Consider the following 110,821-nt stretch of genomic DNA (forward strand, 5'->3'; position numbering starts at 1 on the left):
TCTCGGCGCCCAGCTGGCCCTCCGCCGCCCGGTCCAGCAGGGCCTGGAGGTTGGTGCCGCCGCCCGAGACGAGGACCACGCACCGGCAGCCGTCAGTCATGGAGCCGCACCCGCTCCTCGGCGTCCGTGGTCAGCCGGCCCACGCGGTAGCCCGTCTCGCCGGCGGCATGCAGGGCGTCCAGGGCCGCCTCGGCCTGCGCCTCGGGCACCACCGCCACCATGCCCAGGCCGGCGTTGAAGGTGGCGAGCATCTCCGCCTCGGAAATTGCCCCCTGCTCCTGGATCCAGTCCAGGATGGGCGGCCGCGGCCAGGCGCCGCGCTCGAGCTCGGCGCCCAGGCCCTCGGGCAGGCTGCGCGGCAGGTTGCCAGGCAGGCCGCCGCCGGTGATGTGGGCCAGGGCCCGGACGTCCACCGCCTCCAGCAGGGCCCGGACGGCGGCGACGTAGATCCGCGTGGGGGTGAGCAGGGCCTCGCCGAGGGTGGTGTCGCCGAAGGGCGCGTCGAGGGCCGTTCCGGTATCCTGGAGGAGGCGGCGCACCAGGGAGAAGCCGTTGCTGTGCACGCCCGAGGAGGGCAGGCCGATCAGGACGTCCCCGGCGTCCGCGCGGCTGCCGTCAATGAGCCCGTCCCGCTCCACGACGCCCACGGCGAAGCCGGCAAGATCGTAGTCGGCGCCGGCGTACATGCCCGGCATCTCGGCGGTCTCGCCGCCCAGCAGGGCGCAGCCCGCGGCCTCGCAGCCGTGCACGATGCCCGCCACCACGGCGCTGGCGCGCTCGGGGTCGAGCTTGCCGGTGGCCAGGTAGTCGAGGAAGAACAGGGGCTCGGCGCCGCAGACGATGAGGTCGTTGACGCACATGGCCACCAGGTCCACGCCCACGCTGTCGTGGCGGTCCAGCTCGATGGCCAGGCGCAGCTTGGTGCCCACGCCATCGGTGCCGGCCACCAGCACGGGGTCCCGGTAGCGGTCGGAGGCGAGGCGGAACAGGCCGCCGAAGCCGCCCAGGCCGCCGAGTACCTCCGGCCGGCTGGTGCGCTTGACCAAGGGCTTGATGCGGTCGACGAAGGCGTCGCCGGCCGCCACGTCCACGCCCGCTTCTTTGTAGGTGAGGGGTTTGCCGGAGTTCTCGGCCACTTGCGCGCTCACGGGGATTGCAGGGGGGAATCGGTAGATTGGGAATGGTAAAGCAAATGCGGGGGCGCCAAAAGGCCGCCCGGGGCTCGCAACGGTTGACGCGCGGCGGGGGGTGGCCTAGGTTTCCGCGCATGCACTCCTTCCCCCGTCGCATCATGCTCGGTCTTCTCGCGCTCCTTCTGGGCGCCCTGGCGGGCCCCGTCCCCGCGGCCCAGGTGGAGAACCTCTACCAGGCGGTGGTGGACAAGGAAGACCTGGATCTGCTGGAGACCGATGGCGGCCAGGGATCGTCCCTGGCCGGGGACGGCGGGCGCCGGGCCCTGATGCGGGCCGCCCTGGCCCGGGTCCTGATCCGCCTGAGCGGAACCTCCGAGGTGGTCGCCGATTCCCAGGTCCGCGCGGCGCTCCTGGAGCCCGTGCAGGATTTCGTCAGCCGCTACCAGGTCCTCCGCGGGGACTCCTCCGGCACCCGCCTGCGGGTCCGGTTCAGCGAGCAGGCCGTGCGCGAGGGGCTCTGGGAGCAGGGCTGGCCGGTGTGGGGCCGCTACCGGCCCGGAGTGGTGGTATGGGTCGCCCGGCGCGGAACCGGCAGCCGGAACCCCATCTCCCCGGACAGGGAGCCGGCCCTGTTCGACGCCCTGGAGGCAGCGGCGGAGCAATACGGCCTGCCCCTGCTGGTGCCCCTCATGGACGGTACGGACCGCGACCGCATCTCCGGGCGCGACCTGCTGTTCGAGGACTGGGAGCGGATCAAGACCGCCTCGGAGCGCTACGACCCCGATGCCATCCTCGTGGTGCGCGTGGGCGAGGGGGAGCGCAGCGGAACACGCGTGGACTGGGTGCTGCGGCGCGGCGGCGAGGACCGCACCTTCTCCAGCAGCGCCGACGGCCTGGAGGGCGCCCTCCAGCGCGGCATGGAGCGCCTCCTGGCGGGCATGGCGCGCGACTATGCGGTGGAGCCGGGGCGGGGTGTGCCCATGGAGGCCGCTGTTGAGGGGGTTCGCACCCTCGAAGAGTTGGCGCAAGTGGAGCGGGGCCTGGGGCGGCTGGCGGCCATCGATGCCGTCATGCCCGCCCGGACCGTGGGCAGCGAGGCCCGCTTCCGCTTCCGGTTCCGGGCCGACCCGGAGCGGGCGGCGCACATCGTGAGCCTGCTCGACATCTTGGAGCCCGAGGAGCGGGATTCCCGCGCAGCGGAGCCCGGGGATCGGCAGGACGCGGAGGAGGACGGCAGCGCCCTCCTTCACTTCACCTACCGGCCATGAACCTCCCCAACGCCCTGTCCCTGCTGCGGCTCGCCGCGGTTCCCTTTCTGGTCCTGCTGCTCCATGACGGCCGCCACGGCGCGGCCCTGGGGCTGTTCGTGCTGGCCGGCCTCACCGACGCCGCCGACGGCTTCGTCGCCAAGCGGTTCGGGCAGGAGACCCGCCTGGGCAAGGTGCTGGACCCCATCGCCGACAAGGCCCTGGTGGTGACCGCCTACGTGACCCTGGGCTGGATGGGTCTGATCCCCTTTTGGCTGGTGCTCGCGGTGGTAACCCGGGACCTGGTGATCCTGGTCGGCGCCCTGGCCTACCACTATCTGACCGGGGCCCTGGAGATGGCCCCCTCCGTCCTTTCCAAGTTCAACACGGCGCTCCAGCTGGCCCTGGTGGCCCTGGTGCTGCTGGAGGCGGTCCTGGCCCTGGGGCTGGGCGAATGGCTGGGCTGGCTGGCGGTGGCGGTTCTGGCCACCACGGTGGCCTCGGGGCTGCAGTACGTCCTGGTCTGGGTCCGCAAGGCCTGGGCCCACGAGTCCGCGGAGGGGTAGCCGCCGTGGCCGGTCAGCTGCCGCTGGTCCTGGATCGTCCCGACGCCCACCGCCTGGAGCTCTTCGAGCCCGGGACGGAGTGCCGCGAGGCATGGTCCCGGGTTTGGGCCGTGATCGAGGGCCGGGAGCGCTTCGCCTTCCTGTGGGGCGAGGCCGGCAGCGGCAAGACCCACCTGCTGGAGGGTGCCGCGCGGGAGGCCAGGGGGACCTACCTGGATCTGGCCTCCATGCACGAAGAGGTGACCGCCGCCGGGCTTGACCCGGAGCAGGTGCTGGATCCGGGGCTGGGGCCGGGTCTGGTGGCCGTGGACGGCCTGGAAGCCGTGGCGGGGGAGGATGCCTGGGAGCGGGCGGTCTTCCACCTCTACAATCAGGTAAACGAGGAAGGGGGCCGGCTGCTGGCGGCCGCGCGGGGGAATCCCGGCTCCCTCGGTCTGTGCCGCGAGGAGCTGCGGACCCGCTTGAGCTGGGGGGGCAGCTATCCGCTGGGACGGCTTTCGGACGAGGAGCGGCTGGAGGCTTTGCGCCGGCACGCCGAGGCCCGGGGGCTGGCGCTGAAAACCGAGGTGGGGCGCTTCCTGCTGCGGCACTACAGCCGCAGCCTGCCGAGCCTGGTGGCGGCCCTGGAGCGGCTGGACGCCGCGGCCCTGGCGGAGCGGCGGCGCCTCACGGTGCCTTTCATCAAGGCGCGGCTGGGCCTTTGAGGGCGGCCCACCCCGGGTCCTAGCGCTCCTTGCGCATCCAGTAGGCCCAGATGACCACCCAGCCGACCACGATGGCGATCGCGCCCACCACGGTGATCAGGGACAGGATGCCGATGGGGCTGCTCAGCAGGATCTCGAGCATGGTCTCTCCTATGCGTGTGGCAGGGTGCTGGAAAACCCTTGGGGAGGCCTTCCCCGAGCGCCTCGGGCCGTGATCCGGCCTCCCCGGCGGGGTCGCGCAGCCGCCTGCCGGGGCGGCCGGCGGGAGATGAATACCCCTTTGTTTGACAGGGGAATGTAGCCGCGTGGGACGGGGGTGTCAATGCTGTCCGTCCCGGGCCCCGTTACCGGAGGACCAGTATATGCAGTGCTTGGCGGAAGCCCGCGACCGCAGCGTCTGGCACGTGGCCGGGGGCGAGGAGGAGCCGGCGGTTTACCTGATCCGGGACCGCCAGGCGGGGGGCATCCTGGTGAACACCCCGACCTTCGACCCGGCCTTGGCCGAACGGCTCCGGGAGGGGGGCGGAGTGCACTTCCTGTTCCTGCCCAGCCGCCACGGCGCCCAAGACCTGGATCGGTGGCGGGAGGCCCTGGGGGCCGAGGCCCTCGCCGGGCAGGATGAGGTGGAGGGGATCGAGGGGACGGTGGACCGGCCCCTGGACGGGTCCATCCGCCTGTCGCGGACCGTCGTGTTCTACACCATGTCGGGGCGGACGGCGGGCAGCACCGCCTTGTTCTGCAAGAACAAGCCCGGGTTCCTGTTCCTGGGGCCGATCCTGGAGCCCGGGGAGGACGGCTGGCCCACCCTGGTGGCCCACGCCGACGATTGGTCCTGGGAGAACCGCGTGATGGGAGGGCTGGGGCTGCAGGACCTGAAGTTCGAGTACGTCTTTACGGACTGGCTGGATGAGCACACCCGGTTCGGCCCGGGGGCCGCACCGGCGGTGCGGGCGGCCCTGGAGCGATTCTACGCCTGATCCCGGTCCGACGGCTGTCCCGGGGGCGGCCGGCCCGAACGGGTCGGGTCAGGCGGAGGAGCGCTCCTCCTGCGGCGTACCCGGGGTCAGCGGCTCGTGGTCCGGAGGGCTGGTGCGCAGGAAGTCGATGAAGGTGTCGGCGGCGGGCAGGCTGCGCGCCTGCGGGGCCCGGACGGCCCAGAAGGTGCGTTTGAGGTTGAGTCCGCGCACGGGGAGCAGCACCAGGAAGCCGCTGGACTGGGCGTCCCGAACCGTCAGGGAGGACAGCACGGTCAGGTGCTCCCCGCTTTTCAGCATCTGCAGGATGGCGTGGTTGGAGCCCACCTCCAGCTCCGGCTCCAGCGGGGCCAGGTTGGCCTCTTCCAGGTAGTGGTCCAGGGTGTCCCGGGTGCCCGAGCCCCGCTCCCGGAGGATGAAGCGCCCCCGGGTGAATTCCTCCAGGGTCAGGCTGCCCTTGGCGGCCCAGGGGTGGTTCTGGCCGCAGGCCACCACCAGCATGTCCTCGCCCACCTTCTGGGCCGGCAAGCCGCTCTCCCCGGGGTCGCCCTCCACCAGCGCCACGTCCACGGATCCTCCCGCGGCCTGCCGCAGGCCTTCCCGCCCGTATAGGACCCGGGATTCCACGGTCACCTGGGGGTGGGCCACGTCAAAGCGCATCAGCACCTGGGGCAGCCAATGGTCGCCGATGGTGAGGCTGGCGGCCACCCGCAGGTGGCCGTTCTCCGCCGCGCGCATGCGCTCGAGCTCCCGAAGCAGGCCGGCGAAGCTGTCGGTGATGGCCACGGCGTGCTCCAGGACCCGCTCCCCGGCCTCCGTCAGACGGTTTCCGCCGTGCTCCCGGTGCAGCAGCCTGGTGTCCAGCGCCGTCTCCAGGGCCTGCAGGTGCTTGCTGACGTTGGGCTGGTTCCAGCCGAGCTGCTGGGCCGCTCCGGTGAAGGTCCCGGCCTCGGAAACGGCCCGCAGAGCCATCAGCCCGCGCACCGGGGGAACCCGACGATGCCATTCCATTAAGGAACCCTTTTTTTGGCGTTGTTCGGGAGGGGGGAGTCCGTGGAATTTGGCGGATGATACAACGAATTGGCATCGAGACAAAGCCGCTGTATGGGTATCTGCCGTTATTCTGTAACGGACAAGCCCGCCGCAATCGCCCTGGGTCTCTGTGGGCGGTGTGGGTCGGCACGGCACCGCCTGGCGGGGGGTGCCGGCCCATACCGCTAACGGGCGGGACCGTACCGCGGTTCCCGCTTCCTTCCAGGCGGCGGGATGCCGGAACGGGAGGGCCGTTCCGAGCTTAACCATTCCAAAATGGAATCATTATATACAAAGTCTACCTTGGACATCCTCTCCGAAAACCCCGACCATTCGCGGCCTCGTTGGCGTTGCAAAGTTGCTAATCGGAAAATCGGGGTATTCTTAAATGAATCTCTATCTGCCCGTGGCAGAGATGAGTGTCAACATCTTCCTGCTGCTGGGGCTCGGCGGGGTGGTGGGCATCCTGTCGGGCCTGTTCGGCGTGGGGGGCGGCTTCCTGCTCACCCCCCTGCTCATGATGATGGGGGTGCCGGCCCCAGTGGCGGCGGCCACGGACGCCAACCAGATCGTGGCGGCCTCGGTCTCGGGGACCATCGCCCACATGCGCCGGATGAACGTGGACTTCAAGATGGGCACCTACATGGTGGTGGGTGGCCTGGTGGGCAGCAAGCTGGGCGTCGAGGTCGTGGAGCAGCTAAAGGCCCTGGGCCAGATCGATTTCGTCATCACGGTCCTGTTCGTGGTCATGCTCGGCACCATCGGCAGCTTCATGTTCCTGGAGGGACTGCGGGCCCTGCGTGGCGGGGCCGCCGAGCAGGCGGCGGCCAAGCCGGCCAAGGAGCCCCGGGTGCGCCTGCCGCTGCGGACCTACTTCCCCACCTCGGGCCTGGAGACCTCCGTCCTGGTGCCGTTGGGCGTGGGAGCCTTCGTGGGCGTCCTGGCGGCCATCATGGGCGTGGGAGGCGGCTTCATCATGGTCCCGGCCATGATCTACCTGATCGGCATGCCCACCCAGGTGGTGGTGGGCACCTCCCTGTTCCAGATCCTGTTCACCACCGCCAACACCACCTTCTGGCAGTCGGTGCAGAACCAGACCGTGGACATCGTTTTGGCCCTGCTCCTGCTTATCGGCTCCGTGGTGGGCGCCCAGGTGGGCACCCACCTCGGCAGCAAGCTGCAGGGCGAGCAGCTGCGCATCCTGCTGGCGCTGATCGTGCTGGCCACGGCGGTCAAGCTGCTCATGGACCTGGTGCTGGTGCCGGCGGATCTGTTCGTGGTGGGCGCCGGAGGAGGGCACTGATGCGGTTGCTAGGCGCCATTCTGGGATTGACGATGTTCGCCGCCACCGGCGGAGCCGGGGCGGAACTGGTGACCGATGTCTCCGACGACCGGGTCTCCGTCACCTATCGGTACGAGGGCGAGGAGCTGCTGCTGTTCGGCAGTCTTCCGGAGGGCTCGGAGGGCGTCCTCATCGAGGTCCGGGGACCCGAGGAGGCGCAGAACGTCTCGCGCAAGGGCAAGGTGGCCGGGCTGTGGATGAACGTGGAGAGCCAGCGGTTCGAGGGGGTGCCCGGTTTCTACGCCCTGCTGAGCGACGATTCCCTGGAGAAGGGCATGGACGAGCAGCGGCGCGCGGCGCTGGGCGTGGGCCCCGAGGCCCTGTTCCGGCAGGCCCGGTGGCAGCGAGACGGCCAGGAGCTGGCCGCCGAGGAGTACTTCCAGGGCCTGCTCGGCCACATGCGGCGGGCGGAGCTCTTCCAGGTGCTGCCGGGCAGCGTCGAGGTCCGGGAGGGGCGGCTGTTCCGCGCCGCGGTGGACCTGCCCGCCCGGATCCCGGTGGGCGAATACGAGATCGTGACGCGCGCCCTCAAGGATGGTGAAGTGACCCACCGGGACGTGCAGCGGCTTTCGGTGGCCAAGGTCGGCATCGAGAGATGGCTGTACGATATGGCCCATGAGCAGCCCGCCACCTATGGGGTCATGGCGGTGCTGGTGGCCCTGTTCGCCGGCTGGTTCGTTGGCATGGTGACCCGCGGGGAGGCAGAGCACTGATGGCCCAAGACGACAATACCTCCAGTCCGGTCCCGGCCCGGGACCGCAAGATCCTGGCCTGCGTGGACGGCTCCGAGAACAGCAAGGTGGCGGCGGCCTTCGCCGCCCGTCTGGCGCGCCTGACCGGCGCCCACCTGAGCCTCCTCCATGTCCTGCACCTTCCCACCTTCAGCCACTGGGCCAACGTCAAGGCCCAGATGAAGCGGGAGATCCGCGAGGAGGCCGAGGGCATGGTGGCCGAGGTGGCCAAGGGCGTGGAGGAGTCCTGCGGCATCATGCCGGAGTTCTTCATCCTGGAGGGCCTGCCCCGGGAGAAGATCGTGGAGACGGCCCGGGAGGACCGGGCCATCCGCATGGTGGTGGTGGGGGCCTCCGGTGAGCAGGGCCACCGGCGCGCGGCGGTGACGGGCTCGCTGGCCCGCCACCTCGGTGACCGGCTGACCTCCGACCTGCCCTGTCCCCTGCTCATCGTCCCGCCGGAGATGGATTCCGACGAGCTGTGCGAGGGGATCGAGGCCATCGCCCGGTAGCGTCCTCCCCTGTCCCCGGGCCGTTAGGGATGGCCCGGGGAACCCGGAGGCCCTTCCGGGATCCAAAGCCTGTGCCATTCGCTGCCAGTTGATTTGGCGGGATCCCCCAAGGGTTGCCAAGGCCTTAGGGGGGCGGCATGATTGGGCTTTGGCAAGCCTCGGACAGGGCGTGGATTTGGGAGGAATGCAATGACCGAAAAGGTCGATCTGGATGAAATCGAGCTGGAGCCGGATTACCGGCCCAGCCCCGACGAGCCCTACATGAATCCCAAGCAGCTGGCCTTTTTCCGGCGCAAGCTGCTGGACTGGCGCAACCAGATCGTGGAGGACACTACCCACACGCGTCAGAACATGAACGAGTCGGAGAACCAGGCCGACGAGGTGGACCGGGCGAGCCAGGAGACCGAGCGCTACACCGAGCTGCGCACGGTGGAGCGCGAGCAGCGCCTGCTCAGCAAGATCGACGCCGCCCTGCGGCGCATCGAGAACGGCGAGTTCGGCTACTGCGAGGTCACCGGCGAGCCGATCGGCGTCCGGCGCTTGGAGGCCCGGCCCGTGGCCACCCTAAGCATCGAGGCCAAGGAGGCCCAGGAGCGCCAAGAGCGCCAAATGGCCGAGGATTGATCCCGTCCCTGTACGGGGCTTGAGCGGGGGCCTTCCGCGGCGCGGAAGGCCCCCAGCTTGTTCGGGAGCCGAACATGGAGGAGCGTGCAGTGAGTGAGCGCCAGTTCCAGCCCCTGGGCTGCGCGGTGGTGACGGTCTCGGACACCCGCGCGCCCGCCACGGACCGGTCCGGCGATCTGGTGGCGGGACGTCTGGAGGATGCAGGACACCGGCTGGAGGATCGGCGCATCGTCCGCGACGACCGGGCGGAGCTGGAGGATGCGTTCCGGGAGCTGGTCGCCGGCACCGGGGTGGAGGTGGTGGTCTCCACGGGGGGCACGGGGCTCACCGGCCGGGACGTCACCCCGGAGGCCGCGAGCGCGGTGTTCACCAAGCCGATCCCCGGCTTCGGCGAGCTGTTCCGCTGGCTGAGCTACGAGGAGATCGGCCCCTCCACCATCCAGTCCCGCGCCCAGGCGGGTCTGGCCGATACCACCCTGATCTTCAACCTCCCGGGCAGCTCGGGGGCCTGCCGCCTGGCCATGGACGCCATCATCCTCCCCCAGCTGGACCTCCGCACCCGGCCCTGCAACTTCGCCGAGATGATGCCCCGCTTCGCCGAACGCTGACCCCCCGCTTCCTTCCGCACCCAGCCTCCGTTGTGCCGCCCTCCCGCCGGACGGTTGCCCCGCTACCGGTGGGGGCGCCGGAATACGAGGGCCAGGGCGAAGACCAGCACCTGGAGCAGGACGATCAGCGCCCCCACGGGGGCGTTGAGCGGATAGCTCAACAGCAGCCCGCCCACGGCGGTGACCAGGCCGATGCCCGCCGCCAGCAGGGAGACCCGGGCGAAGGTGGTGCCCAACAGACGGGCGCAGGCGGCGGGCACCACGAAGAAGCTGGCCACCAGCACGATGCCCACCAGCTTCACCGCGGCGACAATGGCCAGGGCGCTCAGGGCGAAAAAGGTGTAGTCCAAAAAGCGCACCGGCAGGCCCGAGGCCTGGGCCAGCTCGCGGTCGAAGGTGAGCAGGGTCAGCCCGCCCCAGGCGGGTAGCACGAAGCCCAGCACCACCACCGCCACCGCCGCCATCCAGGCCAGGTCCACCGACTGGATGGCGAGGATCGAGCCGAACAGATAGGCGGACAGGGAAGCGTCGGCGTTGGACAGGGCCAGGAGGATCACCCCGCCGGCCATGCCGGCGGCGAAGAACACCCCCACCACGGTGTCCTCGGCCAGGGCCCCGCGCCGACGCAGGAAGGCGATCAGCAGCCCCAGGGCCACCGCCACCGGCACGGCCACCAGGAACGGGGCCACCCCCAGATACAGCCCGAGGCCGATGCCGGAGAAGGCCCCGTGGCTTATGCCGGAGGCCAGGAAGCTCAGCCGCCGTTGGACCAGGAACACCCCCAGGAGCCCGCCCAGTACGCCGGTGACCGCCGCCGCGGCCAGGGCCCGCTGCATGAAGGGGAAGGCCAGGATCTCAAGCATGGTCCGGCCCCAGCACATGGGCGTGGCCCATGTGGCCGAAGGCCCGCCGCAGGCAGTCCTCGGTCAGGACCTCGGCGGAGGGGCCCACGCCGATGACCCGATGGTTGAGGATCAGGGAGGTGTGGGCATGGTGGCGGGCGACCTCCCAATCGTGGGTGATCATGGCGATGGCCACTCCGGGGTGCTCGGCCTGGTAGGTCTCCAGGTACTGGTAGAGGTCGTACTCCCCGGTGCGGTCCACCCCCGCGGCGGGCTCGTCCAGGAGCAGCAGGTCGGGATCGGCCACCAGGGCCCGGGCCAGGTAGACCCGCTGCAGCTGCCCGCCGGACAGGGCCGCCAGGGGGCGGTCCTCGTAGTCCCCTGCCCCGACACGCTCCAGCGCCCGGCGCGCCTGCTCCCGGAGCCGCCGGGCGGGACGCGCGGGCCAGGACCCCGTGATCCCGGAAATCACCACCTCCCTGGGCCGGCCCGGGAAGGAGCGGTCGAAGTTCTTGATCTGGGGGACATAGCCCACGCGGCGGGCTCGGTTGCGGATGGTGCCCGCGTAGGACTCCAGGCCGAGGATGCAGCGGAACAGGGTGGTCTTGCCCGAGCCGTTCGGGCCGAGCACGGCGAGGAACTCGCCGGGGGAGACGCGGAAGGAGACCCGGTCCAGGGCGATCACCTCCCCGTAGCGCACGGAGAGGTCCTCCACCTCCAGCAGGGGGTCGGTCGAATCAGCCGTCATAGGCGTCCCGGACCTGGCGAGCGTTGTAGCGGAGCAGGTCCGGATAGGCCTGGATGTCGCCCTCGAAGCCCAGGGGGTCGAGGACCCCCACCGCGATCCCCGCCTCGTCGGCGAGGGCCTGCACGGGGGCCTTGGGTAGCTGGGGCTCGCGGAAGATGGCCGGGATATCCTCCTCGCGGATGGTGTCCAGCAGCTCCCGCACCCGCTTGGGTGAGGGCTCGTTGCCCGCGAGGTCCAGGTAGGTGCCCGCCACCTCCATGTCGTAATGGCGGAAGAAGTATTCGAAGGCCGGGTGGTAGGTCACCACCCGCCGGGTGGGCAGGTCGGCCAAAAGCTCCCGCGCCTCCTCGTCGGCGGCCCGGATGTCCGCCACGAACTGCTCGGCGTTGGCGGCGAAGGCGGCGGCGCGTTCCGGGCGCAGCTCGCCCAGGCGCTCCGCCAGCGCCTGGGCCACGCGCACCATGACCTCCGGGTTTAGCCAGATGTGCCCATTGACGGCCCCCCGCTGGTCGCGGACGGGCTCGTAGGGAACCGTCTCCGACACCGTGAGGAGCTGCTCGCTGCGGGCGGTGCGCCCGAGGTGGTCCTCCACCTGCTGCAGCCCCAGGCCGTTGCGGATTACCAGATCCGCCTCCTGGACGTGGGCGATGTCGGCGATGGAGGGCTCGAAGTGGTGGGGGTCCTTCCCGCGCTCCACCAGGACGCGGACCTCCCCTTCCCCGCCGGCCACGGAGCGCGCGGCCATGGCGTAGGGGGGAATGGAGGTGACGATTTCCAGCGGCGCCGCGGCCGCCAGGGCCGGGACCAGGGCCAGGCAGGCGAGGACACGGGCCAGCAGTCGCGGCGCGGGCGGCATGGGGGCTCCTCCGGTACGGGTGCGTAGGGGGCTGAGGGGGGACGTTTTACGCTAGCAGGGCTGTCAAGTGTCCCGCGGCGGCGCTCCCTCCGTCCCGGGTCGGGGGCGGGGCATGTCCGCGGCCAGCTGGACGCGCCGCTTGTACGCCTCCTCTATGATAGCTAGATCCTGCCGGAAATAGGGAAGCTCCTCCAGGTGCAGGGCCTGGGGCCCGTCCACCAGGGCCCGCTCGGGCTCGGGATGGAAGTCCGCCAGAACCATGTTGGCCCCGGCGATCAGCCCCTGGCCGGCGGCGTGCTGGACCTCCAGCAGGCCGTCGGGGGACCGCTCCCGGTTGCCCACGGAGTGGCTGGGGTCCACGCACACCGGCATACGGGTAAGGCGCTTCACCACCGGTACGTGGGCGAAGTCCACCAAGTTGCGGTGCGGCGCGCCCATGTGCGATTTCACCCCGCGCAGGCAGAAGACGACGTTGCGGTTGCCGCTGGCGGCGATGTACTCGCAGGCGTTCAGGGACTCCTCCAGGGTGATGCCGAAGCCCCGCTTGTAGAGCACGGGGAAACGGGTCTGGGAGCCCACCTCCTTGAGCAGCTCGAAGTTCTGGGCGTTGCGGGTGCCCACCTGCAGCATCACCCCGGTTGGGCTGCCGGCCCGGTCCAGCTCGGTTTGGATCTCCTCGATGTGCCGGGCCTCGGTCACCTCCATGGCCACCACCCGGATGCCGTACTTGCCCGCCAGCTCGAAGACGTAGGGCAGGCACTCGGCGCCGTGGCCCTGGAAGTCGTAGGGGCTGGTGCGCGGCTTGTAGGCGCCCATGCGGGTGGCCTGGAGCCCCTGCTCGTGGAGGGCGGCCATCATGCGCTCGGTGTTGGCGGGATTGTCCACGGCGCACAGGCCGGCGAACAGGTGGAAGGTGTCCTGGCCGAAGTGGACGCCGTTGTAGTCGAAGCCGGTGGGCTCCACCTGGCCGCGGTGGCGACCCAGGATGCGGTAGCGGTCCGAGACCCGCACCACCCGCTCCACGGCGGGCTCCCCGGCGATCTCGTCGGCCTCCAGGGCCGCCGTGTCGCCGATGAGGTAGAGCTCGGTGATGGTCTCCTGGGTGCCGTGCTCCTGGTGGCGGCGCACCTCGATGCCCGGCTTGGCCTCCAGGTAGCTGATCAGGCTCTGGTATTCGGGGTCACTCTCGCCGACTCCGGACTTGAGGATGATAATCATCGGCCGCTTCCCTCTGCCGTCACCGGGAGGTCAGGTCGGAATCCCGGGTGAAGTTGAAATGGTGCCGGATGGGCAGGCCGTCCCCGTAGCGGCGCTGGAGCTCCTCCGGGAAGGCGCTGTAGGGGGCGCCCAGGCGGATGATCTGCTTGGCGGCGGCGTCCAGGATGTCGCTGCCCGAGGGCTCCAGGATGCGCACGTGCTCGAGGGTGCCGTCCGGACGGACCATGGCCTCCACCCGCACCTTGCCCGTGAGGTTCCGCCGCCGGGCCTCCTCCGGATAGTTCAGGTTCCCCACCCGCTCCACCTTGGCGATCCAGGCCGAGATGTAGGCCGCCGCGCGGTCCTCGCGCGTGGCCTGCCGGGCCAGCTCGGCATTGCGGTCGGCGGCGCTCCGGCGCTCGCGGCTCTCTCGGTCCCAGCGGGCCATCTGGCGGTTGGACGGATAGGGCTGAACGGCCTGCGGTTCCTGCGCCTCGGACCCGCCGGCGCGGCCCCCGGGGCTTTCCCCGGACGGGATGCGGTCGGGGGAGCGCTCGCGGGTGAGGACCTCGTCCGCGGAGGCGGCCCCGGGCTTCGCCTGGTCCGTCTCCGCCGGGGCGTCTGCCTGCTCCTGCTCGGTGTCCGCGGCCTGTTCCGGGGCGGGGTCCGGGTTTGGGCGCTCAGCCTCCTTCGTATCCTCCGGCTCCGGCATGGTGGGCGCGGGGATCCCGTCGGGGCCCGCCCGGGGGCTGGTGGCCTCGCGGCTCTCCGCGTCGTCGCCGGCGGCCGCCTGGCTGCGGGTGGCCGCCGGCGCCTCTTCCTCGGGCTCCACCTCTTCCTCGGCGGGGATGGGCCGGTACTCCACCATGTGCTCCACGGGTCCGGGCGAGTCCTTGGGCGCCGGATCCGAGAAGGCGAGCAGGCCCAGGATGGCGGCATGGGCCAGGGCGGAGCCCAGCAGGGCCACCAGAAGGCGGTGGTCGAGGGTATGCTCAGGAAGAGGCCAGGCCATGCGTCGCATCCGTTGGGGGCTCCCATTCCCGCACCAGGGTATAGGCCGCCAGCCCGTTGATGGTTCCGGTTATCGCCGCCCCCAGGCCGAGGATGGGCACCAGGGCGAGGATGGCGGCGTGCTGAATGAACAGGGCATAGGCCACGCCCAGCTGCCCGGCGATGTGCGCTACGGCGGCCAGCACGCTGAAGCCCACCGGCCCCAGGCCACGCCCGGGGAGGAGGGTGCCCAGCGCCAGGGCCGCCAGGGCCGCCAGGGCCCCGCCCAGGGACAGCCAGAATCCGGGGGCGAGCAGCGTGCCCAGGAAGATGGCCCCCACCACCACCCGCAGCAGGGTGATCAGGGCGGCGGTGCGCCAGCCCCACAGGCACAGCGCCGCAACGGTCACCACGTTGGCCAGGCCGGGCTTGAGTCCGGGCAGGAGGGGAGGCAGCGCCGCCTCCAGCAGATGCAGGCCCACGGCGAAGGCGGCCATCCAGGCCACATGGGTGTCCCGCCGCAGGCGGGTCAGGGCGGTGGGCTCGGTCCGGACGGCCTCAGTAGTTGACGGCATCCCAGGCCTCCTGCTCCTCCCCCGTGACCCGCACCATGACCTCGTTGGGCACGCAGGCGGCCGAGTCGCCGGCCTCGCGCTGCCAGCCGGCGCGGAGGTCGATTTTGCGGGGGGCCGGGGACGGGGGCACGAAGCGGATCCCGCCGTCCCCGACCTCCAGGTGCGAGGTGCCCAGCGGCCCGTCCACCTCCAGCGTGCGCTCCCGGCTCAGGTCCACCGTTTCCACCACCTCGCCTCCGACGATGATCTCCGCCCGCGCGCCGGGGCTGCCCCCGCCGAAGGCGGCCACTATCCCGGCCACGGCTCCGGACCACGCCAGGGCCAGCACCGCCCGGTCCCAGGGGGTGGTGGCGCGGCGCACGAAACGCAGCCCCGCCCTCATGGTGCGGCCATACCCTCGGCGCGCCAGTCCAGGCGCTCCTCCATGGCCGCGTTGGCGTGGGCCCGGCCCTCGGCGTCGATCACCAGGCCGGGCTGCCGGGCCCCCAGGCGCTCCAGGCCCCGGGCGCCGGCCACGAACAAGGCCGTGCTCCAGGCGTCCGTCTCCGTGGCCCGGGGCCCCATCACCGTGGCCTGTCGCGCCCGTCGGGCCGGCCGGCCGGTGGCCGGGTCCAGCAGGTGGTGGTAGCGCCGGCCGTCGTGGGTGAAGGATCGCTCGTAGTCCCCGGAGGTGACAATGGCCTCGCCGTCGCGCAGGGCCACCACCGCCAGCACCCGCTCGCGGTCGCGGGGGTCACGAATGCCGATGCGCCAGGGGCGGTTCCCTCGCGTGCCCAGGGCGCGTAGGTCCCCGCCGGCGTTGATCAGGGCGTTGTCCACGCCGTGCTCCTTCAATTTGGTCGCGGCGCGGTCCACCGCGTAGCCCTTGGCGATACCGCCCAGGTCCAGGCCCGCCCCCGGGCGGGTGAGCCGGGCCTCCAGGCCGTCGCTCCGCCGCAGCTCCAGCGCCTCGCCCCCGGCACCGCCGTCCATCAGGTCCTCCACGGCCGCTTCGGCGGGCGGCTCCTCGGGGAACGGCGGCTCCCGGAAGCCCCACAACCCCACCAGCCGGCCCAGGTGCGGGCTGAAGGTGTTGCCGCTGGCGCGCTGGACCGCCAGGGCCCGCGGGATCAGCCCCGTCAGGGGCCCCTCCAGGGCGGTCCATTCCCCGGGCGCGGCGCCGTTGAAATCGGCCAGGAGGTTGCCCTCCGCCGTGGGGGTCAGGGCGTTGTGGATCGCCCGCATCTCGCGAAAGGCGGCGCCGGCGGCCTCGCCGAGCTCCTCCTTGCTTGCCCCGGCGGCGGTGATCTCCACCAGGGTGCCGAGCACGAAGGCCTGCTCCCGATGCACCTCGGGGGCGCGGTCGCAGGCGGCCAGGGCGGCGACGGCCAAAACGAGCGCAGCGAGGCCGCGGTGCACCGGGCGACCTTTAAACCAATGCATGGAAGGGCGGCCCCTGGGCGAGGCGCCGTTCCAGGGCGTCGAACAGATCTCCACAGATATTGATGCCCGCGTAGTAGTCCAGTTCCTGGACTCCGGTGGGGCTGGTGACGTTGATCTCGGTGACGTATCCGCCGATCACGTCGATGCCCACGAAGGCCAGGCCCCGGGCGCGCAGCTCCGGGCCCAGGGTGGCGCAGATCTCCCGGTCGCGCTCGGTGAGGTCCGCCAGCTCGGTGGTGGCCCCGGCGGAGATGTTGCCCCGGAAATCGCCGCCGCCGGGCACCCGCAGCAGGCCGTGGGGGATGGGCTCGCCGTCGATCAGGATGATGCGCTTGTCCCCCTCCGCGGCCTCGGGGAGGTAGCCCTGGGCCATGGCGAAGCGGGTGCCCCGGTGGGTCAGGCTCTCCACCACCGAGTTGAAGTTGGGGTCACCGAGGCGCACCAGGAAGATGCCCTCCCCGCCCCGTCCCTCCAGGGGCTTGAGGACCATGGTCTCTTGCTCCTGGAGGAAGGCGTAGAACTCCTTGGGGTCCCGGGCCACCAGGGTGGGGGGCGCCAGGCCCGGGAAATAGGCCGTGAACATCTTCTCGTTGGCGTCGCGCAGGGTTCCGGGGTGGTTGCTCACCAGCGTCGATCCCAGGGCCCGCTCCAGGAGGTACGTCATGTAGATGTACTCCATGTCGAAGGGGGGGTCCTTGCGCATGAGCACCAAGTCCAGGTCGGTGAGCGGGCGGCGCTCCTCGTCACCGAGGGTGTAGTGGCTGCCGGGCTCGCGGCGCACCTCCAGCGGGTACATGCGCGCCCAGGGGGTCGCGTCGCGGCCGAAGAGGTGCCCGGGCTCCATGTAGCGCAGCCCGTAGCCGCGCCGCTGGGCCTCCAGGAGCATGGCGAAGGTGGTGTCCTTGCCGATGTGGATGTCGCCGATGGGGTCCATGACGACGCCCAGGGTCGCAGGCATGGGATCGGGCCTTTCGTTGGGTGTGGTCATCAAAGGTCTATTGTGCACCGCTTGGCGGCACCGGCTCATCCCGGAAGGGGATTTCCGGCGAAGGGTTACCCGCGGAGGTCACGGAATTCGCGGCGGGAGGAGGACAGGTCTTGCGGTCCTTCCTCGGTCCTCGCCACGTAGGTCCGAAGCAGGAGGGGCCTCCGCGCCCTCAGCGATCTCGGCGGTGATTCCATCGGTCCGGGTCACCCCCCGCCGGCGGGGAAGTCCCCCCAGACGGTCTGGGCCCAGGCCAGGGCCGCCACCGCCGCGGTCTCGGTGCGCAGTGTCCGGGGGCCCAGGGCGGTGCGGACGAAACCGGCATCCACCGCTGCGGTTAGCTCGTTTTCGTTGAGCCCGCCCTCGGGGCCCACCAGGAGGTGCAGCCGGCCATTCCCGGGAGGTCCGCCGGCGGGCGGGTCGCCCGTTTCGTCCAGGACCAGCCCATGGTCCACCCCGGAGGCCAGCGCCCTCTCCAGGGCGGTCGGCTCGACGACCTCCGGAATCCGATTGCGCCCGCACTGCTCGCAGGCGGAGGCGGCGATACGCTGCCAGCGCTCGCGGTTCTTGGCCGCCTTGGCGCCCTCCAGGCGCCGCACGCTGCGCGCCGTCTGCACCGGGCGGATCTCGGCGGCGCCCAGCTCGGTGGCCTTCTGCACCACCCAGTCGAACTTCTCCCCCTTGGACAGCCCGGCCCAGAGCACGATGCCGAGGGGGGACTCGCGCTCCACCGCCCGGAGGGCGCCGAGGCGCACCCGGGGCCGTTTGGCGTCGCCGGCTAGCTCCGCCTGCATCTCGCCCCCGGCGCCGTTGAAGACCGTCACCGCGTCGCCGGGCTCCAGGCGCAGGACCTTCACCAGGTAGCGGGACGCCTCCTCGGGCAGGGGCAGTTCGCCGCCGTTTGCCTCGGCCTCGGGCAAGTAGACCCGGGGAATGCGCATGGGTTTCCTCTCCGTCCGGCGGGTTTGGGATCGGCATCGTGGCAGGGCATAATATATAGCTTCACGTTGGGCTTATGCATGCGCAGCGCCAAAAGGGAGAGGAAATGGTCCGGACGGAAACGCCGGTGGTGGATACAAGCTTTCAGGTCCCGGAGTTCGAGCTGCCCGGGGTGGACGGCAAGACCTACCGCCTGGAGGACGTGCGGGGCCGCAACGGCCTCCTGGTGGTCTTCATGTGCAACCACTGCCCCTACGTGAAGGCGGTGGAGGACCGCATCCTGCGCGACGTGCGCGACCTCAAGGAGTACGGCATCGGCTCGGTGGCCATCATGTCCAACGACCCCACCGATTACCCCGAGGACTCCTTCGAGAACCTGCGGGCGCGTTGGGAGGAGAAGGCCTACCCCATGCCCTACCTCTTCGACGAGACCCAGGAGGTGGCCAAGCGCTTCGGCGCCGTGTGCACCCCCGACTTCTTCGGCTTCAACGCGGACGGCTACCTGCAGTACCGGGGACGGCTCGACGAGAGCCGCAAGGAGACGGTGCCCGAGGCCAAGCGGGAGCTGTTCGAGGGCATGAAGCTGGTGGCCGAGACCGGCGAGGGCCCGGAGGGCCAGATCCCCTCCATGGGCTGCTCCATCAAATGGAAGGACGCCGGCTGACGGCCGGGCGCCCGCGCGAGGCAGGGCCATGACCCGTATCCCGCAGGTGGATTCCGGCATGGTGGAGGCCGTGGCCGCCATGGTCCGCGACGCCGCCGCCGAGCACCTGCTGCCCTGCTTCTCGGGCCGCGGTTTCGCCGCGACCCACAAGGCATGCGGGGGGCTGGTCACCGATGTGGACCACGCCATGCAGGAGGCCATCGCCCGCTCCCTGGCGGAGGCCTACCCCGAGGTGGGCTTCCTGGGCGAGGAGATGGAGCCGGCCGAGCATCGCCGCGCCCTGGAGGGGGCCGAGACCGGGCTGTGGTGCCTCGACCCCCTCGACGGCACCAGCAACTTCGCCGTGGGCATCCCCATCTTCGGCGTCTCCGTCGCCCTCCTGGTGGGCGGCGTGCCGGTGCTGGGCCTGGTCCTGGATCCGGTGCGCGACGAGCTGTTCACCGCCGTGCGCGGCGGCGGGGCCTTCCTGAACGGCGAGCCCATCACGGTGCGGGAGGCCCGCCCCCTGCAGCGAAGCGTCGGCTGCATCGATTTCAAGCGCCTGCCTCGGGGCGTGGCCCGGGAGCTGGCGGCGGCGCAACCCTTCCACAGCCAGCGCAATTTCGGCTCGAGCGTCCTGGAGTGGTGCTGGCTCGCCTGCGGCCGGGTGGACTTTTACCTGCATGGCGGGCAAAATCTATGGGATTTTTCGGCCGGGTCCCTCATCGCCGCCGAGGCGGGGGCGGACGTGGCCACCATGGACGGCGAGCCCCTTTTCGCGGGCGACATCCTGCGTCGCTCGATCCTCGCCGTGGCGGATCGCAGCCTGCGCGCGGATTTGGCTCCCTATCTCTGCCCCGACCCGGATCCGGGCCAGAGATAGCGGGCTGGCCGCGTTTCCCGAGCCGGGACGACGCGCAACCGGGCCTGTACGGCGCCCGGCGGCGTGCCGTCCCCCACCGGCGCGGAAAGCGCAAAGCCCCCGCCACGGATCGAACCGAATACGCATTGAATTTCCCAACGTAAACAGGTGGACAGGCTATGCCCATGGAAAAGCTGACCATGCCCCTGGTCCGGACGACCGAGGCGGCCGCCCGCGGCGCCGTGGACTGGATCGGCCGTGGCGAGAAGGAGCAGGGCGACGGCGCGGCCGTCGAGGCCATGCGCCAGGCCATGACCTCCGTGCCCATGGCCGGCGAGGTGGTCATCGGCGAGGGCGAGAAGGACGAGGCCCCCATGCTCTACAACGGCGAGCAGGTGGGCGACGGCGACGGCCCCCGCATCGACATCGCCGTGGACCCGGTGGAGGGCACCAACTTCCTCGCCAAGGGCATGCCCGGCTCCATCGTGGTGCTGGCCGCCGCGCCTCACGGCCAGATGTTCCGGCCCGGTCCCGGCTTCTACATGGACAAGCTGGTGGTGCCGCCGGCCGCCAAGGGCCAGCTCGACCCCGAGGCGCCGCTCGCCTCCAAGCTCGGCGACCTGGCCAGCGCCCTGGACAAGAAGGTGGAGGACCTCCGCATCTTCGTCCTCGACAAGCCGCGCCACCAAGACATGATCCGCGACATCCGCGCCGCCGGGGCCAGCGTGCGGCTGGCCTCCGACGGCGACGTGAGCGGCGGCGTCATGGCCGCCCTCGGCGAGTCCGTGGACGCCCTCATGGGCATCGGCGGCACCCCCGAGGGCGTGATCACCGCCTGCGCCGCCAAGGCGGTGGGCGGCGACATGTTCGGCGCCATGGCCCCGCAGAAGGAGGACGAGGAGCAGCAGGTCCGCGAGTTCGGCCTCGAGCCGGGCCAGGTGCTGACCATGGACGACCTCATCAAGGGCGACAACGTGCTGTTCGTGGCCACCGGCCTGACCAACAGCGACATCCTGGACGGCGTCCAGGACTACGGCGACATCGTGGCCACCGACAGCATGGTCATTACCGGCGCCCAGGGCACGGTCCAGCGGATCCGTACCGAAAAGCCGGTGGAGGGCTGATTCCGGCCGGCCTGGCACCACCCGGCGCGGGCCGCGGCAACGGCCCCGCGCCCGGTTCCGGTCCCGTCCGCCATCCGCACCCAAATTCCTAGATTCTGGCGTAAGGAGTAATCACGCATGGCTGAAGTTTCCCGCAAGCAGTTGGCCAATGCCATCCGCTTTCTCTCCATGGACGCGGTGCAGGCGGCGAATTCCGGTCACCCCGGCGCCCCGATGGGCATGGCGGATATCGCCGAGGTGCTCTGGAACGATTACATGAAGCACAACCCGGGCAACCCGGATTGGGCGGACCGCGACCGTTTCGTTCTCTCCAACGGCCATGGCTCCATGCTGGTGTACAGCCTCCTCCACCTCACGGGCTACGACCTGCCCCTGGAGGAGCTCAAGAACTTCCGGCAGTGGGGCTCCAAGACCCCGGGCCACCCCGAGAACGGCGTGACCCCCGGCGTGGAGACCACCACCGGCCCCCTCGGCCAGGGCTTGGCCAACGCGGTGGGTATGGCCATCGCCGAGAAGGAGCTCGCCAACGAGTTCAACCGCGACGGCCATGACGTTATCGACCACTACACCTACGCGTTCGCCGGCGACGGCTGCCTCATGGAGGGCGTCAGCCACGAGGCCTGCTCCCTGGCGGGCACCCTGGGCCTGGGCAAGCTGATCGTCTTCTACGACGACAACGGCATCTCCATCGACGGCGAGGTGGAGGACTGGTTCACCGACGATACCCTCAAGCGCTTCGAGGGCTATGAGTGGCAGACCATGGCCATCGACGGCCACAACCCCGACGCCGTCGCCAAGGCCATCGAGCAGGCCAAGGCCGAGCCCAACAAGCCCACCCTGATCGCCTGCAAGACCACCATCGGCTACGGCTCCCCCAACCTGGCCGGCAGCGAGGCCACCCACGGCGCGCCCCTGGGCGAGGACGAGGTGGCGGCTACCCGCAAGGCCCTGGGCTGGGAGCACGGCCCCTTCGAGGTGCCGGAGGACGTCTACGCCGGTTGGGACGCCCGCGAAACCGGCAAGAAGGCCGAGGCCGATTGGCAGGAGCGCTTCGAGGCCTACCGCAAGGACTACCCCGAGAAGGCCGCGGAGCTTGAGCGCCGCATGAAGCAGGAGGTCCCCGGCGACTTCGAGGCGACCATGGACGCCATCATCAAGGAGTACCGCGAGGGGCAGAAGTCCGACGCCACCCGCAAGCACTCCGGGGCCATGCTCAACACCATCGCCGCGAAGATCCCCGAGGTGCTGGGGGGCTCCGCCGATCTGGCGCCCTCCAACAACACCAAGTGGAAGGACGCGCCCATCATCACGCCCGCCAAGGAGCAGCGGGGCGTGCACGGCCGCTACCTCCACTACGGTGTGCGCGAGTTCGGCATGGCCGCCATCATGAACGGCATCAGCCTGCATCGCGGCTACCGGCCCTACGGCGGCACCTTCCTGATCTTCTCCGACTACATGCGCAACGGCATCCGCATGTCGGCGCTCATGCACCAGCCGGTGACCTACGTGTTCACCCACGATTCCATCGGCCTGGGCGAGGACGGCCCCACCCACCAGCCCGTGGAGCAGGTCTCCAGCCTGCGGGCCATCCCGGGCGTGCACGTGTTCCGCCCCGCCGACGCCGTGGAGACTGCGGTGGGCTGGAAGCTGGCCCTTGGCAGCGGTGACCACCCCTACGCCCTGGTCCTCACCCGGCAGAAGACCGGTGCCCTGGACCACACCGACGAGACCGTGGCCAACATCGCCAAGGGCGGCTACGTTGTCTCCGAGGCCGAGGGCGGCAGCCCCGAGGGCATCCTGCTGGCCTCCGGCTCCGAGGTGGACCTGGCCCTGAAGGCGCAGGCCGAGCTGGCCAGCCAGGGCAAGAAGGTCCGGGTGGTGTCCATGCCCTGCATGGAGCTGTTCGAGGCCCAGGACGAGGCGTACAAGCAGTCCGTGCTGCCCGACTCCGTTTCCAAGCGGGTGGCCGTGGAGGCCGGACAGCCCATGAGCTGGTACCGCTACGTGGGCCGGGACGGCAAGGCCATCGGCATGGAGCGCTTCGGCGAATCCGCCCCGGGCGACACCCTGTTCGAGAAGTTCGGCTTCGTGCCCGCGACCGTGGTGAGCGCCTACAACGACCTGGGCTGAGCGCGAAGGCCGGAACCGAATTCAACGTATCAACACTTCGACGTCTGTGGAGGAACGACAATGAGCATCCGCGTCGCCATTAACGGTTATGGCCGCATCGGCCGCAACGTCCTGCGCGCCATCTACGAAGCCGGCCGGAACAACGAGGTCCAGGTGGTGGCCCTCAACGATCTCGGCGATGCCGAGACCAACGCCTACCTGACCCGCCACGACACCGTGCACGGCAAGTTCCCCGGCACCGTCGAGGTGGAGGGCGACAACCTGGTGGTGAACGGCGACAAGATCTCCGTGCTCGCCGAGCGCGACCCCACCAAGCTGCCCTGGGGCGACATGGACGTGGACGTCGTCATGGAGTGCACCGGCCTGTTCACCGACCGCGACAAGGCGGCCATGCACCTCGAGGCCGGCGCCAAGAAGGTGCTCGTGTCCGCCCCCGCCAAGGGCGAGGACCTCACCGTGGTGTACGGCGTGAACCAGGACATGATCGACCCGGACAAGCACCAGGTGGTCTCCAACGCCTCCTGCACCACCAACTGCCTGGCGCCGCTGGTCAAGCCGCTGCACGAGAAGATCGGCGTGAAGCACGGCCTGATGACCACCATCCACAGCTACACCAACGACCAGGTGCTGATCGACGTCTACCACAGCGACCTGCGCCGGGCCCGTTCCGCGACCCAGTCGCAGATCCCCACCAAGACCGGCGCCGCCGCCGCGGTGGGTAAGGTGCTGCCGGACCTGAACGGCAAGCTGGACGGTTTCGCCGTGCGCGTGCCGACCACCAACGTCTCCTTCGTGGACCTGACCTTCCAGGCCAACCGCAGCACCTCCGTGGACGAGATCAACGACACCCTGAAGGCGGCCTCCGAGAGCCAGCTCAAGGGCATCCTGGGCTACAACGACGAGCCCCTGGTCTCCCACGACTTCAACCATGACCCCCGCTCCTCCATCTACGAGGCGCCCCTGACCCGCATGATCGAGGGCGACTTCATCAAGGTGACCTCCTGGTACGACAACGAGTGGGGCTTCTCCAACCGGATGATCGACACCGCTCAGGCCCTGATGGGCGGCAAGTAAGGGAGCGCGTCCGCATGAGCATCATTCGGATGACGGATCTGGACCTGCGCGGCAAGCGGGTCCTGATCCGGGAGGATCTCAACGTCCCCCAGGACGATGACGGGAGCATCACCGATGCCACCCGCATCGAGGCCAGCCTGCCCACCATCCAGAAGGCCATGGAGATGGGCGGCAAGGTCCTGCTGATGGCCCACCTGGGTCGGCCCAAGGGCGAGCGGAACGCCAAGTACTCCCTCGCTCCCGTGGCCAAGCGCCTGGGCGAGCTGCTGGGCACCGAGGTGCCCCTGATCGAGGACTGGTACGACCAGGTCCCGGCGGAGGTGGAGAACCTGGGCGAGGGTCAGGTGGCCCTGCTGGAGAACGTCCGCTTCCACCCGGGGGACACGGAGAACGACGAGGCCTTCTCCAAGCAGATGGCGGCGCTGTGCGACGTCTACGTCAACGACGCCTTCGGCACGGCCCACCGGGCGCAGGCCTCCACCCACGGGGTGGCCAAGCACGCCCCGGTGGCCGCCGCCGGCCCGCTGCTGGCCAAGGAGATCGACAGCCTCACCGCCGCCCTGGAGAACCCCAAGCGGCCCCTGGTGGCCATCGTCGGCGGCGCCAAGGTCTCCGGCAAGCTGGAGGTGCTGAAGGCGCTCACCGACAAGGTGGACCAGCTCATCGTCGGCGGTGGCATCGCCAACACCTTCCTGCTCGCCGAGGGCCGCAACATCGGCGGCTCCCTGGCCGAGCCGGACCTGGTGGACGAGGCCAAGGGCGTGATCGAGGCGTGCCGGAACAAGGGCGCCGATGTGCCCCTGCCCACCGACGTGGTGGTGGCCAAGGAGTTCGCCGCGGAGGCCCCGGTGCGCACCTGCGCCGTGGAGGACGTGCAGGACGACGAGATGATCCTGGACGTGGGCCCCGACACGGCGGCCCGCTTCGCGGAGATCGTGAAGGGCGCCGGCACCATCCTGTGGAACGGTCCCCTGGGCGCCTTCGAGCTGCCCAAGTGCGCCGAGGGCACCAAGACCCTGGCCCACGCCATCGCCGACAGCGAGGGCTTCAGCGCCGCCGGCGGCGGGGACACCCTGGCGGCCATCGCCATGACGGGGATCACCGAGCGGATCTCCTACATCTCTACCGGTGGTGGTGCCTTCCTGGAATGGGTGGAGGGCAAGAAGCTGCCGGCCATTGCCATTCTTGAGGAGAGGGCGGCCGAATAGGCATGAGGCGAACTAAGATCGTCGCGACACTCGGGCCGGCCACCGACGCGCCGGGAGCCCTCGATCGCATGATCGAGGCGGGGGTGGATGTGTTCCGCCTCAACTTCTCCCACGGCGAGTCCTCCGACCACGTCCGGCGGGCCCAGGAGGTCCGTTCGCGGGCGCAGGCCCACAGCCGGACCATCGGTGTCCTGGCGGACATCCAGGGCCCCAAGCTCCGCATCGGCCGCTTCGAGAACGGCGCCGTGGAGCTGGAGGAGGGCCAGCAGTTCATCCTGGACACCTTCACGGAGCTCGGCGACGAGAACCGCGTGGGGGTCACTTACAAGCGCCTCCCCGACGACGTCGAGCGGGGCGCCACCCTGTTGCTCAACGATGGCCTGGTGGCCGTCTGGGTGGAGGAGGTCCGCGGCCAGGAGATCATCGGCCGGGTGGTCAAGGGCGGCACCCTGTCCGACAACAAGGGGCTCAACCGGGCGGGAGGCGGACTCACCGCCCAGGCCCTTACGGAGAAGGACCGCCGGGACATCCACACGGTAGCCGAGATCGGCGCCGACTACCTCGCGGTCTCGTTCCCGCGTTCGGCGGACGATCTCAACAAGGCCCGCGAGCTGCTGGAGAAGGCCGGGGGCCATGCCCGGATCCTGGCCAAGATCGAGCGTCCCGAGGCGGTGGCCGCCATCGACGAGATCATCGACGCCAGCGACGCCATCATGGTGGCCCGCGGCGACCTCGGCCTGGAGATCGGCGACGCCGCCGTGCCGCCGGTGCAGAAGCGCATCATCCGGCGGGCGCGCATGGCCAACAAGGCCGTGATCACCGCCACGCAGATGATGGAGTCCATGACCCACGCGCCCATCCCCACCCGGGCGGAGGTCTCGGACGTGGCCAACGCGGTGCTCGACGGCACCGACGCGGTGATGCTCTCCGGGGAGACCGCTACCGGCGACTACCCCGTGGAGGCCGCCGGGGCCATGGATCGGGTGTGCCGGGAAACGGAGCGCTCGGCCTTCGAGGAGGACCCCAGCGCGCTGACCGGTTTCGGCACCGAAACGGCCCGGAGCGTGGACGAGTCCATCGCCCAGTCGGCCCTGGCCATCTCCAACAAGCTGGAGATCTCCGCCATCGCCGCCTTCACCACCAGCGGCCGGACCGCGCTGTGGATGTCGCGGGGCGGCACGCGGGCGCCCATCTACGCCCTGTCGCCGAACCAGCGCACCCGGCGCCAGGTGACCATGTACCGCGGGGTGTACCCGATCAGCTTCCCCATCGATCCGGAGAAGCACACCCCCCGCGAGCTCATCGTCACCGCCGAGGCCGAGCTGCGCCGCCAGGGCGCGGTGCGCGAGGGCGATATGATGATCCTCACCCTCGGCGAGCCGCTGGGCGAGGAAGGCTCCACCAACACCGTGAAGGTGGTGCGGGTCGGCGAGACGACCGCCTAGCCGGTGGCGGGGCCCGAACGGAATTCTACGTCGCTAATCCTTTGCATGATCGTATAGGAGGCAACCCATGCCTTTGGTATCGATGCGCCAGCTGCTGGACCATGCCGCCGAGAACGGCTACGGCATTCCGGCCTTTAACGTGAACAACCTGGAGCAGGTCCAGGCCATTATGGAAGCCGCCAAGGAGGTGGATTCCCCGGTGATCATGCAGGGCTCCGCGGGTGCCCGCAATTACGCCGGTGAGCCGTTCCTGCGCCACCTCATCCAGGCGGCCGTGGAGCAGTATCCCGAGATCCCCATCGTCATGCACCAGGACCACGGTGCCAGCCCGGCGGTGTGCCAGCGCTCCATCCGCTCCGGCTTCACCTCCGTGATGATGGACGGCTCCCTGGAGGCCGACGGCAAGACCCCCGCCTCCTACGAGTACAACGCCCGCGTGACCGGCGAGGTCGTGAAATTCGCCCACGCCGTGGGTGTGACCGTCGAGGGTGAGCTGGGCTGCCTGGGCTCCCTGGAGGGCGGTGCCGGCGAGAAGGAAGACGGCCACGGCGCCGAGGGCGAGCTCTCCATGGACCAGCTCCTCACCGATCCGGAAGAGGCCGCCCAGTTCGTCAAGGACACCCACGTGGACGCCCTCGCGGTGGCCATCGGCACCAGCCACGGCGCCTACAAGTTCACCTCCAAGCCCACCGGCGAGGTGCTGCGGATCGACCGCATCAAGGAGATCCACGAGCGCATCCCGGACACCCACCTGGTGATGCACGGCTCCAGCTCGGTGCCGCAGGAGTGGCTGGACATCATCAACGAGCACGGCGGTGAGATTCCCGAGACCTACGGCGTGCCGGTGGAGGAGATCCAGAACGGCATCAAGAGCGGCGTGCGCAAGGTCAACGTGGACACCGACATCCGTCTGGCCATGACCGGTGCCGCGCGGAAGCACTTGGCCGAGAACAAGGCCAACTTCGACCCGCGGAAGTTCATGATCGAGGCCCGGAAGGCCGCCAAGCAGATCTGCATGGATCGCTACCAGCAGTTCGGCTCCGCCGGTCAGGCTTCCAAGATCAAGGCCGTCGGCGAGGAGGCCATGGTCGCCCGCTACGAGGCCGGCGAGCTGGATCCCCGGGTGAAGTAACCCGCCTGCGGGAACAGACGAGCCAGGAAAGGCCCGGCGAACGCCGGGCCTTTTTTATTGGTCCCCTTACCCTTTCCCCATCCAAAAGGCCTTTTGGCCAATTCTTGACCGGGATGGATTCCAGGACCGATCCCGCCCCGAATATTTCTTGAAGGTCCGACGAAGCATCCCAACGTGATTTAGAGGTCCGTAGCCATCGGTTGCAGGGCGCCGGCGCGGTTTCCTCCCGGGGCCGAGGAGCCGTGTCCCTGGACAGGAACCCGCTGTCCGGTTCCCGGGAACAACCGGGGCCCAGTGTGCGTCCAATCCGATTGGCTCCGATACATCCAACCGGTTAGACCAAGCCCACGAAGGGAGGTCGGGACCATGGCGCATTACCCCTGGAAGCACGCCGAGGAGCTGAAGCAGACCGCCCAGTCCATGGTGGCCAATTACAAGGGCATCCTGGCGGCGGACGAGTCCAACCGGACGGCGACTAAGCGCCTGGAGGAGGTGGGCATCGAGTCCACCGAGGAGAGCCGGCGCAAGTACCGCCAGCTCTTGTTTACCGCTCCGGACATCGACAAATACATCAGCGGGGTGATCCTTTTCGAAGAGACTATCCGGCAGAAGGATGACGGCGGCACCCCCTTCCCCGAGCTGTTAAAGGGCCGGGGCATCATCCCCGGCATCAAGGTGGACACTGGTGCCAAGCCCCTGGCCGGCTCCCCCGACGAGAAGGTCACCGAAGGCCTCGACGGCCTACGGGAGCGCCTGGCCGAGTATTACGAGATGGGCGCCCGATTCTCCAAGTGGCGGGCGGTGATCACGGTCGGCGACGGCATGCCCACCCGCCAGTGCATGGAGGCCAACGCCCACGCGCTTGCCCGGTACTCCGCACTGTGCCAGGAGAACGGCCTGGTACCCATCGTGGAGCCGGAAGTGCTGATCAACGGCAGCCACGACATCGACACCTGCGAGGCGGTCACCGAGGAAAACCTGCGCATGGTTTTCAACGAGCTGTACCGCCACAACGTCATGCCCGAGGGCACGGTGCTGAAGACCTCCATGGTGATCTCCGGCCTGGACGCCCCCAGCCGCGCCGGCGTGGAGGAGGTGGCCGAACGCACCGTGCAGACCCTGGAGCGGGTGGTGCCGCCGGCCCTGGGCGGCGTGGTGTTCCTCTCCGGCGGCCAGGGCGATGTGGAGGCTACCCAGCACCTGGACGCCATGAACAAGAAGTACAAGAACCGGGTTCCGTGGCGGCTCACCTTCTCCTACGCCCGGGCCCTGCAGAACCCGGCGCTGGGCTCCTGGGGCTCCGACATGGCCAACACCGAGCAGGCCCAGAGGGCCTTCGCCTTCCGCGCCAAGCTCAACAGCCTGGCTTCCGAGGGCGAGTACAGCGAGGACCTGGAGCAGCAAGCCGCCTAAACCTCTCCGGTCCTTCCCGAAAAAGCCCCGCCCATGTAGCGGGGCTTTTTTCGGTTCCTCCCCCGGACCATTCCGGAAAAGGAGCCCGGAATCAGGGCATCAAAATCCTCCAAACCCTTCCCAAGGATCCATCGTTCTTCTTCCTTTCCCGCAGCCCGCGTGCCCAGACCGAGCCGCCAAAGCCTCATCAGCCCGTTGAGATACCGACATAGAGCCTCATTGACCAAATGGTTGTTGACAAACCTGTCCGGGCCCTGCTATTTATCTCCCTGTTTCTGAAGGGGCTTGGTGTCCGGGTAGGGGAAGCCCGGGCGCCGGAAAAGGGGGAAAACATGGAAACGCCAGCCGGTATCCAGCTGGCCCCGATGCGTCGGGGTCGGAGTCTGCTGACGGCCCCGCCGCGCTGTCTTCGGCGCCCCACCACGCCCCCGTCCCGGCTCCCCTTCCGCCTTTTCGGCGCTCTGTCCGCCGTTCGCAGAGCCCTGGGCGCTCCGATTTTTACCATTAAGAAATCCAAACGTTTGGTCTCTAAGAACGCCGACCGGCCCCTCACCCCGACCCGACCCGGAGCACGCACCATGCCCCGCATCGCCGCCGTCCTGGCCCTACTCCTCCTCCCCAATCTGGCCCAGGCGGCCTACAGCTGCGATCCGGGCGGTTGGATCACCACCATCGGCTTCGAGGCGGTGGCCAAGGAAGAACCCCGGGGCCCGGACACCCCCATCGAATACTATTTCGCCACCCTGGAATGCCGAGGCGGGATGGTCGGCCGCATCGTTCACACCAGCGTGCTCATGACCCCCAACCAGGTCGCCGAGGGCGCGGGGGGCGCCATCGACACCTACAACACCCGCGGCCTAGCCACCTCCTGCCAAACCGCCTTCTACTTCGTCCACAAGTACTACGAAGGCACGGTCACCAACAGCCTGGACGGCCAGCTGGTGACCGTGGACTTCGCCGACAGCCCCTACCCCGTGGGGGAGATCAGCGAGGCCCCCTTCAACGACACCTTCACCGGCGGCTTCGAGGCCCAGGGCTGCGGGGAGTGCCCGGCCGGGGAAAGCGTCACCGCCACCGTCGAGGAAATGCACGACGGCTGCTACAAGGGCTGCGAAGTCACCGACCTCTACCCCACCAAGGAGAACGAATGGGTGCGCACCCTGGAAGGGGAGTACACCGGAGACACCTGCGAGGACACCGAGGCGGACGGCGATTCGGACAAGATGTACGCCTGCGCCATCAATGGCGGGGGACCGGATACCAGCACCGACAACCCGATCAACTTCGCAACCGGCAACAAGTTCTTCATCGAAAGCGATTACCGCGGCAGCGGCGCCTTTCCCATCACCTTCACCCGCACTTACAACAGCTACGACCTCGGCTGGCGCTTCGCCTACACCCAGCGTATCGAGCGGGAGGACGAAGACACCGTCCTCGCGCGCCGGCCCGACGGCCGGACCTTCGCCTTCCGGCGGGACAACGGCGGGTGGCACCCCGACCCCGACGTCACCGCCCGCCTGCGGCGCCTGACCGCCGATGACGAGCACGGCCCCGGCTGGGTCTACATCCGCCCCGACCACACCCGCGAACGCTACGACGGCCAGGGCCGCCTCACCGCCCTCCAAAACCCCCAGGGGAAGGAGCAGACCCTATCCTACGCGGAGACCGCCGGCGGCCCGCAGGTCACCGTCACCGACCCCCACGGCCAGGAGCTCCGGATCGCCCTGAACCCCGCGGGCACCCTCCCGGAGCGCATCACCGATGCTCGGGGCCGCACCACCGAATACCACTACAAAGACGGCCTCATCCTCACCCGGGTGGACCACCCGGACGGCACCGCCACCGAATACCTGTACGAAGACCCCGAACGCCCCTGGCTGATCACCGGCGTCCTCGACGAGAACGGCGACCGCAGCCGCCGCGTGGAATACGACGACCAGGGCCGCGCCATCGCCAGCGAGCGGGGCGGCGGGGCCGAGCGGGTGGAAGTGCGCTACGAGGGGGACGACACCACCACCCTCACCAATGCCCTCGGCAAGCGCACCACCTACCGCTTCGAGACCCTCCACGGCGTCAAGAAGATCATCCAGGAGCAAAGCCGGGCCACCGCCCACACCGAAGCCACCACCCGGGACTACGCCTACGACGCCAACGGCTACCTCATCGCCGAGACCGACGCCAAGGGGCACAGCACCTACTACACCCGCGACGAAAACGGCCTGGAGCTGTCCCGCACCGAGGCCCTCGGGGAGCCCGCCGAGCGCACCGTCACCACCCAATGGGACACCGACCTACGCAAGCCCCGCGTGGTCACCGAAGGCGACCTCGAGACCCGCTACACCTACGACGACGAAGGCCGCACCGTCTCGCGCACGGAGACCGACCTCACCACCGGCGCAACCCGCACCACCCGCTACACCTACACCGCCGACGGCCGCCTGAAAACCGTCGACGGCCCCCGCGACGACGTCGCCGACGTCACCACCTACCGCTACGACGCCGCCGGCCGCCTGAGCCGGGTCACAAACGCGGCCGGCCACACCACCGAGATCGTCGAGCGCGACGGCCTCGGCCGCCCCACGCTCATCCGCGACCCCAATGGCCTGGAGACGGCCATGGCCTACGACGGCCGCGGCCGCCTCGTCGAGCGCAGTGTGGGGGGAGAGACCACCGCCCTGGAATACGACGACGCCGGCAACCTCGTTCGGGTCACCGAGCCCGGTGGCGCCACCCTGGAATACACCTACGACGCCGCCGGCCGCGTCACCGCCCTCCGCGACGGCGAAGGCAACCGCATCGAATACACGCTCGACGCCGCCGGAAACCGCACCGAGGAGCGGATCTACGACGATACCGGCAGCCTGGCCCGCATCCACAAGCGCGCCTTCGACGCCTTGAGCCGGACCCTCAAGAGCATCGGCGCCCGGGGCCAGACTACCCGCCACGCCTACGACGCCAACGGCAACCGCACCCGCACCACCGACCCCCTCGGCCGCGTGCACCGCAACGCCTACGACGCCCTGAACCGCCTCCTCGAACAGACCGATCCCCTGGGCGGGGAAACCCGGTACGACCACGACGACCAGGATCGGGTCACCGCCGTCACCGACCCCAACGGCAACACCACCACCTACGAATACAACGCCTTCGGCGACCGGGTGGAACGGACCAGCCCCGACACCGGCACCACCACCTACGAATACGACGCGGCCGGCAACCTCGTGGCCGAGACCGACGCCAAGGGCCAGACCACCACCCACACCTACGACGCCCTCAACCGCCGCACCCGGACCGCCTTCGCCGACGGGTCCGAGATCGTCTACACCTACGATTCCGCCGAAAACGGCATCGGCCGCCTGGCCGAAGTCGAAGACCCCAGCGGCCGCACCGAATACCAGTACGACGCCCACGGCCGGGGGACCCGGCGCACCCAGACCATCGCCACCGGAAACGGGAGCACCCAGGCGCTGACCACCCGCTACGCCTACAACCGCGCCGGCCAGCTTGCCGAGCTCACCTACCCCTCCGGCATGACCGTGGGCTACGCCTACGAGAACGGCAAGATCCGCAAGGTTACCGTCAACGGCGAAACCGTCGTCCGCAACGTTGCGCACGCCCCCTTCGGCCCCGTGGCCGGCTGGACCTGGAGCGACGGGACCCGCCACCGGCGCACCTACGACCAGGACGGCCGCCTCGTTGAGCAGACCCTGGCCGGCGCCCGCCGGGATCTCGCCTACGACCCCGTGGGCAACATCACCGGCATCACCGACCCCGCCGACAGCCGGAGTTACGACTACGACGCCCTCGACCGGCTCACCGAAGCCCGGGCGGACACCTTCAACCTTGCCTGGGCCTACGACGCCAACGGCAACCGCACCGAGCGCACCGACCACCAGACTGGGGAGACCACGGACTACACCATCGCCCCCGACAGCAACCGCCTGCAGGCCGTGGCCGACACCGCCTTCGAGCACGACGCCAACGGCAACCTCATCGAAGACGGCGACCACACCTACCACTACAACGCCCGCAACCGCTTGGTGGACGTGGACGACGGCGCCACCGCCCGCTACCGCTACAATGCCGCCGGCCAGCGCGTCTACAAGCGGGCCCTGCTGGAAGAAGGCGCCGACCCCGACCTAAACGGCGACGGGGAAGTCACCGAAGCCGACCTCCACGTCCTCCAGGAGTACATTCGCCAAGGCGACGCCCCCGTCTCCGCCGACCTCAACGGCGACGGTGAGGTAAACGGCCAGGACACCCCCTGCATCGCCACCCGCATCGGCGCCGACAAGAACCAAGGGCGGGGCAAGGGCCGAAACCGGAAGGCCGAAAGGGCCCACACCCCCGAGCACGACAAAGGCCCCCACGGCTGCCTGCCGGTGCCCGAGCCCGAGACCCGGCTGTACGCCTACGACGAATGGCGCATGCTGGGCGCCTACGACGCGGACGGCGCCGCCGTCCAGGAAACCGTCTGGCTCGGGGACCTCCCCATCGCCACCGTGCGCGACGGCAAGGTCTACCACGTCCACACGGACCACCTGGGCACGCCGCGGGCCGTAACCGACCCTACCAACGGCGCGGCGGTCTGGCGCTGGACCTCCGACCCCTTTGGGCGGGCCAAGGCAAACGAGGACCCCGACGGAAACGGAAAAGAGTTCACCTACAACCTGCGATTCCCGGGTCAGTACTACGATCAAGAGACGGGGAAGCATTACAATTACTTCCGGGACTACGAGTCTGGGATTGGTGGGTATATTCAACCCGACCCGATCGGGTTGAAAGGTGGGTCAACCAACCTTTATGGGTATGTGAAGAACAACCCGGTGAATTTGAGGGACCCTAGGGGGGAAGAAATACCGACGGTCGCCTGGTGTGGTTTAGCGGCTGCAGTATATGGTGGTACGCAATTGGTTAGTTCGACAGACCAACTATTTGAAAGTACCAAATTGCTCAGAAGGCAGATTGAGAGGATAGATAAAAGGATGGCTTCTTGCTCAGTAGAGAAATATAGAGAGCTTGAAAAAATAAAGAGGAGGCTATTAAAAGCGCATCTGAAAGCTGCTTCAAAATATGCTGAATCAAATGAAAGTCTGAGTGGTGAGTTAAAAACCGGAATTCTGGCTTCGGGGTGCGCCGTTTTATTAGCGGCCCCTGGGGTATAAAAACCTAGAATTGTTTTATAAAGCTATAAAGAGCAAGCAATGTTTTTAAAAAAGAATGTTTATTACAGAGTAAAATATATACTTTTGGTTTATATATTGGCTATTTTTGTTTATTCTATTATTCACCCTGTCAGTCACGGGGTAGGGATGTATAGTATTTTGTATGGAAAGGAGAATCCATTTTCTTTGGAGGATTTGACCAGTAACTATTGGGGGATGTTGCTAAGTATATGGGCTGTTGTTATGTTTAAGGTTTTATTGTTATTTTTATTGGGAGTTTTGTTTGTAATAATTGTATACAACGGGAAAAGTAGTATTTACAGAATAAATCCTAAAAGTATTTTTGCTTATTTTTTGAATTTAAGAACCTTTGAGAAAATGGGTTTCTTCATTTTTATTTTTCTGTCTGTCTTTGATATTTATAGTTCTTTTGTTTTTTCGAAATATATTATCTTTTCTGTTTCATGAATTTGCGAGGTTGGGGGGGAGGAAGCTGATCAGTTAACTGGCATTGAAAGCTCCGGTATCAGCACCGTTTCGAAAATACAATGACCGTCCTGCTACCTACACCCATCCTGTCTACTGCCAGGTGCCAGGTGCCAGGTGCCAGGTGCCAGGTTGCACTTAGGATATGAATCTGCCGCCGTTATGTCGCACCAATGTATCTAGAATTATCTGGTAGCTGCCAATTTTTGCCTCGTTTGGGAATGAGCCCCCAAAGGAGGCACGGGACCGATCCCTCACCTGCCATATTCGCAATCACCCCCGCTTACGGGTAAAATTCCGGCTCCGCATGATGAACGCGAACACCCCGCCCCTCCGGGACGGTGGGGCTCTTATTGATTTACGGTATCTGAGGGGACGGAAATGGCGGATTTCAAGATTGCTCCGAGCATCCTGTCGGCGGACTTCGCCAATCTGGGCGCCGAGGTCCAGGCGGTGGAGAAGGCCGGGGCCGACTACTGCCACTTCGACGTGATGGACAACCACTACGTCCCCAACCTCACCATCGGCCCCATGGTCGCCGAGGCCCTGAACCCGGTGACCAACATGCCGTTGGACGTGCACCTGATGATCGAGCCGGTAGACGACATCGTCCCCGAGTTCGCCAAGGCCGGCGCCGACATCATCACCTTCCACCCGGAGGCCAGCCGGCATCCCCACCGCACCCTCCAGCTCATCAAGAGCCAGGGCTGCCGGGCGGGGATCTCCCTCAACCCGGGTACCCCGGTGGAGATGCTCGACTACCTCATGGACGAGGTGGACCTGATCCTGGTGATGTCGGTGAACCCGGGCTTCGGCGGCCAGGCCTTCATCGAGTCGGCCATGGACAAGATTCGCGCCATCCGCGAGCGCATCGATAACTCCGGCCGGGCCATCGAGCTGGAGGTGGACGGCGGCATCAAGGCCGACAACGTGGCCCGGGTGGCCGAGGCCGGCGCCGATGTCTTCGTCTCCGGCTCCGGCGTCTTCAAGGCCGACGACTACGCCGCCCGGATGAAGGAGTTCCGCGAGGCGCTGGCAGGAGTGAAGCGGTAATGACGGACGCTGGGCAGGAGGGGCCGCTGCCGGCGAAGGCGGTCCTGTTCGATCTGGACGGCACCATCCTGGAAACCGCCGGGGACCTGGCCACCGCCACCAACCGGACCCTGGCCGACTTCCACCGCGAGGCCGTGGAGGAGGGCCAGGTTCGCGCCTGGATCGGCGACGGGGTGCGCGCCCTGGTGCGCTACGCCCTGGAAGCCACCGGCGGCTGCGACGAGGCCCTGCTGGATCAGGCCCACGAGCGGTTCATGGTCCACTACGGCAAATGCTTCGCCGACCGCAGCCATCCCTTCCCCGGGGTGGTGGAGACCATGGACCGGCTGCGCGAGGCGGGCCTGCCGCTGGCCGTGGTGACCAACAAGGCCGCGGCCTTCACCGAGCCCCTGCTGGAGGCCTCCGGGCTGGCATCCCGCCTGGACGTGGTCATCTCCGGCGACAGCGTGGATAAGAAGAAGCCCGATCCGGCCCCGGTCAACGCGGCCCTGGAGCGCCTGGGCGTCACCGCCGAGGAGGCCGTTCTGGTGGGCGACTCCCGCAACGACGTGGAGTCGGCGCTGGCGGCCGGCTGCCGGGTGATCTGCGTAACCTACGGCTACAACCGCGGCGAGGACGTTACCACCCTGGGCGCCCAGCGCCTGGTGGACGAGTTCGGGACCATCCTGGAGCTGATCCAGCCCGACGGCCGCACCGCCGAGACCGCCTAGGAGCCCCCGGACCCCGCCATGTACCGCCCTTCCCGGGAACAGTTCCGCGCCTACGCCGAGCAGGGCTACGACCGCATCCCGGTGGTGCGCGAGATCCTCTCCGACCTGGAGACCCCGGTGTCGGCCTTTCTCAAGCTCGCCGGCAAGCCGCGGTCTTTCCTTCTGGAGTCGGTGGAGGGCGGCGAGAAGTGGGGGCGCTACTCCATCCTCGGCCTTCCCGCCCGCGAATGGGTGACCCTGCGCGGGGGGACCTTCCGCCGCCACATCGACGACCGGGTGGTGGAAGAGGTCGAAGGCGCCGGCATGGACCGGCTGCGGGCCTGGGTGCAGGACGTGCGGGTGGCCCCCGTGGAGGGGCTGCCGCGCTTCGCCGGGGGCGCGGTGGGCTACTTCAGCTACGACACCGTGCGCCACTTCGAGGCCATTCCGGAGACCAATCCGGACCCGCTGGGGATGGCCGACGCCTTCCTGGTGCGCACCGAGCAGCTGCTGGTGTTCGACAACCTCAGCGGCACGCTCCAGCTGATCCAGCCGGCGGATCCCGGCGACGACCCGGAGGCCGCCTACGTGCGGGCCTGTGAGCAGATCGAGGCCAGCGTGGCCGCGCTGCGGCGCCCTCTGCCCGAGCGCTCCATGCCCGCGCCGGTGGCCATCCGCGAAGAGGATTTCCACCACCACACCAGCCGGGCGGATTACGAGGCCGCTGTGGAGCGGGCCAAGGAGTACATCCGCGCCGGCGACATCATGCAGGTGGTGCTCTCCCAGCGCCTGTCGGTGCCCTTCCCCGCGCCGTCCTTCGACGTCTACCGCGCCCTGCGTACCCTCAACCCCAGCCCCTACATGTACTTCCTCGACACCGGGGAGGCGCAGGTGGTGGGCAGCTCCCCGGAGATCCTGGCGCGGCTGGAGGGCGGTCGGGTCACGGTGCGCCCCATCGCCGGCACCCGCCGCCGGGGCCGCTCGGAGGAGGAGGATCGCCACCTGGAGCAGGAGCTGCTCGCCGACCCCAAGGAGCGCGCCGAGCACCTCATGCTCCTGGACCTGGCCCGCAACGACGCCGGCCGGGTCTCGGTCACCGGCACCGTGGCGGTGGACAGCCCCTTCGCCATCGAGCGCTACTCCCACGTCATGCACATGGTCTCCAACGTCCACGGCCACATCCGCCCCGACCTCGACGCCTTCGACGCGCTGCGGGCGGCCCTCCCGGCGGGCACCCTCTCCGGGGCCCCCAAGGTGCGCGCTATGGAGATCATCGAGGAGCTGGAGCCCCTGCGCCGAGGGGTCTACGGCGGGGCGGTGGGCCACATCAGCCACGCTGGTGACCAGATGGACACGGCCATCGCAATCCGCACGGCCGTGATCAAGGATGGCTGGTTCCACGTGCAGAGCGGCGCCGGGATCGTCGCCGACTCCGATCCGGCCGCCGAGTACGAGGAGACCATGAGCAAGAGCCGGGCCCTTTTCCGCGCCGCCGCCATGGCCGCCCAGGGGCTCGAATCTCCCGGGGAGGGGGTCTAGCGGCCCGCCGGAAACCCCATTCGGGCCCGGTCCCGAGCGGAACTTCCGGGCCTCCGGGCCGTCCACCGGCGTGATACCATTTCCCCGGATCCCGCGCGCCCAAGAGGGGATCCGCCGGCCGTTCCGGCGCAACGCACGAGGTCGGTGCCGCCATGATCCTGATGATCGACAACTACGACTCCTTCACCTACAACCTCGTCCAGTACCTGGGCGAGCTGGGGGCGGAGGTGGTCGTCCGCCGCAACGACACCATCGGGGTGGCCGACATTGCCGGCATGGATCCGGCCGGCATCGTCCTCTCCCCGGGGCCGTGCTCCCCCGAGCAGGCGGGCATCTCCGTGGAGACGGTGAAGTCCTACGCCGGACGCATCCCCATCCTCGGCGTCTGCCTCGGCCACCAGTCCATCGCCGCGGCTTACGGTGGCCGGATCGTGCGCGCCCCGGAGGTCATGCACGGCAAGACCTCGGAGATCCTGCACGACAGTACGGGGGTGTTCGCCGGCCTGCCCAACCCCTTCGAGGCCACCCGCTACCACAGCCTGATCGTGGAGCGGGCGAGCCTGCCGGCGGAGCTGGTCGTGCACGCCTGGACCGAGGACGGCACCATCATGGGCCTGCACCACCGCGAGCTGGACGTGGAGGGGGTGCAGTTCCATCCCGAATCCATCCTCACCGGCTACGGCAAGGACCTGCTGGCCAACTTCCTGGCCCGCACCGGCCACAGCGCGCCCCGGCCGGTGGAAGCCTGAGGCAGCCCGCGGCGGAAAGGAGCCCCATGCCCGGCGAAATGGACCTCAACGTCCGCACCAAGAACGCCATCGCCCGCCTGGTGGAGCGCGAGGACCTCCCCCGCGCCGACATGGAGGAGGTGATGCGCGAGATCATGCGCGGCCAGTCGGCGCCGGAGGAGATCGCCGGCTTCCTCACCGCCCTGCGCATGAAGGGCGAGACGGTGGAGGAGATCACCGGCGCGGTGGCGGTGATGCGGGAGTTCGCCACCCGCATCGAGGTGGACGCCCCCAACCTGGTGGACACCTGCGGCACCGGCGGCGACCTGCGCGGCACCTTCAACATCTCCACCGCCAGCGCCTTCGTCGCCGCCGGGGCCGGCGCCAACGTGGCCAAGCACGGCAACCGCAGCGTCTCCTCCAAGTCCGGAAGCGCCGACGTGCTCACCGCCCTGGGGGTGGACCTGGACATCGAAGCCGAGGAGGTGGGCCGGGCCATCGACGAGGTGGGCATCGGCTTCCTGTTCGCCCCCCGCCACCACGGCGCCATGAAGCACGCCGTGGGCCCGCGCCAGGCGCTCGGCATCCGCACCCTGTTCAACCTGCTCGGCCCCCTGGCCAACCCGGCCCTGGCGCCCAACCAGGTGCTCGGCGTGTTCGACAGCCATTGGCTGGAGCCCCTGGCACAGGTGCTGCGCGAGCTGGGCAGCCGCCACGTGCTGGTGGTGCACGCCGACGACGGCATGGACGAGCTCTCCATCCTCGGCCCCACTCGCATGGCGGAGCTGTTCGACGGCGACATCCTCCACCACGACATCGACCCCGAGCAGTTCGGCTTCGAACGGCCCGATGCCGCCGCCCTGCAGGCCGGGGACGCCGACGAGAACGCCGCCATCCTGCGGGCGGTCCTCCATGGCGAGGGGGGACCGAAGCGCGACATCGTGCTGCTCAACGCCGGCGCCGCCCTGTACGTGGGCGGCGTGGCCGCCAGCCTGGAGGACGGCGTGGAGGCCGCCGCCCGCTCCATCGACAGCGGCGCCGCCGCGGGCAAGCTGGAGCAGTTGGCCGCCTTCACCCGGAAGGCGCGCAAGGCGCAATGACGGACCGCGGCCGCGCCACCATCCTGGAGCGGATCCTGGCCCGCAAGGCGGAGGAGCTGGCCGAGCGCCGGGCTTCCTTGCCCGAGGCGGACCTACGGGCCCGCCTGGCCGCGGGAGAAGCGCCCGAGGCGCGGGACTTTATCGGCGCCCTTCGGGCCAAGGAGCGCCAGGCCCTGCCGGCGGTGATCGCCGAGGTGAAGCGGGCCAGCCCCTCGGCGGGGGTGATCCGCAGCGACTTCGACCCCGCCGCCATCGCCACCGCCTACGCCCGCAGCGGCGCCGCCGCCCTGTCCGTGCTCACCGACCACGACTTCTTCGGCGGCAGCGACGCCTACCTGCGGCAGGCCCGCGAGGCCAGCGGCCTGCCCGTCCTGCGCAAGGACTTCACCATCGACCCCTACCAGGTGAGCGAGGCCCGCCTGCTCGGCGCGGACTGCGTGCTGCTCATCGTCGCCGCCCTGGACGACGACACCCTGGCCGCCTGCCTGGACCGCGCCGCCGAGGAGGGCATCGCCGCCCTGGTGGAGGTCCACGACGCCGACGAGCTGGACCGCGCCCTGGCCCTGGACGCCGAGCTGGTAGGCATTAACAACCGCGACCTCCACACCTTCGAAACCCGCCTGGAGACCAGCCTGGGCCTGGCCGAGCGGGTCCCGGAAGGCGTCACCCTGGTGGCGGAGAGCGGCATCCACAGCCGCGCCGACATCGACAGCCTCCGGGCCGCCGGCATCCCCGCCTTCCTGGTCGGCGAAGGCCTCATGCGCGCCGACGACCCCGGCGCCGCCCTCGCGGAGCTGCTCACCGGCTGAGAGCATTCCCGCAGCCTCTCCCGGCATCGCCGTGCCCGTAACGGGTTGTGCCCACCTACGCCGCCCTTCAGGGTCGGGGAGGTGCAAGCGATCCGTACCGGGCCCGTAAGGGGGGCGTTGCGGTCGAGGCAGTGAATGGGAGGCGAGACAGGTATGGCAGGCATGGATGGCGCCGTCATCCGTTTCAAGGCGCGTTGGGCCGGCTGGACCCGGCCCGAGCGCCTGCAGTTCGTGGTCGCCGTGCTGCTGCAGCTGGCCCTGCTCGGCGCCCTCGTGGGGGCCCTGGTGGAGCAGCGCTGGCTGGTGGCCTTCACCGCCGGCGTGGTTCTGGTGCTGACCTTCCTGCCCGCCGTTTTGGAGCGGGGGCTGGAGGTGCAGCTGCCCGTGGAGCTGACCCTGATCACCGCCCTGTTCCTGTATGCCTCCTTCGGTCTGGGCGAGGTGCGGGACTTCTACTACCGCTTCTGGTGGTGGGACAACATGCTGCACGGTCTGTCCGCCGTGGTGCTGGGACTCACCGGCTTTCTGCTCGTCTACACCTTCCACTTCACCCGGCGCGTGGTCCTGCCCCCGGTGTACTTCGGCCTTACCGCCTTCGGCTTCGCCGTGACCCTGGGCACCTTGTGGGAGATCTTCGAGTTCCTCATGGACTGGGGCTTCGGCTTCAACATGCAGAAGTCCGGGCTGGACGACACCATGACCGACCTCATGGTGAACGCGGCCGGAGCCGCCCTGGCCGGCTGGAGCGGCTACCGCTACGTCCGCGGTGGAGACTCCCTGCTAGCCGATCGCATGCTGCGCCGCCTCGCCGCCAAAAACCCCCGTCTCTTCGGGGATGCCCCCGACTAACCCAGGTCCAACCTTTGGTTTCCTAAGGGATTTCCCTGATAGGGAAGGTACGGATCTTCCTCCACTATGGTGACTTCAGGACAGCGGGACAGTCTTTGTCCGCTGCGTGTCAGGCCAACCAGGAGGATGTCCCATGACCCTCAAGCACCAGCTCGAAAGCGATTTCCAGCAGCAGAGCAACTGGTCCCTGCGCCGCCAGATGGGGATTCCCAACAATCGCCGCCTTTGGGTCTGCGCCTGCATGGACGAACGGCTGCCCGTGGACGAGGCCCTGGGGATCCGAGGTGACCATGGCGACGCCCACGTCTTTCGCAACGCCGGTGGGATCATCACCGACGACGCCATCCGCTCGGCCATGCTCACCTGCAACTTCTTCGGCACCGAAGAGATCGTCATCATCAACCACACCGAGTGCGGCATGATGTCCGCCCACACGGACACCCTCCTGAAGGCCTTCCAGGAAAAGGGCGTGGACACCGACAATGTCCAGGTCGACCCCGCCACGCCGGAGCTGAAGCTGGAGCAGGGCTCCTTCGGCAAGTGGATCCGCATGTTCGACAACAAGTCCGTGGACGACATCTGCGCGGAGCAGGTGGAGTACGTCCGCAACCACCCCCTGATCCCCGACCACGTCACCGTGAGCGGCTGGATCTGGGAGGTGGAAACCGGCCACCTCCGCCCGCCGCACCAGCGCCTCTCCGAGAAGGTGAACAGCGGCAAGGAGATGGGCGCGAAGTAGGCCGCACCTCCGCTTCTCCCCTCGCCCCCGGCGGCGGCCCTGTTAGGGGCCCTCCGGGGGTTGTTTCGTTGGGGGGCCGTCCCTACCTCGGTAATAGAGGGTTTTGCAAGCAGCCAGCCGAAAGGAGGGTTTGCCATGGCGGAAGAGCAGAAACAGGGTCAGGAGGTGCAGCGTTCCCCGTCCCGGGGTATGACCCCCTTCGACGAGATGGAGCGGATGTTCGAGGAGCTCATGCCGCGGGGCTGGATGCGGCCCTTCGCCGGCGGCTTCCCCGGGCGCATGAGCGAGCTGGCGCCCTTCGAGGGCCGTACGCCCCGGGTGGACGTCCAAGATCGGGAAAGCGACATCCTGGTGCGCGCCGAGCTGCCGGGGGTGAAGAAGGACGACCTCGACGTTTCCCTCTCCGAGAACACGGTGACCATCAAGGCCACCACCCGCCAGGAGAAGGAAGAGGGCGAGAAGGAAGGCGACTACTACCGCCGCGAGATCTCCAGCGGCTCCTTCGCCCGCACCGTGGCCCTGCCCGGGGACGTGGACGGCGACAACGCCAAGGCCCAATTCGAGGACGGCATCCTGGAGCTGACCCTGCCCAAGCGCGAGCAGGCCAAGCGGCGCCGGATCAAGGTAGAATAGACCCGTTCCCCGATCCGGTGAGGACCCGGCGCCCGGCGGCTCCCTACGCCGGGCGCTTCCTTTTTTGAAGGGGCCGGAGGCGGCCGATGGACCTCGTGGGCACCCCGTACATCCCGGGCCGGGGCAGGGGGCGGATCTCGTATCGGGCCCCCGAGGACCCGAGCGGGCGCGTCCTCGTCCTGCGCCAGAAGGACCTGGCGAGCCTGGGCCGGGAGGCCCTTCCCGCCGCCCTGGTGATGCTCGACGGTGCCCCGCTGGCCCATCCCCTGATCCGGCTGTTCGATTTCGGCGTCCCCGTCGTCCTGCTCGACGCGGCGCAGGTTGCCGCTTTGCCGGAGGGTAGGGAGGCGGTGGTGGACGGGACGCTGGGGCGCGTGGCCGATCCGGGTTGGCTGCCGGGTCCGGCCGAGGGACCGGCGACGCCGCCCGCCCACGAGGGGACGGTACGGACCGCCGACGGGATCCCGGTGGATCTGGGCGCTAGCGTGGGCGGCCCCGGGGCGGCGCGGCGGGCGCGGGAGAACGGCGCCGGGGCCATCGGACTGCTGCGGTCGGAGTACCTGCACGCGGAGGAGGCCGGTACCCCCGATGCGATCCGCTATCGGGAGGCCCTGCGGGACGTGCTGGAGTTGGCCCGGCCGCTGCCCGTCACAGTGCGTCTCCCCGACCTGGCCCCGGACAAGGCGGTCCAGTGGCGGCCCTCCGCCGCCCAGAGCGGTCCCCTGGGCCTGCGCGGCGCCCGCCTCTACGCCTACGAGCCAGTGCGCAGCGCCTGCCGGGCGGAGGCGCGGGCCCTGGGGGATCTGGCCCGGGATTTCCCCCTGGCTGTGCTGGTTCCCTTCCTCACCGAGGTGGCCGAGCTGCGCCGGCTACGGCGGGAGCTGGCGGACGAGCTCCCGGATGACCTGCCGGTGGGGGCCATGCTGGAGACTCCCGCCGCCGCCCAGGAGATAGCCGCCTTCCTGAAGGAGGGGGACCATGCGGCCATAGGCTGCAACGACCTGATGCAGGGACTGTTCGCCGCCGACCGAGACCTCCCCGAGGTGGCCAGTCTCCTCGATCCCTACTCCCCGGTGACCTTCCGCTTCCTGCGGGGCGTGGCCGAGTCCGCGGGGGCGGGGATCGGCCGCGTCACCGTCTGCGGCCTGCTGCCCCAGATGCCGGGCCTGCTACCGGTGCTGCTCGGCCTGGGCTTCCGGGCCTTCTCCGTGGAACCGGCCATGCTGCCCCGCCTGGCCGGGGAGGTGGCGGCCACCAGCGGGGCCCGGGCCGGGGAGCAAGCGGCGGCGGTGTGTCGGGCCGCCGACGCCGCCGAGGTGCGGGCCGTTTTGGGGATCGGCGAACGTTCCCCCTGAGCCGGCGCGCCGGTGCATTGGCCGGGCGGGCCGCGTGCGCGAAAATGGGAACTTCCCGTTCATCCGCCCATCCCAGAAGGCACCATGCACGATACCCTGAACCGTTTCCTGTTCGACAACACCAACGTTCGCGGGCGCCACGTGGACCTCGACGCCACCTGGAAGGCCGCCCTCGAGAACACCGACTACCCCGCCCCAGTGCGGGATGTGCTCGGCGAGCTTATGGCGGCCTCCGTGCTCCTCATCGGCACCCTGAAGTTCCGGGGCACGCTGAAGGTGGAGGCGCGCGGCGACGGTCCCCTGTCCCTGGTGGTGGTGCAGGCCTCCAGCGAGCGGACCGTGCGCGGCCTGGCCCGCTGGCACGGGCCGGTGCCCGCCGACGGCGACCTCCAGGAGCGCATGGGGGAGAACGGCTATCTGGTGCTGACCCTGGAGCCGGCCGACGAGGGGCAGACGTACCAGGGCATCGTGGGCCTGGAGGGCGGCAGCGTGGCCTCCGCCCTGGAGGAGTACTTCGTCCGCTCCGAGCAACTGCCCACCCGCATTTGGCTGGCCGCCGACGACAGCCACGCCGGTGGCCTGCTCCTCCAGCGCATGCCGGACCAGGAGAACCAGGACCCCGATGCCTGGGACCGCACCGTCCACCTCGCCAGCACCCTGACCAATCGCGAGCTCCTGGGCCTGCCCGCCAACGACCTCCTCTACCGCCTGTTCCACGAGGAGGAGGTCCGGGTCTTCGACCCCGAGTACGTGAACTTCCGCTGCAGCTGCTCGCGGGAGAAGGTGGCCGGCATGCTGCGCGGCCTGGGCCGCCAGGAGGTCCAGGAGACCCTGGACCAGGAGGGCGAGGTGCGGGTGAGCTGCGACTTCTGCGGCAAGGCCTACGTATTCGACGCCGTGGACGCCGAGCAGCTGTTCGCCAGGATGTCGCCCGCCGACGGCTCCGACACCACCCATTAGGTCTTTCGGTAGCCTCCCCCAAGATGCCGGCGCAGGAGCCCGCTTAAGCGGGCGATGGCGTTAATCGGCCACCGAGCCCCATCGCGGATAGCCCGCTAAAGCGGGCTCCTACCGGGCTAAGGCCCCTCCCGAGCAGCCCCGAGGCTGGGTGCCGAGAACCCGGAAGAGCGAAGGGGGGTAACAAAAAGGGCGGCCCCTCGGGGCCGCCCTTGTGCGTGGGCAGGCGGAGGCGGAGGCTAGCCGAGCTTGGCCATGGCCGCGGAGATCGCCTTGCCGGTGGTGATGTCGGCGCCCATGTCGGAGAGCACGCCCTCCAGCGCCCCCAGGCAGTTCAGGATGTTGGTGGGGTTGGCGGAGTGGCCCATGAGGCCGATGCGCCAGATCTTGCCGGCCATGGAGCCGAGCCCGGCGCCGATCTCCAGGTTGTACTGCTCCAGCAGGCGGGTGCGCACCGCGGCCTCGTCGTCGATGCCGGCGGGGATGGTCACCGAATTGAGCTGCGGCAGGCGGTGGGGCTCCTCCACAAAGAAGGACAGACCCATGGCCTCGATGCCCGCCTTCAGGGCCTCATGCATGCGCTGGTGGCGGTCCCAGGTGTTTTCCAGGCCCTCCTCCTGGAGGATGGTCAGCGCCTCGTGCAGGCCGTAGAGCGGGTTGATGGGGGCGGTGTGGTGGTAGGCGCGCTTGCCGCCGCCGCTGCCCCAGTAGCCCATCACTAGGTTCAGGTCGAGGAACCAGCTCTGCACCTTGGTGGAGCGGGCCTGAATGGCGTCCACGGCGCGCTGGCTGAAGGTCACCGGCGACAGGCCGGGGACGCAGGAGAGGCACTTCTGGGTGCCGCTGTAGACCGCGTCCAGGCCCCACTCGTCCACCTTCAGCGGGCTGCCGCCCAGGGAGGTCACGGTATCCACGATGGTCAGGCAGTCGTGGTCGCGGGCCAGCTTGGCCAGGGTGGCCGCGTCGGACTGGGCGCCGGTGGAGGTCTCGGCGTGGACGAAGGCCAGGATCTTGGCCTCGGGGTGCGCCTTGAGGGCCTCCTCGGCGCGGGCGGGGTCCACGGGGGCGCCCCACTCCTCCTCCACCATTACCGGAGTGCCGCCGCAGCGCTCCACGTTCTCCTTCATGCGCTCGCCGAACACGCCGTTCTTGCACACCACCACGGTGTCGCCGGGCTCCACCAGGTTGGCGAAGCACATCTCCATGCCGGCGGAGCCGGGGGCGGAGACCGGAAGGGTGAGCGCGTTTTCGGTCTGGAAGGCGTACTGCAGCAGGCCCTTCACCTCCTCCATCATGCCCACGAACACGGGGTCCAGGTGGCCGATGGTGGGGCGCGACAGGGCCTCGAGGATGCGCGGGTGCACATCCGAAGGCCCGGGGCCCATGAGGGTGCGTTCCGGCGGGTGGAAGGAATTGGCGGTCATGGGGAATGCCCTTGTGTCGTCGTGCGCGATAGTCGGAAAATGGGAATGATTTTAAATTGCCCCAATCTGGAGGGGCAAGCAGCCGCGTCGGCCCCGCCTATTCCCGGTCCGGCCCGGGATCAGGGGCCGAATGCCGGGCTGTTCACGGAGCCGGAGGCGGATTATACTCGACCGCCCCGCTGAGGAATACGGGCCTCCCGAATGAACCGAACCGCAGACACCGCCGAACCCGCCGAGGCCGACCTCCTCGCCCGCCGCTTCCGGCGCTTCCTGCCGGAGGAGGCGGTGATCACCAGGGAGGAGGAGCTGCGGCCCTACGAGTGCGACGGCCTCTCCGCCTACCGCCAGCTGCCCATGGTGGTGGTCATTCCCGAGACCTACGAGCAGGTGGCCGGCGTCCTGGCGGTGTGCAGCGAGCTCCGGGTGCCGGTGGTGGCGCGCGGCGCCGGCACCAGCCTCTCCGGCGGGGCCATGCCCCTGGAGCACGGGGTCCTGCTGTCGCTGGCCAAGTTCAACCGCATCCTGGAGGTGGACCCCGACAACCGCTGCGCGCGGGTGGAGCCGGGGGTGCGCAACCTGGCCGTGTCCCAGGCCGCCCGGCCCCACGGCCTGTTCTACGCCCCCGACCCCTCGTCGCAGATCGCCTGCACCATCGGCGGCAATGTGGCGGAGAACTCCGGCGGTGTCCACTGCCTGAAATACGGCCTGACCGTTCACAACGTCCTCGGCCTCAAGGTCCTGACCATGGACGGCGAGTGGCTGGAGCTGGGCGGCAAGGGCCTCGACGGGCCCGGTTACGACCTGCTGGCGCTGATGAACGGTTCCGAGGGCATGCTGGGGCTGGTGATGGAGGCCACCGTGCGCTTGACCCCCGTCCCGGAACGGGAGCAGGTGCTGCTGGCCGCCTTCGATGACCTGGGGGCCGCGGGCCAGGCGGTGGCGGACGTGATCGCCGAGGGGGTGGTCCCGGCGGGGCTAGAGATGATGGACAACCCGGCCATCCGCGCCGCCGAGGACTACGTCCACGCCGGCTACCCCACGGACGCCGCCGCCATCCTGCTGTGCGAGCTGGACGGCACCAACCGCGAGGTCTCCGAGGAGCTGGCCCGGGTGCGGAACCTGCTGCTCCGCGCCGGGGCCACCGAGGTGCGCACCGCCGAGACCGCGGAGGAGGCGGCCACCTTCTGGTCGGGGCGCAAGGCGGCCTTCCCCGCCACCGGCCGCCTGGCCCCCGACTACTACTGCATCGACGGCACCATCCCGCGCAAGCATCTGGGCGAGGTGCTCGCCCGCATCGGCGAGATCTGCGCCGAGCATGGCCTGCAGTCGGCCAACGTCTTCCACGCCGGCGACGGCAACCTCCATCCCCTGGTGCTGTACGACGCCAACAAGGAGGGCGACCTGGAGCGCGCCGAGGCGGCGGGTCTGCGCATCCTGGAGCTGTGCGTGGAGAAGGGCGGCACCATCACCGGCGAGCACGGCGTGGGCGTGGAGAAGCTCGACGCCATGTGCAGCCAGTTCGCCGGCCCGGAGCTCGCCCAGTTCCACGCCGTGAAGGCGGCCTTCGACCCGGAGGGCCTGCTCAATCCCGGCAAGGCGGTGCCGACGCTCAAGCGCTGCGCCGAGTACGGCGGTATGCACGTCCACCACGGCGAGCTGCCCTTCCCCGACCTGCCGCGGTTCTGAGAAATGCCCGAGATCCCCGAGAACGACCGCACCGAAGCGCTCCAGGCGGAGGTGCGTGCCGCCCTCGCCGACGGCGAGCCCCTGGCCGTCCGCGGCGGCGGCACCAAGCAATTCTACGGCCGGGAGGTGGACGGCCGGCCCCTGAATGTGAGCGGTCACTCCGGGGTGGTGAGCTACGAGCCCACGGAGCTGGTGGTAACGGCGCGGGCGGGGACGCGCCTCGCGGAGCTGGAGGCCCTCCTGGCCGAGCACGGGCAGCAGCTGGCCTGCGAGCCCCCCCATTTCGGGGCCGAGGCCACGGTGGGCGGCATGGTGGCGGCGGGACTGGCCGGGCCCCGCCGACCCTGGGGCGGGGCGGTGCGGGATGCCGTGCTCGGCGCCAAGGTTCTGAACGGAGCCGGCGAGGTGCTGTCCTTTGGGGGGGAGGTGATGAAGAACGTGGCCGGCTACGACCTCTCCCGCCTCCTGGTCGGCTCCCTGGGTACCCTGGGCGTGCTCCTGGAGGTGTCCCTCAAGGTCCTGCCGCGGCCGGCCGCGGAGCGCACCCGGGTGCTGGAGGTGGACGCCGGCACGGCTCTGGCGCGGCTGGCCCGGTGGGGCCGGCAGCCCCTGCCCATCACCGGGGCCGCCCACCTGGACGGCCGCCTCCATGTCCGCCTGGCGGGCAACGAGGCGGCGGTGGCGGAGGCCGGCGAGCGCCTCGGCGGCGAGGAGCCGGCGGGCGGTCCGGAATTCTGGGCGGACCTGCGCGAGCAGCGCCTGGAGTTCTTCGCCGGCGAGGCGCCCCTGTGGCGGCTGAGCGTGCCACCCGCCGCGCCGCCCCTGGACCACGATGGCTCCCAGCTCATCGACTGGGGCGGCGCCCAGCGTTGGCTGCGCGGCGACGCCCCGGCCGAGGCGGTGCGGGCGGCCGCGGCGGAGGCGGGCGGCCACGCCACCCTGTTCCGCGGCGGCGACCGCACCGGGGAGGTGTTCCATCCCCTGCCCGGTGCCCTGCTGAGCGTCCACAGGAACCTCAAACGGGCCCTGGACCCCCATGGGCTTTTCCATCCCGGCCGGATGTACGGGGCACTCTAGCCATGCAGACCAACCTGCTCCAAGAGCTGCAGGCCACCCCGGAAGGGGCGGAGGCGGAGCGCATCCTGCGCAACTGCGTGCACTGCGGCTTCTGCAACGCCACCTGCCCTACCTACCAGCTCCTCGGCGACGAGCTAGACGGCCCGCGCGGCCGCATCTACCTGATGAAGGACATGCTCGAGGGCGGCGAGGTGAGCCGGCACACCCAGCGCCACCTCGACCGCTGCCTCACCTGCCGCAACTGCGAGACCACCTGCCCATCCGGGGTGGAGTACGGCAAGCTGGTGGACATCGGCCGCGAGCTGGTGGAGGAGCGGGTGCGGCGCCCCTGGCGCGAGCGCCTGTTCCGCGGCCTGCTGCGCCGCGTGCTGCCCGAGCCGGGCCGGTTCGCGCCCTTGCTGGGCGCCGGCCGGGCGGCCCGGCCGCTGCTGCCCGCCGGCCTGAAGGCCAAGGTTCCCGAGAAACCGGCGGTCCCCGCCTGGCCGGAGCCCCGCCACCCCCGGCGCATGGTGGTGCTGGAGGGCTGCGTCCAGCCCGCCCTGTCGCCGCAGATCAACGCCCACGCCGCCCGGATCCTGGACCGCCTGGGCATCTCCCTGGTGACGGCGCCGGGCGCGGGCTGCTGCGGGGCCGTGGACCAGCATCTGGGCGCGCCGGAGGCGGCGGCGGAGCGCATGCGCGCCAACATCGACGCCTGGTGGCCCCACATCGAGGCCGGGGCCGAGGCGGTGGTCATGACCGCCAGCGGCTGCGGGGCCCTGGTGCGGGAATACGCCCACCACCTGCGCGACGATCCGGACTACGCCGAGCGCGCCGCCCGCATCAGCGCCCTGACCCGCGACCTCGGCGAGGTTCTGGCCGCGGAGGACCTGGCCCCCCTCCGTCCGGAGCGGCCACCCCGGGTCGCCTTCCAATCCCCCTGCACCCTCCAGCACGCCCAGGGCCTGAACGGCGTGGTGGAGGACGTCCTGCGCCGGCTCGGGCTGGAGCTGACGCCGGTGGCCGAGCCCCACCTCTGCTGCGGGTCGGCGGGCACCTACTCCCTCCTCCAGCCGGAGCTGGCCGCCTCCCTGCGGGATCGCAAGCTGGCCAACCTGGGCGCGGGGGAGCCGGAGGCCATCGCCACCGCCAACATCGGCTGCCTGCACCATCTGGACGCGGCGAGCCCGGTCCCCGTCCGGCACTGGGCCGAGCTGCTGGACACCTCCCTCCCCCCGACCGCCTGACCTCCCTTTACGTAGCGGAAAGATGGGATCTTTGCCAGGATAAGGCTTGTCCGGTCCTTGTCCGGACGCCGTCCCGGAAGGTCTCGGGCACCGCATCAAAAGGGGGGGAAGGGGATGCTGTTCCTGCCATTGGCCCGCAAGCCGGACTGGCGGCACCCGCCGGTGGTCACCCTGCTGCTGGTGGCCGTGAACGTGGCGGTGTTCTTCCTGCTGCAGACCGACGACCACCGCCAATACCACGCGGCGCAGGAGTTCTACCTGGGCTCGCCGCTTCCGGAACTCGAGTTGCCCCGCTACGCCGAATTCCTCAAGGAGCAGGGCCGCTACGGCCGCGCCCGCGAGGTACGCGAGGCCGTGGAGGAAGGTCGGGAGGCCCGGGCCTGGGCGCTCTGGGAGCTGCAGGGCGACGGGCGCTTCCTGGAGCGGCTGCACGGCGGAGGGGTGGTGCGGCCGGAGGATCCGGGGCACGCGGAATGGCGCCGGGCCCGCGCGGAATTCGAGGAGCGCCTGGAGGCGGTGACCGCCCAGCGCTGGGGATTCAAGCCGGCCCAGCCGGCGGCCGAGGACGCGCTGGTGCACATGTTCCTCCACGGGGGCATCGGCCACCTCGTCGGCAACATGGTGTTCCTGGTGCTGGTGGGCTACGTGGTGGAGGCGGTGGTGGGCCGCCTGCTCTTCCTCGGGGTCTACCTGCTCGGCGGCCTCCTGGCCACCGCCGCCTTCGCCGCCGTGTACAGCCACAGCGCCGTGCCGCTGGTGGGCGCCTCCGGGGCCATCTCCGGCCTGATGGGGGCCTACGTGGTGCTGTTCGGCCGGCGTCGCATCCCCTTCTTCTACTCCCTGGGCTTCTACTTCGACTTCGCCCGGGCGCCCGCCATCCTGCTCCTCCCCGTCTGGGTGGGCCTGGAGGCCTACCAGCTGCTGTTCGGCGGGGTCTCCCAGGTGGCCTACGTGGCCCATATCGGCGGTCTGGTGGGCGGGGCCCTGCTGGGGGCGGTCCTGCACGGCACCGGGCGGGTGGACCTGGAGTTCCTCGATCGCGACGAGCAGGAGGAGCGGGATACGGCGGACCTTGAGCAGGGCCTGGAGCACCTGGGCAAGCTGGAGCTGGACGCCGCGCGGGCCTGTTTCGCGGCCCTGCTCGAGCGCCGCCCGGGCCACCGGGAGGCCCTGGCCAAGCTCTACACGGTGGCCCGGTACCAGCCGCACAGCGAGGAATACCACCAGATGGCCCACCGGATCTTCGCGCTGCCCGAGAACGACCCGGCCACCCTGCGCTTCAAGCGGGAGACCTTCCGGGATTACGTGGCCACGGCCAAGCCGCGGACCCGTTTCGACCCTGGGCAGTTCGTGGAGCTCGCCAGCCGCTTCGCCACCGGCGGTTACCCGGAGGAGGCGGTGCCCATGGTCGACGCCCTGCTGCGGCAGGGAAGGGTGCACCCCCGCCTGCCCCGGATGCTGGTGGTGGTGGCCCGGGCCCTGACGCGCGAGGGGCAACGCGAGCGTGCCCGGGGGTATCTCCAGGCCCTGGTGGAGCGCTTTCCCGATTCCGAGGAGGCCCTGGAGGCGCAGGAGCTACTGGGGCACCCGGACCCCGCCGGCTAGGACCCGGCCCCGGAAGCCGGCTCCGGGGTTCCGATGGCCCGGAGGAGGTGGCGGGCCTCGGCGGCGGCGGGATCCTCGGGGAAGTGGCGCAGCACGCTCTCCAGCAGAGGACGGGCCTTGGCGTTTTGGTTCAGGTCCTCGGACAGGATCCGGGCGGCGAGCATGGTGAGGGCGGGCAGATCGGGGTGCCCGGGGTGGGCCTTCCCGAACCCGTTCATGAGCCGCAGGGCCAGGTGGGGCTGCCCTCCCTCGCGGGCCGCACGGGCCAGGGGCAGGATCTGCTCGGGCTTGGCCGGGCGAAAGCCGGGTTCCCGCTCCAGGGCCTCCGCCACCACCCGCATGGCCGGCCCCGCCCTGCGCTCCAGCAGCAGGGCCGAGATGTAGTCCTTGCTCTCCTCCACCAGGCGCCCGTCGTCCCCGCCCGCCTGCAGCACCCGGTAGTAGCGCTGCCAGGCCTCCAGGTCCGTGGGCTGTTGGTCGATGCGCTTGCGCAGCAGCTCCTCGGCCCGCCCCAGCTCGCCCTCCTTCAGCAGCACGTCCACCTGCCCCAACAGCTCGTCGGTGCCGCCGGGCAGCGCCGGACGCGCCTCCCCGCCCGACTCGTCGGCGCGCACGTCCACCTCGTAGCCGAGCTCCTCGTGGTACTGGTAGATCACGTAGCCCAGGAGGTGGAAGGTCACCAGATGCATGTAGCTCCAGCCGAAGGCGATGGCCGCCGGGGCGGCCCAGGAGGGGGCCAGGGCGGCGAGGAGCACCGCCAGCTGGGTACCGGCCCCCGACAGCAGCTGCATGAACAGGAACAGAAGCAGGTAGGCCGGGCCGATCCGCACGGCGAGCGCCACCAGGGACACGGGGTTCAGGGCCCGCAGCAGGATGCGCAGCAGACCCTGCTCCAGGCCGACGAACAGGATGCTCGCCGGCAGCATGAGGCTGAAGAACAGGCTGGCGGCGAGATAGCCGACGAAGCCCAGGTACCCGCCGGCCAGGACCGAGAGGAGGAACGTCGCGGCATAGACCGCCCCCAGGGCCAGCACCCGCGGCATGGTGTCCTCTTCGTTCCGGCTCACGGAGACCGCGGGCGGCTCCATGTGGCCGTCCGCCGTATGGGCCAGGACCCGGAAGCTGTACTGGAGTACGGCCAGCCCCACCAGGAGCGGCACGGCAAGCCCCACGAGCGGAAAGGCGGTGGCCAGGGCCAGCAGAGCCAGCCCCAGCAGGTAGGTCAGGGGGGTGGAGTGCAGGGGATAGGCGAAAATGCGCGGCAGGCGCCGCCAGAAGGGCACGATGACGTTGCCCAGGCCCAGGGACCGCGCCGGGCGCTCGCACAGGGGACAATCCGGGGCTTCCTGGAGGGGGGCGGGGGGCCGGCGCACGCATCCCGGACACAGAGACACCTCGCAGCGGGGACAGTGCCAGCGGGCGGCGGTACGTGGATGGTACTTGCATGAAATGCGCTGCATGGCCCCCTCCTGATGCCCAATTTTGGACATTTGTCCCAGAACCAAGCATACGGTCGGTCAAAACGGTCCGCAACGAATCCGGCCCCCCGCTTCCGCGGTAGGCCGGGACCGTGTCCCGGAGGCAGAGGCGCCCGGCGTATGTGGGTTAGGAGGCCTGGTCGAGGTCGGCGAGCATCTTGCGGGCCTCGGCGGAGGCGGGGTGGTCCGGGAAGAGCCGGAGGAGGTGGTCCAGGGTCTGGCGGGCCTGCTCCGTCTGGCGGAAGTCCTCCCGGAGGATGCGGGCGGACAGCAGAAAGACCAGGGGAGTATCGGAATGGTCGGGGTGGTGGTGGCTGAAGCGGTTCATCAGGCGCAGGGCCAGGCGGGGCCGTCCCGCCCGCCGGGCGGCCAAGGCCAGGCGGCGGATCTGCTCGGGACGGGCGGGCCGGAATGCCTCGTCCACGTTGAGGGCGTCCTGGGCAACCTCCAGGGCCCGTTCCTCCTGCCCCGCCCCAAGCAGGGTGGTGATGAAGGCCCGGCTCCCGGCCAGGAAGGGTTTGTCGTCCTCCCGGGCACGCAGCACCTCGTAGAGCTGCTCCCAGCGGTTCAGGTCGGTGGGGTGGTCGGCGACCTCCGCGCGCAGGAGCTCCGTCGCTTCGGCGAGCCGCTCCTCCCGTACCAGCTTTGTGATCCGCTCGCGGCGGGAAGGCTCGGGCTTTTTCGGGGGGCGGGCCGGCTGTTTGGGTCGCTGGCGGGTGACGTACCCGAGCTCCCGGTGGTGGGGGGCGGCCAGCTCCCCCGCCGTCCGGAAGGTGAAGATCAGCGAATAGGCAGCCAGGGAGGTGGCCAGGGCGAGGAGGCCCCAGAGGGGGATCCGCCCTGACAGCAGCACGACGGCGAGCCCCGTGGCCCCCGCCAGGAGCAGGAGGGTAAGCGCCGTCCCCAGGAGCGGGCGGCCTATGGTGCGAATGACCGCCGCCAGGCGCAGGGGATGGAAACCGGCCTCCATGGCCGGGAACAGGCCTTCCTCCCGCCCGATCACCAGGGCGGTGGCGGGAAGGAGAACCGCCCAGGCCAGGGCCCAGGGCAGGAGCGCCAGCGGACCCACCGCCACCAGGGACCCCACCCCCAGGGCCCCGTGGGCCATCAGCGCTCCCAGCAGCCCCACCACCCGGACCAGGGTCGGTCCGTGGGGCTGCAGGAAGGAGGGCGCGTCGGCGGGGTTTCCCCGTGCCGTCCGGTCGAGGACCTGAAAGCCGAAGTGCAGGACCGCCACGGTGACGACCAAGCCCACAAAGATGCCCAGCACGGGCAGGGCCATGGCCGGCCCCAGTACCCCCGAGGCCGCCAGGAAAGCCAGGGCCCAGCCCCGGAGCGGGTAGAGCGCGGTCCCCGGGTCGGGCGGGAAGTTCCAGTCCGCGCCCTGTCCCAGCCGCTCGGGCGGCTGGTGGCAGCGCGGGCAGCGGCGGCCGGTCTTCTCGAGGCAGCGTTCACACAGACGCACCCCGCAGGCGGCGCAGAACCAGTCCGCCGCCTGTCCGGCGTGCGTGGAGCAATGGGTCGAGGTCATCGGGCTCCCCCCCTTTGGTACCCGAAGGGGACAACCCTAGAGGTCCGCCGGGGGTTGCGCAACTGTCGCCGTGTGGCGCCAAATCCGGGGTCGAAGGTGTCGGGAGGGCCGTGCCCCGGTCAGACCGGCAGGGCGGTTTCCTCTTCCGGCTGCCGGGGGTCGTGGTCGGCGTGGGGGAAGATCTCGGTGAAGCTGGCGTAGGCGGCCCCCGCCCCCACTGGCCCGAGGACCAGAAAGCCCAGCCCGTAGGGGATGGCGGCCACGGCCGCGAGGGCGGCGTAGACCAGACCGAACAGCAGCAGGGGCAGGAGGTTACGGAGGACGGCCCGGAGGCTGGCTCCCAGGGCCCCGGGGAGGCGGCTGGCCGTGAAGGCCACCAGGGGGGTGGCGAAGTAGAAGGCCGCCGCAGCGCTCAGCCCGAGGAGCAGGATCAGCAGCCCCCCGAGACCGCTTTCCGCCCAAAAGGGGCCCTGGGCCGGCGGAGCGCTCGGCTCGGGCAGGGTCTCCGCCATGGCGAGGAACAGGCCGGCCAGGAGGAAGGTGGCGGCGAGGGCCAGGCCCCCCAGGCCCAGCAGGCGGCCCCGGGTGCGGGCGTCGGTGAGCCCCTCGAAGAGGTGGCCCAGCCGCACCGGGTCCCCGCGGGAGCCGTCCCGCGCGGCGAGCAGCAGGCCGGCCCCGAAGGCCGGGGCCAGTAGCGTGGCCACCAGTCCGCCGAGGACAGGGATGAGGTTCAGGGCCAGGACGACGACCACGTAGAGGAGGAACAGGGCGATCCAGGGGCCCGGCTGGGCGCGGAATCCGTTCCAGCCCTGGGCGAACCAGGCGAAGGCCCGGCCGATTCCGACACGTTGGGAATGCATGCGGCCTCCTGGGGATGCGTGGAAAGGGCGTCCGACCCGGGGAGCGCACATTATAGGGCGGACCGCCCGGGAGGTCAGCTTGGCCCCTCAATGGGGTGCACCAGAAGGCCCTTCCCGGGCCGGGAAGGGCCTTACGAACAGGAGGACGCCCCCGTAGCAGGAGGGATATTCCCCCGGTACGGGTTTTTCCCCACAGCATCTGTGGAGAACCTTGTGGAGTTCTGCGGGAGATTGCCTCGGAAGCACCGCCTGGCAGGGACTTTGGCACTTTGGACCAATTTCTGGTCAGTATTTTTAGTCAATAAAAACAGGATATTAAATGAGACGTTGCGGAGGGCCTGGCGGGGCGGCCCCTGCCACGCGAGTGAATGCTCGCTTGTGGATGTTGGGCAGTCCGGCGACCCGTTTTTCCCACAGCACTTGTGGAAAACCCTGTGCAATTTCCCGGGAAAGGTTGGCTTAGCCCCGGCGCGCCAAGGGGCTCCGCGGTTTGGTACAGTTCATAGGCATAAAAAAGGTTCTTTAAAACCAGCTATTTGCACGCATTTCCCTGATTGGCTGGATGTTGCCCGGATTTCGCATGAGTGAGCACTCGCCTGTGGAGAGAGGGTTGCGCCCGGTTGCTGCCGCTGGCAGGACAGCCCGGGGTAGGGCTACGCCGGGGCGGGGCCCTTGGGGGGATCGTCCCCGGTACGGCCGGTGTGCACCAGGGCACTGCGGATTTCCTCCGTGCCCTCACGCGCCACCGCGTGGGGCATGTGGGGGGTGCGGTGGGCGATGATCGGCTCCCCGGCGGGGTCGACACCGATGATCCCCACCTCCGATCCCAGGTGGTGCTCCAGGTCGTCGAGGGTCGCCGCGATGGCCTCCCGGAGGCTCTCACCGGCGCCGACGCGACAGGCCGTCACTCGGGCCGTGCCGTGCCGCATCATGAGCTCGCCCTGCCCGGTGGCGGCCACGGCGCAGCGGTCGTCGGCGAAGTGGCCGCTGCCGGGGAGCGGGGAGTCACCCACCCGCCCGGGCAGCTTGAGCGCCACCCCGCCGGTGGAGGTGGCCGAGGCCAGGGCGCCCTGCCCGTCGACGGCCACCGCCCCCACCGTATCCCCCTCGAGGTCGGGGTGGTCACGCAGGAGCCCGGAGAGGCGCCCGAACTCCCCGGGGCTGTCCTCCAGCCGCGCGCGCAGCCGACTCCAGCGGTTGCGCGCCGCCGCGGTGACGGGGTTGTAGTCCGCGTAGCCCAGGCTCCGGGCGAACTGCAGCGCCCCGGGACCGGCCAGCAAGGCGTGGTCGCTCCGCTCCATGACCGCCCGGGCGACGAGGACGGGGTTGCGCACCCGCGGCAGGGCCGCGACGTTGCCGGTGGCCCACCTCGGGCCCCACATGACGCCGGCGTCCATCTCCACGCTCCCCGGCAGGCTCAGGGTGGAGCCGGTGCCGGCGTTGAACAGGGGATCGTCCTCCAGGGCGCGCACCGCGGCGGTCACCGCCTCCAGGGCCGAGTGCCCCGCCGCTAGCAGGTCTCTGCCCGCCTCGGCCGCCACGCGGACCCCGTAGGTGATCTCCCGCTCTCGCTCCGGCGGCCAGCTGCCCGCGCCTCCGTGAACCACAATGGCGTACATGGGTTTCCCCCGCTGACGGTATCGCCTCCGGCGTGCATGGTGGGTAGACGGCGCCACCCCGGGAGGGGTTCCCATGGGTAGTCCCTGGATCTGGCTCGTCTCGGTAGCCTTCGCCGCGCTGCTGGCCCGGGGGGCCGCCCGCCGGGGCGGGAATCCCGTCCTCTGGGGCGGTCTGGGATTCTTCTTCGGCCCGCTGCCCCTGCCCTTCCTGCTGCTGGTCCCCGTGCGCCGGCCCGGCCGGGCCTATTCGGCGGACTCCTCCGGGGGTTCCGGGAAGACCTCCCGGTAGGCCCGGTAAGCGGCGGCCATCCCCACCGGCAGGAGGAGGAGGAAGCCCAGTCCCATGGGCAGCACGGCCACGAACCCCAGGATCAGATAGAGCACCAGGAAGAGCAGTACGGCTCCGAGGTTGCGCAGGCAGGCCCCGAAGCTCTCCCGCATGGCCGCCACCGGGTCCAGGTCCCGGAAGGTCACCAGGGGAATGGCGAAGAACAGGGCAAAGCTGACCGCCAGCATGACGAGGAGGGTGGCGATCAGGGCCCCCATGGGCGGGGGTCCGCCGGGCATGGGCTCGGTGGGGCCGCCGGGCCCCATGCCGCCCCCCGGGGCCACCTCGCCAGGAGCGGTATAGACGAGGATCAGCCCCGCCAACAGGGTGGCGGCCAGGGCCACGGCGCCCAGCACCAGCAGTGGGCCGCGGCTCTGGGCGTCGCCGAGGGCCTGGAACAGCATGCCCGCCCGGACGTCCGTGCCATCCTCGGCCGCCCGGGCCATGAGCAGGAACCCCGCCAGCAGGCCGGGCCCGATCACCGCCCCCGCGATGGGCCCGATCAGGGGGATGAAGTTGAGGAGCAGGGTGATGAGCAGGTAGCCGGCCGCGGCGAGGACCCAAGGGCCCGGTGCGGACCGGAAGGCGGACCAGCCGTCGGCGTACCAGCCGGCCCCCCGGGCCCCAGCAACACGATGATTGGCCATGGCGCCTTCCTTCCCCCGGTGGATGGTGGTGCGGCGGGGTGTCGTCCGGACGTGTCCGGCCCCCTATCGGCAACGTAAGGCGGCTCCGGTACGGCGTCAATCGGCGGAACCTCCCTACTGTCAAGGCCCGATGGGGACTTCCGGACAAAAGGGGAGCTCCCCTGGACAGGGCCGTCTTAGGGACCGGGCGCGGGTACGTCCTGGCGGGGCGGGTTCGGTACAATCCGGGTCCGTTCCGATCGGACCCCGGGAGCACCGCCTTGGAGTATCTCCGCTTCGTCCGCGCCAACGGCCGTTTCCTGGGCTTCGGCCTGCTGGCCGTGGCCCTGTCAGGCTTCGGCCAGACCTATTTCATCTCCCTGTTCGGCGGGGAAATCCGGGCCGCCTTCGACCTCGGTCACGGCGCGTTCGGCGGCGTCTATTCGGCGGCCACCCTGGCGAGCGGGGTGCTCCTGCTCTGGGCCGGGCAGCAGCTGGACCGCCTGGACCTGCGGCTGGTGGCCGCCCTGGTGGTGGTCGGCGTGGCGGCGGGCAGCCTGCTGATGGCGGCGGCCGGCGGCGTCCTGGCGCTGGCGGCGGCCATGTTCCTGCTGCGCTTCGCCGGCCAGGGGCTCATGACCCACATGGCCTTCACCAGCATGGGCCGGTATTTCGAGGCGGGGCGCGGCAAGGCCGTGAGCATCGCCGGCATGGGCATGCCCCTCGGCGAGGCGCTTCTGCCGGCCGCGGCGGTTTCGGTGACCGCCGTCCTGGGCTGGCGGGGTGCCTGGACCGCCGCGGCGGTGTTCCTGGTTGGGGTGGCGCTGCCCCTGCTTCTGGGCCTGCTGCGGGGCCACGGCGCACGGCGCCGGGAGCTGAGCGCCCGGGAGTCCGCACACCCGGAACGGGAGGGAGACGGCCGAGGCCAATGGACCCGGGCCGAGGTGCTGCGCGATCCCCGCTTCTACCTGCTCCTGCCGGCGGTGCTGGCGGCCCCCCTCATCGCCACCGCGTTGTTTTTCCATCAGGTGCATCTGGCCGACGCCAAGGGCTGGGCCCTCTCCTGGCTGGCCTCGAGCTTCCCCGCCTTCGCCGCCACCCATGTACTGGGGCTGCTGGTTTCGGGTCCCCTGGTGGACCGGGTGGGGGCCCGCCGCCTGCTGCCGGTGTTCCTCCTGCCTATGGCCGCGGGCCTGGCGGTCCTGGCCGCCTTCGACCAGGCGGCGGTGGCGCCGGTGTACCTGGCGCTGATGGGAGCCTCCATGGGGGCCACGGGCACCCTGCTGGGCGCGCTGTGGCCCGAGCTCTACGGGGTGGCGCACCTGGGGGCCATCCGGGCGGTGGTGCAATCGGCCATGGTGCTCTCCACGGCCATCGCCCCCGCGGCCGCGGGCCTGCTCATCGATTGGGGCCTTCCCATGGAGGCCCTGGCGCTCCTGCTGGATCTCTATATCGCCGGGGCGATCACCCTGGTCCTGGTGGCCCTGCGCCTAAGGCCGGCGGGGGCGCACGCGGGGTCCTGAGCTACCAACGACAAGCGCCCCACCGGGGACCGGCGGGGCGCTTGGACCGGAAGCGTCCGGAGGGGCTGGCCGGGTCAGGCGGTTCCGCCCTCCTCTTGGGGCACTGCCTCCAGCGCTTCCTGATCGCGCCGAGAGGCGGCGACCAGCCAGAACGTGCCGCCCAGACCCGCCATCAGCGAGGCCGCCAGGATGCCGGTCTTGGCGAGGACGATGGTCTCCTCCATGCCGGCGAAGCCAAGGTTGGCGATGAAGATGGACATGGTGAAGCCGATGCCGCTCAGCATTCCCGCCCCCACCACGTGGGCGGTGCGGACGCCGGCGGGCAGCTCGCCGATCCCCAGGCGGGCGGCCAGCAGGGCGCCGCCGGCCACCCCGAGGGGCTTGCCCACCACCAGGCCCAGGATGATGCCCAGGGTCACCGGCTCGGACACCACGTTGCCCAGCTCTTCCAGGTGCAGCGGGATGCCCGCGTTGGCGAAGGCGAAGATGGGGATCACCAGCAGCGCCACGGGCAGGTGGAAGAGGTGCTCCAGGCGTTGCAGCGGGGTCTCCACCTGGTGGACGCCGTTCTCCAGCGTCTGCACCAGGGCGTGCTGGTCGGGGTTGTGGATCAGGCTGCGGCCGGGGCTGACCTTCTGGTCGAACCGGTCCATGAGCTGGCGCACCAGGCGGCTGAAGGTTCGGGGGTCGAACTTGGGCCGCGCCGGGATGGTCCAGGCGGTGAGGATGCCGGCCAGGGTGGCGTGGATGCCGGACTGCAGCATGGCCAGCCACAGGAAGATGCCCACCAGGAAATAGGGCCACGGCTTGCGGATCCCCAGCAGGTTGAAGGCCACCAGCGTCCCCAGGAACAGCCCGCCCAGGCCCAGGGCGCCCAGGGCGATGTCCTCGGTGTAGAACAGGGCGATCACCGCCACCGCGCCGAGGTCGTCAACGATGGCCAGGGCCACCAGGAAGGTGAGCAGGGTCTTGGGCACCCGGGAGCCCAGCAGCACCATGATCCCCACCGCGAAGGCGATGTCGGTGGCCATGGGGATGGCCCAGCCGGCCGCCATGGGGCCCTCCGGGTTGATGAGGAAGTAGATCCCCGCCGGAACGAGCATGCCGCCGATGGCGGCCACGATGGGCACGGCGGCCTGCCGCACCGAGGCCAGCTCGCCCACCAGCACCTCGCGCTTGATCTCCAGGCCCACCACGAAGAAGAACAGCCCCATCAGGCCGTCGTTGATCCAGTGGTGGAGGGAGTGCTCCAGGGTCCAGGGGCCGATGCTGAAAGCGATGGGGATGTGCAGCAGATCGTGGTAGAAGTGCCCCAGGACGCTGTTGGCCGCCACCAGAGCCAGGAGGGTGGTGGCGATGAGCAGCAGCCCGCTGGCGCTCTCCTGGTGGATGAACTCCTCGAACGGCGTGGCGATACGCTCGAAGGTGGGCTCGAGCGGGGCCTGATAGTCCCCCTCTTTCTTCATCTTGGCTCCCTGGTTGCGTGCGGACCGAAAAGAAGCGGCACTGTTTAGCAGGTGGCCGGGTTCCATGCAAGTCGGCTATGGGGTATTCCTTTAAGGAATTTCCCGGCCCTCCGGGCACAGCTGGGGCGCCCGGGACTCGACCCGCTGGCCGCGAGCCGCTAAGGTATGGGCCTTCCCGAATCCCATACTCGAGGAGGAGCAATTGGCCCCACCGGCACCCAAGCAGCCCAAGGTCTTCTGCCAGTTTCCCGTGCAGCTCGTCATCGAGGCGATCCTGCTGGTGATCGCCGCCAGCGTCTCCTTCGAGCTCGCCCTGCCGCTGGTCCTGGTGGCGATCGTCTTCCCCGCCTACTGCTTCGCCAAGGCCGAGCCGCCCGAGTCCGCCTCCAGCTAGGGGCCCTCTAGGGCCCAGCCGCGCCCTCCTCTATCTCGGCCCGGGGTGGTCCCGGGGCGGGCGCGTGCGTCCCGGCCTTCGTCGGGTCTCAGCCCCGGCCTCGGTAGGGGGGCACGCCCTGGTCGGGGATCCATACCCCGGCCGGGGGCTCCCCCGTCTGGTAGAAGACGTCGATGGGAATGCCCCCGCGCGGGTACCAGTAGCCGCCGATGCGCAGCCACTTGGGCTGGATGGCGGCCTGGATGCGCTTGGCGATGAGCAGGGTACAGTCCTCGTGGAAGGCGCCGTGGTTGCGGAAGGCGCCCAGGAACAGCTTGAGCGACTTGCTCTCCACGATCAGCCCGTCGGGGACGTAGTCCACCACGAGGTGGGCGAAATCGGGCTGCCCGGTCACCGGGCACAGGGAGGTGAACTCGGGGACGGTGAAGCGGACCAGGTAGTCGATGTCCGCGTGGGGGTCGGGGACGGCCTCCAGCTCAGTCTGCTCCGGGCTCTCCGGCAGGGGGGAGTCCGTCTGGCCGAGGTAGCGAAGATCGTGGTAATCGGGCATGGGTCGCGGCGGCTCGGGAGCGCGGGGCGGCGCCCCGCGGTTGGAATTCGGGCCCCATCATACCAGGGCCCGGGCCATAAGGCCGAGCCGCCGCCCCCGGCGTTCAGAAGTGGAACAGCACCGAGGCGCTGATGAGGGAGGCGTCGCGGTCGCGGTTGCCGTCGTCGCCCAGCTCGATGCGCTCGTACTCGCCCCGGATGGAGACGTTCGCCGGCAGGTTCACCTGCGCCCCCAGCCCCCAGGCGAAGTCCGTGCCGTCATGGGAGACGCCGAGGTCGGCCTGATTGGGCCCGGTATCCAGGTCCGTGTCCACCTCCCAGGCGGCCACTCCTACCTTGCCGAAGAAGTCGAAGGCGTCCGCCACCGGCAAATAGCCGGTCACGTAGCCGAACCAGGCGTCGGCGTCCGCGTCCAGGCGGTCGCCGAGCACGTCCTCGTCGATGCCGCCACCGGGCTCGCCCAGGTCGGCGTAGGCCAGCTCAACCCCCAGGAAGGGCAGGAACCGGTACCCGGCGAACAGCTTGTAGGCGGTATCCGATTCATCGAAGGAATACTGGACGTCCTGCACCTCGCCCTCTTCCTCGTACTGGAAATCGCCCACGCCCCCGCCCAGGTAGAACCCCTGCCAGCCCGGCGCGGGGTTGGATCCCTGGGCGGCCACTGCTCCGGGGGCCAGCAGCAAGGCGGCCCCCAGACCGAAAACGCGGTAATGGGTGCGCATGGCTCCCCCCTCTCGCATGGGTCCGAAGATTCGCACCACTGTAGGCGCGGCGGAGGGAGGGACCAATCGGGAGCGCTCCTGCGGGTGGCGGGGGCGACCCCTATTCCTGAGAGGTATGGTTCGGGGGCGGAGGGCGCTACACGCCCCGCTGGTTGCCCCAAGCCAGCACGTGCAGCTGCGGGAGCACGGTGGCGGCGTACCAGCGGTCGTTCGTGACCCGCTCCACCAGCCAGCGGTAGCGAGCCATCAGGTCGGCGGGATCGGGCTCCCCCACGGGCTCGGGGTTGCCCACCTGGAGGTAGAAGGGATGGCCCGGGTAGTTGGCGGCCAGCTCGCGGGCGTAGCCGTAGTCGGCCTCGTCGAAGACCACCACCTTGAAGGTGGTCTCCGGTCCCTCCCCCGCGGCGTCGAGGCAGGCCTCCAGCTCGGCGAGGCGGGTGATGTGGCCGCTGGAGGGTCCCTTGGGGGAGAGGGTCAGGCTGTCCAGGGCCGCAAACCACGCGGCGGCCACCGAGCCCTGGGTCTCCAGGGTGAAGCTGTGGCCGCGCTCGTGGCCGGCCGCGATCAGCCCGCCGAGCGGCTGCAGGGCGGGATTGCCCCCGGACAGGCTCACCAGGATGGGCTCGCCGGCGAGGCGGTCCACCTCGGCGAGCACCTCTTCGGGATCCATGGGGGCCCACTCCCCGCGGTGCTCCGGCAGCACCGCGAACAGCGTGTCGCACCAACGGCACCGGTAATCACAACCTCCGGTGCGCACGAACACCGTGGGCTCGCCGATATGACGGCCCTCGCCCTGCACCGTGGGGCCGAAAATCTCGGAGATGCGCAGGCGCTCTTCGCGGTCAGAGGTCATTGATGCTGCCGTCGGGACGCCGCCACCAGGGCGGGTCGGGGAAGCGAACGCCGGGCAGGACCAGCTCCGGGTCGCCGTCGAAGGTCACCGTGTTGGTGGGGGTTTCCTCGATGGTCACCTCCACGCAGCGCAGATCGCCGCCCTGCTCGGCGAGGAAGGCGTTCACCTTGGCCATGAAGCAGGCCGCCAGGGCCTCGGTGGAGGGGTCGCCCGGGGTCACCAGGATGCGGTCGAGCAGCGCGGGCTCCTGCGCCTGGAAATAGGTGAGCAGCGGGTCGCGGTCGGAGAGCTGCAGGGCATGGTCCACCCGTTCGTCGATCCAGGCATGCCAGCGTTTCTTGGCGGCGTGGAAGGGGGTGACCAGATTGGCCTCGCCGTCCAGCGGCTCCGGGTGGCGGGCCTGCAGGCGCACGGTGACGTGCTCGTTGTGGCCGTGCGGCACCCCGCAGGGGCCGTTGTAGAGGGACAGGAGCCTGTGGCTCATGCTGTAGCGGCGGGTGAAGGCGAGGGTGAACATGGCTTCAGGCCTTCTCGCGCACGGCGTGGCGCCAGTAGTCGGGGTCGGCGTAGGCGGTGGGGTCGGCCACCCCCGCCAGGTGGAAGGCCTCGCGGCGCTCCACGCAGGTGCCGCAGCGCCCGCAGTGGACCTCCCCGCCCTGGTAGCACGACCAGGTCTCGGCGAAGGGGACCCCCAGCCCCGCCCCCGCGGCGACGATGTCCGCCTTGGAGCGCTCCACGTAGGGGGTGTGGAAGGCCACCTCCCCCATCCCCGCCAGGGCGCGGCGCTCCATCTCGGCGAAGGCGTCCACGAACTCCGGCCGGCAGTCCGGGTAGACGAAGTGGTCGCCGCCGTGGACGGCCGCCGCCACCCGGTCCCAACCGCGCGCGTTGGCGATGCCGAAGGCGATGGTGAACAGGATCGGGTTGCGGTTGGGCACCACGGTTACGGCCATGTTGTCGGCGGCGTAGTGGCCTTCCGGGACGTCCACCGCGTCGGTGAGCGCCGAACCGGACAGGTGGCGGCCCAGGGCGGCGAGGTCCACCACGTCGTGGCCCACCCCCAGGCGCTCGGCGGCGCGCCGGGCGAATTCCAGCTCCTTGCGGTGGCGCTGGCCGTAGTCGAAGGTCACCAGGCCGGCCAGGTCGCCCTCGGCGGCCACCTGCTCCGCCAGGGTTACCGAGTCCAGTCCGCCCGAGCAGACCACCAGGGTGGGCATGCGTCCAGTTCCTCGTGTGGGGGGCATCCCCTTGGAGCCGTTGCGTTCCCCAAGGTTCAGGAATTATCGCACAGGCCCGCCCGGGTTCCGCTAGGTCGGGGTGGCGTAGGCCTCAGTGCTCCACGGTGGTGCCCAGGCGGCGCAGGGTCTCCAGGAAATCGGCGGATGACTGGGGGTGGCCGAAGAGGAAGCCCTGCACCTCCTGGCAGAACAGGCCGGCCAGATAGTCCGCCTCGGCGTGGGTCTCCACGCCCTCGGCAGTGACCCGGTAGCCGAAGCCGTCGGCGAGCACCAGGAGGGAGCGCAGGATGGTCTGGTTGTCGGGGTCGCTGTCGATGCCGCTGATGAAGTTGCGGTCGATCTTCATGCGGCTGGCCGGGAAGCGCTTGAGGTAGGCGGGGGAGGAGAAGCCGGTGCCGAAGTCGTCCAGGGCGATGGCAATCCCCATGCCCTGCAGGGTGGCGAGCTGCTGGAGCGGCGCGGGGTCGTCCCCCAGCAGGGTCTCCTCGGTAACTTCCAGCTCCAGGTGCTGGGGCGCCAGGCCGTGGCGGGCCAGGACCCCCTCGATCCGTGCGGGGAGGGAGTCGGCGTGCAGCTGCACGGGGGAGAGATTCACGGCCACCCGCTCCAGGGGGAAACCCGCGTCCCACCAGGCGCGGAAAGCCGCGCAGGCCTGCTCCAGCACCTGCGCGCCCACCTCGTGGATGAGACCGGTCTCCTCCGCCACGGGGATGAACCGGGCCGGGGAGACCCACCCCGCGTCGGGGCACCAGCAGCGGGCCAGGGCCTCGGCCCCCACCACCCGGCCCTCCGCCAGGTCGAAAATGGGCTGGAAATGGGCCTGGACACCGCCGTCGTCCAGGGCGCACCGGAGGCTCTTCTCCGCGTAGAACCGCTCCGCCGCGGCGCGCGACAGGCTCAGCGAGAAGAAGCGGTACTGGCTGCCGCCCTCCTTCTTGGCCTCGAACATGGCGGTATCCGCGTGCTGCAGCAGGGAGGAGATCTCCCGCCCGTCCTGCGGAAAGAGCGTGATGCCCAGGCTGGCCCCGGCCGGAAAGGAATGCCCCGCCACCTGGAAGGGGCGGCGCAGGGCGCCGAGCACCGTCTCCGCCATCCGCCCGGCCTCCTCCGCATCCACCGGCCGGTCGAGGAACAGCACGAACTCGTCGCCGCCCAGGCGGGCCACCAGGTCCGAGTCCTCGGTCTGGTCCTCCAGCCGCCGCGCCACCAGGCGCAGCAGATCGTCCCCGGCCGAGTGGCCAAGGGTGTCGTTGAGGTACTTGAAGCCGTCCAGGTCCAGCAGGATCAGGGCCTTGCCCTCTTCCCCCACGGTCAGGGCCTGGGACAGGCGCTCCTCCAGGTGGGCGCGGTTGGGCAGGCTGGTGAGGGGGTCGAAGTAGGCCAGCCGGCGGAGCCGCTCCTCCAGGGCGAGCCGCTCGGTGACGTCGCGTCCGGTGCCGATGTAGTGGGTGACCGCCCCCGCCTCGTTGTGCACCGGCGAGAGGGTCTCGTCGATGTGGATCTCGCGGCCGTGGCGGGCGCGGTAGACGAGGACCTCCCGGTGGGGCCGGTCCCGGCGCAATTGCTCCCGAAGCCGGGCATAGAAGGCCTGCTCGTCCCGGTCCGAGCGCAGCAGCTGGCCCATCCGCCGGCCCCGCGCCTCCGCCGCCGAGAAGCCGGTGGTGCGCTCGAAGGCCGGGTTGACGTATTCCAGGCGGCCCGCGGTGTCGGTGATCCACACCATGTCCGCCGCCTGGTCCAGCGCGCGGGACAGCTTGTGCAGCTCCTCCTGGGCCTCCAGGGAGGGGCGCAGGTCGCGGGCGATGATGGAGAAGTACCGGCCGCCGTCGTTGCGGTCGCGGTGGGCCAGGATGGTCTGCCGCACGGGCACCTCCCGGTTCTCCGCGCCGAGGAGGGCGGTTTCCCCCTCCCAGGATCCCGTGCGGTCGGCGGCGTCGAGGGCCTCCCGGAGTACCTTCCGGGCCACCCGTCGGGGGTGGATGTTGGCCAGGTTCCGGTGCCGGGTGGGGCCGTCCTCCGGCGCCCCCAGGAGGCGCAGGGCGGAGCGGTTGAGGTAGAGGATCTCCCCGTCGGTGTCGGCGATGGCCACGAAATCGGGAGTGGCCTCCAGGATCTCGGCGAGGCGGCGGTGCTGCTCCTGGAGCCGCTGGCGCTTGGTCAGGTCGGTAAGGATGGCCACGAAATGGGTCTCGCCGTTAAGGTCGATGCGGGCGATGCTGGCCTCGGCCGGGAAGAGTGAGCCGTCCCGGCGGCGCCCCTGGATCCCCATCTGCTCGCTCATGCGGCGGGTGGTCTCGCCGCTGCTCGCGAAGCCCGCCACCATCTCCCGGTGGGCGGTCCGCGCCTCCTCGGGGAGCAGGCGGTCCAGGGGCTCGCCCACCATCGCCGCGGCGGGGTGGCCGAACATCTCCTCCGCCGCCGGGTTGAAATAGCGGATGGTCTGCGCCGCGTCGATGAGGACCACCGCGTGGGGTGTCTCGCGCAGGATCGGCGGGCCGATCAGTTGCTCCAGCGAAACGGCCATGGGGATCCTTTCGGCACGGGGTTCCCGTTGTGTAAGCCCCTCATTTATACCTTATGAATCCTTTTGCGGGGACCCCGGGCCCGGCCCTTCCTGGCCGGCGAGCGCCGCGTCCCACTCCGCCCGGACGTCGGGATCCCCCTCCCCGCCGCGGTGCCGGGCCGCCTCCCTGGCCAGCCGGGCGGGGTCCAACTCGCCCAGCGCCCAGACGGCCATGGCCCGCACCAGCGCGGAGCCGTCCGCCAGGAGCCCGGCGGCCACCTCCGCCAGCCCGGGATCGCCGCTGTTGCCCAGGGCGATCAGCACGTTGCGCACGAAGCGGTCGCGGCCCAGCCGCTTGACCGGCGAGCCGGAGAACCGCGCGCGGAAGGCGGGGTCGTCCAGCCGGGCCAGCTCCGCCAGGGCGGGGCGGTTCAGAGACTCCCGGGCCTGCAGCCACTCGTTGCGGGCCCGGGAGGCGAACTTGTTCCAGGGACACACCGCCAAGCAGTCGTCGCAGCCGTAGATGCGGTTGCCCAGGGCGGCGCGGAATTCCCGCGGGATGTGGCCGGGGTGCTCGATGGTCAGGTAGGAGATGCAGCGGGTGGCGTCGAGCTGGTACGGGGCGGGGAAGGCGTTCGTGGGGCAGGCGTCCAGGCAGCGGTGGCAGCTCCCGCAGAAATCCCCCTCCGGGTCATCGGGGGCCAGCTCCAAAGTGGTAAAGACCTCGCCGAGGAACAGCCACGAGCCGAAGGCCCGCGACACCAGGTTGGTGTGCTTGCCCTGCCAGCCCACCCCGGCGGCCTGCCCCAGCGGCTTCTCCATCACCGGGGCCGTGTCCACGAACACCTTGATCTCACCGCCCCACTGGTCGATGAGCCAGCGCCCCAGCTGCTTGAGGCGTTTCTTCACCACGTCGTGGTAGTCCCGGCCGCGGGCGTACACGGAGACCGTGCCCGTGTCCCGGTGCTCCAGGTCCTCCAGCGGGTCGTGGTCGGGGCCGTAGTTCATGCCCAGCACGATCACCGTGGCCGCCTCCGGCCACAGGGTGCGGGGGTCGCCGCGGCGGTCCGTGTTGCGCGCCAGCCAGCCCATGTCGCCGTGGCGGCCCCGGCCGAGGAACTCGGCGAGGTTGGCCCGCGCCTCCGCCGACAGCTCCGCGCGGGCGAAGCCTACGGCGTCGAATCCCACCTCCAGGGCCTTGGCTCGGATGCTTTCCTTGGGGTCGCGCATGGGTGCTTCCCGGATGGGGGAATGGTTGCGGACGGTTGGACCGCCCGCCGCGCCAACATTCTGCTTGTCCCGGCAAGATTTTGCAGGGGGTTCCGCCCTATCGGGCCGATCCGCCGGCCCCGCCCATGGCCGGTCCGGGTCGGCGGCGGGATAATGGGGCAACGGCCGCCTTCCGTCAGGGAAGGAGGATCCCGGTGCCCGGCAACAACGGTCGCGGCTGATAGCCGCTCCCACAGCCCCCTCTCGGCTCGAAGTTGCCCGGAAAACAAGAAACGAAGGAGCCCCATGAGCGACCCCGCGATCCATCTGCAGCTCCCCTACTGGGTGGGCCACATGGCCCCGCAGGGGGCCTGCTTCCCCGACGCTGAGGCGCGCATGCGCCTGGCCGTCGCCCTGGCCGATGCCAGTGTGGCGCACGGCGGCGGACCCTTCGGCGCGGCGGTGGTGGAGCGTTCCAGCGGCCGGCTGGTGGCCCCAGGCGTGAACCTAGTGGAGCCGGCCAACCTCTCGGTGGCCCACGCAGAGGTGGTGGCCCTGTCCCTTGCCCAGCAGCGGTTGGGCACCTACGACCTGGGGGCCGGGGAGGCCGGCGCCTACGAACTGGTGACCAGCGCCGAGCCATGCATCCAGTGTTTCGGGGCGGTGATCTGGGCGGGGGTGTGTTCGCTGGTATGCGGGGCACGTTCCGAGGATGCGGAAGCCGCCGGCTTTGACGAGGGGCCCAAGCCGCAGGACTGGGTGGCCCAACTGGAAGCCCGGGGCATCGCCGTGCGACGGGACGTCTTCCGGGCTGAGGCGGCCCAGGTGATCCGGGACTATGCCGACAGCGGGGGAGCCATTTACAACCCCCGGCGGGGGGATTCCTGAGGATCGGGCCCGGCTTGGAACCGGAAGAACTCAGGGGATCGTGCGCCTGTCCTATTCCAGGTTGGCCAGCAGCCGGTCCGCCTCGGACCGGATCGCTCTGACCTCCGAGGCGGACAGGCGTTGCAGATTGCGCCACTGCAGGGCGGTGCGGGGTTGTCCGGCGAAGCGCTCGCGGTGGCGGTCCAGAAAGGCCCAGTACAGGGTCGTGAATGGGCAGGCGCCCTCCCCCGTTGTCTGGCCGGGCTCGAAGGGACAGTTCCGGCAGTAATTGCTCATGCGCTGGATATAGCGGCCACTGGCAACGTAGGGCTTGGAGGCCATAAGCCCCCCATCGGCGTATTGGGACATGCCGAGAGTGTTGGGGAGCTCCACCCACTCCACCGCGTCGGCATAGACGGCCAGGTACCACTCGTGAACCGCCCGGGGCTGGACCCCCGCCAACAGCGCGAACAGTCCGGTAACCATGAGGCGCTGGATATGGTGCGCGTAGGCCCGCTCCAGGGTCTGGCCGATAGTTGCCTGGAGGCAGGCCATGGCCGTATCCCCGGTCCAGTAGAAGGCCGGCAGGGGGGCCTCCGCGCCGAGGACGTTCCAGTCCAGCCAGTCCGGCATGTTTCGCCAGTACAGGCCGCGGACGTACTCGCGCCACCCCATGATCTGGCGTGCGAAGCCCTCCACCGAGGCCAGGGGAGCCAGGCCGTTCCGGTAGGCCGCCTCCGCCGCGGAAAGGGCTTCACGAGGCGGGATCAGTTTGAGGTTCAGGGCCGCCGAAAGCCGGGAATGGAACAGGTAGGGCTCGCCGGTCCACATGGCGTCCTGATAGGCCCCGAAATGGGGCAGGCGGTGGGCGACGAATTCCGCCAGGGCGGATCGGGCCTGGGTCGGGGTGACCGGCCAGTCGAAGCGGGCCAGGGAACCGGGGTGGTCGGGGAAGTGGGTTTCCACGGCCTTCAGGGCCTGGCGGGTCACCGCATCCGGGGGGAAAGAAGACGGGGTGGGAACCGGAGGGGGGCCGTGCCGCCCGAAGGTCTTCCGGTTTTCGGTATCGAAGTTCCAGTGCCCTCCGGCGGGCTCGTCGCCCTCCATGAGAACCCCGGTGGCGCGCCGTGCGGTCCGGTAGAAGTGCTCCATGCGCAGGGCCTTGCGCCCCGTTGCCCAGCTACCAAAAAAATCGTCCCCGAACAGGAAGTGCTGGTCGGGCCAGACCTCGAAGGGCACCCCCATCGCGCTTGCCGTTGCCCGCAGGGCTTGCAGGACCCTGTGCTCCCCCGGCTGGGTGACCCGAATCACCGAGGGGGGCGAGGCGCTCAGCTCCGCAGCCAGGGTGGCCTGCAAGGAAGGATGGGGGTGCTCCCCCAGGGCCCAGTAGTGCACGGTCATGCCCCAGGCCGCCAAATCGTCGCGGAAATGACGCATGGCGGAGAGAAACAGAGCGATGCGCACCTTGTGGGACCAGACTGCCTCCGCCTCCCCCGGGACCTCCGCCATCCATACCGCGTCCCGTGCAGGGTCCAGTTTCTTAAGGAGGGGGGCCTCCCGGTCGAGCTGGTCGCCCAGCACCACGGCCAAGACCCGCCGCCCGCCCTCCACAGCTCAGGTCCCGCTCCGGCATCCGGCGGCGGCTCCCACCGGTGCGCTCCGCAGCCAGCGCTCCATGGCCACGGCCCCGGCCTCCCCCTCGGCCGGTGCCCACGCCGCGAAGTCCTTGTCCGTGAGCGGGGCGTAGGGGCCCGGCTTGATCTCGAACAGCACCGTGCCCGGCTCCAGGGCGGCCACGCTGTGCCACGCCCCGGCGGGGATCTCCACCCCGTACAGCGGCCCGCCGGCGCGGATCTCGCAGCGCTCCGTGACGGTGCCGGCCTCGTCGAAGGTGAGGCAGGCCGCCGCGCCCGAAAGCGCCAGGAACAGCTCCCACTTGGGGGGATCGCCGTGGCGATGGGGGCGCACGTAGGTCCCCGGCTCGAAGGCGTTGAGCATGCGCTGCACCGGGTCGGCCAGCTCCGGGTGCAGGTTGTCGTTGGCCCGCAGCCGCTCCCGCCCCTGGGCGGCGTCGCTCAGGCGCGCGACCCGCTGGTCGTCGATGGGGGTGATGGGCAAGGTCTCCTCCCGATTGGTTGGGCCCGGGGCGCCGATTCCGGCGCAGGGCCGCCACTCAGGCCTACGCCAGGGCCTCCCCGGCCAGCACCGGCTCAACGAAGCCGCGGATGGCCGCCAGCACCTCGGGGGTGGTGGCGGGGCTCAGCAGGTCCCCGGCGAGGGTGTGGCGGGCGGGGTCCTCGGGCTCCTCGACGGGCACCAGCTCCTTGCGGGCGGCCCCCAGCCGGCGGTAGGCGGCGCGAATGGCCGAGGGCGCGACCACCCGGTCCCCGGGGCAGTACAGCACCTGGGTGGGCCGGCACACGCGCCCCAGGTCCAGGGCCCGAACCAGGCCCACCAGGCGCATCATGGGTACCAGGGCCGGGGTGGGGAAAGCCGGCGTGACCAGGCGGGCGTGCTCCTCGGTGGCCGGGGTGAAGCGGTGGGTGGCGCCGTGGATCCACGGCGACCACCGCTCGGCGCCCGGCAGCAGCAGGAGCTCCGCCAGGAGGTGGCGGGGGCCGAAGTTGGGGGAGACCAGCACGTAGGCGGCCACCTCCGGCGGGTCCACGGCGGCCGCCAGCCAGGTGGCCAGGGTCCCGCCGGTGGAGGTGCCCACCACCACGACCCGCTCCCCCAGCCGCTTCCCCACCGCCAGGGCCTCCCGGGCATCGGCCAGCCAGTCCGCCGTGCCCACCTCGGCCAGGGCCGCGCCGTCGCGGCCGTGCCCGGCGAGCCGGGTATGGAAGACGTTAGCCTCCCATTCCCCCGCGAGACGCTCGCACACCGGCACCAGCTCGCGGTGGGACCCGGCGAACCCGTGCAGGTAGACAATGGCGACGGGCGCCCGCGCGGGGCGCTCGGGGTGCGCCCAGCGGATGGTCTTGGCCAAGTGGGGCCGGAGGTCCGGCACCGCCGCCTCCCGCTCCTCGATGTAGCGCTGCAGTGCCGTCGGCTCCTGCGGCACCTGCGGCGGCGGGGGCACCGCCACCGCCGGCGGCCGCGCCATTCCCAGGGCCGCGCTTACCGCGCCGATGGGCATGGTTCCCCTCCCTTTTCCATTGCGGGGCCCCGGATAGTCAGGTCCCGAACACCACCGTGCGGTTGCCCCACACGGCGACGCGGTCCTCCAGGTGCCAGCGCACCGCCCGGGCCAGGACGCTGCGCTCCACCTCGCGGCCGCGCTCGCGCAGGTCGGCCACGCCGTCGCGGTGGGAGACGCGGATGACGTCCTGCTCGATCACCGGCCCGGCGTCCAGCTCGCTTGTGGCGTAGTGGGCGGTGGCGCCGATGAGCTTCACCCCCCGCTCGAAGGCCTGGCGGTAGGGGTCGGAGCCGGCGAAGGCGGGCAGGAAGGAGTGGTGGATGTTGATGATGCGGCTGGGGTACTGGGCCACGAACCCCGGCGACAGGATGCGCATGTAGCGGGCCAGCACCACCAGCTCGGCCCCCCACTCCCCAAGCTGGTCGAGCATGGCCGCCTCGGCTTCCTCCTGCGCCCCCTGCTCCACAGGGATGTGGCGGTAGGGCAGGCCGAAGGCCTCCACCGCCTCTCGGTGGTCGGGGTGGTTGCTGATGACCCCGGCGAGCTCCGCCGGTAGCTCCCCCCGCGACCAGCGCCACAGCAGTTCCAGCAGAGCGTGGTCGGGCCGGGAAACCAGGATCGCCATGCGCTTGTGCTCGGCGGCGAAGGAGAGGTGCCAGTCCATTTCAAAGGGCTCGGCCACCTCGCGGCGGAATTCCGCCCGCAGCCAGTTGCCCGGCGGCTCCACATCGGGGCTGCGGAAGGCCACCCGCATGAAAAAGCAGCCCTGCTCCGGGTCGGTGGTGTGCTGGTCGAGGGCGGTGATGTTTCCCCTGTACTGGGTCAGGAACCCGGATACGGCGGCCACGATGCCCGGGCGGTCGGTGCAGGTGATCAGCAGGCGGGCATGGCCCTCCATAATGGCCTCCATAACCGGCTTCAATTTCCCCACGCTACGTAGGGAGACGCCCCGCGGCAAGCACGTTAGCGGGTGCGCCCGCCCGGGGTGCGCAGGTCGGCAAAGCCGCCGTCCACCGCGAGCACCTGCCCCGTAATCCACCCGGCCTCCTCGGACAACAGCCAGGCCATGGCCGCGGCGGCATCCGCGGGGGTGCCATAGCGGCCCAGGGGGTACTGCTCGGCGATGCTCCGCTCCGCCTCGGGGGAGCGGAACATGGGCTCGGTGGCCGGGCCGCGCAGCAGACCCGGGGCGACGGCGTTGATGCGGATGCCGTCGCGCGCGTAGGTGGCAGCGGCGCTGCGCGCCAGGCCCTCCACGGCGGCCTTGGCAGCAGCCACCGCCTCGTGGTTGGGCACACCGGCCCGGGCCACGGTGGAGCTTACCAAAACGGCGGCTCCCTCCCCTCCGGCTCGGCGCAATTCCGCCACCCACGCTTGTAGGGTGAAGAAGGCGCTGTCCAGGTTGGCCGCCAAGCAATCGCGGTAGGCGGCGGTGTTGGTACGGTGCAGGGGCTTGATCAGCCGGGAACCGGCACAGTGGGCCAAGGCGTGGGGCGGGCCGTCCGCTCCGGAGGCTTCGGTAACCGCGTGCTGTGCGCCCTCCGGGGTGGAGACATCAGCATGGATCAGGACGGCGCCCCATGAGGCCGCCTGCTCCTTCAAGGCCTCCGGGGCGCGGGTGGCCAGGGCCAGCTCCCACCCCTGCGCATAGAGGTGGGCGGCAAGCGCTTTTCCGAGGCCGCCGCTAGCACCGGTGATAAGGGTCCGGGCCATCCACGCTCCTCCGCGGCCAGGTGGCGGGAATTCCTCTTCAAGCTGTTAGCAAGTGGCGAGCGTGGGGGCAAGGCGGGGGAGCCGGTTCTCTAGTGGGGGCTCTCCCGCCCCCGGCCCTTTGGAAGGTTTCAGGACAGGCGGGACGGGCGCGGCGAGGACGCCACTTCGGGGATTTGGTTATGCCCCGGCCTGCTTGGGCTTCGCCTGGCGCTCCCGGAAGGCGGCGGCGAAATCGGCGAATCGCCCCTCCTCCACGGCCGCCCGCATGGCGGCCATGAGCTCCTGGTAGAAGTGCAGGTTGTGCCAGGTGAGTAGCACCCAGCCCAGCAGCTCCCCGGAGCGGAACAGGTGATGGAGGTAGCCCTTGGAATAGTCGCGGGAGGCGGGGCAGCTGGAGTTGGGATCCAGGGGCTCGTGGTCGTCGCGGAAGCGGGCGTTGGTGAGCTTGAGGTCCCCGCCCCAGGTGAAGGCTAGGCCGCGCCGCCCGGAGCGGGTGGGCAGAACGCAGTCGAACATGTCGATGCCACGCTCCACCGCGTCCACCAGGTCCACCGGCTTGCCCACGCCCATCAGGTAGCGCGGCCGGTCCGTGGGCAGCACGGGGGTGGTCACCTCCAGGGTGTGGTTGCGCTCCGCCGCGGGCTCCCCCACCGCCAGCCCGCCCACGGCGTAGCCGTGGAAGCCCATCTCCACCAGTCGCCGTGCCGACTCCTCGCGCAGGTGGTCGTGCACCCCGCCCTGGACGATGCCGAACAGGCCGTAGCCGGGTCGATTCTCGAAGGCGGCCTTGGAGCGCTCCGCCCAGCGCAGGGTCAGGTCCAGGGAGCGCTTGGCCTCGTCCTCCTCGCAGGGATAGGGCGGGCACTCGTCGAAGACCATGGTGATGTCGGCGTCGAGCAGGCGCTGGATCTCCACCGACGACTCCGGGGTCATCTCCCAGTAGCTGCCGTCGATGTGGCTGCGGAAGGTGACGCCGTTCTCGTCGAGCTTGCGGAGGTCCGTGAGCGACAGCACCTGGTAGCCGCCGGAGTCGGTGAGGATGGGGCCGTCCCAGTTCATGAACCGGTGCAGGCCGCCGAACTCCGCCACCCGCTCCGCGCCCGGGCGCAGCATGAGGTGGTAGGCGTTGCCGAGCAGGATCTGCGCCCCGGTGGCCGCCACCTGCTCGGGAAGCATGCCCTTCACCGTGCCGGCGGTGCCCACGGGCATGAAGGCGGGGGTGTCGATGGGGCCGCGGCCCGTGACCACCCGGCCGCGCCGGGCGGCGCCGTCGGTGGCGAGGAGGTCGAAGGAGAAGTCGGGGGTATCGGTCACGGAGATCCCTCAAAAAGGCGAAAACGGCCACGGGAGAAAACGCCAAGGCGCCAAGAAGCCAAGGAAGAAAGCAAAAAAAGCCGACCCATGCTCATAGGCCCGTAGGAGCGGCGGCCCCCGCCGCGACCACCGGGCAAGCATCCCCGGCCTGAGCCCTGGCCACCTCTGCAAAACAAAGCCCGAGACGGGGGCAAGTGCAGAGTGGGGCTCCTTATGCCAGGTCGCGGCGGGGGCCGCCGCTCCTACCGGCTAATTCGGAAGCCCCCTCAGTCCTTCTCCGGATGCAGCAGGCACGCATCCCCGTAGGAATAGAACCGGTATTCGGCCTCCACCGCGTGCGCGTAGGCGGCCTTGATCCGCTCCAGGCCGGAGAAGGCGGCCACCAGCATGAGCAGGGTGGACTTGGGCAAGTGGAAGTTGGTGACCATGAGGTCCGCGGCCCGGAAGCGGTAGCCCGGAGTGATGAAGATGTCCGTCTCGCCGCTCCAGGGCCGCAGTACGCCGTCCTCCCCGGCGGCGGTCTCCAGCAGGCGCAGGCTGGTGGTGCCCACCGGCACGATGCGCCCGCCCGCTGCTCTCACCGCGTTGACCCGCTCCGCCGTGGCTGCCTCCACCACCCCGTACTCGGCGTGCATTATGTGGTCGCGGGTGTCCTCCACCTTCACCGGCAGGAAGGTGCCCGCCCCCACGTGCAGGGTGACGGTGGTCCACTCGATGCCGGCGGCCTCCAGCTCCGCCATGAGCCGGTCGGTGAAGTGCAGGGCGGCCGTGGGGGCGGCCACGGCCCCGGGCTTGGCGGCGAAGCGGGTCTGGTAGTCGGCGCGGTCCGCGGCCTCGTCCTCCCCGCCGCGGATGTAGGGGGGCAGGGGCATGTGGCCGTGGGCGTCCAGGGCGGCCATGAGCGCCGCGCCCTCCCGGTCGAATTCCAGCACCACCTCGCCGCCGTCGCGTTTCTCGGCCACCTCGGCGGCGAAATCCTCGGCGATGCGCACCGTCTGTCCGGGCTTGAGGCGCTTGGCCGGGCGGGCGAAGGCGGCCCAGCGCGGTCCGCCCAGCGGCTTGTGCAGGGTCAGCTCCACGCGCACCGCGTCCCGGTGCCCCACCAGGCGCGCCGGGATCACCTGGGTGTCGTTGAACACCAGCAGGTCCCCGGGCCGCAGCAGCCGGGGCAGGTCGCGGACCCCGTAATCGCCGAGGCCGTCGGGCCGCACCTCCAGCAGGCGCGCGGCGTCCGCCGGGCGCGCGGGATGCTGGGCGATGCGGTCCTCGGGGAGCTGGAAGTCGAATTCGTCGATGCGCATTGGATTCGTCGGTTTGCAGGGAGGGCCAATTGTACGGGGTGGCGGCAGGGGCTGCATCCGCGGCCCGGCCACCCTTCCATGACTCGTTGTGGGAGCGGTCCGTGACCGCGACCAACGGGCCCCCGGGACGAGTCGCGGCTGGTAGCCGCTCCCACCTCCCCAATTCCACACACCGGCCTAACCCGCGTAGCCGGGAATCGCGGCATTCGCCCGTCGGGGAGCAGAGCTTGTGGGAGCGGCCAGTGACCGCGACGCCGTTGCCGATCCGAGGCAGTCGCGACGGATAGCCGCTTGCATGTAGGAACGGGACATCAGCTGCCGCTTCCTACCGGGGGGACTCCTCACCTTCGCGCCCGGTTCGGTAGGATGGGGCTTTTCCCCCGCAAGAAGGCGCAGCGCATGAACGAGCAGGATCGCCGCCAGACCGCCCAGGACCTCCTGGACTACATCGACGCCAGCCCCAGCCCCTGGCACGCCGTGGCCAACGCCATGGAGGCGCTGGAGCGCCGGGGCTACCAGCGGCTGTGGGAGGAGGAGACCTGGGACCTGCTTCCGGGACGGGCCTACTACGTGGTTCGCGACGACTCCAGCCTCATCGCCTTCCGCATCGGGAACGCCGCCCTGGAGGACGCCGGGTTCCGCATCGTGGGGGCCCACACCGACTCCCCCGGCTTCCGGGTCAAGCCCAACGCGGCCTTCGCCAAGGGCCCCCTGGCCGTGCTGGGTACCGAGATCTACGGCGGTCCCATCCTGGCCACCTTCACCGACCGCGACCTGACCCTGGCGGGCCGGGTCTTCGTGCGGGACAAGGACGCCGAGACCGGCGTGTCGCCCGTGCTGGTGAACTTCGCCCGCCCGCTGCTGCGCCTGCCCAACCTCGCCATCCACATGAACCGGGAGGTGAACAAGGAGGGGCTCAAGCTCGATTACCAGGAGCAGCTACCCCTGTTCCTGAGCGCCCTGTCCGAGGAGCTGCCCCCGGAGCGGCAGTTCCGGCGCCTGCTCGCGGAGCAAGCGGGGGTCAAGGAAGAGGACCTGGTCTCCTGGGGCCTGGCGGTGGCGGACACCCAGCCCGGCGCCTTCTGGGGCCCCGACAACGAGTTCCTCGCCGACAGCCAGGTCGACAACCTGGCCTCCTGCCACGCCGCGCTGGCGGCGCTGCCCGAGGAGACCGCCGACGCCGGCGTGGCCGTGGCGGCCCTGTTCGACCACGAGGAGGTGGGCAGCGAGTCCTACAAGGGCGCGGCGGGCAACTTCCTGGAGAGCGTCCTGGCGCGCATCGCCGAGGAGCTGGAGCTGAGCGAGGGCGGCTACCGGTCCGCCCTGGCGCGCAGCTGGCTGCTGTCCGCGGACATGGCCCACGCCACCCATCCCCACTACCCCGGCCACCACGAGCCCCAGCACCCCGTGAAGGTCAACGAGGGGCCGGTGATCAAGATCAACGCCGCCCAACGCTACGCCACCGACGAGCTGGGCGAGGCCTTCTTCGTCCATCTTTGCGAGGCGAGCGGCGTTCCCCACCAGCGCTACATCCACCGCAACGATCTGCCCTGCGGCTCCACCATCGGCCCCATGATGGCGGCGCGTCTCGGCCTGCGAACGGTGGATGTAGGCAACCCCATGTGGGCCATGCACTCCCTCCGCGAGAGCGCCGGCGCCCTGGACCACGGCGCCCTGATCCGGGTGCTGGAGACCTTCTACACCACCGGACAAGGTGGTGTGGGCGGGTCCTTGGACATCCTGCCCTAGCCGGAGCCGGGTGCAACGTCCTCCTGACTGTCCCGCTGTCTGTCCCGGCCAAGGTCCAGTCAGGGGTGTGCCTTCGAGGTACGGGTGATTACGAAGGGTCTAGGGGAAATCCCTTAGACCCCCTGGGAAGTTTTCCACGCAGGCTGTGGAAAACCTTGTGGAAGAATGAGTTCGGGCCCCAGGGGAAAGGGGACGAAGACCGTCCTGCCTAATCTTTAATCACATTAAACAATTTAAAAACAAAGACTTACTTATAAGTCCTTGCGTGGCCTGGATCCTCGCGATCCTTGACAGGGGGGTCCGGGTTGTGGACTGGACATGGGGATGTCCTCTAGGGGCCTACCCCGGACCGCTCCCCCGACGCCAGCCGCGCCGCATGTCCCCGAGCCTGGCATGGGACTGTCCAGGACATGGGGAATTTCCGGTATAGTTACTGCCTCGGGTTCCCTTTGATGTCCAGGCAGGAAGTTGCCGTGAGCCATTCCTATTATCCGATCAAGCAGCTTTGTCCCCCGGACAACTGCCCCTCGCTGAGTAGCTGCGAGACCGCGGACCAGGCCGTGCAGATGCTGCGCAACCGCCTGGTGGCGGCGGCCATGGAGGAGCCGGACCAGCGCCTGGATCCCGAGGCCATCGCTCGGCTCACCAACGCCTTCATGGACGAGCTGTCCCTCCTCAAGGGCCCGGACTGCCTCTCCTCCATGGGCAGCACCGGGATGCTGTCCAACCGCCGGCAGCTCCTTTTCGAGCGGATCCTGGTGGCGCGCTTCGAGGACTTCCTGACCGACGACCCGCCCGGCCCCACCGAGCCGGAGGGCCCGCGCATCTCCCGCCGGCTCTTGCCGGGCCTGTTCCGGGCCCTGGAGGACCTGGCCGGCACTGGGCTGCTGGAGGAGTACCGGCAGCGCGCCCGGGAGGTGTGCGAGGAGATCGTCGCGGAGGGGGGCAGCGAGGGCCTCTGGGCACGCCTGCCCCGCGATCCCCGCGCCCGGGACCTGGCCAACGACTTCGCCGCCGAGCTCGCCCCCCTGTTCAGCGAGCCCGCCGACCCCTACCCGGTGTTCGTGCGGCGCATCATCAACGCCCTGCCCGTAGGGGCGGCGGACGAGGACCCCGGGTTGCTGTTCCGCTGGTCCCACTATCTCCTGGTGGTGCGCGCCCTGTTCGCCGATTTCCGCGACGCCTACCGCAACGCGGGCCTGGAGAAGCGCCTGGAGCTGCGCTTCGACGCCGAGCGCCGCGCCCACATCGCCCGGGCCCTGCTGGCTCTGGACAAGGCCAACAAGGAGGTGGCCCGGGAGGGCGCGGGGGCTTTGTGAGCCCATCCGGAAATCGTACTGGCGTAGATCCCGCCGATCCGACCCAGCTTCCGGGGTGAAGGCCCCGGCCTGCCGCGGATTCGGGGGTTCCCTTCTTCTCGAGAACCGCTCGGAATTCCGTTTTCCCTTCTTGCCTGCTGAACCTTTTTCCCGGTAAAGACTCCCTGTTGAAATGGGAAAATTCCCTCCGGGAATACGCCCCCCTCCCGCGAAGAGGTCGGCAGTGCAAGAAAAGGATCAGGCGGGCCATTCGGAAGAGCAGCTGCTTTTCACCAACGCCCTGCTGCATGCCCAGCTGGAGACTTCCCCCGACGGCATCCTGGTGGCCGACCGGTCCAACCGGATGCTGGCCTGGAACCAGCGCTTCGTGGCCATGTGGGACATCCCCCAGGCGGTAATGGAGGGCGAGGATGGCCTCGCCGCGATCCAGGCCGTGCTGGACCGGGTGGTGGACCCGGAGGCCTTCCGCAGGGAAATCATCCGGTTGTACGAGGCCCTGGAGGAGCCCGAGACGGGGGTGGAGGTCCGCCTCAAGGACGGCCGGGTCCTGGAGCGCCATTCCCGCGGCGTCCAGGATGAGCGGGGGACCTATTGGGGCCGGGCCTGGTTCTACCGGGACGTCACGGAGAAGAAGCAAGCCGAGGCAGACCTGGAGGCCAGCGAGCAGCGCTTCCGGGCCATCTTCGAGCAGGCCGCCCTGGGCATCGGCGTGGCGGATCCGGAGGGCCGGATTCGGGCGGCCAATCCGGCTCTGGAGCGCATGCTGGGCCGCCCGGCGGAGGAGCTTTACGGCAAGAGCATCCTGGAATTTACCCACCCGGAGGATCGGGAGACCGACCGCCAGGCCTTCGAGGATCTGGTCGCCGGCCGCCGGGAAAGCTATGGACGGGAAAAGCGCTATCTGACCGCCGACGGGCGGGTGGTGTGGGGACGGATGTCCGCCTCCACCATTCCGGGCTGGTCCGGCGGGGAAGGGCGCTGGTTCCTGGGGCTGGTGGAGGACGTCACCGATTACCACGAGCTGCTGGGCGAGCTGTGCCTGCTGGCGGAGGTGTTCCGTACCGCCAATGCGGTGATGATCACCGACGCCGAGGGGCAGATCCTGCGCGTTAACCAGGGCTTCTGCGACATCACCGGCTACCGGGCCGAGGAGGTGGTGGGCCGGACTCCGAATCTGCTGCAATCGGGTTTCCACGGCGCGGAATTCTACCGGGACCTCTGGGAGACCCTGGAGGCTCAGGGGCACTGGGAGGGGGAGATCTGGAATCGCCGCAAGGACGGCAGCCTCTACCCCCAATGGGAGACCATTACCGCGGTGCGGAACGAAAGTGGGCAGGTGGCCCATTTCGTGGCCACCTTCTCCGACATCACCGAGCGCAAGCTGCTGGAGAGCGAGCGGCAACGCCGGGCTTCGGCGGTGGGGGAGATGGGCCGCATCCTGGCTCACCAGCTCAACCAGCCCCTGGCGGCCATCGGCTCCTACGTGGAGGGATGTCTGCTGCGTCTGCGCCGGGAGGACCCGGATACGGACGAGGTGGCCGCCGGGCTCGAGCGGATCCGGAGCGAGAGCGAGCGGGCCAGGGGGGTCATCGACGATGTCCGCCACTACCTGCGCGGCGAGCGCCCTGAATTCCGCCTCACGGATATCAACGCCCTCCTCCACTCTGTGCTGCCCGCGGGCGGCAAGATGGTTCCCCGGGTGGAGCTGGATCTGGCCGACGACCTGCCCCGGATTCCCGGGGATCCCGTCGCCCTGCAGGAGTGCCTGCTGAACCTGGTGAACAACGCCGTGGAGTCGGCCCGGGAACACCAGGGGGATAAGGCCCTCCTGGGCGTCACCACCCGGCGGCGGGACGGCCGGGTGGAGGTGGTGGTCCGGGACAACGGCCCGGGCATCCCGCCCGGGCTGGAGGAGGAGGTCTTCCGGCCGCTGTTCACCTCCAAGGAGGAGGGAACCGGCCTGGGGCTGCCCATCTGCCGGTCGGTGGTCCAGAGCCACGGAGGCGAGCTATGGGTGGAGGCCAGCGAGCCGGGGACCGGCGCCGCCTTCCACATGTCCCTGCCGGTGGATTCCTGAGCCCGCGGGCAGGCCGCCGTCCGGGAAGTTGCGGAATTCCGCGGCTTGTGCGGGGCCAGGGGGGGCAAATAGGATACGACCAAAAGCCGTGGCCAAGAGGAATACATGAGCGAACAGAAAGCGCGCAACGTCCTGGGCGGTGAGCTGGAGCCCTGCGGCATCGACCCACCGGCGGGCTTCTACCGCACGGGGCGCTGCGACACCGGCCTCCAGGACCTGGGCAACCACTCGGTGTGCGCCGAGGTGACCGAGGAGTTCCTGGAACACACCGCCGCCCGGGGCAACGACCTGGCCACGCCGGTGCCGGAATTCGGCTTCCCGGGCCTGGAGCCGGGGGACCGCTGGTGCCTGTGCGCCGCCCGCTGGCAGGAGGCCCTGGAGACCGGGCAGGCGCCGCCGGTGCGGCTGGCCTCCACCGAGGAGAACGCCCTGGAGGTGGTGCGGTTGGCGGATCTCCGGGCCCACGCCATCGACGGGTAGGCGGGCCCGCCCGGATCACCGGTTCGGCGAGGTTCGCTCCAGCTCGAAGCCGAGCAGCTGGAAGGCCTGGAACCGGCCGCGGGGGTCGTAGGTGCGGATGGTGGCGGTGCCCCGGGCGAAGAAGCCGAGCGCCGGGACGAACCAGCCGGTGTCGTGGCACTTTACGCGCGCACCGTCCGGCTCCGTCCGCTCACGGATGTCCTCCACCTTGAACGCCGGGAGCTCCCCCACCCCGGTCTCCAGCGCGCGGGCGGCGAGGACGCTGATGGTCCCCTCCTCCGCCGCGCCGCTTTCGTACTCCAGACGCCGCTGCGTCCGGTAGCCGGGGTACAGGGTGCCCGGCAGGTAGCGCGCGGGCCCGTGGCGCAGCGGGCCGTCCGCTTCGGTGCCCTGCTCCACCAGGGACCGGTCCGCCTCCTGGTGGAAGTAGGTGGCGCCGCGGTCGGCGAAGGACCGCCCGCCCCCCGCAAGGTGCAGGGCGTAGGCAAGGGCGAGGCCCTCCACCTCTCCGGCTCCGGCCAGCGCGGCGTAGGTGAGCCGCCCGGACACGGGCAGGACCCGGAACCCCCCGGCGAAGAATCCCGTCACCGAATATTCCCAGACATCTCCATGCCGGATGGGTCGGGTGCGGATGGCGGCGGCTTCCGGGGCGCGGTCCATATTCGTGACGATCCCTTCCTCGTTGTCCGCAGCGGCCCGCTTCGGACATCCAAGCATGAAAGCCAGACGCGCAGGCTCCCCCTTCATGGCTCCCCCTCGCACCCTTTTCGACCGGGTGGCAATGTCGATGGGACACAAGTCCACGTTGGTCCGCTTTACACCCGGTGACAACCGGGTGTGTCCGGCTACCTGTTCGGAATCAAATTGGGGGTGTGTCCGGGAGACGGCGCCCGGAGGGCGGGGCAGGCGCCGGGGAAGGGAGGCTCAGGCGGTCAGGGTGCACACGGCCCCGGGCTCCTGGAGTTGCAGGACGATGCTCTCGTTGACGAACAGGTGGTAGTGGATGCCGTCGTTGGAGTCGTAGCCCACCATCAGATCCTGGCCCTGCACCAGCCGGCCCACGTGCGAATCCACCACCGCCGCGCCGCGGACGGGCGCCTTGAACACCCCCAGCTCGCACAGGCTCTTCAGGTGCTGGAGCTGGAGCATGTCCGTGCCCTCGTAGCGGCGGAACAGGTTGTTGTAGTGGGTGGGGTCCGCCACCAGCGCGTAGGGGCCGTGGTAGCCGGACTCCTCCAGCTTCTCCACCGCCGCCAGGAGGTCGTTCAGGGCCTGGTCGCTCTGGGTCCAGTCGCTGAGCTTGGCCTCGTTGCGGTTCGGGGCGTTCATCAGGCCGTAGAGGTGGAAGTCTGGCTGGCCGTAGTAGAGGAGCTCCTCCTCGCGGGCGGCCACCGCCTCCGCGGCGTCCTCCACCGGGGAGAGGTCCAGCAGCTGGCCCATGTCCAGGTAGGCCTGGATGCGGCGCACGGAGAGCTGGCAGCTCTTGCGCACCATGGGCACGGAGATGGCCTTGCTCATCACCGCCCCGGCCTCGCCCTTCTCCGGCGTGCGGCAGTAATCGTCCGTTCCCACCTCGATGGAGGTCAGCCCCAGGCCGTAGGGGCCGTCCAGGTCCAGGAAGCGCCGGCCGGTCAGGCGCTCCCGTGCGGCGCTCCGGGCCGTCTCGTCGATCCCCTCCCACAGGTCCGGGGGCAGAGCGGCCTGCTCACGGTTCAGGTAGTGCACGGCTCACGCTCCTTTCAGGGGGCCGATGGTGGATTGGGCGTTGCCGCCGCCGGATCCCTCCTCGGCCTCCGTGATGGATCCCTCGGTGAACAGGTACTGGCGCAGCTGGCTGTCGAAATCGGCGCTGTTGCGCCGCAGCCACTCCAGCACCATGGCGGCGTGTTCCACCTCCTCGCGCATGTTGTGCAGCAGGACCCCGGCAAGCTCCTCGTCCGGGGCGGCCTCCGCGCGCTGCTGGTACCAGTCCACCGCCTCCAGCTCCTCCTGGAGGGAGACCAGGGCGCGGTGCATGTTCAGGGTGTTCTCCGAAAGCCGCTCCAGCGGCTCGTGGAAGGAATCGCTCGCTCCCGCCATGGGGCTCCTCCGGGACGTTGGCTGATGGTTCCCCAGTCCCAACGGGCCATACCGGGCGGGCGGCGTCCATCGGGAGGGTTACGGGGAGCCGATGCCGGCGGCGCGGAGCTTCCTTGGGGAGGGGCGATAGGGTTGTCCCGGATCCACAGGAGGATGGGGCGGGTCGCTGGAAAACAGGCGCGGAGCGGGACGTGCCGGCGCCTCTTGCGCCTGGGCGCAAGGCCCATGGGGCCGGGAGGCGCCCTTTCGGGCCCGGAAACCCCTATTCCCGGCGGGGCAAAAAGGCCCCCACAGGGGAAGTTGCGGGGTGTTGCCCGTAAGGGACACCGGGTATAGGTTTGAAGGGAATACCTTATCCAAAAAGGGGAAGCAGATGCTGGCTAGGCTGTTGACGGCGGCGGCCTTGCTCCTGCCCCCGGCCGGGCCGGCCCTGGCGTGGATGTGTCATTCCCCCCTGGAGGGGGAGCGCTCCCACGAGATGTACATAAACGGATCCAAGGCGGGCAAGATCCAGGAAGAGGACGGGAAGGGCTGGTCCGCCTACTGCATGGCGGGGAACCGCTTCGTGCGCGAGGACGGCGAGAAGTTCTACGGGGAGGACTTCTCCGAGGCCGCCCAGGCCTTCTGCGACCACTGCGAGGAGCCCTGAAACGCCGGCCCCGAGACCCGTCCCACGTTCCCGGCCGCGGCACCCCGCACCGAATCCCGCCCCCTACTCCTCCAAGCCCGCCCGCACCATGGCCGAACGCAGGGCCGAGGCCGCCGCGCTCCGGCCGATATCGTCCTGGGCCGCCTCCAGGACCTCCTCGAGCAGCTCCGCGTAGCCGTCGCGCAGCGCGTCGATGGTCTTGCCGCCGCCCCGCTCGGCGGCGATCTCGTAGAGGATGCGGCGGATGTCCTCGGCTCCCTCGTCGCCCATGGGGCATGCTCCGTGCGGTTCCAGTGCGAATCCGGATCTTGGCAGGTTTGCCGGCCCGCGCCCATGGCCCGGCCGACCCTCCCACCCCAACATACCGCCCCGCCCGGCCACAGCCCGGAGGGGGCCCGCTCCGGGGGCCGGAGCATGGACGGCGGCCCCCGCCCCCACTAGACTTTGGGGCCGAATCCCAACGCCCAGGATTCCCCGACCAGCCCAATCGCGCCCCGGGCGACGGCCTGGGGCCCAGGATGGAGACCGCCGTGATCCGGACTCTGCTGCTGCTTACCGCCCTGCTCCTGCCCACCACCGCCCTGGCGGTCCCCGCCGGCGTGCCCCTCTGGGAGGACGCCGCCACCGGCATGGACCAGGAGGAGGTGCTGGCCCGCTTTCCTGAGGCGCGTGCCCTCGCCCCCGACGAAGGCGACCAGCCCAAGCGCCCCGAGCAGGGCAAGGAGCGGGTCCGCATCCCCGAGGTGGAGATCGCCGGCGAGCGCTACCGGGCGGGCTTCTACTTCCTGGAGGGCGCCCTGGCGAGGGTGGTGCTGGAGATGCCCCGTGCCGAGGGCATGCCCTTCAGCCGGGGCCTGAAGCTGACCGAGGAGGTTCGCGACGCCCTGACGCAGACCTACGGCGAGCCCGCGAGCAAGGACAGCAGCGGCAAGGGCTACATGGTGGAATGGCGGGACGGCCCCACCGTCATCCGCCTGGTGGTGCTGACCCAGACCTACAAGGTGAAGAAGTTCGAGATCATCTACGAGGCGGCGCCGCAGGACTGAGCGCGGCCGCTTTCGGGGGTAGTGGCCCCCAGTGGTCCCCACGCCATCCGGAGGTAGGGCCCGAGTGTCCGGAAATTGCCCCTTTTGCGAGCTGGCCGAGGACCGCGTGCTCTGGTCGGACGACGAGGTCCGGGTGGTGGCCGACGGGTTTCCGGTGACGCCCGGGCACATGCTCGTCATCACCCGGCGCCATGTGGGCTCCTATTTCCAGACCACGGATACCGAGCGGGCCTCCATCGCCGAGGCCCTCGATGCGGCCAAGAGGCTGGTGGAGCAAGACTTCCTGCCGGACGGGTTCAACATCGGCATCAATGACGGCCCCGCCGCGGGACAGACCGTGCCCCATCTGCACGTGCACTTGATGCCCCGCTATGCCGGGGATGCGGAGGATCCCCGGGGCGGGGTTCGCTGGGTCCGGTCAGAGACGGCGAGGTACTGGTAATGGCTGTGGGAGCTCGTAAGGAGTTCTTGGAAGCAGTCCAAAAATTAAACGTAAACCGCGGTGGGGGCCGTCCCAGCCCGCACAAACCGGTTTTGCTGCTGGCGCTCCTGGACTTGCGGCTCGCTGGCAAGTTGTTTGAAAACCGTATCCAGCTTTTTCCCGCTCTGATGACCCGCTACAAGGAATTTTTCGATGTTGTCGCCCAGGGCCGGGACACCCCGAATATCCACCTTCCCTATTTCTACATGCGCTCCGAGCCTTTCTGGGAGCTGCATCCGGCCTCCGGCCATGGAGGGGGCTTTGGCCCGGTCGGGAGCCTGAACGATGCGCGGGAGAAGATCGCCTATGCTTCTCTGGACGAAGCCGTTTGGGAGGAACTGAAGGACCCGCAATTCGTCGAGGAAACGGCCCAGGTGATCATGGGCCACTGGTTTCCGGAGAAACTGGAAGCCATGCGGTCGGCCTGGGCCCGAAGCAAGGAGGTTTCCCGGTACGAGATCGCCCTGGAGGACGGGGCTGCGGAGGTGGCCGAAAGCACGGGTCTATATGTACCTGCCAGGGACGCTGCTTTCCGCCGACTGGTGGTGGAGGGATATGATTATCGCTGTGCGGCCTCCGGGTGGCGATTTACCCTAGAAGGCTGGTCGCTGGTGGAGGCCGCCCATATCGTTCCGTTCAGCGAATCTCACGATGACAGGCCCGAAAACGGCATTGCCTTAACCCCGTCATTTCATCGCCTCATGGATAAAAGGGTGATCGCCCCGGGGCCGGATCTTAAGTGGCACGTTTCTTCGGTTGTGGACCGGCGAATTCCCGATAACCAACAGTTGGTTGAACTGGACGGTGCCAGCCTGATCCTTCCCCAGAACCCAAAATTCCATCCCGATCCGGCTTCCCTGGAGCGGCGGCAGAATCAGTTGTTGTAGAAAATCTTTTGGGGATGGCCGTGCCCTTAGGCCCTGCGCTTTCCTACCAGAGAGGGTAACCGCTGCGGGCCGACGTTTCCGTCGAGTTCGGGGGCGTACCCGGTTACACTTGCGGCCCCGGCCGTCAAGGCCGGGGCAAAACGTTTTAAAAAGCCAGAAGCAATCCGCCCAGGTAGCGCTATGACTCCTTCCTCCCCCACCCCCGGAAACCTGGTTCTCTACAAGCAGCAGCCCGCCCGCGTCCAGGACGTGGACGGGGACAAGGTGGTTCTGCAGCTGGCGGAGGGCGGCACCAAGCGGGTGCGGCCCAAGGATGTTGCGGTGCTGCATCCCGGGCCGGTGGCCGATATCCGGGGCCTGGACGCCGGAGCCGGGGAGATCGAGGAGGCGTGGGAGGCCTTCGCCGGGGAGTCGCTGAACCTGGCGGATCTGGCGGAGCTGGCCTACGGGGAGTTCACGCCGGCCACGGCCTGGTCGAGCTGGCGGGCCGTGGCGGACGGCCTGCTGTTCGAGGGGGAGCCCGACGCCCTGGTGGCCCGCGATCCCGACACCGTGGCCGCCGAGCGGGAGCGCCGGGAGACCAAGGCCAAGGCGGCGGCGGAGCGCAAGGCGCTGCTGGAGCGCCTGGGCGCCGGGCGCATGGAGCCCGGGGACGAGGCCGAGCTCGCCGAGGTGGAGCGCCTCGCCCTGGGGACCTCGCGGACGAGCTTCATCCTGCGCGAGCTGGGGCGGGAGGAGACCGCCGAGGAGGCGCATCGCCTGCTGCTGGAGAACGGCTACTGGGACCACCTCGCCAACCCCCACCCGGCCCGCCAGGACGCCCCCGCGGCCGGCGCCGAAGGCGAAGTGCCGGACCTGGCCGGGGAGGAGCGCCAGGACCTCACCCATCTGGATGCCTGGGCCATCGACGACGCCGGCAACACGGACCCGGACGACGCTGTCAGCCTGGACGGCGACCGGATCTGGGTGCACGTGGCCGACGTGGGCGCCGTGGCGCCGCCGGAATCGCCCCTGGACGAGGAGGCCCGGGAGCGCGGGGCCACGCTCTACCTTCCCGACGGCATGCGCACCATGCTGCCCCCGGCGGCGGTGGAGCGCCTGGGCCTGGGCCTGACGGACCCCTCCCCGGCCCTGTCCGTGGGCTTCCGGGTGGAGGAAGACGGGGAGCTGGCCGACATCGAGGTGGTGCCGAGCTGGGTGCGGGTGACGCGCCTTTCCTACGAGGAGGCCGACGGGCGCATGGCGGAGGACCCCCTGGCCGCCCTGGCGCAGGCGGCGGACCGCTTTCGGGATCGGCGCCACGCCAACGGCGCGGTGGCCTTCCAGCTTCCGGAGGTGGTGGTGCGCCTGGTGGAGGGGGAGGTGGTCATCCGGTCCATCCAGGAGCTGGCCAGCCGCCGGCTGGTGACCGAGCTCATGGTCATGGCCGGCCACGCCGTGGCCCGGTTCGCCCAGGCGGAGGACCTGGCCATCCCCTTCGCCACCCAGGAGCCGCCGAAGGGGGAGGCGGAGGGCGAGGGGCTGCTGTGGGCCTACTCCCTGCGCCGGCTCATGCGTCCCTCCCGGGTGCAGCTCAGCCCGGAGCCCCATAGCGGCCTGGGCTTGCACGCCTACGCCCAGGCCACCAGCCCCCTGCGCCGCTACCACGACCTCGTGGCCCACCAGCAGCTGCGCGCCCACATCACCGGCGGTCGGCCCGCCGACCGGGAAACCCTGGATCAGCGGATCGCCGGGGTGGGCGAGCGGGTCCGCGCCCTCCGGCGCTCCGAGCGCCTGTCCAACCAGCACTACAAGCTGGTGTACCTGCTGCAGCGCGGGGAGTGGCAGGGAGAGGGCGTGGTGGTGGAGCGCCAGGGACCCAAGGGCCGGGTGCTGGTGCCCGAGTTGGCCCTGGAGACCAACGTTACCCTGCCCAAGACCACCGAGCCCGGCGCGGTGGTGACCCTGCAGCTGCTGGGCGTGGACCTGCCGGCCCTGGAGCCCCGCTTCCGGGCCGAGGAGGCCGGCGGCTGAGCCGGGCCTTACGGCCCCCTTCCTCCGGGCGAGGCGAGCGCCCTCAGGACTTCGGCGGCTCGCCCCCGGTCTCCTCCGCTACCAGGCCCTGAATGAGGAAGCCGAGGTGGTCCAGGCTCTCCTGGAACTCCCAGAAGAAATTCCCCTGGGCCTCCTCCCCCTCGGGGACCTCGACTTCGTTCCATTGCTCCCGCAGGTCCTGGGCGTCCCCCTCGGGGGTGTCGGACTCCATGAGCAGGGTGGTGTAGAGCTGGGCGACGGCGTAGTTGAGGGCCTCGATCTGGCCGCGGTTGTCCGCCATGGCTGGCCTCCTGGATTGGGTTCGGGCGGAGGGCCTATTCCACCAGGAAGGGGGCCGGTGTGCCAGGCGGCCCGCCGACTGCCCGCGTTCCTTCCAGGCTCGAATGGGCCTCCCCGCATGCAACCTCCCCGCCCCGCCTATGGCCCAACCAGTAGGAAGGGATCGATCCGAAGGAGGCCGCCATGGCCGAAGTCCGCAACCAAGCCGAGGCCGTGGACGAGCTGCGCCAGGAGCTGGCCGCCCACCGGGCGGTGCTGGCCAGTCTCGCCACCCAGCTGATCCTCAACGCCGACAACAAGCATTCCATGCTGGAGCAGGTGTTCACCGAGGCCCTGGACAACGTGGAGCGCGCGGTGGAGCACGACGACCCGAACCGGGAGGCCATCATCGCCCGGGTGCACGATATGGCGGATCTGGTGCAGCACGGGGAATAGAAGGCGAATCGCGGGTGTAGGAGCGGCGTCCCCGCCGCGATCTCTCCAAGTCCTTACGGAGTGGCGGTCTGGAGGCCGCCCTTACGGCTACGTTTGGCGCCAGAGCAGGTCGCGACGGGGGCCGTCGCTCCTACGGGGGAGGGAGCCGACGGAACGGCCTAGCCGTAGCGGCCGCCGAGCAGGGTGGCGTTGCCGCCCACGGCGGCGATGTTGTCGGTGACGGTCTTCTCGTGGAGGAAGGGGGTCAGGTAGTGGGGGCCGCCGGCCTTGGGGCCGGTGCCGGAGAGGCCCCGACCGCCGAAGGGCTGCACGCCCACCACCGAGCCGATGATGTCGCGGTTGATGTAGACGTTGCCGACGTTGGCCCGCTCGGCGATGTGGCGGGCGGTCTCCTCCACCCGGGAGTGGACGCCCAGGGTGAGGCCGTAGCCGGTGCCGTTGACGGCGTCGAGGACGCGGTCCAGCTCCCCAGGGCGGTAGCGGATCACGTGCAGGATGGGGCCGAACACCTCGTCGGGCAGGTCCTCGGGGCCGGACAGCTCGTAGACCCGCGGCTCGAAGTAGCTCCCCGGCGGCGCCTCGCCGGTGGGCTCCGCCCAGCCCACCACCCGCGCGCCGCTGTTCACCCGCCGGGCGTGCTCCTCCAGGCCGGCGCGGGCGGCCTCGCTGATCACCGGCCCCACGTCCGTGTCCAGGCGGGCGGGGTCCCCCACCCGCAGCTCCCACACCGCCCCGGCGATGGCGTCCAGCATGACGGGGGCGACTTCCTCCTGGAGGAACAGCACCCGCAAGGCGGAGCAGCGCTGCCCGGCGCTGTTGAAGGCGGAGTGCACCACGTCCCGCGCCACCTGCTCCGGCAGCGCGGAGCTGTCCACGATCAGGGCGTTGACGCCTCCGGTCTCCGCGACGAGGGGCACCAGCGGGCCGTCGCGGGCGGCCAGGGCGCGCTGGATGCCCCGCGCGGTGTCGGTGCCGCCGGTGAGGGCCACCCCGGCCAGGCGCGGGTCGGACAGCAGGGCCGGTCCCAGCTCGCCGCTCGGGCCGGGCAGGAACTGCACCGCCCCGTCGGGAACCCCCGCCTCCGCCAGCAGCTCCACGATGCGCATGGCGGTGAGGGGGGTGGCGCGGGCGGGCTTGGCCACCACGCTGTTGCCCGCCGCCAGGGCGGCGGCGATCTGGCCGGTGAAGATGGCGGCGGGGAAGTTCCAGGGGCTCACGCAGAGGAACACCCCCCGCCCCTCGCTGCGCAGGACGTTGCGCTCGCCGGTGGGGCCCGGCAGGGGGCGCTCGGCGAGCTGCTCCCGGGCAGTGGCGGCGTAGTAGCGGCAGAAGTCGGCGGCCTCGCGCACCTCGGCCAGGGCGTCGGGGATGCAGCGTCCGCCCTCCCAAACGATGCGGGCCACGAGCCCGGCGCGCTCGGTCTCGATGCGGTCGGCGGTTCGCTCCAGGATGGCCGCGCGCTCTTCCACGGGGGTGCGGCTCCAGGCGGGGAAGGCGGCCGCCGCCCCGGCCATGGCGGCCCGGGCTTGTTCCGGGTCCGCCTCGGCGACGGTGCCGGCGACCAGGCGATGGTCGCCGGGGGAGCGCAAGGTGCGGTCGGTGCCCGGCCGCCGACGGCCGTTGATGCGCGGGGCCGCCCGCCACGGGGCCCGCGCGAAGGCCGCCCGGAGGGCGCTGTCCAGCTGGGCCAGCACGTCCGGGTCGTCCAGGGGCAGGCCCGCGGAGTTGGCGCGCTCCGCGAACAGGTCCCGCGGCAGGGGCACCTCCGGGCCCTCCGCCCGGCCGCCGCGCCAGGTCTCCACCGGATCCGCCAGGAGCTCTTCGGCGGTGGCCTCCTGGTCGGCGATGCGGTTGATGAAGGAGGAGTTGGCGCCGTTCTCCAGGAGCCGCCGTACCAAGTAGGGCACCAGCTCGCGGTGGCCGCCCACCGGGGCGTAGACCCGGCAGGGCAGGCCCCAGCGGTCCACCACCTCGTCGTAGAGGCCTTGCCCCATGCCGTGCAGGCGCTGGAATTCGTAGTCGCCGCGCGCGCCCATGAGCTCGGCGACCGCGGCGATGGTGTGGGCGTTGTGGGTGGCGAACTGGGGGAAGACCCGGTCGCCCAGCTCCGCCAGTCGGCGGGCGCAGGCCAGGTAGGAGATGTCGGTGTGGGTCTTGCGGGTGAACACCGGATACTCGGCCAGGCCTTCCTGCTGGGCCCGCTTGATCTCCGTGTCCCAGTAGGCCCCCTTCACCAGCCGCACCGGGATCCGCGCGCCGCGCCGCGCGGCCTGCTCCCCCACCCAGTCCAGCACCGGCAGGGCCCGCTTCTGGTAGGCCTGCACCGCCAGGCCCGCCCCCTCCCAGCCGGCCACGGCGGGGACGCGGAAGGCGGTCTCCAGCACGTCCAGGGTGGGTTCCAGGCGCTCCGCCTCCTCGGCGTCCACGGTCACGGGGATGCCGGCGGTGCGGGCGCGCTCCAGGAGGTCCACGAGACGGGGGGCCAGCTCCTCGCGCACCCGGCGGCGCTGGGTGAAGGCGAAGCGCGGATGGAGGGCGGACAGCTTCACCGAGATCCCCGGCCGGGCCAGCAGGGGCTGATCCCGCCCCGCCGCCACCCCGGCGGCGTAGATGGCCTGGCGGTAGGCGGTGATGTAGCTCTGGGCGTCGGGCTCGCTGACCGCCGCCTCGCCCAGCATGTCGAAGGAATAGCGAAAGCGCCGGTTGTCGCCGGTGCGGGCGCGCTGGAGCGCCTCGCCGATGTGCTCGCCCATGACGAACTGGCGGGCGAGGAGGTGCATGGCCCGCTTGAGGGCTTGGCGCACCACGGGCTCGCTGCTGCGGCTCAGCAGCGAGCTCAGCAGGCTGCTGGGGGCCTGGTCCACGCCGGGGCCCAGGCGCACCAGCCGGCCGGTGAGCATGAGCCCCCAGGTGGAGGCGTTCACCAGCAGCGAGCCGCTGTGGCCCAGGTGGCGGTCCCAGGCGGCGCTGCCCAGCTTGTCGTGGATGAGGCGGTCGGCGGTCTCGGGGTCGGGGATGCGCAGCAGCCCCTCCGCCAGGCACATGAGCAGCACGCCCTCGCGGTTGCTCAGGTCGTACTCGTGCAGGAAGCGGTCCAGGGGGTTGGGCTGGTCGCGGCCCCGCTCCACCAGGGCGCGGCCGCGCTCCAGGATGCGCTCCCGGTCCGCGCCGTCGAGGGCGGCCTGCTCGGCCAGCACGGCAACGGCGGGCCCCTCGGGGGCCAGGTGGGCGGCGGTGACGGCCCAGCGCGCGGCGTCGCGCTCGGGCAGATCCAGGCCGAGGATGGTGGGCATGGCCGCTCCTCCCTGCGGAGGCTCCACTCCTCCAGCGTGGGCCGGGCGCGCGGGGCTGGCAACTCGCGACGGTCCCGGTACGGCGGAGCGGCGAGGGTGCGGTCAGTGGCCCGGGAGCCGGGCCGGCCATTGGAAAGGGGCGTGGCCGGTGGCGCCAGCCGGCTCAATAAGGGCAACCGGCTCGTGGGCGTGGCCGCAGGTTTCGCAGTCCCTGGGCGCGGGCGGAAGCTGGTCGGACCAGAACTGCAACCGGGCCACCCGTTGCCGGGCGGCCTCGCGGTCGGGGGCCTGCTCGGCCTGGCGCCGGAGACGGGCCAAGTGGGCCCGGGCCTGGTCCGTCCAGTGGCGGCAGGCCTTCTGATCGGCGGGGTGGCCGCCGTGCCGGGGGCACGGGTGACCGCTGGAGGCGGCCAGGTCTCTCTGAACCAGGCTGCTGCGCACGGCCCGGAGGTCTTGGTTCCAGCGCTGCGGGCTCCAGGGCATAAGGGACTTCCTCTTGGTGCTCCCGCCGCCCTCGGGAGGGGGGAGCGTGGGGGAGGCTGTTCCCGTTATTCTGCAGCTGGCCCTGGACCCCGCAATTGGGGTGATCCCGGGGCGTTTTCGGGAGCACCTAGTAAGGTCTTCGGGCCGGCCCGTAAGGACGAGGGGGCCACCCCGTATGCGGGGTGTTTGCCGCACTAAGGGGATGCCCTGAGGCAGGCCGTTTGCCTGTGGGTTGTTCCCGACCGGTCCGCCGCCCCGGAACGGCCCTTTTCGTCAACAAACGGGAGAAAACACAGGATATTTAGGGGTTTCGCGGGGGTTGACCGCAACCGGGACAAGGAGGAAGGCTGAGGGAAGGCCGCGGGAAGCCGCGTGCCGAAGCCAGGCTTCGTCAACCCAGGAGGGAAACATGTCGGACAGCAAGTTAAGCCGCAGGTCCTTTCTCCGCAACGCCGTGCTGACCGTGGCCGCCCTGCCCGCCACGGCGGCGCTGGTCAACCGCCAGGCCTGGGCCCAGGAGAAGGTGGATCCCGAGGGCGCGCAGGCGCAGTCCCTGAATTACGTGCACGACGCATCGGAGGTGGACCACGAGAGCTACGAGGAAGGCCAGCTCTGCAAGAACTGCCAGTTCTACCAGGCCGGCGAGGACGAGGAGTGGGGGCCCTGCACCATCTTCGGCGGCGACCTGGTGAACGCCAACGGCTGGTGCACCTCCTACGCCCCCAAGGCCTGAGGGCTAGTCCCCGGGCCTTCCCGGGCGTGCCACGCGGGACCGGCCCGGTCCAGGGCCGGGGCCGCGGCCCCCACCGGTTTCCGGGGACGCCGGTTTCCCGCCCGCCTTACTCCCCGTTGGGGTCGATGACCCGGTAGAGCGCGGAGTAGTCCGCCTTTTCCAGCCCCTCCATCTCGGCCTTCTCCAGGATCCGCCCGATGGTCTGCATCAGTGTGGGGTCGAGGCCGTCCTTCCGCGCCGCGTCCTCCATCAGGTACACGTCCTTGAGCAGGTGGGCCACGGGGAAGTTGGGGTTGTCGAAGCTCCCCTCCAGCATGCGCCCCAGCTTCTTGTCGAAGGTGGGCGCGTAGAGCGCGCTGTCGCGCAGCACCTCCATGAACTGCTCCACCTCGAGCCCCTCCCGGCGCACCAGGCCGAGGCTGAGGGCGAAGGAGGTGGTCAGGCCGGCGATGAGCTGGTTCATGGCCAGCTTGAGGGCGGCGGCCTGGCCCACCTCGCCGATGTGCTGGGGCTTGGGGCCGAAGGCGTCGAGCAGGGGGCGGGCCTCTTCGAACTGAGCCTCCGTGCCGCCGAACATGAGGATCAGCCTGCCGCTCTTGGCCTCGGGAATGGAGCCGAGCACCGTGCATTCCATGAAGCTGCCGCCGGCCTCCTCCACCCGATCGCGCAGGCTCCGGGCCTCGTGGGGGCCGATGGTGGCCATGTTGACCACCTTGCGGCCCGCCAGGGCCCCACGGGACCGCTCGTTGAGGAGGACCCCCTGGATGGCGTCGGCGTTGGCCAGCATGGTCACCACCCAGTCGGCCTCCTCCAGGGCCTCGTTTGGGTAGGCGGCCACCCGGGCGCCCTCCCCGGCGAGCGCCCCGGTCTTCTCCGGGCTGCGGTTCCACACGGTGACCCGGTGGCCGGCCTCCATCAGGCGCCGGGCCAGCGGCTCGCCCATCAGGCCCGTACCGATCAGCGCGATGTTCATGAGCCCCACCTCCCCTCGTTTTCGTTATTCGACCGCTGGATGGTCCCATGTTTTCCGACGCCCCCGCCACAGGCCGGGCGGCGCCCGGCCGGCCCGGATGGCCCGGTAGGGGACAGCCCCCCGGGCGTTTCGGGGGCGGCGATGGTATGGATGGGGGAAGCGACCGCGGGGTGGCCGATGCAGCCAAGCCTCAAAACCGGCCTTCATTTCGGGCTCACCTCCGGGGTGATCACCACCCTGGGCCTGGTGGTGGGCCTGCACGCGGGAACCCATTCCGAGCTGGCGGTGATCGGCGGGATCCTCACCATCGCCGTGGCCGATGCCCTCTCCGACGCCATGGGGATCCACGTTTCCCGGGAGGCGGAGGATATCTACCTCACCCGGGAGCTGTGGGTGGCCACGGCGGCTACCTTTGTGGTCAAGCTGGTGATCGCCGTCACCTTCCTGGTCCCCGTGCTGTTCCTGACCCTGCCCGGGGCCATCGTGGTCAGCGTGGTGTGGGGGCTGGGGCTGCTGGCGGCCCTGAGCTACTGGATCGCCCGATCCCGCCACGTCGCCCCCTCCCGGGTGGTCCTGGAGCACCTGGTTTTGGCCGGGGCCGTGGTGGTGATCACCCACTTCCTGGGGGACTGGGTCCACCGCTACTTCGGGCCCCTGTAGCCGTCCTCCCTCCCGGAGCGGACCGGCCGGGCCCGCTTGACCCGCGGTCCGGACCGGGGCAGAGTCGGGACCGAATGAACGTTCTAGTCCGGTTCCGCACGGGAGGACTCATGGCCCAAGCCGACCTCTGCCTCGGTTGCGTCTATTACCCACCCAACCTGCCCCGCGCCGCCTATCCCGAGGAGGACTGGCAGGCCCTGCAGGAGAAGACCTGCTCCTACGACTTCGAGCCGGGGGACAGCGGCTGCGAGACCTTCCGCAAGACGGAATGCGCCATCGTCGACCTCGGCAACCGGCCCCGGGACTGACCCTCACGCCGCGGTGAGGTGGAGGGTGCCCGCCCCGTCCCGGGTGGCGGCCGTGCCCAGCCCCTTGCCCAGGGAGGTGAGGAGGTCCGCCAGCCATTGGGCGTCCTCGGCGTCCGCGTCCACGGTCCGGAAGCGGTGGATCCGCATGGGGCGCATGGCCAGCCCCACGAGGCGGCCGGTGGCCGGATCGAGGTCCGGGAAGTACATGAGGGAGAGGTCGTCGCGGAAGGGGGCGTTCCCGCCGATGCCCTCGTAGTCGTTGAGGAAGTCGCCGCAGCCGTACAGGATCAGCTTGTCGCGGTAGCGCTCCATGGGGCGGACGTGGTGGGAGGAGTGGCCGTGGACCAGGTCCACGGCCGCCTCGTCGATGAGGGCGTGGGCGAGGTGGCGCTGCTCGGTGGGGAGGTGGTAGCCCCAGTTGGAGCCCCAGTGGATGGAGGCCACCACCACGTCGCCCGGGCCCTTGATGGCCGCCACCTGCTCGGCCACCTGGGCGACGGCGCGCTCGAGGCGGTCCGGCAGCAGCCAGACCCCGGGCCGGTCGGGGGTGGCGGCCCACTCCGCCGGGATGCCGCTGGTCTCCGACCCCATGGCGAGGAAGATCACCCGTCCCTTGCCCGGCACCCCCAGCACCACCGGCGCCTGGGCGGCGGCCAGACGCTCTCCCGCCCCCGCCGCCGACACGCCCGCCCCGTCCAGGGTGGCCAGGGTCTCGTCCAGGCCCGCGTAGCCCCAGTCCAGAACGTGGTTGTTGGCCAGGGCGCAGGCGTGGATGCTGGCGGCGGGGAGCAGGGCGGCGTTGTCCGGGTGCATGCGGTAGTTGATGCCCTTGCCCCGCCAGTAGTCCTCGCTCCGGGTGACCGCCGTCTCCAGGTTGATGAGCCGCCGATCGGGGGCGAAGCCCTCCAGCCAGCCCAGGGCGTCCCCCCACACGTAGTCCGGCGCCACCCCGCGCGGGATGGGTCCGCTCTCCCCCTCCGCCAGCTCGACGTAGTCGCGGGCGTCCTTGATGTAGGGCTCATGGAGGCGCGGCGGGCAGCTGGCGCGCAGGATCTGGTCGATCCCGCGGCCGGGCATGACGTCGCCGCAGAGGAAGAGGCGGATGGCGTCGGGGGGCGGGCCCATGGCCGCTCTCCGGGAAGGGGCCAAGGCCCCATTGCACACCTATCCCGGGGGAGCGCCAATGCGGGCAAACGGCGAACGGCTCAGGACGAGGAGAGCTCCTGGTGCACGCTGGCCTCCACCTCGTGGACAGGCGCCAAGACCCCATTGGCCGAGTCGCGCAGCATGCGCTCGCGCATGGCGTCCAGGTAGACGGCCAAACGCTCGCGGAGCTGGGGGCGCAGCTCGTTTTCGGTGGCGTTGTGGTCGTAGACGTCCCAGGCCAACAGGCCGACGAGGGCGGCGGCGCCCAGCACCCGCCCACCGACACGGCCCCCGGTGCGGGCGGCTTGGCGGCCGCCGGTACGGGTCACCTGGCCGCGCAGGGCGCCGCCCACCAGGGCTGTCTCTCCGGCGGTGACCCCCGCCCGGGGCACCCAGCGCATGGCCGCCGCGCCGATCCGGCGGGCCGCCGTGCTGCCGCGCAGGACCACGGCGGTGGTGCCGGCGGCGCCGAAGGTCACCAGCCCCTTGAGGGTGGTGGGCACCTGCTCGCTCTGGCCGGCCGCCTGGGTGAGCTGGAGGCCGATGTGGGCGAGGTGCTGTTCCCAGTCGTCGCGGGGCACGTCGTGCTCGGCGGGGATCGTCCGCAGCTCGGCGCGCACGTCCCCGAGGTAGGCCTGCAGGGTGTCGCGGGCGATGGCCTCCATGCGCATCTGGGTCTCGCCCGGCGGCATCACCCGGGTGGCGAAGGCGTCGCGGAAGTCGTCCATCATGGCCGTCTGGGCCTCCGGGCCCCCGGCCCAGTCGGCGGCGAGGAAGCCCAGGGCCTTGAGGTCCCGCCACTGCTGGTTCCAGAAGCCGAAGTACCAGGGCAGGAAGTCCTCGTCCACCCGCTGCATGAGCTCGGCGTGCCAGGCGTCCAGCTCGCGCTGGGCCCGCGCTTCGGCGTCCCGGCGGGCCTCCTCGAAGACGGTCCGTATCTCCGCGTCCACCGACGACCAATCCACCGGCTCGGCCACCGTGAAGGTGCGCCCCTCCTCCATCCAGGCGAAGGGGGAGCGTTCCGCCCAGAAGGTACGATCCACGAAGAAGGCCGCTGCCAGCAGGACGAGCAGCAGGATGGCGCTCCACTTGGCGGCGCGCCACAGGCGGCCCAGGAAGTAGCGGTCGGGGTGCCGCGGGGGTTCCGGAACGGGGGCCTCCACGGCGTGGCGGGTGCGGGCGGCGGGAGGCCGGGGCATGGGCGACTCCTTGACAGCGGACATCCACCTTTAGACAACAGCCGCGCCGGGGAAGTCAAGCCCCGGATGTCCGGACGGGAGGAAGGCGCTGTCCGCCCCTAGCGGTAGAGTACCGGAGGCGGGGCGTCGCCCGTATAGTGGGTGGCAGGGGGAGCCCAGTTCCTGCCGGGGGGTCCGAGCATGCCCACCCTGCCCCTGCGGGAGGCGCTGCGCCAGGGTCGGGCGGTCCGGGCCCGGTTCGGCGGCTTCCGTTACATCCGCTTCAAGGACGACTTCCAGGGGGTGCCGCGCGGCACGGTGGTGGCCCCCGGGGGAATGGTGTGGGGATACCCGCACATCGGCCGCCTGCTGTCCCTGGAGGCGGGCCTGGAGGAGCATTTCGCCGGCCCCTTCCAGGCCGAGGAGAAGATCGACGGCTACAACGTCCGCATCGCCCGCCTGGGCGGCCGGCCGGTGGCCCTTACCCGCGGCGGCCTGGTCTGCCCCTTCACCACCGACCGCCTCCCCGATCTGCTGCCCACCGCCATCTTCGACGCCGAGCCGGAGCGGGTGGTCTGCGGCGAGGTGGCCGGCCCCGACAATCCCTACCTGGAGGCCAGCCCGCCCTGGATCGGCGCGGATGTGGCGCTGTACGTCTTCGACCTTATGCGGATCAACCGGCCCGGGTTCGAGCCCCGGGCCGATAAGCACGCCGCGGTGGAGCGTTACGACCTGCCCGCCGTGCCCTTCCGGGGCCGCTTCCGCCCCGACGAGGCGGGTCGGGCGGGCCTTCGGGCCGTCTCGGAAGAGGTGGAGGCGGCGGGGGGCGAGGGCCTGGTGCTCAAGGAGGAGGAGCGGCCCGACAAACGGGTCAAATACGTCACGGGCGGGGCCAACATCGCCGACATCGCCGTGGCGGCCGGCAACATGGCCGACCTCCCCGCCGACTACTACACCGACCGGGTGCAGCGGCTGGTGCTGTACCTCATGGACCACGGCCGGGAGCGGACGGCGGAGCTGGACCGCGAGCTTGGGCGGGCCTTCCTCGACGGGCTGGAGGAGGCCGTGCGTCAGTTCCGGCGGGAGCGCCACGTGTCACGCGTCTACCGCTGCCGGTTCCGGGAGCGGGCCAACGCCGAGGCCTTCCGCCGCCACCTGGCGGCCCTGAGCGATGCCGGTGTGCAGACCCGGATCCTGGGGCTGGAGCCCGAGGGGAAGGACGGCTACTGGGTGCTGCGCTTCGAGCGCATCGCCCCGCGCATAACCGGCATCCTCGGCCACCTGTTCAGCGGCGGGGTCTTCTACGACCCCTGAGACCTTCCCCTTGCCGGCCTATTCGCCGGCCAGCTTCTCCAGGATGCGGGCGAAGTAGCGGGGCTGGACGAGCTCCACGCCCGCACGGTCCGCCCACTCGCGCAGGCCCTCGTCGGCGGACACCAGGATCCCGTCCAGCTCCAGGGCCAGCAGCAGCACGTCGGCGTCCTCCTTGCTGTCCAGGATGCCCCGGCGCAAGGCGTCGCGGTACTTGTCGCGGAGGCGGGTGATCACCGTGTCCACCTTCTCGGTGGCGTCCGGTCCCCGCCCCATGCGGGCGTGCTCCTCGGCGATGCGCAGGCCCCGGTCGATGCGGTTGCGCACCTCCTCGGTGAATTCGTGGAGCAGCGCCCCGGGGATCATCACCTCGTACTTGCGCGGGGAGCGGATGCGGACCACCGTCTCGAACTCCGCGGCCAGCTCGTGCAGGTCGCGCAGGTGGCCGAGCTCCTCGTAGACGGTCCCCGGCATGAAGAACTCCGCCTCCGACCGGCGGGCCAGGGCGAGGAACTCGTGGAGGGCGGTGTGCGGCTCGGCGGCGAATTGGGCGTAGATGTCGGGGTTGGTGAACACGCTGGTGTCGAGGACGAAGCGTTTCATGGCCGCCTCCTTGGGTCCCTTCGCCCACGCTAGCACGCCATGAGCACGGGCAAGGAGGACTCCGCCGCGGAACTAGGGGCGGTTGCGGAGCATGAGCTCCGCCGGGTGCGGCTGCAGGTACACCTGGCCCGCCACGTAGGGGTGGGGGTGGCGCCGGAAGTGGTGGTTGAACAGGGTGAGCGGCACCACCAGGGGCACGTAGCCCTGGCGGTAGGATTCCACTACCTCCACCAGCTCGGCCTTGTCCCCGGGGTCGAGGTGCTCCTTGAGGTAGCCCATGAGGTGGTAGAGCACGTTGGCGTGGCCCTTGCGGTCGGCGGGCCGGCGCAGGGCGGCCATGAGGGTGGCGAAATAGTCCCGGGCGGTGGTGGCCAGGTCCCCCTGCCCCGCCGCCGCCACCATGCGCCCCAGCGTTCGGTAGGCTTCGTTGCCGTGGGCCATGACCAGCAGCTTGTGGCGGCTGTGGAAGTCCACCAGCTTGCCGGGGGTGAGCCCTTCCGTCTCCAGCGTTCGCCAGCGGTGATGGACGAAGACCCGCTCGATGAAGTTCTCCCGCAGGGTGGGGTCGCCCAGCCGCCCCTCTTCCTCCACCGGCAGCTCCGGCCGCGCCTCAATGAGGGCCTCGGCGTAGGCCCCGTGGCCGTCCTTGCCCGCCGGCTGTCCCTCGGGGGTATGCACCTTGACCCGCTCCATGCCGCAGGAGGGGGAGGCCCGCTTGAGGATGTAGCCGTGGATGTCCCCCAGCTCCCGGGCCATGCGGCGGCCGTAGGCGTGGAGCTCCTCGGTGACGTCCAGCTCGGGGTGGTGGGTGCCCACCACGCGCACGGATCCCGGCGCCGAGCGCACCAGGTGGATGGGCTCCCGGGGTACCCCGAGGCCGATGGCCACCTCCGGGCAGACAGGAACGAACTCGAAGAATTCGGAGAGGGTGCCGGTGATGTAGGGGTCGCGCTTGTGCCCGGCGTCGTAGCGGACCTCCTCGCCGAGCAGGCAGCTGCTGATGCCTACGGGGATCCGGTGCTCGGGGAGATGGGCGGTGGAGGCGTTCGGGGGCAAGAGGGGACCCTCCAGAGAAACGGGCCGGCGGGCTTCCTGGTTCTCGGACAAGCCCTGTTGGGGTAGATTCCCCGGGCCGATCCCCTACCGCATTGGGGCCTACAGCTTGCTGGTGAAGATCTCCAGGCCGAGGTGGTAGCCCGAGTCCAAAGGCCGGCAGTGGGCCACCAGGCATTCGTAGGTGCGGGAGCGGCCGTCGGCCTCCTCGACCACCACCCGCACCACGCTGTCCGGGGTAAGGGCCGTGTCCGTCTCCACGCCGAGGCCGAAGGGCGAGGTGTCCACCAGGGTGGCGTGGGTGGAGGTGTCGTCCTGCTGGAGGTGGGCGGTGCGCCCGGGATCCGGCACCTGGCGGCTGGCCAGGCGCTGCTGGTTGCCGCGGGCCAGGAAGGTGAGGCGCAGGCCGGCGTTGTGCAGGTAGTGGGTGAGGGTCGTGGACAGGTCGCTGGCCCGGGCCGCCTCCACCAGGGCGTTGAAGCGCTCCACCAGCTCCTCGCCGTCCCCGAGGGTGGCGGGCTGCGGGGTCGGCGCGGGGAACCCGGGGTTGGCCTCGCCGGTGAGGTGTCCCTGGATGCGCACCGCCCGCTGCCGAACCGCCGCCAGCTGGCGGCACATGCGGGGGTCGATCTCCGCGTTCCACGCCGCGTTCACCAGCCCGTCCATGCGGGCGAGGAGGTCCTTGAAGTCCTGGATCTGGTCCTGCACGCCAACCCCTTCGTGGCCGTAACCGTTTCGGCAAGCGGAAATTTACCCATGGGGCGGCCCGGCGGACAAGCCGGCCGCAGAAGAACGAAAAGGATGCATCATTTTGGATCTGTTTGCCATCACCGAGGAATTGCGCAGGTCGGTTGATTCGCTGGCGTTTTCGGAGCCGGTGGCCTATGTCTACAACCCGCTGGATTACGCCGCCGAGCCCCACGGCGCCTACCTGGAGCGCTTCGGACGCGGGCGGCGGGAGGTCCTGCTGGTGGGCATGAATCCCGGGCCGTTCGGCATGGTGCAGACCGGCGTGCCCTTCGGGGACGTGGGCATGGTCCGGGATTGGATGGGCATCGACGGCGCGGTGGGGCGTCCGCCGCGGGAGCACCCCAAGCGGCCGGTGCAGGGTTTCGCGTGTCCCCGGGGCGAGGGGAGCGGCCGGCGCCTATGGGGCTGGGCGCGGGAGCGGTTCGGTCCCGCCGAGGACTTCTTCGCGCGCTTCTACGTGGCCAACTACTGTCCGCTGGCCTTCTTCGAGGAGTCCGGGGCCAATCGGACGCCGGACAAGCTCCCCAAGGCGGAGCGGGAGGCGCTGTTCGCGGCCTGCGACCGGGCCCTGGTGGACACGGTGGAGGTCCTGGAGCCGGAGCTGGTGGTGGGTATCGGCCGTTTCGCCGAGCGGCGGGCCGCCGCGGCACTGCAGGACCGGGGTGTCCCCGTGGGGATGGTCCTCCACCCCAGCCCGGCCAGTCCCAAGGCCAACCAGGGCTGGGTGGAGCAGGCCGAGCGGGATCTGGGGGATCTGGGGGTCGCTCTACCCTAGGGGATTATGGCCCGGGCGGAGCGGGCTCAGTGGTGGGTGGCGAAGATCTCCAGCCCGATGTGGTAGTGGGCGTCCTGGGGCTCGCAGTAGACCACCAGGCATTCATGCCGGCGCCGCCCGCCCTCGCCCTGAATGGTGAGGTGGGCCACCGCGTGCACCCCCACGGGGTTTCTGGCGATCACGCCCGCCCCGTAGGCGGAGCTGTCCACCACCTTCACCGTCTCGCTGCCCCCGTGCCACTCCAGCCCGGCCTCCCTGGGCTGGTCGTCGCGGTTGGCGATCCGCCGCCCCTCCTGCTGGCCGCGCAGGGAGAAGCGCATGCGGAGGCGGGAGGTGTGCAGGTAGTGGGCCACCGCCGAGGGCAGGCCGGCCCCCCGCGCGGCGTCGGTGAGGGCCCCGAACTGGTCGAGGAAGTCGTCCGTGTCCTTGACGGACTTGGCCGTCGGCTCCACCTCGGGTTCGGTGTCCGCATCCAGTCCGGACAAATGGTTGTAGATGCGCACCAGCCGCTGCCGGATTTTCTCCAGGAAATCGACGGCCTCTGCCTCCACGCCGGCCTCCCGGCCGGCTTCCGCCAGGCCGTCCATGTGGCCGATGAGGTCCTCGAATCGTGTGATACCGAGCGTGTTCAAGGCCGCTCCGAGCTGGCGTTGGGGGGTAGGTTCCCCCGATGGACATTGGTGTCGTCGGGGAGGCCCCGGGCGTCACCCCCGCGAACCTTAGCCGGGAGCGGGCTCCTAGGCAAGCATGCCGGGAAACCGGGCGCCGATTTCCCGTTACCCGAGGCGACCCCGGACCAGCAGGTAGCCCCCCAGGGTCTTGGCGTCCGCCTCGCCGGCGCGCGCGGCCGCCATCAGCTCCTCGCCGGTGAGCAGGACCGTCTCCAGGTCCTCGTCGTCGTCCTGGGCCGGGGGGTCGTCCAAGGGCTCCAGCTCCCGCGCCAGGTAGGCGTGGATGTACTCGTCGGAGTAGCCGGGGGTCAGCGGGAAATCGCCCAGGAAGTCCCAGTGGTGGGCGCGGAAGCCGGTCTCCTCCTCCAGCTCGCGCCGGATTGTGCCCTCGGGCGCCTCTCCGGCCTCGACCGTGCCGGCGGGGAACTCAAGAAGCCACTCCCCCATGGGGAAACGGTACTGGCGGACCAGCACGAAGCGCCCGTCGGCGGCCACCGGGACCGCCATGGCCCCGCCGGGGTGGCGGATGGTCTCCAGTTCGCCCTCCACGCCGTTGGGCAGGCGCAGGGTGGCCACCTCGAAACCGAACTTGCGCCCCTGGTAGGACAGGCGGCGGGACAGGCATTCCGGGTGCTGGGGCTTCCGGGGCATGGGGCCTCGCTGGGCTGGGTTCAGGGGGCGCCGCCGGACAATTGTTGCCGCACGTGGGCGATGCGCTGCCCGGTGGTCCACAAGGCCACAGGCAGCGCGCCTTCCCCGACCCTGTCCAGCGTGGGGTCGAGGAAGGCGCCGAAAGGGGTGGCGCGGCCCGAGGCCCGGGCCAGGGTGCCGTCCAGCAGGTCCAGGGCGCTTCCCAGCAGGAACAGCGCCCCCGCGGCCGGCAGATGCCCCGCTGCCAGGACCCCCGCCGCGGCGAGGGTGAGCAGGAGGGAGACCGCGGTTACCTGGTTGGGCGGTACCGGAGACCGGACCAGGGCACGCACCAGCGGACCCAGCAGCCGCTCGAGGCCGGCCTTGCCCTTCCCACGCAGCCGTTCGACCGGGGCGGGACGGGGCAGGGGCGGCCTCCCGGGTCTGGATCCCAGTCCAGAGGGTAGAAGATCCGCCTTGCCGAGGCAATTGCCCGGCGCGCGCCCCGCGTCGCGGGGCACCGATGCTCAGTGCGAACGGGCCTCGTGGGGCCAGAGGGTGCGGACCTCCTCGGGGAGCATGGCGCGCACATCCTCGGCCTCCCCCGGGGTGATGTGGTGGTCGAGCACGGCGAACACCGCCCGGGCGGCGGCCTCGGGGTCATCGTAGCCGAGGCTGCGGAACTCCCTGCTGACCCGGTCCAGGAACTCCTCCCGGCTGCGGAATTTGTCCGGCTTGCCTTTGGGCTTGTAGCCCTCGAAATAGATCCCCCGCACCAGCATGGGGAGCTGGGCGGCGAGGTCGAAGGCCTCGTTCACCTCCAGGCGGTCGCGTACGGGATACAGGACCCCGCGCAGGGCGTGATAGGCCACCTGGCGATCCTCCATGCCGAGCTCCTCGGCGATCTCCTTCAGCCAGCTCTCGGTCTCCTGGAGGGTCCGGTCCAGGGAGGGAACGGCGTATCCGGTCATGGCTCTGCTCCTTGGCCGCGCGGCGGGCGGTGGCGGAATGGAAACCCTTCTCCTGCTTTGGAGCGCCGCTGAAGCCGGACGTTTCCTGCCCCGGAGGGATTCTCAGGGTGCCGTGGTGGGGGTGGGTCGTTGCTTGGGCGGCGCTGATCTGCCCCGCCCTCGAGGGCGCCGGCGGCGCCTTCAGGGCCGGCGTTCCAGCACAAGGAAGGTGCAGGCGTGGGGGTTGTCCGCGTCGGCGGGGTGCTCGTGGGCCTCCACTGTCCGCCATTCCGCCGGGACGGGGTCGGGAAGGAAGGTATCCCCTTCCGGTTCCGCGTGGACCCGGGTGAGGCGCAGGCGCTGCGCCCGGTCCCAGGTGTCCCGGAAGAGCTGGGCGCCGCCCACCACGAACAGCTCGGTCGCCCCCATCTCCTCGGCCCGGGCGATCCCTTCTTCCGGGGAGCCCACCGGGATCACCTCGGGATGCTCCGGCAGGCGGCCGGGATCGCGGGTGACCACGAGGAGGCGGCGACCGGGGAGGGGGTTGGGGCGATCTGCGCTCGGGCGCAGGGAGTCGTAGGTCTTGCGGCCCATGAGCAGGGTACCGCCCTTGGTCACCCGGGCGAAGTAGCGCAGGTCCGCGGGCAGGTGCCAGGGCATGCGGTTGTCCCGGCCTATGACCCCGTTTTCCGCCGCCGCCACTAGGAGCGTGATCTCCATGGTCTCCCCTCCGTTTGGGCCGGTTCTGGAACGCCGGGATTCTACGGCCGGTGGTTGGTACGGACCACCCCGGGGTCTAGACGGCCACCGGGGCGGTGATGCGGCCGTGGCAGCGGTAGCCTTCGAGGGCGACGTCCTCGGAGCGGAAGGCGAACAGGTCGGTGACGTCCGGGTTCAGCCACAGGGTGGGCGCCGGAAGGGGCTCGCGGGCGAGCTGCTCGTCCACCGCGTCCAGGTGGTTGCGGTAGATGTGGGTGTCGCCGAAGGTGTGGATGAACTCCCCGGGGCGGTAGCCGGTTGCCTGGGCCACCATGTGGGTGAGCAGGGCGTAGGAGGCGATGTTGAAGGGTACGCCCAGGAACAGGTCGGCGGAGCGCTGGTAGAGCTGGCAGGACAGCCGGGGCGGTCCTTCCTCCGCGGGGGCCACGTAGAACTGGAACAGGACGTGGCAGGGGGCCAGGGCCATGCGGTCCAGCTCCGCCACGTTCCAGGCGGAGACCAGGTGGCGGCGGCTGTCCGGGTTGCGCTTCAGGTCCTCCAGGACCTGCGCCATCTGGTCGATGTGGCCGCCGTCGGGCGTGGGCCAGGAGCGCCACTGGCGGCCGTAGACCGGGCCCAGCTCGCCGTCGGCGTCGGCCCATTCGTCCCAGATGTGGACCCCCTTCTCCTGGAGCTCGGCGGCGTTGGTGGAGCCGCGCAGGAACCACAGCAGCTCCTCCTTCACGCCGCGGAAGAACAGCTTCTTGGTGGTCACCGCCGGGAACCCCGCCTGCAGGTCGAAGCGCAGCTGCGCCCCGAACACGGAGTAGGTGCCCACCCCGGTGCGGTCTTCCTTGGCCACGCCGTGTTCGCGCACATGGCGCATGAGGTCCAGGTAGTTCTGCATGGGTCCTCCTCCCGTTGGCCGGACAGGATGCCATAAACCGGGTGTCCCCGTACCGGAGCCCCACGCCCCGGAGCGGGAGCCCGGGGTCGCTCAGGAGCCCGCCTCGGAATCCGGGGCCGCAGTGGGGAGGAGGTGCTCGGCGAGGAAGGCCTCCCACCCCTCCAGGTAGACCCGCTCGTTTTCCAGGAAGGCGGTGTTGTGGCCGCCGGACAGCTCCAGGAAGCGCTTGGGCTCCGGTACCTGCGCGAGGACCGCGCGGCCGTGGGCCACCGGGATGATCTCGTCGTCGGCGCTGTGGATGACCAGCACCGGGCAGGAAACCCGGGCCGCTGCCTCGGCGGTGGGATAGCGGAAGCGCGCCAGCCAGTGGACCGGCAGGTAGGGATAGATCCCCGCCGCCAGGTCGGGAACGGAAGTAAAGGGCGATTCCAGCACCAGGGCGCCGGGGTGGTGGCGCGCCGCCAGCTCGGCGGCCACCGCCGCGCCCAGGGAGCGGCCGAAGAGGACGATGCGCTCCGGTGGCACCTCGCGATCCGCCACCAGGTGATGCCAGGCGGCCTCGGCGTCGCGGTAGGTGCCCGCCTCGGAGGGCCGCCCCCCGCTGCGGCCGTAGCCCCGGTAGTCGATGATCAGGGTGGACAGGCCCAGGTCGTTGAGGAGGCGCAGGGTGTCCAGCCGGTGGCCGATGTTGCCGGCGTTGCCGTGGAAGAAGGCCACCACGCCGCGCTCGGGCTGCGCCGGCACGAACCAGCCGTCCAGGGCCACCCCGTCCGCCGCCTCTAGCGTGACCGGCTCGTAGTCCAGGCCGACCTCCGCCGGGGTGGTGGTGACCTCGCGTCCCGGGGTGTTGGGGTAGTACAGCAGCCGGGCCTGGCCGAAGTACACCGTCAGGGCCACGGCCAGGTAGGCCAGGGCCAGGACGGCGAGCAGGGTCAGCAGGGTGGATCCCATGGCGCGCTTTCCGGGCATCCGCGTTCCGCTTCCGGGGGGCTCCGGCGCCTAGGCTGGGCCCCTCAGTCCGTCTCCCGCTCCGGGCTGCAGCAGTGCGGGGCGAGGACGCTGTCCTCCAGCTCCAGGACCGCGCCCCGCTCGGGCGTGGGCCGGTAGGTGGTGCAGCCTTTCAGGCCGAGATCGTAGGCCCGCTGGTAGAGGTCCGCGAAGTCGGGGAAGGGGAAGTCCGCGGGGATGTTGATGGTCTTGGAGATGGAGCTGTCCACCAGCGGCTGCAGGGCGGCCTGCATGGCCAGGTGGGCGTGCGGGTCCAGCTCGGTGGCGGTGACGAAGGTCTCCGGCAGGGGCGTGTCCTCGCCGTGCCGCTGGCGCCACCGGTAATGGGCGTAGTCCTCCACGGGGTACTCGGTGGTGGAGCCGTCCAGCTCCAGGACGTGGCGGCGGAAGCGGAAGGCGTAGGCCGGCTCCAGGCCCCCGGAGACGTTGTTGGCCAGCAGGCTGATGGTGCCGGTGGGGGCAATGGAGGTGAGGTGGCTGTTGCGGATGCCGTGCTCCGCGATGCCCGACCGGATGTCCTCCGGCAGCCCCTGGATGAAGGGCGCCTCCAGGTAGGGTTCGCGCTCCAGCACGGGGCAGGCGCCCCGCTCCCGGGCCAGCTCCACGGAGGCGCGGTAGGCGGCGTGGGTGATGGTGCCCATGGCGGTGGCGGCCCGTTGCCGGCCCTCCTCGCTGTCATAGCGCAGCCCCAGCATGATCAGGGCGTCGGCGAGGCCGGTGATGCCCAGCCCCAGGCGGCGGTTGCTGCGCTCCGTCTCCGCCTGGGCCGCCAGGGGGAAGCGCGAGGCGTCCACCACGTTGTCGAGCATGCGCACCGCCACCGGCACCAGGTCGCGGATGGCCGCGAGGTCCAGCTCGGCCCCTTCCGTGAACGGGCTGCGGACGAAGGCGGCCAGGTTGATGGAGCCCAGGTTGCAGGCACCGTAGGGGGGCAGGGGCTCCTCCCCGCAGGGGTTGCTGGCGGTGATGCGCTCCCGGTAGGCCAGGTTGTTCCAGTGGTTGACCCGGTCCACGAACAGCACGCCCGGCTCCGCCGTGTCGTAGGTGGCGCGCATGATGCGCTCCCACAGGGCGCGGGCGCCCACCCGGCGGATTACCCGGCAGGGCACCGGCCCGTCATGACCGGGCCACTCCCGCTCCACCACCTCCTCGGGGCCCGCGTCGGGCTCCAGGGCCTCCGTGGGAAACACCAGGGGCCAGTCGGCGTCGGCGCGCACCGCCTCCATGAAGGCGTCGGTGGTCTGTACCGAGACGTTGAAGCGGGTTAGGCGGCCGGGCTCGCGCTTGGCGTCGACGAATTCCTCGATATCGGGGTGGTCGCAGCGCAGGGTGGCCATCATGGCGCCCCGCCGGGCCCCGGTGGAGAGGATGGTGGAGCAGGTGGCGTCCCAGATGTCCATGAAGGACACGGGTCCGGAGGCGATGGTGTGGGCATGGCGGGTGCGGGTCCCGCGCGGGCGCAGGGTGGAGAAGTCGAAGCCCACCCCGCCGCCCTGCTGCATGGTCAGGGCCCCCTCCTTGAGGGCGTCGAAGATGCCGTCCATGGAATCCTCGATGACGCCCATGACGAAGCAGTTGAACAGGGTGACACGGTGCCCCGTGCCGGCCCCCGCCAGGATCCGGCCCCCGGGCAGGAAGCGGAAGCCGTCCAGGGCGGCGCGGAAGCGGGCCTCCCAGGCCTCCCGCCGGTCGGCGGGCTCCTCCGCCGCCAGGGCCGCGGCCACCCGCTCCCAAGTGGCGTGGATATCCGGCTCGCCGTCG

Annotated in this window: 109 protein-coding genes (2 of these 109 running past the window's edge); 53 read left to right on the forward strand and 56 right to left on the reverse strand. The window is 70.3% G+C overall.

Translation table 11 applies throughout. The features are described from left to right. Together purN and purM are read right to left on the reverse strand one after the other, a co-directional pair. On the reverse strand, positions 1-100 hold the 5' end (the start) of the coding sequence (purN, locus tag AN478_RS02500) for a phosphoribosylglycinamide formyltransferase (protein ID WP_054965042.1). It extends 560 nt beyond the left edge of the window; 100 of the gene's 660 nt are visible here — the first part of the coding sequence; the start codon lies at positions 98-100; its stop codon lies off the left edge, out of view. Further along, positions 93-1,148 carry a phosphoribosylformylglycinamidine cyclo-ligase gene (purM, locus tag AN478_RS02505; RefSeq protein WP_054965043.1) on the reverse strand — a complete coding sequence of 352 codons (1,056 nt, stop codon included), beginning with the start codon at positions 1,146-1,148 and terminating at the stop codon, positions 93-95. Before purM ends, purN begins: the two co-directional genes overlap by 8 nt. A gap of 119 nt (positions 1,149-1,267) precedes the next feature. Here purM and AN478_RS02510 point away from each other — a divergent pair, with 119 nt between their 5' ends. From AN478_RS02510 to hda, 3 genes are read left to right on the forward strand one after another with little or no spacing between them, the layout of a single operon-like run. Further along, entirely contained in the window at positions 1,268-2,401 is a 1,134-nt protein-coding gene (locus AN478_RS02510) for a DUF2066 domain-containing protein (protein ID WP_054965044.1), read from the forward strand. Then, positions 2,398-2,946, forward strand: coding sequence for a CDP-alcohol phosphatidyltransferase family protein (locus AN478_RS14650; RefSeq protein WP_054965045.1), 549 nt, complete (start codon positions 2,398-2,400; stop codon positions 2,944-2,946). Before AN478_RS02510 ends, AN478_RS14650 begins: the two co-directional genes overlap by 4 nt. Before the next feature lie 5 nt (positions 2,947-2,951). Then, complete coding sequence (gene hda / locus AN478_RS02520; RefSeq protein WP_054965046.1) at positions 2,952-3,650, forward strand: DnaA regulatory inactivator Hda; 699 nt, start codon at positions 2,952-2,954, stop codon at positions 3,648-3,650. Between the two features lie 19 nt (positions 3,651-3,669). On the opposite strand, the gene AN478_RS13870 is transcribed toward hda, so the two are convergent. Next, a complete protein-coding gene (locus AN478_RS13870; RefSeq protein WP_143004115.1) occupies positions 3,670-3,792 on the reverse strand; it encodes a DUF3149 domain-containing protein in 123 nt (40 codons plus the stop codon). 220 nt (positions 3,793-4,012) lie between these two features. On the opposite strand from AN478_RS13870, the gene AN478_RS02525 reads away from it, so the two are divergent. After that, positions 4,013-4,627 (forward strand): MBL fold metallo-hydrolase, encoded by a 615-nt coding sequence (locus AN478_RS02525; RefSeq protein WP_054965047.1) that lies wholly within the window; start codon positions 4,013-4,015, stop codon positions 4,625-4,627. Between the two features lie 48 nt (positions 4,628-4,675). Here the strand turns inward: AN478_RS02525 and AN478_RS02530 are convergent, their stop codons facing one another. Next, positions 4,676-5,635, reverse strand: a complete 960-nt coding sequence (locus tag AN478_RS02530; RefSeq protein ID WP_054965048.1) for a LysR family transcriptional regulator — start codon at positions 5,633-5,635, stop codon at positions 4,676-4,678. 409 nt (positions 5,636-6,044) lie between these two features. On the opposite strand from AN478_RS02530, the gene AN478_RS02535 reads away from it, so the two are divergent. The 5 genes from AN478_RS02535 to moaB all read left to right on the forward strand — a co-directional run bounded on the left by AN478_RS02535 (position 6,045) and on the right by moaB (position 9,473). Next, positions 6,045-6,959: a sulfite exporter TauE/SafE family protein gene (locus AN478_RS02535; RefSeq protein ID WP_054965049.1), complete on the forward strand. Its 915-nt coding sequence runs from the start codon at positions 6,045-6,047 to the stop codon at positions 6,957-6,959. Continuing rightward, positions 6,959-7,711, forward strand: coding sequence for a TIGR02186 family protein (locus tag AN478_RS02540; RefSeq protein WP_082432754.1), 753 nt, complete (start codon positions 6,959-6,961; stop codon positions 7,709-7,711). The genes AN478_RS02535 and AN478_RS02540 overlap by 1 nt, the downstream gene beginning before the upstream one ends. Beyond that, on the forward strand, positions 7,711-8,241 hold the full coding sequence (locus AN478_RS02545; RefSeq protein ID WP_054965051.1) for a universal stress protein: 531 nt from the start codon (positions 7,711-7,713) through the stop codon (positions 8,239-8,241). Before AN478_RS02540 ends, AN478_RS02545 begins: the two co-directional genes overlap by 1 nt. 189 nt (positions 8,242-8,430) lie before the next feature. Beyond that, positions 8,431-8,865 carry an RNA polymerase-binding protein DksA gene (dksA, locus tag AN478_RS02550; RefSeq protein WP_054965052.1) on the forward strand — a complete coding sequence of 145 codons (435 nt, stop codon included), beginning with the start codon at positions 8,431-8,433 and terminating at the stop codon, positions 8,863-8,865. 74 nt (positions 8,866-8,939) lie between these two features. Further along, the gene (gene moaB, locus AN478_RS02555) at positions 8,940-9,473 is read left to right on the forward strand and encodes a molybdenum cofactor biosynthesis protein B (RefSeq protein WP_054965053.1); all 534 of its coding nucleotides are present in this window, start codon (positions 8,940-8,942) and stop codon (positions 9,471-9,473) included. A gap of 62 nt (positions 9,474-9,535) precedes the next feature. On the opposite strand, the gene AN478_RS02560 is transcribed toward moaB, so the two are convergent. The 10 genes from AN478_RS02560 to AN478_RS02605 form a co-directional block, all read right to left on the reverse strand. Next, entirely contained in the window at positions 9,536-10,336 is an 801-nt protein-coding gene (locus tag AN478_RS02560; RefSeq protein ID WP_054965054.1) for a metal ABC transporter permease, read from the reverse strand. Continuing rightward, positions 10,329-11,063 (reverse strand): metal ABC transporter ATP-binding protein, encoded by a 735-nt coding sequence (locus AN478_RS02565; protein WP_054965055.1) that lies wholly within the window; start codon positions 11,061-11,063, stop codon positions 10,329-10,331. Before AN478_RS02565 ends, AN478_RS02560 begins: the two co-directional genes overlap by 8 nt. After that, positions 11,053-11,919 carry a metal ABC transporter substrate-binding protein gene (locus tag AN478_RS02570; RefSeq protein WP_054965056.1) on the reverse strand — a complete coding sequence of 289 codons (867 nt, stop codon included), beginning with the start codon at positions 11,917-11,919 and terminating at the stop codon, positions 11,053-11,055. Before AN478_RS02570 ends, AN478_RS02565 begins: the two co-directional genes overlap by 11 nt. A gap of 63 nt (positions 11,920-11,982) precedes the next feature. Further along, a complete protein-coding gene (locus AN478_RS02575; RefSeq protein WP_054965057.1) occupies positions 11,983-13,137 on the reverse strand; it encodes a hypothetical protein in 1,155 nt (384 codons plus the stop codon). A gap of 19 nt (positions 13,138-13,156) precedes the next feature. Then, a complete protein-coding gene (locus AN478_RS02580; protein ID WP_054965058.1) occupies positions 13,157-14,128 on the reverse strand; it encodes an energy transducer TonB in 972 nt (323 codons plus the stop codon). After that, entirely contained in the window at positions 14,109-14,681 is a 573-nt protein-coding gene (locus AN478_RS02585; RefSeq protein ID WP_074471357.1) for a Gx transporter family protein, read from the reverse strand. Before AN478_RS02585 ends, AN478_RS02580 begins: the two co-directional genes overlap by 20 nt. Continuing rightward, positions 14,665-15,063, reverse strand: a complete 399-nt coding sequence (locus AN478_RS02590) for a NusG domain II-containing protein (protein WP_054965059.1) — start codon at positions 15,061-15,063, stop codon at positions 14,665-14,667. The genes AN478_RS02585 and AN478_RS02590 overlap by 17 nt, the downstream gene beginning before the upstream one ends. After that, on the reverse strand, positions 15,060-16,103 hold the full coding sequence (locus AN478_RS02595; protein WP_074471358.1) for an FAD:protein FMN transferase: 1,044 nt from the start codon (positions 16,101-16,103) through the stop codon (positions 15,060-15,062). Before AN478_RS02595 ends, AN478_RS02590 begins: the two co-directional genes overlap by 4 nt. Continuing rightward, positions 16,090-17,061: a glutathione synthase gene (gene gshB, locus AN478_RS02600; protein ID WP_054965061.1), complete on the reverse strand. Its 972-nt coding sequence runs from the start codon at positions 17,059-17,061 to the stop codon at positions 16,090-16,092. The genes AN478_RS02595 and gshB overlap by 14 nt, the downstream gene beginning before the upstream one ends. A 233-nt stretch (positions 17,062-17,294) precedes the next feature. Further along, positions 17,295-18,029, reverse strand: a complete 735-nt coding sequence (locus tag AN478_RS02605; protein WP_054965062.1) for a 16S rRNA (uracil(1498)-N(3))-methyltransferase — start codon at positions 18,027-18,029, stop codon at positions 17,295-17,297. A 104-nt stretch (positions 18,030-18,133) separates the two neighbouring features. Between AN478_RS02605 and AN478_RS02610 the strand changes: the two genes are divergently transcribed. The 21 genes from AN478_RS02610 to hslO all read left to right on the forward strand — a co-directional run bounded on the left by AN478_RS02610 (position 18,134) and on the right by hslO (position 45,163). Beyond that, positions 18,134-18,691, forward strand: coding sequence for a thioredoxin family protein (locus AN478_RS02610; RefSeq protein WP_054965063.1), 558 nt, complete (start codon positions 18,134-18,136; stop codon positions 18,689-18,691). Positions 18,692-18,719: 28 nt separating this feature from the next. Then, on the forward strand, positions 18,720-19,553 hold the full coding sequence (locus tag AN478_RS02615; RefSeq protein ID WP_054965064.1) for an inositol monophosphatase family protein: 834 nt from the start codon (positions 18,720-18,722) through the stop codon (positions 19,551-19,553). A gap of 158 nt (positions 19,554-19,711) precedes the next feature. Then, a complete protein-coding gene (glpX, locus tag AN478_RS02620; RefSeq protein ID WP_054965065.1) occupies positions 19,712-20,656 on the forward strand; it encodes a class II fructose-bisphosphatase in 945 nt (314 codons plus the stop codon). A 117-nt stretch (positions 20,657-20,773) separates the two neighbouring features. Beyond that, on the forward strand, positions 20,774-22,786 hold the full coding sequence (gene tkt, locus AN478_RS02625) for a transketolase (RefSeq protein ID WP_054965066.1): 2,013 nt from the start codon (positions 20,774-20,776) through the stop codon (positions 22,784-22,786). A gap of 60 nt (positions 22,787-22,846) precedes the next feature. After that, entirely contained in the window at positions 22,847-23,860 is a 1,014-nt protein-coding gene (gene gap, locus AN478_RS02630; RefSeq protein WP_054965067.1) for a type I glyceraldehyde-3-phosphate dehydrogenase, read from the forward strand. Positions 23,861-23,874: 14 nt separating this feature from the next. After that, positions 23,875-25,068 carry a phosphoglycerate kinase gene (locus tag AN478_RS02635; RefSeq protein WP_054965068.1) on the forward strand — a complete coding sequence of 398 codons (1,194 nt, stop codon included), beginning with the start codon at positions 23,875-23,877 and terminating at the stop codon, positions 25,066-25,068. A gap of 2 nt (positions 25,069-25,070) precedes the next feature. Continuing rightward, a complete protein-coding gene (pyk, locus tag AN478_RS02640) occupies positions 25,071-26,513 on the forward strand; it encodes a pyruvate kinase (protein ID WP_054965069.1) in 1,443 nt (480 codons plus the stop codon). Between the two features lie 67 nt (positions 26,514-26,580). Next, the gene (gene fba / locus AN478_RS02645) at positions 26,581-27,645 is read left to right on the forward strand and encodes a class II fructose-bisphosphate aldolase (protein WP_054965070.1); all 1,065 of its coding nucleotides are present in this window, start codon (positions 26,581-26,583) and stop codon (positions 27,643-27,645) included. Positions 27,646-28,011: 366 nt separating this feature from the next. After that, positions 28,012-29,058, forward strand: coding sequence for a class I fructose-bisphosphate aldolase (locus AN478_RS02650; RefSeq protein ID WP_054965071.1), 1,047 nt, complete (start codon positions 28,012-28,014; stop codon positions 29,056-29,058). A 578-nt stretch (positions 29,059-29,636) separates the two neighbouring features. Continuing rightward, positions 29,637-34,223 carry an RHS repeat-associated core domain-containing protein gene (locus AN478_RS02655; protein WP_054965072.1) on the forward strand — a complete coding sequence of 1,529 codons (4,587 nt, stop codon included), beginning with the start codon at positions 29,637-29,639 and terminating at the stop codon, positions 34,221-34,223. Positions 34,224-35,090: 867 nt separating this feature from the next. Further along, the gene (gene rpe / locus AN478_RS02660; RefSeq protein WP_054965073.1) at positions 35,091-35,762 is read left to right on the forward strand and encodes a ribulose-phosphate 3-epimerase; all 672 of its coding nucleotides are present in this window, start codon (positions 35,091-35,093) and stop codon (positions 35,760-35,762) included. Beyond that, positions 35,762-36,472, forward strand: a complete 711-nt coding sequence (locus AN478_RS02665; protein WP_054965074.1) for a phosphoglycolate phosphatase — start codon at positions 35,762-35,764, stop codon at positions 36,470-36,472. The genes rpe and AN478_RS02665 overlap by 1 nt, the downstream gene beginning before the upstream one ends. Positions 36,473-36,490: 18 nt before the next feature. Next, positions 36,491-37,990 carry an anthranilate synthase component I gene (gene trpE, locus AN478_RS02670; RefSeq protein ID WP_054965075.1) on the forward strand — a complete coding sequence of 500 codons (1,500 nt, stop codon included), beginning with the start codon at positions 36,491-36,493 and terminating at the stop codon, positions 37,988-37,990. 152 nt (positions 37,991-38,142) lie between these two features. Continuing rightward, positions 38,143-38,739 (forward strand): anthranilate synthase component II, encoded by a 597-nt coding sequence (locus AN478_RS02675; RefSeq protein WP_054965076.1) that lies wholly within the window; start codon positions 38,143-38,145, stop codon positions 38,737-38,739. Positions 38,740-38,765: 26 nt separating this feature from the next. Further along, complete coding sequence (trpD, locus tag AN478_RS02680; protein ID WP_231627319.1) at positions 38,766-39,818, forward strand: anthranilate phosphoribosyltransferase; 1,053 nt, start codon at positions 38,766-38,768, stop codon at positions 39,816-39,818. Beyond that, complete coding sequence (gene trpC / locus AN478_RS02685; RefSeq protein WP_054965077.1) at positions 39,815-40,627, forward strand: indole-3-glycerol phosphate synthase TrpC; 813 nt, start codon at positions 39,815-39,817, stop codon at positions 40,625-40,627. Before trpD ends, trpC begins: the two co-directional genes overlap by 4 nt. Positions 40,628-40,780: 153 nt before the next feature. Continuing rightward, positions 40,781-41,476: a hypothetical protein gene (locus tag AN478_RS02690; protein ID WP_231627320.1), complete on the forward strand. Its 696-nt coding sequence runs from the start codon at positions 40,781-40,783 to the stop codon at positions 41,474-41,476. A 133-nt stretch (positions 41,477-41,609) separates the two neighbouring features. Further along, a complete protein-coding gene (locus tag AN478_RS02695) occupies positions 41,610-42,215 on the forward strand; it encodes a beta-class carbonic anhydrase (protein ID WP_054965079.1) in 606 nt (201 codons plus the stop codon). A 135-nt stretch (positions 42,216-42,350) separates the two neighbouring features. Further along, positions 42,351-42,848, forward strand: a complete 498-nt coding sequence (locus AN478_RS02700) for an Hsp20/alpha crystallin family protein (RefSeq protein WP_054965080.1) — start codon at positions 42,351-42,353, stop codon at positions 42,846-42,848. An 86-nt stretch (positions 42,849-42,934) separates the two neighbouring features. Beyond that, positions 42,935-44,203, forward strand: coding sequence for a putative PEP-binding protein (locus tag AN478_RS02705; RefSeq protein ID WP_054965081.1), 1,269 nt, complete (start codon positions 42,935-42,937; stop codon positions 44,201-44,203). An 84-nt stretch (positions 44,204-44,287) separates the two neighbouring features. Continuing rightward, a complete protein-coding gene (hslO, locus tag AN478_RS02710; protein WP_054965082.1) occupies positions 44,288-45,163 on the forward strand; it encodes an Hsp33 family molecular chaperone HslO in 876 nt (291 codons plus the stop codon). A 236-nt stretch (positions 45,164-45,399) separates the two neighbouring features. Here the strand turns inward: hslO and AN478_RS02715 are convergent, their stop codons facing one another. Next, the gene (locus tag AN478_RS02715) at positions 45,400-46,584 is read right to left on the reverse strand and encodes a pyridoxal-phosphate-dependent aminotransferase family protein (protein ID WP_054965083.1); all 1,185 of its coding nucleotides are present in this window, start codon (positions 46,582-46,584) and stop codon (positions 45,400-45,402) included. 201 nt (positions 46,585-46,785) lie between these two features. Here AN478_RS02715 and AN478_RS02720 point away from each other — a divergent pair, with 201 nt between their 5' ends. The 4 genes from AN478_RS02720 to AN478_RS02735 all read left to right on the forward strand — a co-directional run bounded on the left by AN478_RS02720 (position 46,786) and on the right by AN478_RS02735 (position 52,178). After that, on the forward strand, positions 46,786-48,270 hold the full coding sequence (locus tag AN478_RS02720; RefSeq protein ID WP_054965084.1) for an FAD-linked oxidase C-terminal domain-containing protein: 1,485 nt from the start codon (positions 46,786-46,788) through the stop codon (positions 48,268-48,270). Between the two features lie 3 nt (positions 48,271-48,273). After that, entirely contained in the window at positions 48,274-49,347 is a 1,074-nt protein-coding gene (gene glcE / locus AN478_RS02725) for a glycolate oxidase subunit GlcE (RefSeq protein ID WP_054965085.1), read from the forward strand. A gap of 2 nt (positions 49,348-49,349) precedes the next feature. Continuing rightward, positions 49,350-50,573, forward strand: coding sequence for a glycolate oxidase subunit GlcF (gene glcF, locus AN478_RS02730; RefSeq protein ID WP_054965086.1), 1,224 nt, complete (start codon positions 49,350-49,352; stop codon positions 50,571-50,573). Between the two features lie 114 nt (positions 50,574-50,687). Then, positions 50,688-52,178 (forward strand): rhomboid family intramembrane serine protease, encoded by a 1,491-nt coding sequence (locus AN478_RS02735; RefSeq protein ID WP_054965087.1) that lies wholly within the window; start codon positions 50,688-50,690, stop codon positions 52,176-52,178. Here the strand turns inward: AN478_RS02735 and AN478_RS02740 are convergent. The 4 genes from AN478_RS02740 to AN478_RS02755 all read right to left on the reverse strand — a co-directional run bounded on the left by AN478_RS02740 (position 52,175) and on the right by AN478_RS02755 (position 57,666). Beyond that, positions 52,175-53,638: a tetratricopeptide repeat protein gene (locus AN478_RS02740; protein WP_143004116.1), complete on the reverse strand. Its 1,464-nt coding sequence runs from the start codon at positions 53,636-53,638 to the stop codon at positions 52,175-52,177. The genes AN478_RS02735 and AN478_RS02740 overlap by 4 nt on opposite strands. A 145-nt stretch (positions 53,639-53,783) precedes the next feature. Continuing rightward, positions 53,784-55,187 (reverse strand): hypothetical protein, encoded by a 1,404-nt coding sequence (locus tag AN478_RS14655; RefSeq protein ID WP_054965089.1) that lies wholly within the window; start codon positions 55,185-55,187, stop codon positions 53,784-53,786. Between the two features lie 119 nt (positions 55,188-55,306). Then, positions 55,307-56,047, reverse strand: a complete 741-nt coding sequence (locus AN478_RS02750) for a BPSS1780 family membrane protein (protein ID WP_054965090.1) — start codon at positions 56,045-56,047, stop codon at positions 55,307-55,309. A 653-nt stretch (positions 56,048-56,700) separates the two neighbouring features. Continuing rightward, positions 56,701-57,666, reverse strand: coding sequence for an isoaspartyl peptidase/L-asparaginase family protein (locus AN478_RS02755; RefSeq protein ID WP_054965091.1), 966 nt, complete (start codon positions 57,664-57,666; stop codon positions 56,701-56,703). Positions 57,667-57,739: 73 nt separating this feature from the next. On the opposite strand from AN478_RS02755, the gene AN478_RS02760 reads away from it, so the two are divergent. Continuing rightward, positions 57,740-57,955: a hypothetical protein gene (locus AN478_RS02760; RefSeq protein ID WP_054965092.1), complete on the forward strand. Its 216-nt coding sequence runs from the start codon at positions 57,740-57,742 to the stop codon at positions 57,953-57,955. On the opposite strand, the gene AN478_RS02765 is transcribed toward AN478_RS02760, so the two are convergent. After that, positions 57,910-58,641, reverse strand: a complete 732-nt coding sequence (locus AN478_RS02765; protein ID WP_054965093.1) for a BPSS1780 family membrane protein — start codon at positions 58,639-58,641, stop codon at positions 57,910-57,912. The two genes, AN478_RS02760 and AN478_RS02765, sit on opposite strands and share 46 nt — an antisense overlap. 260 nt (positions 58,642-58,901) lie before the next feature. On the opposite strand from AN478_RS02765, the gene AN478_RS02770 reads away from it, so the two are divergent. Next, a complete protein-coding gene (locus tag AN478_RS02770; RefSeq protein WP_054965094.1) occupies positions 58,902-60,143 on the forward strand; it encodes an MFS transporter in 1,242 nt (413 codons plus the stop codon). Between the two features lie 74 nt (positions 60,144-60,217). On the opposite strand, the gene nhaA is transcribed toward AN478_RS02770, so the two are convergent. Beyond that, positions 60,218-61,609 carry a Na+/H+ antiporter NhaA gene (gene nhaA, locus AN478_RS02775; protein WP_054965095.1) on the reverse strand — a complete coding sequence of 464 codons (1,392 nt, stop codon included), beginning with the start codon at positions 61,607-61,609 and terminating at the stop codon, positions 60,218-60,220. Between the two features lie 202 nt (positions 61,610-61,811). Between nhaA and AN478_RS02780 the strand changes: the two genes are divergently transcribed. Continuing rightward, positions 61,812-62,003 (forward strand): hypothetical protein, encoded by a 192-nt coding sequence (locus AN478_RS02780; protein WP_054965096.1) that lies wholly within the window; start codon positions 61,812-61,814, stop codon positions 62,001-62,003. An 88-nt stretch (positions 62,004-62,091) separates the two neighbouring features. Here AN478_RS02780 and queF read toward each other — a convergent pair whose 3' ends face one another. The 7 genes from queF to queG form a co-directional block, all read right to left on the reverse strand. Next, positions 62,092-62,553, reverse strand: coding sequence for a preQ(1) synthase (gene queF, locus AN478_RS02785; protein ID WP_054965097.1), 462 nt, complete (start codon positions 62,551-62,553; stop codon positions 62,092-62,094). A 103-nt stretch (positions 62,554-62,656) separates the two neighbouring features. Further along, positions 62,657-63,274, reverse strand: coding sequence for an outer membrane beta-barrel protein (locus tag AN478_RS02790; RefSeq protein ID WP_054965098.1), 618 nt, complete (start codon positions 63,272-63,274; stop codon positions 62,657-62,659). A gap of 136 nt (positions 63,275-63,410) precedes the next feature. Next, positions 63,411-64,127 carry a 7-carboxy-7-deazaguanine synthase QueE gene (gene queE, locus AN478_RS02795; protein WP_054965099.1) on the reverse strand — a complete coding sequence of 239 codons (717 nt, stop codon included), beginning with the start codon at positions 64,125-64,127 and terminating at the stop codon, positions 63,411-63,413. Next, the gene (locus tag AN478_RS02800) at positions 64,117-64,644 is read right to left on the reverse strand and encodes a 6-pyruvoyl trahydropterin synthase family protein (RefSeq protein ID WP_054965100.1); all 528 of its coding nucleotides are present in this window, start codon (positions 64,642-64,644) and stop codon (positions 64,117-64,119) included. Before AN478_RS02800 ends, queE begins: the two co-directional genes overlap by 11 nt. A gap of 4 nt (positions 64,645-64,648) precedes the next feature. Further along, a complete protein-coding gene (gene queC / locus AN478_RS02805; protein ID WP_054965101.1) occupies positions 64,649-65,344 on the reverse strand; it encodes a 7-cyano-7-deazaguanine synthase QueC in 696 nt (231 codons plus the stop codon). A 112-nt stretch (positions 65,345-65,456) separates the two neighbouring features. Next, positions 65,457-67,889, reverse strand: coding sequence for a sensor domain-containing protein (locus AN478_RS02810; RefSeq protein ID WP_054965102.1), 2,433 nt, complete (start codon positions 67,887-67,889; stop codon positions 65,457-65,459). A 51-nt stretch (positions 67,890-67,940) separates the two neighbouring features. Beyond that, complete coding sequence (gene queG / locus AN478_RS02815) at positions 67,941-69,098, reverse strand: tRNA epoxyqueuosine(34) reductase QueG (RefSeq protein ID WP_054965103.1); 1,158 nt, start codon at positions 69,096-69,098, stop codon at positions 67,941-67,943. A 285-nt stretch (positions 69,099-69,383) separates the two neighbouring features. Between queG and AN478_RS02820 the strand changes: the two genes are divergently transcribed. Further along, complete coding sequence (locus AN478_RS02820) at positions 69,384-69,965, forward strand: nucleoside deaminase (protein ID WP_054965104.1); 582 nt, start codon at positions 69,384-69,386, stop codon at positions 69,963-69,965. Between the two features lie 51 nt (positions 69,966-70,016). Here AN478_RS02820 and AN478_RS02825 read toward each other — a convergent pair whose 3' ends face one another. The 7 genes from AN478_RS02825 to queA form a co-directional block, all read right to left on the reverse strand. Then, a complete protein-coding gene (locus tag AN478_RS02825) occupies positions 70,017-71,525 on the reverse strand; it encodes a cryptochrome/photolyase family protein (protein ID WP_082432774.1) in 1,509 nt (502 codons plus the stop codon). 33 nt (positions 71,526-71,558) lie between these two features. Further along, positions 71,559-72,062 carry a WbuC family cupin fold metalloprotein gene (locus tag AN478_RS02830; RefSeq protein WP_231627321.1) on the reverse strand — a complete coding sequence of 168 codons (504 nt, stop codon included), beginning with the start codon at positions 72,060-72,062 and terminating at the stop codon, positions 71,559-71,561. Between the two features lie 61 nt (positions 72,063-72,123). After that, the gene (locus tag AN478_RS02835; RefSeq protein WP_054965106.1) at positions 72,124-73,083 is read right to left on the reverse strand and encodes an alpha/beta hydrolase; all 960 of its coding nucleotides are present in this window, start codon (positions 73,081-73,083) and stop codon (positions 72,124-72,126) included. A 37-nt stretch (positions 73,084-73,120) separates the two neighbouring features. Further along, a complete protein-coding gene (gene purU, locus AN478_RS02840; RefSeq protein WP_054965107.1) occupies positions 73,121-73,984 on the reverse strand; it encodes a formyltetrahydrofolate deformylase in 864 nt (287 codons plus the stop codon). 65 nt (positions 73,985-74,049) lie between these two features. Continuing rightward, the gene (locus AN478_RS02845) at positions 74,050-74,799 is read right to left on the reverse strand and encodes an SDR family NAD(P)-dependent oxidoreductase (RefSeq protein ID WP_054965108.1); all 750 of its coding nucleotides are present in this window, start codon (positions 74,797-74,799) and stop codon (positions 74,050-74,052) included. A gap of 177 nt (positions 74,800-74,976) precedes the next feature. Further along, positions 74,977-76,119 (reverse strand): tRNA guanosine(34) transglycosylase Tgt, encoded by a 1,143-nt coding sequence (gene tgt / locus AN478_RS02850; RefSeq protein ID WP_399353412.1) that lies wholly within the window; start codon positions 76,117-76,119, stop codon positions 74,977-74,979. Positions 76,120-76,379: 260 nt separating this feature from the next. Further along, positions 76,380-77,414, reverse strand: coding sequence for a tRNA preQ1(34) S-adenosylmethionine ribosyltransferase-isomerase QueA (gene queA, locus AN478_RS02855; protein WP_054965110.1), 1,035 nt, complete (start codon positions 77,412-77,414; stop codon positions 76,380-76,382). A 399-nt stretch (positions 77,415-77,813) separates the two neighbouring features. Here queA and AN478_RS02860 point away from each other — a divergent pair, with 399 nt between their 5' ends. The 4 genes from AN478_RS02860 to AN478_RS02875 all read left to right on the forward strand — a co-directional run bounded on the left by AN478_RS02860 (position 77,814) and on the right by AN478_RS02875 (position 83,039). Beyond that, positions 77,814-79,163 (forward strand): M18 family aminopeptidase, encoded by a 1,350-nt coding sequence (locus AN478_RS02860; RefSeq protein ID WP_054965111.1) that lies wholly within the window; start codon positions 77,814-77,816, stop codon positions 79,161-79,163. A gap of 473 nt (positions 79,164-79,636) precedes the next feature. Continuing rightward, entirely contained in the window at positions 79,637-80,482 is an 846-nt protein-coding gene (locus AN478_RS02865) for a glucose-6-phosphate dehydrogenase (protein WP_054965112.1), read from the forward strand. Positions 80,483-80,705: 223 nt separating this feature from the next. After that, positions 80,706-82,559 carry a PAS domain-containing sensor histidine kinase gene (locus AN478_RS02870; protein WP_054965113.1) on the forward strand — a complete coding sequence of 618 codons (1,854 nt, stop codon included), beginning with the start codon at positions 80,706-80,708 and terminating at the stop codon, positions 82,557-82,559. Between the two features lie 105 nt (positions 82,560-82,664). After that, positions 82,665-83,039: a DUF2237 family protein gene (locus AN478_RS02875; RefSeq protein ID WP_054965114.1), complete on the forward strand. Its 375-nt coding sequence runs from the start codon at positions 82,665-82,667 to the stop codon at positions 83,037-83,039. Positions 83,040-83,054: 15 nt separating this feature from the next. Here AN478_RS02875 and AN478_RS02880 read toward each other — a convergent pair whose 3' ends face one another. The 3 genes from AN478_RS02880 to AN478_RS02890 form a co-directional block, all read right to left on the reverse strand. Beyond that, complete coding sequence (locus tag AN478_RS02880; protein WP_143004117.1) at positions 83,055-83,786, reverse strand: hypothetical protein; 732 nt, start codon at positions 83,784-83,786, stop codon at positions 83,055-83,057. A 177-nt stretch (positions 83,787-83,963) separates the two neighbouring features. Then, positions 83,964-84,764, reverse strand: coding sequence for a family 1 encapsulin nanocompartment shell protein (locus AN478_RS02885; protein WP_054965116.1), 801 nt, complete (start codon positions 84,762-84,764; stop codon positions 83,964-83,966). A 3-nt stretch (positions 84,765-84,767) separates the two neighbouring features. Next, a complete protein-coding gene (locus AN478_RS02890) occupies positions 84,768-85,118 on the reverse strand; it encodes an encapsulin-associated ferritin-like protein (RefSeq protein ID WP_054965117.1) in 351 nt (116 codons plus the stop codon). A gap of 373 nt (positions 85,119-85,491) precedes the next feature. Between AN478_RS02890 and AN478_RS02895 the strand changes: the two genes are divergently transcribed. Then, a complete protein-coding gene (locus AN478_RS02895) occupies positions 85,492-85,767 on the forward strand; it encodes a hypothetical protein (protein ID WP_054965118.1) in 276 nt (91 codons plus the stop codon). Between the two features lie 63 nt (positions 85,768-85,830). Here AN478_RS02895 and AN478_RS02900 read toward each other — a convergent pair whose 3' ends face one another. After that, positions 85,831-86,037 carry a hypothetical protein gene (locus AN478_RS02900; RefSeq protein ID WP_054965119.1) on the reverse strand — a complete coding sequence of 69 codons (207 nt, stop codon included), beginning with the start codon at positions 86,035-86,037 and terminating at the stop codon, positions 85,831-85,833. Between the two features lie 260 nt (positions 86,038-86,297). On the opposite strand from AN478_RS02900, the gene AN478_RS02905 reads away from it, so the two are divergent. The 4 genes from AN478_RS02905 (at position 86,298) to AN478_RS02920 (ending at position 90,194) form a co-directional block, all read left to right on the forward strand. Then, the gene (locus AN478_RS02905; protein ID WP_143004118.1) at positions 86,298-86,813 is read left to right on the forward strand and encodes a hypothetical protein; all 516 of its coding nucleotides are present in this window, start codon (positions 86,298-86,300) and stop codon (positions 86,811-86,813) included. Positions 86,814-86,877: 64 nt separating this feature from the next. Then, positions 86,878-87,255, forward strand: a complete 378-nt coding sequence (locus AN478_RS02910) for an HIT family protein (protein WP_054965121.1) — start codon at positions 86,878-86,880, stop codon at positions 87,253-87,255. Positions 87,256-87,281: 26 nt separating this feature from the next. Continuing rightward, positions 87,282-88,181, forward strand: a complete 900-nt coding sequence (locus AN478_RS02915) for an HNH endonuclease (RefSeq protein ID WP_176758759.1) — start codon at positions 87,282-87,284, stop codon at positions 88,179-88,181. Positions 88,182-88,361: 180 nt separating this feature from the next. Next, the gene (locus AN478_RS02920) at positions 88,362-90,194 is read left to right on the forward strand and encodes an RNB domain-containing ribonuclease (RefSeq protein ID WP_054965123.1); all 1,833 of its coding nucleotides are present in this window, start codon (positions 88,362-88,364) and stop codon (positions 90,192-90,194) included. A 43-nt stretch (positions 90,195-90,237) separates the two neighbouring features. Here AN478_RS02920 and AN478_RS13875 read toward each other — a convergent pair whose 3' ends face one another. Further along, on the reverse strand, positions 90,238-90,495 hold the full coding sequence (locus AN478_RS13875; protein ID WP_054965124.1) for a hypothetical protein: 258 nt from the start codon (positions 90,493-90,495) through the stop codon (positions 90,238-90,240). A 182-nt stretch (positions 90,496-90,677) separates the two neighbouring features. Between AN478_RS13875 and AN478_RS02930 the strand changes: the two genes are divergently transcribed. After that, the gene (locus AN478_RS02930; protein WP_054965125.1) at positions 90,678-90,929 is read left to right on the forward strand and encodes a hypothetical protein; all 252 of its coding nucleotides are present in this window, start codon (positions 90,678-90,680) and stop codon (positions 90,927-90,929) included. A 158-nt stretch (positions 90,930-91,087) separates the two neighbouring features. Here AN478_RS02930 and putA read toward each other — a convergent pair whose 3' ends face one another. After that, positions 91,088-94,222, reverse strand: coding sequence for a bifunctional proline dehydrogenase/L-glutamate gamma-semialdehyde dehydrogenase PutA (gene putA / locus AN478_RS02935; RefSeq protein ID WP_054965126.1), 3,135 nt, complete (start codon positions 94,220-94,222; stop codon positions 91,088-91,090). A 102-nt stretch (positions 94,223-94,324) separates the two neighbouring features. Then, a complete protein-coding gene (locus tag AN478_RS02940) occupies positions 94,325-94,705 on the reverse strand; it encodes a hypothetical protein (RefSeq protein ID WP_054965127.1) in 381 nt (126 codons plus the stop codon). Between the two features lie 409 nt (positions 94,706-95,114). Here AN478_RS02940 and AN478_RS02945 point away from each other — a divergent pair, with 409 nt between their 5' ends. Continuing rightward, a complete protein-coding gene (locus tag AN478_RS02945) occupies positions 95,115-95,438 on the forward strand; it encodes a high-potential iron-sulfur protein (protein ID WP_054965128.1) in 324 nt (107 codons plus the stop codon). 106 nt (positions 95,439-95,544) lie between these two features. On the opposite strand, the gene AN478_RS02950 is transcribed toward AN478_RS02945, so the two are convergent. Further along, positions 95,545-96,411 carry an NAD(P)-dependent oxidoreductase gene (locus AN478_RS02950; RefSeq protein WP_054965129.1) on the reverse strand — a complete coding sequence of 289 codons (867 nt, stop codon included), beginning with the start codon at positions 96,409-96,411 and terminating at the stop codon, positions 95,545-95,547. Positions 96,412-96,588: 177 nt separating this feature from the next. Between AN478_RS02950 and AN478_RS02955 the strand changes: the two genes are divergently transcribed. Both AN478_RS02955 and AN478_RS02960 read left to right on the forward strand, forming a co-directional pair. Beyond that, positions 96,589-97,071: a VIT1/CCC1 transporter family protein gene (locus AN478_RS02955; RefSeq protein WP_054965130.1), complete on the forward strand. Its 483-nt coding sequence runs from the start codon at positions 96,589-96,591 to the stop codon at positions 97,069-97,071. A 110-nt stretch (positions 97,072-97,181) separates the two neighbouring features. Beyond that, positions 97,182-97,379, forward strand: coding sequence for a hypothetical protein (locus AN478_RS02960; protein ID WP_054965131.1), 198 nt, complete (start codon positions 97,182-97,184; stop codon positions 97,377-97,379). A 3-nt stretch (positions 97,380-97,382) separates the two neighbouring features. On the opposite strand, the gene AN478_RS02965 is transcribed toward AN478_RS02960, so the two are convergent. Beyond that, positions 97,383-98,504 (reverse strand): CapA family protein, encoded by a 1,122-nt coding sequence (locus AN478_RS02965; RefSeq protein ID WP_074471359.1) that lies wholly within the window; start codon positions 98,502-98,504, stop codon positions 97,383-97,385. An 80-nt stretch (positions 98,505-98,584) separates the two neighbouring features. Further along, positions 98,585-99,724 (reverse strand): hypothetical protein, encoded by a 1,140-nt coding sequence (locus AN478_RS02970; protein WP_054965132.1) that lies wholly within the window; start codon positions 99,722-99,724, stop codon positions 98,585-98,587. 180 nt (positions 99,725-99,904) lie between these two features. Here AN478_RS02970 and AN478_RS02975 point away from each other — a divergent pair, with 180 nt between their 5' ends. After that, positions 99,905-101,017: an RNA ligase gene (locus AN478_RS02975; RefSeq protein WP_054965133.1), complete on the forward strand. Its 1,113-nt coding sequence runs from the start codon at positions 99,905-99,907 to the stop codon at positions 101,015-101,017. An 18-nt stretch (positions 101,018-101,035) separates the two neighbouring features. Here AN478_RS02975 and AN478_RS02980 read toward each other — a convergent pair whose 3' ends face one another. From AN478_RS02980 to AN478_RS02990, 3 genes are all read right to left on the reverse strand, one after another. After that, the gene (locus AN478_RS02980; RefSeq protein WP_054965134.1) at positions 101,036-101,617 is read right to left on the reverse strand and encodes an RNA ligase partner protein; all 582 of its coding nucleotides are present in this window, start codon (positions 101,615-101,617) and stop codon (positions 101,036-101,038) included. Between the two features lie 72 nt (positions 101,618-101,689). Then, entirely contained in the window at positions 101,690-102,673 is a 984-nt protein-coding gene (locus AN478_RS02985) for a YbgA family protein (protein WP_231627322.1), read from the reverse strand. A 99-nt stretch (positions 102,674-102,772) separates the two neighbouring features. Then, positions 102,773-103,378, reverse strand: coding sequence for a PilZ domain-containing protein (locus AN478_RS02990; RefSeq protein WP_054965136.1), 606 nt, complete (start codon positions 103,376-103,378; stop codon positions 102,773-102,775). A 100-nt stretch (positions 103,379-103,478) separates the two neighbouring features. Between AN478_RS02990 and AN478_RS02995 the strand changes: the two genes are divergently transcribed. Next, the gene (locus AN478_RS02995; RefSeq protein WP_143004119.1) at positions 103,479-104,195 is read left to right on the forward strand and encodes a uracil-DNA glycosylase family protein; all 717 of its coding nucleotides are present in this window, start codon (positions 103,479-103,481) and stop codon (positions 104,193-104,195) included. A gap of 26 nt (positions 104,196-104,221) precedes the next feature. Here AN478_RS02995 and AN478_RS03000 read toward each other — a convergent pair whose 3' ends face one another. From AN478_RS03000 to AN478_RS03035, 8 genes are all read right to left on the reverse strand, one after another. Beyond that, entirely contained in the window at positions 104,222-104,827 is a 606-nt protein-coding gene (locus tag AN478_RS03000) for a hypothetical protein (RefSeq protein WP_054965138.1), read from the reverse strand. A gap of 144 nt (positions 104,828-104,971) precedes the next feature. Further along, positions 104,972-105,517: an NUDIX hydrolase gene (locus AN478_RS03005; protein ID WP_054965139.1), complete on the reverse strand. Its 546-nt coding sequence runs from the start codon at positions 105,515-105,517 to the stop codon at positions 104,972-104,974. A 20-nt stretch (positions 105,518-105,537) separates the two neighbouring features. Then, positions 105,538-105,849 carry a CDP-alcohol phosphatidyltransferase family protein gene (locus AN478_RS03010; protein ID WP_054965140.1) on the reverse strand — a complete coding sequence of 104 codons (312 nt, stop codon included), beginning with the start codon at positions 105,847-105,849 and terminating at the stop codon, positions 105,538-105,540. A 174-nt stretch (positions 105,850-106,023) separates the two neighbouring features. Further along, complete coding sequence (locus tag AN478_RS03015; protein ID WP_054965141.1) at positions 106,024-106,467, reverse strand: DUF2267 domain-containing protein; 444 nt, start codon at positions 106,465-106,467, stop codon at positions 106,024-106,026. Positions 106,468-106,647: 180 nt separating this feature from the next. Then, positions 106,648-107,166: a dihydrofolate reductase gene (locus AN478_RS03020; protein WP_054965142.1), complete on the reverse strand. Its 519-nt coding sequence runs from the start codon at positions 107,164-107,166 to the stop codon at positions 106,648-106,650. Positions 107,167-107,242: 76 nt separating this feature from the next. Beyond that, positions 107,243-108,052 carry a thymidylate synthase gene (locus AN478_RS03025; protein WP_054965143.1) on the reverse strand — a complete coding sequence of 270 codons (810 nt, stop codon included), beginning with the start codon at positions 108,050-108,052 and terminating at the stop codon, positions 107,243-107,245. Between the two features lie 90 nt (positions 108,053-108,142). Beyond that, positions 108,143-109,021, reverse strand: a complete 879-nt coding sequence (locus AN478_RS03030) for an alpha/beta hydrolase (protein ID WP_231627323.1) — start codon at positions 109,019-109,021, stop codon at positions 108,143-108,145. Positions 109,022-109,065: 44 nt separating this feature from the next. Next, positions 109,066-110,821, reverse strand: partial view of an adenosylcobalamin-dependent ribonucleoside-diphosphate reductase gene (locus AN478_RS03035; protein ID WP_054965144.1) — the 3' portion only. 98 nt of this gene lie beyond the right edge of the window; 1,756 of the gene's 1,854 nt are visible here — the last part of the coding sequence; its start codon lies beyond the right edge, outside the window — the gene reads right to left on this strand; its stop codon occupies positions 109,066-109,068.

The sequence above is a fragment of the Thiohalorhabdus denitrificans genome (genome assembly GCF_001399755.1).
Lineage (GTDB): Bacteria > Pseudomonadota > Gammaproteobacteria > Thiohalorhabdales > Thiohalorhabdaceae > Thiohalorhabdus > Thiohalorhabdus denitrificans.

Bases quoted from the DNA above. Each gene is read 5' to 3' on its own strand.
- AN478_RS02835 (WP_054965106.1), bottom strand. From the start codon at position 73,083: ATGCCCATCGGCGCGGTAAGCGCGGCCCTGGGAATGGCGCGGCCGCCG.
- AN478_RS03005 (WP_054965139.1), bottom strand. From the start codon at position 105,517: ATGCCCCGGAAGCCCCAGCACCCGGAATGCCTGTCCCGCCGCCTGTCC.
- AN478_RS02510 (WP_054965044.1), top strand. From the start codon at position 1,268: ATGCACTCCTTCCCCCGTCGCATCATGCTCGGTCTTCTCGCGCTCCTT.
- AN478_RS02575 (WP_054965057.1), bottom strand. From the start codon at position 13,137: ATGATTATCATCCTCAAGTCCGGAGTCGGCGAGAGTGACCCCGAATAC.
- AN478_RS02945 (WP_054965128.1), top strand. From the start codon at position 95,115: ATGTCGGACAGCAAGTTAAGCCGCAGGTCCTTTCTCCGCAACGCCGTG.
- AN478_RS02705 (WP_054965081.1), top strand. From the start codon at position 42,935: ATGGACCTCGTGGGCACCCCGTACATCCCGGGCCGGGGCAGGGGGCGG.
- AN478_RS02560 (WP_054965054.1), bottom strand. From the start codon at position 10,336: ATGCTTGAGATCCTGGCCTTCCCCTTCATGCAGCGGGCCCTGGCCGCG.
- AN478_RS02880 (WP_143004117.1), bottom strand. From the start codon at position 83,786: ATGAAGGGGGAGCCTGCGCGTCTGGCTTTCATGCTTGGATGTCCGAAG.
- queE (WP_054965099.1), bottom strand. From the start codon at position 64,127: ATGACCTCTGACCGCGAAGAGCGCCTGCGCATCTCCGAGATTTTCGGC.
- AN478_RS02535 (WP_054965049.1), top strand. From the start codon at position 6,045: ATGAATCTCTATCTGCCCGTGGCAGAGATGAGTGTCAACATCTTCCTG.
- rpe (WP_054965073.1), top strand. From the start codon at position 35,091: ATGGCGGATTTCAAGATTGCTCCGAGCATCCTGTCGGCGGACTTCGCC.
- AN478_RS02890 (WP_054965117.1), bottom strand. From the start codon at position 85,118: ATGGCGGGAGCGAGCGATTCCTTCCACGAGCCGCTGGAGCGGCTTTCG.
- purU (WP_054965107.1), bottom strand. From the start codon at position 73,984: ATGGAGGGCCATGCCCGCCTGCTGATCACCTGCACCGACCGCCCGGGC.
- AN478_RS02895 (WP_054965118.1), top strand. From the start codon at position 85,492: ATGCTGGCTAGGCTGTTGACGGCGGCGGCCTTGCTCCTGCCCCCGGCC.
- putA (WP_054965126.1), bottom strand. From the start codon at position 94,222: ATGCCCACCATCCTCGGCCTGGATCTGCCCGAGCGCGACGCCGCGCGC.
- AN478_RS14650 (WP_054965045.1), top strand. From the start codon at position 2,398: ATGAACCTCCCCAACGCCCTGTCCCTGCTGCGGCTCGCCGCGGTTCCC.
- hslO (WP_054965082.1), top strand. From the start codon at position 44,288: ATGCACGATACCCTGAACCGTTTCCTGTTCGACAACACCAACGTTCGC.
- glcF (WP_054965086.1), top strand. From the start codon at position 49,350: ATGCAGACCAACCTGCTCCAAGAGCTGCAGGCCACCCCGGAAGGGGCG.
- AN478_RS02750 (WP_054965090.1), bottom strand. From the start codon at position 56,047: ATGCATTCCCAACGTGTCGGAATCGGCCGGGCCTTCGCCTGGTTCGCC.
- AN478_RS02530 (WP_054965048.1), bottom strand. From the start codon at position 5,635: ATGGAATGGCATCGTCGGGTTCCCCCGGTGCGCGGGCTGATGGCTCTG.
- AN478_RS02860 (WP_054965111.1), top strand. From the start codon at position 77,814: ATGAACGAGCAGGATCGCCGCCAGACCGCCCAGGACCTCCTGGACTAC.
- pyk (WP_054965069.1), top strand. From the start codon at position 25,071: ATGAGGCGAACTAAGATCGTCGCGACACTCGGGCCGGCCACCGACGCG.
- AN478_RS03030 (WP_231627323.1), bottom strand. From the start codon at position 109,021: ATGCCCGGAAAGCGCGCCATGGGATCCACCCTGCTGACCCTGCTCGCC.
- AN478_RS02900 (WP_054965119.1), bottom strand. From the start codon at position 86,037: ATGGGCGACGAGGGAGCCGAGGACATCCGCCGCATCCTCTACGAGATC.
- AN478_RS02950 (WP_054965129.1), bottom strand. From the start codon at position 96,411: ATGAACATCGCGCTGATCGGTACGGGCCTGATGGGCGAGCCGCTGGCC.
- fba (WP_054965070.1), top strand. From the start codon at position 26,581: ATGCCTTTGGTATCGATGCGCCAGCTGCTGGACCATGCCGCCGAGAAC.
- AN478_RS02875 (WP_054965114.1), top strand. From the start codon at position 82,665: ATGAGCGAACAGAAAGCGCGCAACGTCCTGGGCGGTGAGCTGGAGCCC.
- glcE (WP_054965085.1), top strand. From the start codon at position 48,274: ATGCCCGAGATCCCCGAGAACGACCGCACCGAAGCGCTCCAGGCGGAG.
- AN478_RS03025 (WP_054965143.1), bottom strand. From the start codon at position 108,052: ATGCAGAACTACCTGGACCTCATGCGCCATGTGCGCGAACACGGCGTG.
- AN478_RS02760 (WP_054965092.1), top strand. From the start codon at position 57,740: ATGGGTAGTCCCTGGATCTGGCTCGTCTCGGTAGCCTTCGCCGCGCTG.
- AN478_RS02940 (WP_054965127.1), bottom strand. From the start codon at position 94,705: ATGCCCTGGAGCCCGCAGCGCTGGAACCAAGACCTCCGGGCCGTGCGC.
- AN478_RS02565 (WP_054965055.1), bottom strand. From the start codon at position 11,063: ATGACGGCTGATTCGACCGACCCCCTGCTGGAGGTGGAGGACCTCTCC.
- glpX (WP_054965065.1), top strand. From the start codon at position 19,712: ATGCCCATGGAAAAGCTGACCATGCCCCTGGTCCGGACGACCGAGGCG.
- dksA (WP_054965052.1), top strand. From the start codon at position 8,431: ATGACCGAAAAGGTCGATCTGGATGAAATCGAGCTGGAGCCGGATTAC.
- AN478_RS02675 (WP_054965076.1), top strand. From the start codon at position 38,143: ATGATCCTGATGATCGACAACTACGACTCCTTCACCTACAACCTCGTC.
- AN478_RS02655 (WP_054965072.1), top strand. From the start codon at position 29,637: ATGCCCCGCATCGCCGCCGTCCTGGCCCTACTCCTCCTCCCCAATCTG.
- AN478_RS02595 (WP_074471358.1), bottom strand. From the start codon at position 16,103: ATGCATTGGTTTAAAGGTCGCCCGGTGCACCGCGGCCTCGCTGCGCTC.
- AN478_RS02740 (WP_143004116.1), bottom strand. From the start codon at position 53,638: ATGCAGCGCATTTCATGCAAGTACCATCCACGTACCGCCGCCCGCTGG.
- AN478_RS02605 (WP_054965062.1), bottom strand. From the start codon at position 18,029: ATGCGCATTCCCCGGGTCTACTTGCCCGAGGCCGAGGCAAACGGCGGC.
- AN478_RS02650 (WP_054965071.1), top strand. From the start codon at position 28,012: ATGGCGCATTACCCCTGGAAGCACGCCGAGGAGCTGAAGCAGACCGCC.
- gshB (WP_054965061.1), bottom strand. From the start codon at position 17,061: ATGCCTGCGACCCTGGGCGTCGTCATGGACCCCATCGGCGACATCCAC.
- AN478_RS02800 (WP_054965100.1), bottom strand. From the start codon at position 64,644: ATGTTCACCCTCGCCTTCACCCGCCGCTACAGCATGAGCCACAGGCTC.
- AN478_RS02590 (WP_054965059.1), bottom strand. From the start codon at position 15,063: ATGAGGGCGGGGCTGCGTTTCGTGCGCCGCGCCACCACCCCCTGGGAC.
- AN478_RS02920 (WP_054965123.1), top strand. From the start codon at position 88,362: ATGACTCCTTCCTCCCCCACCCCCGGAAACCTGGTTCTCTACAAGCAG.
- AN478_RS02790 (WP_054965098.1), bottom strand. From the start codon at position 63,274: ATGCGCACCCATTACCGCGTTTTCGGTCTGGGGGCCGCCTTGCTGCTG.
- queG (WP_054965103.1), bottom strand. From the start codon at position 69,098: ATGCGCGACCCCAAGGAAAGCATCCGAGCCAAGGCCCTGGAGGTGGGA.
- trpC (WP_054965077.1), top strand. From the start codon at position 39,815: ATGACGGACCGCGGCCGCGCCACCATCCTGGAGCGGATCCTGGCCCGC.
- AN478_RS02975 (WP_054965133.1), top strand. From the start codon at position 99,905: ATGCCCACCCTGCCCCTGCGGGAGGCGCTGCGCCAGGGTCGGGCGGTC.
- AN478_RS02540 (WP_082432754.1), top strand. From the start codon at position 6,959: ATGCGGTTGCTAGGCGCCATTCTGGGATTGACGATGTTCGCCGCCACC.
- AN478_RS02615 (WP_054965064.1), top strand. From the start codon at position 18,720: ATGACCCGTATCCCGCAGGTGGATTCCGGCATGGTGGAGGCCGTGGCC.
- AN478_RS02585 (WP_074471357.1), bottom strand. From the start codon at position 14,681: ATGCCGTCAACTACTGAGGCCGTCCGGACCGAGCCCACCGCCCTGACC.
- queA (WP_054965110.1), bottom strand. From the start codon at position 77,414: ATGCGCATCGACGAATTCGACTTCCAGCTCCCCGAGGACCGCATCGCC.
- queF (WP_054965097.1), bottom strand. From the start codon at position 62,553: ATGCCCGATTACCACGATCTTCGCTACCTCGGCCAGACGGACTCCCCC.
- AN478_RS02965 (WP_074471359.1), bottom strand. From the start codon at position 98,504: ATGGGCCCGCCCCCCGACGCCATCCGCCTCTTCCTCTGCGGCGACGTC.
- tkt (WP_054965066.1), top strand. From the start codon at position 20,774: ATGGCTGAAGTTTCCCGCAAGCAGTTGGCCAATGCCATCCGCTTTCTC.
- AN478_RS02845 (WP_054965108.1), bottom strand. From the start codon at position 74,799: ATGGCCCGGACCCTTATCACCGGTGCTAGCGGCGGCCTCGGAAAAGCG.
- AN478_RS03020 (WP_054965142.1), bottom strand. From the start codon at position 107,166: ATGGAGATCACGCTCCTAGTGGCGGCGGCGGAAAACGGGGTCATAGGC.
- AN478_RS02810 (WP_054965102.1), bottom strand. From the start codon at position 67,889: ATGGCCGTTTCGCTGGAGCAACTGATCGGCCCGCCGATCCTGCGCGAG.
- AN478_RS02545 (WP_054965051.1), top strand. From the start codon at position 7,711: ATGGCCCAAGACGACAATACCTCCAGTCCGGTCCCGGCCCGGGACCGC.
- moaB (WP_054965053.1), top strand. From the start codon at position 8,940: ATGGAGGAGCGTGCAGTGAGTGAGCGCCAGTTCCAGCCCCTGGGCTGC.
- AN478_RS02690 (WP_231627320.1), top strand. From the start codon at position 40,781: ATGGCAGGCATGGATGGCGCCGTCATCCGTTTCAAGGCGCGTTGGGCC.
- AN478_RS02665 (WP_054965074.1), top strand. From the start codon at position 35,762: ATGACGGACGCTGGGCAGGAGGGGCCGCTGCCGGCGAAGGCGGTCCTG.
- AN478_RS02570 (WP_054965056.1), bottom strand. From the start codon at position 11,919: ATGCCGCCCGCGCCGCGACTGCTGGCCCGTGTCCTCGCCTGCCTGGCC.
- AN478_RS02695 (WP_054965079.1), top strand. From the start codon at position 41,610: ATGACCCTCAAGCACCAGCTCGAAAGCGATTTCCAGCAGCAGAGCAAC.
- AN478_RS02700 (WP_054965080.1), top strand. From the start codon at position 42,351: ATGGCGGAAGAGCAGAAACAGGGTCAGGAGGTGCAGCGTTCCCCGTCC.
- gap (WP_054965067.1), top strand. From the start codon at position 22,847: ATGAGCATCCGCGTCGCCATTAACGGTTATGGCCGCATCGGCCGCAAC.
- AN478_RS02610 (WP_054965063.1), top strand. From the start codon at position 18,134: ATGGTCCGGACGGAAACGCCGGTGGTGGATACAAGCTTTCAGGTCCCG.
- AN478_RS02970 (WP_054965132.1), bottom strand. From the start codon at position 99,724: ATGCCCCGGCCTCCCGCCGCCCGCACCCGCCACGCCGTGGAGGCCCCC.
- AN478_RS02955 (WP_054965130.1), top strand. From the start codon at position 96,589: ATGCAGCCAAGCCTCAAAACCGGCCTTCATTTCGGGCTCACCTCCGGG.
- AN478_RS13875 (WP_054965124.1), bottom strand. From the start codon at position 90,495: ATGGCGGACAACCGCGGCCAGATCGAGGCCCTCAACTACGCCGTCGCC.
- AN478_RS02980 (WP_054965134.1), bottom strand. From the start codon at position 101,617: ATGAAACGCTTCGTCCTCGACACCAGCGTGTTCACCAACCCCGACATC.
- AN478_RS02765 (WP_054965093.1), bottom strand. From the start codon at position 58,641: ATGGCCAATCATCGTGTTGCTGGGGCCCGGGGGGCCGGCTGGTACGCC.
- trpD (WP_231627319.1), top strand. From the start codon at position 38,766: ATGCCCGGCGAAATGGACCTCAACGTCCGCACCAAGAACGCCATCGCC.
- queC (WP_054965101.1), bottom strand. From the start codon at position 65,344: ATGCCCACCCTGGTGGTCTGCTCGGGCGGACTGGACTCGGTAACCCTG.
- AN478_RS02580 (WP_054965058.1), bottom strand. From the start codon at position 14,128: ATGGCCTGGCCTCTTCCTGAGCATACCCTCGACCACCGCCTTCTGGTG.
- AN478_RS02720 (WP_054965084.1), top strand. From the start codon at position 46,786: ATGAACCGAACCGCAGACACCGCCGAACCCGCCGAGGCCGACCTCCTC.
- AN478_RS03015 (WP_054965141.1), bottom strand. From the start codon at position 106,467: ATGACCGGATACGCCGTTCCCTCCCTGGACCGGACCCTCCAGGAGACC.
- AN478_RS14655 (WP_054965089.1), bottom strand. From the start codon at position 55,187: ATGACCTCGACCCATTGCTCCACGCACGCCGGACAGGCGGCGGACTGG.
- AN478_RS13870 (WP_143004115.1), bottom strand. From the start codon at position 3,792: ATGCTCGAGATCCTGCTGAGCAGCCCCATCGGCATCCTGTCCCTGATC.
- AN478_RS02525 (WP_054965047.1), top strand. From the start codon at position 4,013: ATGCAGTGCTTGGCGGAAGCCCGCGACCGCAGCGTCTGGCACGTGGCC.
- trpE (WP_054965075.1), top strand. From the start codon at position 36,491: ATGTACCGCCCTTCCCGGGAACAGTTCCGCGCCTACGCCGAGCAGGGC.
- AN478_RS02635 (WP_054965068.1), top strand. From the start codon at position 23,875: ATGAGCATCATTCGGATGACGGATCTGGACCTGCGCGGCAAGCGGGTC.
- AN478_RS02735 (WP_054965087.1), top strand. From the start codon at position 50,688: ATGCTGTTCCTGCCATTGGCCCGCAAGCCGGACTGGCGGCACCCGCCG.
- AN478_RS02960 (WP_054965131.1), top strand. From the start codon at position 97,182: ATGGCCCAAGCCGACCTCTGCCTCGGTTGCGTCTATTACCCACCCAAC.
- AN478_RS02820 (WP_054965104.1), top strand. From the start codon at position 69,384: ATGAGCGACCCCGCGATCCATCTGCAGCTCCCCTACTGGGTGGGCCAC.
- AN478_RS02930 (WP_054965125.1), top strand. From the start codon at position 90,678: ATGGCCGAAGTCCGCAACCAAGCCGAGGCCGTGGACGAGCTGCGCCAG.
- AN478_RS02755 (WP_054965091.1), bottom strand. From the start codon at position 57,666: ATGTACGCCATTGTGGTTCACGGAGGCGCGGGCAGCTGGCCGCCGGAG.
- nhaA (WP_054965095.1), bottom strand. From the start codon at position 61,609: ATGAAGAAAGAGGGGGACTATCAGGCCCCGCTCGAGCCCACCTTCGAG.
- AN478_RS02715 (WP_054965083.1), bottom strand. From the start codon at position 46,584: ATGACCGCCAATTCCTTCCACCCGCCGGAACGCACCCTCATGGGCCCC.